70 protein-coding genes and 1 pseudogene (1 of these 71 running past the window's edge) are annotated in these 80,937 nt (G+C 34.5%); 32 read left to right on the top strand and 39 right to left on the bottom strand.

Annotated elements, in window-relative coordinates; genetic code table 11:
* A pseudogene (locus AVL50_RS03280) lies at window positions 1-239 on the bottom strand (helix-turn-helix domain-containing protein); the annotation flags it as partial.
* A 112-nt stretch (window positions 240-351) separates the two neighbouring features.
* Window positions 352-786 carry a hypothetical protein gene (locus AVL50_RS03275; RefSeq protein ID WP_157491122.1) on the bottom strand — a complete coding sequence of 145 codons (435 nt, stop codon included), beginning with the start codon at window positions 784-786 and terminating at the stop codon, window positions 352-354.
* A gap of 448 nt (window positions 787-1,234) precedes the next feature.
* On the opposite strand from AVL50_RS03275, the gene AVL50_RS03270 reads away from it, so the two are divergent.
* From AVL50_RS03270 to AVL50_RS03245, 6 genes are all read left to right on the top strand, one after another.
* Window positions 1,235-1,588 (top strand): hypothetical protein, encoded by a 354-nt coding sequence (locus AVL50_RS03270; protein WP_062615041.1) that lies wholly within the window; start codon window positions 1,235-1,237, stop codon window positions 1,586-1,588.
* Between the two features lie 97 nt (window positions 1,589-1,685).
* Window positions 1,686-2,165 (top strand): GNAT family N-acetyltransferase, encoded by a 480-nt coding sequence (locus AVL50_RS03265; protein WP_062615040.1) that lies wholly within the window; start codon window positions 1,686-1,688, stop codon window positions 2,163-2,165.
* Window positions 2,165-3,118 (top strand): YheT family hydrolase, encoded by a 954-nt coding sequence (locus AVL50_RS03260; protein WP_063850525.1) that lies wholly within the window; start codon window positions 2,165-2,167, stop codon window positions 3,116-3,118. Before AVL50_RS03265 ends, AVL50_RS03260 begins: the two co-directional genes overlap by 1 nt.
* 174 nt (window positions 3,119-3,292) lie before the next feature.
* Window positions 3,293-3,517: a hypothetical protein gene (locus AVL50_RS03255; protein ID WP_062615038.1), complete on the top strand. Its 225-nt coding sequence runs from the start codon at window positions 3,293-3,295 to the stop codon at window positions 3,515-3,517.
* A 247-nt stretch (window positions 3,518-3,764) separates the two neighbouring features.
* Window positions 3,765-5,633, top strand: a complete 1,869-nt coding sequence (locus AVL50_RS03250) for a glycoside hydrolase family 13 protein (protein ID WP_253764250.1) — start codon at window positions 3,765-3,767, stop codon at window positions 5,631-5,633.
* 251 nt (window positions 5,634-5,884) lie between these two features.
* Window positions 5,885-6,280, top strand: coding sequence for a hypothetical protein (locus AVL50_RS03245; RefSeq protein WP_062615036.1), 396 nt, complete (start codon window positions 5,885-5,887; stop codon window positions 6,278-6,280).
* A 2-nt stretch (window positions 6,281-6,282) separates the two neighbouring features.
* Here the strand turns inward: AVL50_RS03245 and AVL50_RS03240 are convergent, their stop codons facing one another.
* The 4 genes from AVL50_RS03240 to AVL50_RS03225 form a co-directional block, all read right to left on the bottom strand.
* Entirely contained in the window at window positions 6,283-7,086 is an 804-nt protein-coding gene (locus tag AVL50_RS03240; protein WP_062615035.1) for an inositol monophosphatase family protein, read from the bottom strand.
* Between the two features lie 398 nt (window positions 7,087-7,484).
* Window positions 7,485-8,642 carry a leucine-rich repeat domain-containing protein gene (locus tag AVL50_RS03235; protein WP_062615034.1) on the bottom strand — a complete coding sequence of 386 codons (1,158 nt, stop codon included), beginning with the start codon at window positions 8,640-8,642 and terminating at the stop codon, window positions 7,485-7,487.
* A 52-nt stretch (window positions 8,643-8,694) separates the two neighbouring features.
* Entirely contained in the window at window positions 8,695-12,783 is a 4,089-nt protein-coding gene (locus AVL50_RS03230; RefSeq protein ID WP_062615033.1) for a hypothetical protein, read from the bottom strand.
* A 289-nt stretch (window positions 12,784-13,072) separates the two neighbouring features.
* On the bottom strand, window positions 13,073-13,699 hold the full coding sequence (locus AVL50_RS03225; protein WP_062615032.1) for a hypothetical protein: 627 nt from the start codon (window positions 13,697-13,699) through the stop codon (window positions 13,073-13,075).
* Window positions 13,700-13,927: 228 nt separating this feature from the next.
* Here AVL50_RS03225 and AVL50_RS03220 point away from each other — a divergent pair, with 228 nt between their 5' ends.
* Window positions 13,928-14,767, top strand: a complete 840-nt coding sequence (locus tag AVL50_RS03220; RefSeq protein WP_063850519.1) for an endonuclease/exonuclease/phosphatase family protein — start codon at window positions 13,928-13,930, stop codon at window positions 14,765-14,767.
* 10 nt (window positions 14,768-14,777) lie between these two features.
* On the top strand, window positions 14,778-16,811 hold the full coding sequence (locus AVL50_RS03215) for a glycoside hydrolase family 97 protein (protein WP_062615030.1): 2,034 nt from the start codon (window positions 14,778-14,780) through the stop codon (window positions 16,809-16,811).
* A 162-nt stretch (window positions 16,812-16,973) separates the two neighbouring features.
* Here AVL50_RS03215 and AVL50_RS03210 read toward each other — a convergent pair whose 3' ends face one another.
* The 5 genes from AVL50_RS03210 to AVL50_RS03190 all read right to left on the bottom strand — a co-directional run bounded on the left by AVL50_RS03210 (window position 16,974) and on the right by AVL50_RS03190 (window position 20,290).
* A complete protein-coding gene (locus AVL50_RS03210) occupies window positions 16,974-17,177 on the bottom strand; it encodes a hypothetical protein (RefSeq protein WP_157491121.1) in 204 nt (67 codons plus the stop codon).
* Between the two features lie 411 nt (window positions 17,178-17,588).
* Window positions 17,589-17,969, bottom strand: coding sequence for a DUF1987 domain-containing protein (locus AVL50_RS03205; protein ID WP_062615028.1), 381 nt, complete (start codon window positions 17,967-17,969; stop codon window positions 17,589-17,591).
* A gap of 66 nt (window positions 17,970-18,035) precedes the next feature.
* Window positions 18,036-18,695, bottom strand: a complete 660-nt coding sequence (locus tag AVL50_RS03200; RefSeq protein ID WP_062615027.1) for a potassium channel family protein — start codon at window positions 18,693-18,695, stop codon at window positions 18,036-18,038.
* On the bottom strand, window positions 18,682-19,272 hold the full coding sequence (locus AVL50_RS03195) for an ACP phosphodiesterase (protein WP_063850518.1): 591 nt from the start codon (window positions 19,270-19,272) through the stop codon (window positions 18,682-18,684). Before AVL50_RS03195 ends, AVL50_RS03200 begins: the two co-directional genes overlap by 14 nt.
* Window positions 19,273-19,282: 10 nt before the next feature.
* Window positions 19,283-20,290, bottom strand: a complete 1,008-nt coding sequence (locus AVL50_RS03190; RefSeq protein ID WP_062615025.1) for a YafY family protein — start codon at window positions 20,288-20,290, stop codon at window positions 19,283-19,285.
* 211 nt (window positions 20,291-20,501) lie between these two features.
* On the opposite strand from AVL50_RS03190, the gene AVL50_RS03185 reads away from it, so the two are divergent.
* Complete coding sequence (locus AVL50_RS03185) at window positions 20,502-21,533, top strand: radical SAM/SPASM domain-containing protein (protein WP_157491120.1); 1,032 nt, start codon at window positions 20,502-20,504, stop codon at window positions 21,531-21,533.
* Window positions 21,534-21,572: 39 nt separating this feature from the next.
* A complete protein-coding gene (locus AVL50_RS03180; RefSeq protein WP_157491119.1) occupies window positions 21,573-22,337 on the top strand; it encodes a hypothetical protein in 765 nt (254 codons plus the stop codon).
* A gap of 69 nt (window positions 22,338-22,406) precedes the next feature.
* Here the strand turns inward: AVL50_RS03180 and AVL50_RS03175 are convergent, their stop codons facing one another.
* From AVL50_RS03175 to AVL50_RS03165, 3 genes are all read right to left on the bottom strand, one after another.
* Window positions 22,407-23,402: a 3-oxoacyl-ACP synthase III family protein gene (locus AVL50_RS03175; RefSeq protein ID WP_062615023.1), complete on the bottom strand. Its 996-nt coding sequence runs from the start codon at window positions 23,400-23,402 to the stop codon at window positions 22,407-22,409.
* A 91-nt stretch (window positions 23,403-23,493) separates the two neighbouring features.
* Entirely contained in the window at window positions 23,494-24,309 is an 816-nt protein-coding gene (gene pyrF / locus AVL50_RS03170; protein WP_062615022.1) for an orotidine-5'-phosphate decarboxylase, read from the bottom strand.
* A gap of 151 nt (window positions 24,310-24,460) precedes the next feature.
* Window positions 24,461-26,020 carry a YdiU family protein gene (locus AVL50_RS03165; RefSeq protein ID WP_062615056.1) on the bottom strand — a complete coding sequence of 520 codons (1,560 nt, stop codon included), beginning with the start codon at window positions 26,018-26,020 and terminating at the stop codon, window positions 24,461-24,463.
* Window positions 26,021-26,354: 334 nt separating this feature from the next.
* Here AVL50_RS03165 and AVL50_RS03160 point away from each other — a divergent pair, with 334 nt between their 5' ends.
* The 8 genes from AVL50_RS03160 (at window position 26,355) to AVL50_RS03125 (ending at window position 35,548) form a co-directional block, all read left to right on the top strand.
* The gene (locus AVL50_RS03160) at window positions 26,355-29,045 is read left to right on the top strand and encodes a trehalase family glycosidase (RefSeq protein WP_062615021.1); all 2,691 of its coding nucleotides are present in this window, start codon (window positions 26,355-26,357) and stop codon (window positions 29,043-29,045) included.
* Between the two features lie 206 nt (window positions 29,046-29,251).
* Window positions 29,252-30,745 (top strand): NAD(P)/FAD-dependent oxidoreductase, encoded by a 1,494-nt coding sequence (locus AVL50_RS03155; protein WP_062615020.1) that lies wholly within the window; start codon window positions 29,252-29,254, stop codon window positions 30,743-30,745.
* 147 nt (window positions 30,746-30,892) lie between these two features.
* Window positions 30,893-31,729, top strand: a complete 837-nt coding sequence (locus AVL50_RS03150; protein WP_062615019.1) for a phytoene/squalene synthase family protein — start codon at window positions 30,893-30,895, stop codon at window positions 31,727-31,729.
* A 3-nt stretch (window positions 31,730-31,732) separates the two neighbouring features.
* Complete coding sequence (gene idi / locus AVL50_RS03145; protein ID WP_062615018.1) at window positions 31,733-32,269, top strand: isopentenyl-diphosphate Delta-isomerase; 537 nt, start codon at window positions 31,733-31,735, stop codon at window positions 32,267-32,269.
* 10 nt (window positions 32,270-32,279) lie between these two features.
* The gene (locus AVL50_RS03140; protein WP_062615017.1) at window positions 32,280-33,734 is read left to right on the top strand and encodes an NAD(P)/FAD-dependent oxidoreductase; all 1,455 of its coding nucleotides are present in this window, start codon (window positions 32,280-32,282) and stop codon (window positions 33,732-33,734) included.
* A complete protein-coding gene (locus AVL50_RS03135) occupies window positions 33,731-34,396 on the top strand; it encodes a carotenoid biosynthesis protein (RefSeq protein ID WP_062615016.1) in 666 nt (221 codons plus the stop codon). The genes AVL50_RS03140 and AVL50_RS03135 overlap by 4 nt, the downstream gene beginning before the upstream one ends.
* Before the next feature lie 2 nt (window positions 34,397-34,398).
* Entirely contained in the window at window positions 34,399-34,881 is a 483-nt protein-coding gene (locus AVL50_RS03130) for a sterol desaturase family protein (protein WP_062615015.1), read from the top strand.
* Window positions 34,865-35,548, top strand: a complete 684-nt coding sequence (locus AVL50_RS03125) for a lycopene cyclase domain-containing protein (RefSeq protein ID WP_063850517.1) — start codon at window positions 34,865-34,867, stop codon at window positions 35,546-35,548. Before AVL50_RS03130 ends, AVL50_RS03125 begins: the two co-directional genes overlap by 17 nt.
* A gap of 68 nt (window positions 35,549-35,616) precedes the next feature.
* On the opposite strand, the gene AVL50_RS03120 is transcribed toward AVL50_RS03125, so the two are convergent.
* Both AVL50_RS03120 and AVL50_RS03115 read right to left on the bottom strand, forming a co-directional pair.
* Window positions 35,617-36,924 (bottom strand): TRAP transporter large permease subunit, encoded by a 1,308-nt coding sequence (locus tag AVL50_RS03120; RefSeq protein WP_062615013.1) that lies wholly within the window; start codon window positions 36,922-36,924, stop codon window positions 35,617-35,619.
* 4 nt (window positions 36,925-36,928) lie between these two features.
* A complete protein-coding gene (locus AVL50_RS03115; RefSeq protein ID WP_062615012.1) occupies window positions 36,929-37,429 on the bottom strand; it encodes a TRAP transporter small permease subunit in 501 nt (166 codons plus the stop codon).
* Between the two features lie 247 nt (window positions 37,430-37,676).
* Here AVL50_RS03115 and AVL50_RS03110 point away from each other — a divergent pair, with 247 nt between their 5' ends.
* The 3 genes from AVL50_RS03110 to AVL50_RS03100 all read left to right on the top strand — a co-directional run bounded on the left by AVL50_RS03110 (window position 37,677) and on the right by AVL50_RS03100 (window position 42,372).
* Window positions 37,677-38,405 (top strand): isoprenyl transferase, encoded by a 729-nt coding sequence (locus AVL50_RS03110; RefSeq protein ID WP_062615011.1) that lies wholly within the window; start codon window positions 37,677-37,679, stop codon window positions 38,403-38,405.
* A 38-nt stretch (window positions 38,406-38,443) separates the two neighbouring features.
* Window positions 38,444-40,981, top strand: a complete 2,538-nt coding sequence (gene bamA / locus AVL50_RS03105) for an outer membrane protein assembly factor BamA (RefSeq protein ID WP_082795633.1) — start codon at window positions 38,444-38,446, stop codon at window positions 40,979-40,981.
* A gap of 248 nt (window positions 40,982-41,229) precedes the next feature.
* The gene (locus tag AVL50_RS03100; RefSeq protein ID WP_062615010.1) at window positions 41,230-42,372 is read left to right on the top strand and encodes an acyl-CoA dehydrogenase; all 1,143 of its coding nucleotides are present in this window, start codon (window positions 41,230-41,232) and stop codon (window positions 42,370-42,372) included.
* 62 nt (window positions 42,373-42,434) lie between these two features.
* On the opposite strand, the gene AVL50_RS03095 is transcribed toward AVL50_RS03100, so the two are convergent.
* Window positions 42,435-44,255 (bottom strand): glycosyltransferase, encoded by a 1,821-nt coding sequence (locus tag AVL50_RS03095; RefSeq protein WP_062615009.1) that lies wholly within the window; start codon window positions 44,253-44,255, stop codon window positions 42,435-42,437.
* 241 nt (window positions 44,256-44,496) lie between these two features.
* On the opposite strand from AVL50_RS03095, the gene AVL50_RS03090 reads away from it, so the two are divergent.
* The 4 genes from AVL50_RS03090 (at window position 44,497) to AVL50_RS03075 (ending at window position 47,830) form a co-directional block, all read left to right on the top strand.
* Window positions 44,497-44,889, top strand: coding sequence for a CesT family type III secretion system chaperone (locus tag AVL50_RS03090; RefSeq protein ID WP_062615008.1), 393 nt, complete (start codon window positions 44,497-44,499; stop codon window positions 44,887-44,889).
* Window positions 44,890-44,899: 10 nt separating this feature from the next.
* Window positions 44,900-45,706, top strand: a complete 807-nt coding sequence (locus tag AVL50_RS03085; protein WP_062615007.1) for a PspA/IM30 family protein — start codon at window positions 44,900-44,902, stop codon at window positions 45,704-45,706.
* Between the two features lie 299 nt (window positions 45,707-46,005).
* Window positions 46,006-46,710, top strand: coding sequence for an SPOR domain-containing protein (locus AVL50_RS03080; RefSeq protein ID WP_062615006.1), 705 nt, complete (start codon window positions 46,006-46,008; stop codon window positions 46,708-46,710).
* A gap of 193 nt (window positions 46,711-46,903) precedes the next feature.
* Entirely contained in the window at window positions 46,904-47,830 is a 927-nt protein-coding gene (locus AVL50_RS03075; RefSeq protein WP_062615005.1) for a hypothetical protein, read from the top strand.
* Window positions 47,831-47,977: 147 nt separating this feature from the next.
* Here AVL50_RS03075 and AVL50_RS03070 read toward each other — a convergent pair whose 3' ends face one another.
* A complete protein-coding gene (locus AVL50_RS03070) occupies window positions 47,978-48,916 on the bottom strand; it encodes a DMT family transporter (protein WP_062615004.1) in 939 nt (312 codons plus the stop codon).
* Window positions 48,917-49,159: 243 nt separating this feature from the next.
* Window positions 49,160-49,798: a DUF1684 domain-containing protein gene (locus tag AVL50_RS03065; RefSeq protein WP_062615003.1), complete on the bottom strand. Its 639-nt coding sequence runs from the start codon at window positions 49,796-49,798 to the stop codon at window positions 49,160-49,162.
* A gap of 141 nt (window positions 49,799-49,939) precedes the next feature.
* Between AVL50_RS03065 and AVL50_RS03060 the strand changes: the two genes are divergently transcribed.
* Window positions 49,940-50,308 carry an HIRAN domain-containing protein gene (locus tag AVL50_RS03060; protein WP_062615002.1) on the top strand — a complete coding sequence of 123 codons (369 nt, stop codon included), beginning with the start codon at window positions 49,940-49,942 and terminating at the stop codon, window positions 50,306-50,308.
* A 25-nt stretch (window positions 50,309-50,333) separates the two neighbouring features.
* Here the strand turns inward: AVL50_RS03060 and AVL50_RS03055 are convergent, their stop codons facing one another.
* Window positions 50,334-52,808, bottom strand: a complete 2,475-nt coding sequence (locus AVL50_RS03055; protein ID WP_062615001.1) for a type ISP restriction/modification enzyme — start codon at window positions 52,806-52,808, stop codon at window positions 50,334-50,336.
* Between the two features lie 300 nt (window positions 52,809-53,108).
* On the opposite strand from AVL50_RS03055, the gene polA reads away from it, so the two are divergent.
* Both polA and AVL50_RS03045 read left to right on the top strand, forming a co-directional pair.
* Complete coding sequence (gene polA, locus AVL50_RS03050) at window positions 53,109-55,916, top strand: DNA polymerase I (protein ID WP_062615000.1); 2,808 nt, start codon at window positions 53,109-53,111, stop codon at window positions 55,914-55,916.
* Between the two features lie 4 nt (window positions 55,917-55,920).
* Window positions 55,921-56,799: a geranylgeranylglycerol-phosphate geranylgeranyltransferase gene (locus tag AVL50_RS03045; protein WP_062614999.1), complete on the top strand. Its 879-nt coding sequence runs from the start codon at window positions 55,921-55,923 to the stop codon at window positions 56,797-56,799.
* Between the two features lie 160 nt (window positions 56,800-56,959).
* On the opposite strand, the gene AVL50_RS03040 is transcribed toward AVL50_RS03045, so the two are convergent.
* The 6 genes from AVL50_RS03040 to AVL50_RS03015 all read right to left on the bottom strand — a co-directional run bounded on the left by AVL50_RS03040 (window position 56,960) and on the right by AVL50_RS03015 (window position 65,977).
* Window positions 56,960-57,763 carry a DUF1338 domain-containing protein gene (locus AVL50_RS03040; protein ID WP_062614998.1) on the bottom strand — a complete coding sequence of 268 codons (804 nt, stop codon included), beginning with the start codon at window positions 57,761-57,763 and terminating at the stop codon, window positions 56,960-56,962.
* A 235-nt stretch (window positions 57,764-57,998) separates the two neighbouring features.
* A complete protein-coding gene (locus AVL50_RS03035) occupies window positions 57,999-58,898 on the bottom strand; it encodes a hypothetical protein (protein WP_062614997.1) in 900 nt (299 codons plus the stop codon).
* 85 nt (window positions 58,899-58,983) lie between these two features.
* Window positions 58,984-62,142 carry an Ig-like domain-containing protein gene (locus tag AVL50_RS03030; RefSeq protein WP_082795632.1) on the bottom strand — a complete coding sequence of 1,053 codons (3,159 nt, stop codon included), beginning with the start codon at window positions 62,140-62,142 and terminating at the stop codon, window positions 58,984-58,986.
* A gap of 520 nt (window positions 62,143-62,662) precedes the next feature.
* Window positions 62,663-64,075, bottom strand: a complete 1,413-nt coding sequence (locus AVL50_RS03025) for a hypothetical protein (RefSeq protein WP_062614995.1) — start codon at window positions 64,073-64,075, stop codon at window positions 62,663-62,665.
* Window positions 64,076-64,186: 111 nt separating this feature from the next.
* The gene (rbfA, locus tag AVL50_RS03020) at window positions 64,187-64,579 is read right to left on the bottom strand and encodes a 30S ribosome-binding factor RbfA (RefSeq protein ID WP_062614994.1); all 393 of its coding nucleotides are present in this window, start codon (window positions 64,577-64,579) and stop codon (window positions 64,187-64,189) included.
* A 126-nt stretch (window positions 64,580-64,705) separates the two neighbouring features.
* Window positions 64,706-65,977, bottom strand: a complete 1,272-nt coding sequence (locus tag AVL50_RS03015; protein WP_062614993.1) for a DUF3137 domain-containing protein — start codon at window positions 65,975-65,977, stop codon at window positions 64,706-64,708.
* Window positions 65,978-66,174: 197 nt separating this feature from the next.
* Between AVL50_RS03015 and AVL50_RS03010 the strand changes: the two genes are divergently transcribed.
* From AVL50_RS03010 to AVL50_RS03000, 3 genes are all read left to right on the top strand, one after another.
* Complete coding sequence (locus AVL50_RS03010; protein WP_062614992.1) at window positions 66,175-67,182, top strand: glycosyltransferase family 9 protein; 1,008 nt, start codon at window positions 66,175-66,177, stop codon at window positions 67,180-67,182.
* A gap of 36 nt (window positions 67,183-67,218) precedes the next feature.
* Window positions 67,219-68,301 (top strand): aminotransferase class V-fold PLP-dependent enzyme, encoded by a 1,083-nt coding sequence (locus AVL50_RS03005; protein WP_062614991.1) that lies wholly within the window; start codon window positions 67,219-67,221, stop codon window positions 68,299-68,301.
* An 81-nt stretch (window positions 68,302-68,382) separates the two neighbouring features.
* On the top strand, window positions 68,383-68,910 hold the full coding sequence (locus tag AVL50_RS03000) for a hypothetical protein (protein WP_062614990.1): 528 nt from the start codon (window positions 68,383-68,385) through the stop codon (window positions 68,908-68,910).
* 5 nt (window positions 68,911-68,915) lie between these two features.
* Here AVL50_RS03000 and AVL50_RS02995 read toward each other — a convergent pair whose 3' ends face one another.
* Complete coding sequence (locus AVL50_RS02995; RefSeq protein WP_062614989.1) at window positions 68,916-69,332, bottom strand: response regulator; 417 nt, start codon at window positions 69,330-69,332, stop codon at window positions 68,916-68,918.
* Window positions 69,313-70,611 carry an ATP-binding protein gene (locus AVL50_RS02990; protein WP_062614988.1) on the bottom strand — a complete coding sequence of 433 codons (1,299 nt, stop codon included), beginning with the start codon at window positions 70,609-70,611 and terminating at the stop codon, window positions 69,313-69,315. Before AVL50_RS02990 ends, AVL50_RS02995 begins: the two co-directional genes overlap by 20 nt.
* Window positions 70,612-70,634: 23 nt before the next feature.
* Between AVL50_RS02990 and AVL50_RS02985 the strand changes: the two genes are divergently transcribed.
* A complete protein-coding gene (locus tag AVL50_RS02985; RefSeq protein ID WP_062614987.1) occupies window positions 70,635-71,168 on the top strand; it encodes a response regulator in 534 nt (177 codons plus the stop codon).
* Here AVL50_RS02985 and bla read toward each other — a convergent pair.
* The 11 genes from bla to AVL50_RS02930 form a co-directional block, all read right to left on the bottom strand.
* Window positions 71,161-71,901: a subclass B1 metallo-beta-lactamase gene (gene bla, locus AVL50_RS02980; RefSeq protein WP_062614986.1), complete on the bottom strand. Its 741-nt coding sequence runs from the start codon at window positions 71,899-71,901 to the stop codon at window positions 71,161-71,163. The genes AVL50_RS02985 and bla overlap by 8 nt on opposite strands.
* Before the next feature lie 85 nt (window positions 71,902-71,986).
* Window positions 71,987-72,352 carry a hypothetical protein gene (locus AVL50_RS02975; protein ID WP_062614985.1) on the bottom strand — a complete coding sequence of 122 codons (366 nt, stop codon included), beginning with the start codon at window positions 72,350-72,352 and terminating at the stop codon, window positions 71,987-71,989.
* 170 nt (window positions 72,353-72,522) lie between these two features.
* Window positions 72,523-72,942 (bottom strand): response regulator, encoded by a 420-nt coding sequence (locus AVL50_RS02970; protein ID WP_082795631.1) that lies wholly within the window; start codon window positions 72,940-72,942, stop codon window positions 72,523-72,525.
* Complete coding sequence (locus AVL50_RS02965; RefSeq protein WP_062614983.1) at window positions 72,923-73,279, bottom strand: hypothetical protein; 357 nt, start codon at window positions 73,277-73,279, stop codon at window positions 72,923-72,925. Before AVL50_RS02965 ends, AVL50_RS02970 begins: the two co-directional genes overlap by 20 nt.
* A gap of 418 nt (window positions 73,280-73,697) precedes the next feature.
* Complete coding sequence (locus AVL50_RS02960) at window positions 73,698-74,951, bottom strand: nucleoside permease (RefSeq protein ID WP_062614982.1); 1,254 nt, start codon at window positions 74,949-74,951, stop codon at window positions 73,698-73,700.
* Between the two features lie 222 nt (window positions 74,952-75,173).
* Window positions 75,174-75,578: a response regulator gene (locus tag AVL50_RS02955; RefSeq protein WP_062614981.1), complete on the bottom strand. Its 405-nt coding sequence runs from the start codon at window positions 75,576-75,578 to the stop codon at window positions 75,174-75,176.
* A complete protein-coding gene (locus AVL50_RS02950) occupies window positions 75,575-76,726 on the bottom strand; it encodes a PAS domain-containing protein (RefSeq protein WP_062614980.1) in 1,152 nt (383 codons plus the stop codon). The genes AVL50_RS02955 and AVL50_RS02950 overlap by 4 nt, the downstream gene beginning before the upstream one ends.
* A 215-nt stretch (window positions 76,727-76,941) precedes the next feature.
* Window positions 76,942-78,246: a PAS domain-containing sensor histidine kinase gene (locus AVL50_RS02945; protein ID WP_062614979.1), complete on the bottom strand. Its 1,305-nt coding sequence runs from the start codon at window positions 78,244-78,246 to the stop codon at window positions 76,942-76,944.
* The gene (locus AVL50_RS02940) at window positions 78,233-79,636 is read right to left on the bottom strand and encodes a sigma-54 dependent transcriptional regulator (protein ID WP_062614978.1); all 1,404 of its coding nucleotides are present in this window, start codon (window positions 79,634-79,636) and stop codon (window positions 78,233-78,235) included. The genes AVL50_RS02945 and AVL50_RS02940 overlap by 14 nt, the downstream gene beginning before the upstream one ends.
* Before the next feature lie 214 nt (window positions 79,637-79,850).
* The gene (locus tag AVL50_RS02935; RefSeq protein ID WP_157491118.1) at window positions 79,851-80,234 is read right to left on the bottom strand and encodes a hypothetical protein; all 384 of its coding nucleotides are present in this window, start codon (window positions 80,232-80,234) and stop codon (window positions 79,851-79,853) included.
* A 150-nt stretch (window positions 80,235-80,384) separates the two neighbouring features.
* Window positions 80,385-80,937, bottom strand: the 3' portion of a protein-coding gene (locus tag AVL50_RS02930; RefSeq protein ID WP_062614976.1) for a transglutaminase domain-containing protein. The gene runs 593 nt beyond the window's last position; only the last 553 of its 1,146 coding nucleotides appear in the window; the start codon falls outside the window, past its right edge; it ends in the stop codon at window positions 80,385-80,387.

Here is an 80,937-nt window from a genome sequence, read left to right as displayed (position 1 = left end):
TCTAACAGTTCTTGTTCAGGTGTTTTCTTCTTCATGGTACTGACTTTATGGTTCCAGTCAAAGTTACCATATTTTTGTAACCAAACCTTTACTGTTCTATCTCCCTGTATTCCATATTTACGTGTAGCTCCTTTTAAACTTAATTGACCACTTTCAACTTCTGAGACAATTTGAAGTTTTAAGGACATTGAATAATCCTTCTGAGTTCTTTTAACATATTGACTTTTATTGTCTTCCATAATAACGATTGTTTTAGTGTATCGTTATTTTAGGACTTTACACTTTACATTTAAATAAAAAAAGCGGTCTTGGATATCATCATCCAAGACCGCTTTTTTATACTCAAAAATTTTATTTAAAAGATTTAACCTGAGTTGTTTGATTATCTACAGGTCTCCATCCAAGAGAAGGGAAATACTTATAAGTATAAATTTTCCATTTTACCTCTTCAGACTTCTTCTTTGTTTTCTGTGCTTGCCAGATAATCATTGCTTTCTGACCATCACTGTAATCCGTATACACACGAACAAAATCCTTTCCTTCAACTAATTTGTCGAAAAGAATATTTTCAGTTTGACGGTCGATCAGCATTTTATGCTTTCCTTCAGTAAACAACTCCAAAGTGGCGTCATCACCAATGCCTCTGGTGAAAGGTGCTGTTTTTAGTTTAGGAGCATTTGAAGCATCATAGTTTTTGTTCCTGTTTTTTTCATCCTCTGCATTGTCTGCAAAAAGCATGTTCGAGAATAATAACAGGGAGGTAAAGAATAGGGTTATAGATTTCATGTAATTAATAAGGTTGGTTTACAACATTAAATACATGATGTATAGAACCTTAGTTGATGTACTTAGTATTTGTTATATAGTGTTTGGTGTTATTTATTAAAATAGATATACATATTTTAATAAATGTTTAATCGAGAACAATGTTATATAGAAGGGCTGTTTTTCCTGAATCAGCTTCTTTTTTAAATATTTTTTTATCTAAATAATAAATTTTTCTAACTATTTGTTAATAAGAGCGTTGTGTATATTGTTTGGTTGAAATTAATAAGCAGAAGTTGTTAAATTAGTACTGTCTTAAAGGAACTATGTTAAGACGAGTGTTACTGCATAAATTTTTTAATATTAATAACTCCTTATTTATCGTTAAATGGAAATTACTACCAAACACACACTATCATTAAGTATAGTTGCTGTACTATTAGTCTTTATCGTGATTTTTGAATCATGTATGTCAACCTCTGTAGAATTACCTTGTCAAAAACGTACTTGGTATTCTGGAGTCATCAAATCATCAAATGAAAAAGATGTAGACATGAAAATGTCTGTAAAGTTTACAGATGAGTATGCATTAGTTGAATTAATGAATGACCAACTTCATGAGGTATACAAATTATTGCCTTCTGAAAAGACGGAGAATGAAATTGTATTTCAAACTGACGAGAGGTTGATGAAAAGGTATCATAATGCTAAACTTGTACTTGCTCAAAAAAGCAATGCTGATCAAATTGAAGTGTCATTTAATGATTTCATTAAAAACTATAGTTATAGCAATCACGCATTGCAGGTGAAAACTAAAGTATAAAGATTTACAGATTTTGAATAAAGGTTAGTATTTATGAAAATGCTAACCTTTTTTTTGTTTATATTCTATGTAAATTTGTTGTCAAAAATAACTTGATATGCAAATAAGGCCCATTACTTCATCTGATAATGATGAAATAGGACAATTAATACAAAGTGTGTTGGAAGAACATGAGGCAAATTTGCCAGGTACAGCTTATTATGATGAACAGCTTTTTAACCTGAGTGAAGTTTATCAATCTGAAAATGCCATTTATTATGTCATTGAGGACCAAAATCAAATTATTGGAGGAGCAGGGATCAACATATTGGAGGGAGCGGAGAGAACAGTTTGTGAACTCCAGAAAATATATTTGAAGAAAGAAGGAAGAGGAAAGGGCTTAGGCAGGAAACTGATTGAAAAATGCTTGACCTTTGCCGAGAATAAAAACTATACTTGTTGTTATTTAGAAACGATGCCTCAACTATCAAAAGGGATTGCACTTTATGAAAAAGTAGGTTTTGAAAGGCTTCATAAACCTTTAGGAGCTACTTCACATCATGGATGTTCAATTTGGATGTTAAAAAAATTATCATAATGCCGATTATTAATTCTCAATTTTCACCAAACTTTTGGTTTAAAAACCCACATTTTAATACCATTTTCTCTAACCGTATTAAAAGACAAAAAACACCAAAATACTTAAGGAAACGTTACCAAACTGTAGACAATGATTTTTTTGATGTAGATACTATTCTGAGTGAATCAGATACTGCTGTCATTATACTTCATGGTCTTGAAGGTTCGTCAAAATCAGGCTATATATTGGAAATAGCGGATTACTTTTCCAAAACATGGGATGTATGGGCTATGAACCATAAAAGTTGCAGTGGAGAACTTAACTTAAGAAAAACGTCTTATCATAGTGGTAGAACTGAAGAATTGGAATTTCTCTTGAATGAAATTCATGATCATTACCGCAAAATTTACCTTATTGGTTTTAGTTTAGGAGGGAATATTACGTTGAAATATTTGGGAGAAAATGCTGAAGATCTTCATCCTAAAATAAAAGCAGCAGTTGCAGTATCTGTTCCCGTCCACCTTAATTCATCAGCAAGAACTTTACAGCAAAAAAAGAATTGGTTTTACCTCAATGATTTCTTGGTTTCTCTAAAAAAGAAAGCAATTGAAAAAATCAGAAGGGAAGATCCTGATTCAGCAAAAATACTGTTGATTGAAAAAGCAACTTCCTTTGTTGAGTTTGATAATTTATATACAGCTCCGGTACACGGTTTCTCAGATGCAGAAGACTATTGGACCAAATGTAGTTCAAAACAGTTCCTTCCAGATATTTCTATTCCAACTTTGATCTTGAATGCTGAAGATGATCCTTTCTTATCCCATGAATGCTATCCCTATGTGGAGGCAATGGGGAACGATCAACTGTATTTGGAGGTGCCAAAATATGGAGGTCATGTTGGTTTCTTAGAATCTTCAGGAAGAGATAGATGGTATTTACGTCGTTTGATGACCTTCTTAAAAAACTACTAGAGAGCAAGATAAAGTTAATTTGATGCATTTATTGTTGTTTTTTGTGATTACTTCGCACAAAAAGTGATAATAACGGTTAGTCATGCATTTTAAAGTTGTACTCCCAAAAAATAACCAATAACTTTGCTGTAATTATTTCTGTCTGTTTACAAATAAACTTTTCACTATATAATTATGCATGGTTACTTATTTACATTGGTAGGAATTATAATGGTTGTTTGTTCTTTTACAATTTATAAAGATGAAGCAACAATTAAATACTCTATGTTAGTGGCTTCTTTCTTTTTATTTATTTTTGGGTCTTTTATCAAATTCAAAACGCTCGTGAAATTGAAGAAAGATATGAATGATAAATTAGAAGCAGCTCAAAAAGAGAGAGAACGAGAATTACAGAATTAATTTCTAGCTCAAAAAGCTACATAATACAAGAGGAGAAAATCTGAAATTTTTATTTTATATAAATACTAATAAATGTATATGAGATGACGTTGTCTTTTAGGGATTATTTAATATTCACAGACGTTATAATAAACATTCCTAAAAGTATATAATGTTCTTTTATATCCATTGAATACGTTGTTTATTGTGTTCTGAATTTACATCGTTCTGAATAAATCCAGAATTATTATAATTTTTAAATATGAAAATGAAATATCTACTAACCCTCTTGATGAGTATCACTATACTCCAGCTTTCTCATGCGAAAGCAAAAGTATCTATAGACCGTGTAGAACCTGCTTTTTGGTGGGTTGGAATGGTCAATCCTGAACTGCAAGTGCTTGTGCATGGTGAAAACATCAACGATTTAGATCCTTCAATTGCTTATGAAGGAGTGACTTTGGAACAAGTAATCAAGGTAGAAAACCCTAACTACTTGTTTTTGAATCTAAGACTTAGTGATGCTGTTAAACCGGGTAAGTTTCCAATCCAATTCAAAAGAAAAGGTAAAGTAGTTTTTACTTATGACTATGAATTGAAAGCAAGAGCAAAAAACTCAGCAAACAGAAAAGGTTTTTCCAACAAAGATGTGATGTACCTGATTACTCCAGATCGTTTTGCAAATGCAATTCCTGAAAATGATCATGTAGAAGGAATGTATGAAGATACAGACCGATCTGACAATGGCAAGCGTCATGGTGGTGACTTACAAGGTATCATTGATAACTTAGATTATATCAAAGGTCTTGGTTTTACAGCCATTTGGATTTGTCCTGTTTTAGAAAGTAATCAAGTGGACTACTCTTACCATGGTTATGCAATCACTGACTATTATAAAGTAGACGCTCGCTACGGTTCTAATGAAGACTATGTTAGATTAGTAGAAGAAGCGAAGAAAAGAGGTATTAAAATTATCATGGACCAAGTGGAGAACCACGCAGGTTTAAATCACTGGTGGACAAAAGATCTTCCCACAAAAGATTGGTATCACCATGCTGAAATGGCTGAAAAGCCAATGACAAATCACAATAGAGCTTCTTTAGCAGATCCGTATACTACTGAGTCAGAAAAGAAAGCATTTAGTGATGGATGGTTCGTTGATAGAATGCCAGACTTGAATCAGTCTAATCCACTGATGGCAAAATATTTAATTCAAAACTCAATCTGGTGGGTAGAATTTGCAGGTTTAGGTGGAATTCGTCAAGATACTTTCTCTTATCCTGATGCAGATTTTATGAGTGATTGGTCGAGAAGCATCATGGAAGAGTATCCAAACTTCAATATTGTAGGTGAGGAGTGGACATCAAATCCAGCAATTATTGCAAGATGGCAAGCAGGCCAAGTAAACAGAGATGGTTACCAATGTTTTATGCCGTCAATGATGGATTTCCCGAACCAAGAAGCATTTGTGAAATCATTGAACGTTTCTCCAGAGGAATCATGGCAAGATAGCTTTGGTGCTGCTTTTGAAATGCTGGCAAATGATTTCTTATATGTAGATCCATACAACTTAGTTACTTTTATGGATAACCACGATATGGCTCGTATTTATGATCAAGTGAACCAGAACTATGACTTATATAAAATGGCAATGGTTTACTTATATACGCTGAGAGGTATACCGCAGGTATATTATGGTACTGAGATTACAATGTCTTATCCAGAAAACCCAGGCGATCACGGCGGATTGAGAATTGATATGCCAGGTGGCTGGGAAGGTGACAAGGTTAATGCGTTTACAGGAGCAGGCTTGAATGAGCAGCAAAAAAATGCAATGAACTTGATCAAGACATTAAACCAATACAGAACAAAGACAACTGCATTACAATCAGGTAAGTTGATCCATTACTACCCAAAGAATGAAACATATGTAATGTTCAGATTTGATGATCAAACAAAAGTAATGACAGTGTTCAATAAGAATTCTGATAACATTGAGTTGAAATTAGATCGTTTTGAGGAAACTCTACAAGGGGCTAAATCAGCAACAGACATTCTTACTGGGAAAAAGTATGATTTATCAAGTGGGGTGATCTCATTGGATCCAACTTCTGTATTAATGTTAGAAGTCAAATAATTGAAGTAGTATTTTTGGTTAGTAGCATTCGTTTTTTGAAGGTGAACAAGCTTAAAATAACTTGAATCAAAATATAAATCATTAAAAAAGAGGCACCTTGAAAGGGTGTCTCTTTTGTATTTTGAAAAAAATCATGATATTATTGTCATCTGAAGAGTTTTGATTGTCCTATTCAAGACAATAGTATTATCGTGATGAAGAGTATTTATTTACCGTTTTTTATTGTAACCATCTTTCTGTTTTCTTCATGTATGAGTGACGAAGATAGTGCAGATGAGTTTGTGTTGGATCCAGTGCAGCATGTATTCCATGATGCCATTGAAGTAGAAGTTGAGGACTCTCTAACTCAGTTAGCTATTGATGTGAAAATAGTAGGCTGGCAAAAAAGTGAAAGAGGCTTCTACAGTCTTCATTATAAATTTTCTAAAAGAGAAAAAAGTACTAATATTATAAATAGTGAAAGCATTCCTTATAATCAAATTCAAATCAGAGATGATGTTCTGACAGAAAATCTTTTCTTTGATGAATTGGATTCTCTGACAGAATATTGTTTGGAATTGCAATCAAGTTATAGAGATGAAGTAACAAGAACAGATACTTATTTCTTTAGTACGAAAGGGGATACAACCACAAATGAAATGGAATAGCATCAGCTATTCCATTTTTTGTATATAATTTCTTGCATTTCTTTATGAATACTTGGCGGTGCCGCAATAATTTCACGCTCCTCAATGTAAGTTGGATTGTTGGAAAAAGTAGAAACTACTCCACCTGCTTCTTTCACAATTATAGCCCCAGCGGCAACATCCCAAGCATTAAGGTTATATTCAAAGAACCCTTCCAAACGGCCACAAGCTACGTAAGCTAAATCTACAGCTGCAGATCCTAGCCTTCTTACGCCGTGACATCCTTCCATCATTCCCATTAAAATATTCATATACTGAGGCATTTTCTCAAAATCATAATAAGGGAAGCCTGTAGCAATTAATCCACTTTTAAGTTCAGTTTGTCTAGAAACATGAATAGGTGCTCCATTTAAAAAGGCTCCGCCGTCTTTCCAAGCATAAAAACACTCATCAAGATTTACTTCTCTTACAACTCCAAGACAATAATCGGTTTCACTGATCAAGCCAATACTAATAGAGAAAATAGGAATACCATGAATAAAGTTCGTGGTGCCATCCAGCGGATCAATAATCCATTTCAAGCCGTTGTTGGAGCTCTTGTTAGTACCTTCTTCGCCTATGAAACCGGCTTCAGGCATTATTGCTTCAAGACCTTCCACAATTTTTTTTTCTGCGGTTTTATCCACGTAAGAAACAAGGTCATTCAAACCTTTGTATTCAATCTTGCTGTCATCGAAATTTTGTCTCTCAGAAGCAATGAAATGACCCACTTCCTCTGTCAGTTTGATCACTTTATGGCATATGTCTTTATAATTGTATTGGCTCATAATGTTTATCTAAAAAGTAAGAAATAGAACAATTATACTTATCAATTTTATATAAGTTCTTTGTGAGATGAGAACATCTATCTCTTTAAAAAGTTTATCTTAATAAGTTGTTTATCTTTATTATGGATGATAACAACAATATTAATCAAAATTATTTTTTTGAGCCTATAGAAGAGACATTATTTCTCGGCGGAATGAAGGTTTGATAGAGTGTGATTTCAGCTTTTTGACTTTTTTACCACTCAAAATACCATTTGTTTCTTCTTATTCTGGACAGTAAAATTGGAATTGATTAGTTTCTCTGATTTGAATCTTAATCGTTTCTCAGCTTTCACATTTGTAAATATTTTGTTTGTTACTAAAAGTAAATCATTTTGAATGACATTTTAATGAAGACTCTAATTCAATAGATCTACCTCCGCCATATCAAAAACAGGATTGCCAAATAATTTTATGCTTTTAAGGTTAGGGCAACTTTTTAATGCAGGAGGTATAACTTTAATCTTATTATGTTCTAAGTTCAAACTTGATAAAGTTTTAAGCCTTCCGATACCATCTGGTATTTTTTGAATATTACCATTTGCAAGGTTACAAAGCTCAAGATTGTACATATTTCCAATACCCGTAATATCAGAAATTTGATGTCCTGTCACCCACAAAGTATTGGCTTCACTGAAGAAAATACCACTTGGCATACTTTTCCACTTTGTATTTTCAGCTCTAATTGTTCCGACTTGTAATCCCTTAGGTACACTTCTGAGTTGATGGCACCCTGATAAATCTAGCACACCAATACTGACATTTTCAATGCCTCTGGGTAAGGCAGTAAGTCGCTCACAACCATCAAGCATCAATCCCCAAAACTTTTTCACATTTCCAATTGAGTTAGGAAGCTTGACTAAGTTTTTACAATCTCTAAGGTCTAAGTCTTCAAGGTTTTTTAGATTGCCAAAGTTTTCCGGTAAGTATTTCGCTTTGCTGTTATATAGCTTTAGCCATTCCATACTTTCAATGGTGTCAATATATTTGAAACTATTTAATTCAGCAGTGAGCCAGTTGAGTTTTTTAAACGTACCAATATCTGAAGGTAATTCATCTAAAGGGTTGAGATACAAAGCCTCTAATGTGTTCTTCCATTTATATAAAATTGGAGGGAAACCCTCAATTTTAGAGTCTTTGATAATTATGCCTACCATAGGAATTTCCGAATAGGATTCAGGAATCTTAGAAATATTAGTACTCGAAATATTTAAATCAGTTAAAGTTTTAATTTCACTAAGAAACTCTGGTAATTCTTCAATTGGATTATCGCTTAATGAAATTTCTTTCAAGCTATTAAATTGGGTAACAAATTCTGGAATTTCTTTAATATTACAACCTAGCAACCAAATTCTTTCTAGCTTAGTGAAAGCTTTTAATTCTTCAGGAAATTCACTTAGATCTTTCGAATCCTCAATTCTTATTTTAATAACATATTCTTTATTTTCATCAAGAGTATAACCAAAGTCCTCAAAATTTTTATCCTTAAGAGCTTGAATAGCTTGTTTTTCGTCCATCGTATTATAATTTTTACAGCTATACAATAGCGTAAGTAGAAGCATTAATAAACTAATAAATTTGTTTTCCATATATTATATTTTCTAGTAATAAAGGATACAGTATTTCATTTTCAAACTCTACTGAGAAGTCCTGCTCTTCCTCATTATCATTTTTTAAAATTTTCTTCATTAAGTTTGAAGCTTTAATATCTCCAACTTTCAATCCATTATGATCTGCTTTGTTTCCTCTATTTGTCATTCTGCTTCTGTTTTTTTCTTTAATATATCGAACAATATCCTTTATATCTCCTAGATAATAATAAGCCTGTTCGCTTGTTAACTCCTTTAGCTTACACCTACTCCATGAAGCATCTTTCGGGTCATCAATAGTTTTTACATAATCGTAAACACTTGTTTTTACATCTAATGCAAAACTTGTAGCAAGTGACTTTATTTCTTTGGGGCTACCAGACATTCCCCTAGTTTTCTTAAATTTTTCCCATTGTCCATGACCGATACCTTCTCCTAATAATTTTTCTTTCAATTTCACAAATTCAGGATCTGTAGAATTGAAGCTTTTAAAAAGTTGACTAGTTGTAAGAATAGGAGGTTGATGCTTTAAGGCTGGAAGTTCATCAAACAGTTGTTGAGCGATATTATTTAAGAACACTTTTTGTTGCTCACTAAATGAACTAATAGAGAAAACAGAATTAGTACCATTTTGATTAGAAAGGTCATTTCTAAATGATGCCATAATTTTGCTATACTGATTTCTTTGACGGAGTAAGTATCCTTTATGTAAACCATCTAATGGTGGAAGTTGAAGGGGTTTTTGGTTTTCATGATAGCTGTTTTCAAGATCTTTAACATAGTCTTCTAGAAGATATATAGAGTCTTCTTTCAAAAAGAAAAATAAGCTGTAAGGTCCTTGATCTTTTACAGTTGTAACCGCTTGATCTATGAATATTTTTAACTGATCTTTCTCTTCATCATTCAACCTGTTGATGGCTTCTCTATGAATACCATTGTATACGGTTGATACGTAGCTAATCGTATTGTCGCCTAAGGACTCATAGATTTGAAATTCCACAGATCCGTTAAATTCGGCTTCTGTAGAAACTATTCCTGTATCAACACCTGCTTTAACTTGAATTTTGCCACCTTCTGTAATTCTAAAATATTGTTTGTGGTACTCGTTATTAATGTCAATAAAGTTCCATTCAAAACGAGTATACTCATCGATTTTACCGGTTAAACTTTTATCAAATTTCTTCTTCAGAGCAGGTTGAGCTTTTAGCTCTTCTTTTAATTTAGTAGCATTACCCTTAATTTTATTGACCATATCTCTTCTTAGAAGATCTCTTTCTTTTTTTAGTTTATTTTGATCTCTGGTCAATTCAATATTTTCTCTTTGAATTCCTCTTCTTTCTGGTCTCATACCTCTCTGATGCATGAGATCGTCAATTTTCCCCTGGTTTTGATGAATTACTTCATCAAATGACGCAATACCTTTATTCAGCTCTCTATTTCTTTTTATACCTTGTGTAATAGGATGATTTTTGAGATCGATAGAGCCTTTAATTCCCTTCCAAATATCTCTTCCAGGAATAGTAATACTTATGTTTAGGTATTTACCAAGATTATCCTTGTTGATGTCAAAATCATATTCAGACATGCTTATACTGAGTTTGGTGCCATCGCCAATTTCTAAATTAGCATAGTTAGTATAGCTATGATCATCTTTAAGCGCTCGTTGATAATAGACGTCATCAGACTTGTTTAAGTCGTCCATATTTTTAATTCCGTCTACTCTCAGACTTTGAGAAGAACTCCATTCTCTTCCCATATTCAATGAAAAAACGGAATCAATTCCTGCTTCAGCTTGAACGTGTGTTGAGGTTCTGACTTTTCTTGTATACCCTTTATTCAATTCTTTCCATACATCGCCGTCATTGTCTAATTCAGACTGCCAGTATCCGTCATCAATGCCATGCTTTACTAATTCATGATGCATACCATTGTCTTTCATAAATAAATAGAGAGATCTTGAGAAGAAAGCTTCAAAGTGTTTGTAAGAGTTATAACTGCCATTTAAAGAATTGAAATGCGTTGGATTCAAACTTCTTTTTCCACCTGCTTCAAGACCAGCATTGGCTACGTTTTTCTTGCCAAAACCAGCACTAAGATTTAAAAAACACTGTGAGTTTACAGTAAAGTTTCTAGCGTCTCCAGATGCCATATTAACACCTCCGCCAAATTTGACACCGATATAGAATAATGCTGATACTTGAGCATTGATATCAAGAGAAATTTCAAACTGAGCTCCAAAAGTCTTGGTGTTGTCGTCAATAGAATTGATTTTCTCTGCCAATTTATCTTTCAATTCAAGGAAGCTAGAACTTCTTATGGGGATTTTCTTATACTGACCTTGATTTTTAACAGCCTTAATTCCTTCTTTGGTAAATCGGTCATAGATATAAAAAGTTTCATTATTTAAAGGTTGAAACCCTTCGGGAAGTTCTAGGAGATCCCCTTCCATTAGCCAGTGAGGATCTGTTCCAATGATGTATCTTCCTTGTTCGTCAAAACCGTCCCACCAGTTTGTGTCACTAAGTTCTTCTTTGCTTATTCTGAATCTTGTTTCTATGCCTGAAAAATTATCATTTTGTTTTACGATATAACCGTAAGCACCAGTGTCATTGTAGCGGATAAGTACCCCTTCTGAAAAAGGAGTGCTCATTTTTGCATAATCTGGATGTTCATCATTTCGTTCAAGCATTTCCTCCATATTATAATAAACATCTTCAACATAAGAAGTATCTACCCAGTTGATGAGGTTTGATTTAGGTAACAGGTAAGAGAGTTCTTCATGAATGCCTATTTCCATGAGGATTTCATGTAGAGCTTTACCACCTAAAGCTTCTGTCATATTGAGTTGTTCGACAGACTTGGCGTTGAGTTGGAGTTTTTCTAATTCTTTCTGAATTCCAGATTGAATGTTTTTTCTTAATCGTCTGTTAATTTGCCTGTTTCTGTTGTTTACTCTAGTATTATATTGAGTAATATTTTTTTTCTCATTGAAATATCTTGTATGATATTTCATAATATTGGTGCCGATTGTTTCATAAGGTAGGTCCAACGCTGTATCTCTCGTATTAGGAATATATTGTAAACATATCTTCCTGTGTTCAGGCATTGCCTCAATTAAAAAAGACCTTAAATCTTTTTCACCTGGATAAAGTGCTGTGAAAGTTTCTTCTAGTTTTCTGATAGAAGGGGGGTGATTATGGATTTTAACTAATTCATCAAATATGACATCATCGTCAGGACCAATAAAAAAGTGATATAGATCTGTATATGCCGCTTTTGTTAAATCTCTTTGATCTTTCAGGGTTTGCACAAACCTGTCTATTGGTCCTTTCCTGAAATCAAAATAGTTGAATGCTGATTTTAGAAGTGTTTTGAAATACCCATATTCTGGATTAACTTCTTGGTAAAAAGCTTTTGCTATGTTTTCATAGTCGATGTTCTTTGGCTTCTGTGCTTGAAAATAGACATAATTTTGATTGAATTGAGCTTCATATTTCTGAGACAATCCATAATACTGAAGAAGCTCACTGAGTTGGATGCCATCTTCTCTATCATGAATAGGATAATGACCATTATGTCCTTGAATTTTTGATAAAGGAGTTTTTTGACTTAAGCTAGAAAATGATTCACTACTTTTTGTCTCCTCATCAATTTTTTGATTATCCTCTTCAGAAAAGAGTGCTCTGAGAGTAGGAGATGTTACTTTTGAACTTTCATTCTGAATATATTTTACACCGCTGAAATTTATTTTCAGTTTTTGCTGTAAAATCTCAATGATACTGTTAGGCAGTTTTAGTTCATGTTCAATAAATGAATCTCTCCAATCAAAAATGATGTGACAGGGCCTTTCAATTGAATTATTTTCAAAATAACCTTTGCTTAGAGCAATATAAATTGTTGTATCTGCCTTATCATTATTCTGTACTGTTTTACTTCTTATATAAACCTTAACAGGTTCTGGATTTTTTGGATCGATGGTTGGAGTTGGAATATCCCAAAATTTAGCCATTTGAAAAAAGCTACTTTGAGTCTTATCCTCATTTTTTTCTCTTTCTTGATAATCGAACATGAGTAATTAGTTTATTTAATCAGTTAGTTTCGCATGTTCAAATTAGCAAAGAATCTCATCGATTGCAAATAAGTTTAATCTGTGTTACGGTCAATAATAATTATAATTTTTACAAATAATCAAAAACATGTTTTCTATCGTCAATTTGAACTGTTTGATTACTTTCAGCAGTACCTTCTAAACTATTATAATTGCTTTTCCTTTAATACTCATTTTTCTTCTTCTTTTTGTTGGACAATGATTGGAATTATTTGATATAAAGTGCCCTGCATTGAAGTTATTCTAATGGTTAGCTCAGTAAAGCAATTTCATTTTTGATATTCTTTTGAGCTTGATCTTCATATTTTTTTTGAAAGGTTGATGTTAAAAATAGATCCCCATTCAAGAAATGATTAAGTACTTTTTTTCTTCCTTTATTATAAATGAAATCAGGATAAATGGAATACTCAGCCCGAACACCTTCCATATATTCTTGATAGGTGCTCCATTCTTTTCCTAGTATTGCCATATCAATATCTATGAGATAGTTTGAATCCATAGAAGAGGTCGCTTCATGACTTTTGGTCGAAATAATATGTCTTTCACACTCCTTTATAATGATTTTATCAATCCCTAATTCTGCTAATCTTTTTACTGCTAGTTCTGCACTTTTCAATTCATTATTGTTTTTTAGAGGATTATAAATGATATCATGATAATAGATAGCCAAAACTACTGCTTCTTTATTTTCTATGTCATTTTCTACTTCCTTTAATTCTATCATCATGTTTTCAATATGCTTTAAGTTATGATATTTCCTTTTTGGAGAGGAATACGCTTTTTCAATTTCCAGCCAATTCTTCTCTATTAAATTGATATCTTCAGTAAAGGTTGAGAGTAGAGTGATGTACTTTTCTTTTATACTATTTTGATGCATTTTTCTTTTTTTATAATACGTCCAATAACAAAGCAAAATCAAGATGACTGCCTGAGATAAAATATCCTTTTACCTTATTTCAGGAGCTTTAAAGCTATGCCGATAATCAGCACAACGAATATCATCTTCCTGACTGATAAAATAGCTTAATTTTGTTATCAATACTAAATAAATCACTGTATTACGCTTTTTCTATACAAAATTGAAGAAAACTTCAGATTAGCAGAAATGAAAAAAATATTATTCTTATCACTCTTTCAGATGTGTTTTGTAATTGGGCTTTATGCTCAAAATAAAACGATAAATGTCATGAGTTTCAATATTAGAATGAATACTCCAAATGACGGTGAAAACGCATGGCCAAACCGAAAGCAATGGGTAGGTGATGTTATAAAATTTAATAGTGTAGATATTCTTGGATGCCAAGAGGTATTAGTTGATCAGTTGCATGATTTAGAAAAAGAATTGCCTCATATGTCTTACGTTGGAGTAGGCAGAGATGATGGAAAAGAAGGAGGGGAATTTTCTCCAATTTTTTACAATACAAAAGAATTTAAATTAATTGATTCTGGAACTTTCTGGCTTTCAAAAAACCCCGAAGAACCGAGTAAGGGATGGGATGCAGCACTACCAAGAATTTGTACTTGGATAAAAGTAAAGCACAAGCATTCCAAAAGAACAATGATAGTGATGAACACCCACTATGATCACATGGGTGATGAAGCTAGAATTGAATCGTCGAAACTAATTGCCAAAAAAGCACAAGAGTTTTCCAATAATGGCAAAATATCAGTAGTCTTGATGGGAGATTTAAACAGTTCTCCTAACTCTACTGCTGTTATGGAACTTCAAAATGTTTTCCAAGATACTAAAACGTTAAGTCTTACAAACCCTTTAGGTCCTGCAGGAACTTTTCAAGCCTTTGATTACAATGCAGAATTAAAAGAACAAATAGACTTTATTATGACTTATGGTTACTTTAAAGTCTTAAGATATGCTCATATTGCGGAAGCAAGAGATAAAAAATTCCCTTCAGACCATTTACCAGTTTTTGTAGAAATCCAATAATTATCAATCAATGAATAAGTTAAAAATATTGCTTTATATCTTCTTCGTAAGTTTGTTTATGAGTTCTTGTACTCCAACTTACCTTACCTCCACTTCTCCTGATGAAACTTTAATTCTAGAATTCGATTTAGATGATGAAGGCAAACCATGGTATCAGGTGACATGGAATGGAACACCAATTGTTAGAAAGTCTTATTTAGGTTTTGATCTTAAAGATCAGGCTCCTTTAAAAGGAAACTTTAAAGTTGTAGGAGAATTGAGAAATACTTTAAATCAAACTTGGACACAGCCTTGGGGTGAGAATAAGAAAGTATTAGATCATCATAATGAACTGACCGTATTTTTGGAAGAAAAAGATGGGGCGAAAAGAAAGATGAACATTATCTTCAGAATGTTTAATGATGGTGTTGGATTTAGATATGAAATTCCTGAACAACCTAATTTAAAAGATTTTGTGATCATGGAGGAGAACACTGAATTTGTTCTTAATGATAACCATGATGCTTGGTGGATTTGGGCAGACTACAATACTTATGAAAAGCTTTATAACCAAACGAATGTAGATTCTGCCACTTGGGTAGCAACTCCTGTTACTTTCAAAACAAAAGATAACTTTTATATCTCTCTGCATGAAGCCGCATTGACAGATTATGCAGGAATGACATTGAAGTTAGATGATGATAAGAAATATACTTATAATGCTTCTTTAGTGCCTTGGGCAAATGGCGATAAAGTAAGAGCTACAGCTCCAATGAAAACACCTTGGAGAACAATTCAAGTTGGACACAAAGCACCTGATTTGGTCAATTCAAATCTTATCATCAATCTTAATGAACCATCAAAAATTGAAGATCCTTCATGGATTCAGCCTATGCAATATTTAGGTATTTGGTGGGAATTCCATATTGGTACAAAAGAATGGAAAGAAGGACCTCGTCAAGGAGCAACAACTGAATCAGCGAAAAAATACATCGACTTTGCTTCTGAAAATAATATCGGAGGGGTTGTAGTAGAAGGCTGGAACTCAGGATGGGACAAATGGGGTGAAAAAGATGCTTTTGACCACATTACTCCAGCAAAAGGCTATGATTTAGAAGAAGTGGCAGGTTATGCTAAAGATAAAGGGGTTTACTTGATCATGCATAATGAGACAGGTGGTGATATCCCTGCTTATGAAAAATACATGGACCAAGCTTTTAAACTATATGAGGAGTTAGGAATCCACGCTTTGAAAACAGGTTATGCTGGAGGAATTTATCCAAGAGGAGAACATCATCATGGTCAGTTTATGGTTAATCATTATAGAAAAGTGGTTGAAATGGCCGCAAAACATAAAATCATGCTGGATGCTCACGAACCTATCAAACCTACCGGTATTCGTAGAACTTGGCCTAATATGATGACAAGAGAAGGCGTAAGAGGTATGGAATGGAACGGTTGGAGTGATGGCAACCCTCCAAATCACACCGTAATAATTCCTTTTACAAGAATGTTAGGCGGGCCAGTAGATTACACACCTGGTATTTTTGATGTACAATATGAAAATAACCCTGATCGTGTAGCATGGAATACAACAGCGGAGATCATGAACGAGGCCAGAGTGCACACAACATTGGTGAAACAGTTGGCATTATCTATCATTCTTTATAGTCCATTGCAAATGGCAGCAGATTTAGTAGAAAATTATGAAAAGGATATGAAAGCATTCAAGTTTTTATCATCTTCTACTGCTGACTGGGATGAAAGTAAGATGCTTGCAGGCGAGATTGGTGAATTTGCAATTACGGCAAGAAGAGCGGGTAAAGAATGGTTCTTAGGTGCGGCAACAGACGCAACAGGAAGAGCTGTTAGTGTAAACCTTGACTTCTTGGAGCCCAATAAGCTTTACAAAGCAATTATCTATGCAGATGCTCCTGGTACAACACATTTAAATGATCCCAAGAAATATGTGGTTTCTGAAAAGAATGTAACATCCACAGAGGCCATGCTTATTCAAATGAATGCTGGCGGTGGTGCAGCTATCCATTTTAAAATATTGGATTAGTAGAAATCATTAAATGAATCTTAAATGGTTGGGTCTTTGAATAGGAGAGAAGGCTCAACCATTTTTTGTGTAATAGTGATGCCATTTTTATTAATAGCAATAGCACAAAAAAAGGGTTGCTACTTTCAGAAGTAACAACCCTTTTTTGCGAGACAAAAATTATTAGTCTTCCTGAGATAATAAATTTAAGTCCAAATTTCTTTCTTTAATTTGCTGGAAAACTTCTTTGTTTTCTTCTGCAGTAATGAATTTGTCACTCGTAACGTCATATACGTAAAAATCAATAGCGCCAAGAGTAACTACAATAAGAGCGATAGAAGCGTAGCCTTTTAAAGGAGAAAAGTACTGTAAAAATGCTTTATACAATTTAAATAAAATAGCAATATTCGAAATCACTAAGTAAATTAACAAGATAGTATTAAATAAAAAAACCATAATATATTTAGTGTAATAACGTAAGTTGTGTCATATTAACTTTCATTTAAGACTTCTTACGCAAGCTTAAAAATTATGTTATTATGTCGTTGAATTTTCTTGTAAGAAATACCATTTATACCATAGAAAATATTGTTCCAAATTATCAATACAATCCATAATCTTCTGTATTAAATACAATTATACTAAATAAACGTAAGGTTTAATAGGATTATTATATAAAAAAAGATCTTTCTTTTAAGAAAGATCTTACGTAAGCTTTTTCTTATTAAATGTTTATAAGTGTGTTTGAAAGAAACTTAAAACATTTAATAATGATAGGTTTTGGTATTAACTTATTGATTAATAAGCAATAAGGTTGATGTTTTTCCACCCAGAGTCACTAATAAAGTCCTCTCCAGTTTCCAACATATCCTCATCGTCTTTTTTATAGTACCAATTCACTACCGCGTCACCTTTTCCTTTTTCTTGATATTCTTGAAGCATTTCAATGATCTTGAAAAAGCTTTTCGACGATGCTGTATTGAAGTAAGTCATCTTATAATTTAAAGTGACGTTAAGACCACTTGTTTCCAAATACTTTGATACCCAAACAAATAAAGGTTCAAAAAACTCAGCAGTATACTCGTGATATGATTGGCCTGAGATTTCAAGTAGACCTTTAGTAGGATCGAAGTTTACCTCCGGGACAAATTCCTTCTTTTTTATAAATAATTTTTCCACGCGCTGTTTAGTTATTTTTTAACAATATATACTTTTATAACCGGTTTACATAAAAAACTGACTTTTTTATTTTTGATGTTCCTGTTGGTATTTACCTACTAGCAAAGCCATCAAAATAGCCATATAAAACTGTCCTACCATTGCAAAAATGACTGTGAAGGCTTTAGTTTCATCAGTGGTAGGAGATATATCTCCGTAGCCAACAGTTGTTAATGTAACAAAACTAAAATAAATTATATCAGAAATATCCACAATTCTATTAAAAGCGGTTCCATTATATAATAAATCACATATTTTAAATAAGATAAATGCAATTACTCCTATTTGAATATATCCTGCTATTGCTCCCAAAATTGTATTAACATCTACTTTTTTTGAATGCCATACTTCCTGTAATAAGACAAACAAAAACATTGTGAAATAGACAAGCATTGCACTCCAAGTCACAAAGTCAATGTTATCAATATGCAAGCTCAAGGAGGCACTTTTGCTAAGGCTGACAAAGACAAAAAAGACAACTGTGACTCTCCTATACAATTTTCGTTCCCTAGTGAAGTTAATAATAGCAATCATGAGAACAATCAATGTAATATCTGATATTTCATCAGAATAAATAAAAGCTTGGAATATTATTGGAGCCCAGAGCACTGAGACCAATGATATTAATAAGATGACGTATTTCTTATCGTAGAGTATATCCTTAAGTTTTTGGCTAATCAAAGGCATTTTGTCTGAATTCTACTACTTTTTGTTCTAATTGAGGAAAAAAGGCTTTGTGGCAATCTAAGAAAAAATCGTAATCATTCTGAAGCCATTCTACAGATTTTGAGATAGGAGCAAGATTTTTAATCCTTCTTTCCATTCCAAAAAAAACTTTCTCCAACCCATCAAAATGCTGGTAGGCGTTGAGCCAGTCGTACATCTTTAGATATGGATACATGTTTAAAGCTTTCTCAGGAACCCAGTTTTCTTTCCATAACTCATGCTGATAAAAGGTATCGGCAAAGTCACGTAAGCTTTGCTGATGACGGTTGTTCCAGTTTTTAGCTAAAAAATGATCATGGTATATATCTGTCACCACCATCGAAAATCTACCGGCATGAGGCTTCAATTTATTGGACATTTCTTTAGTAATTGGATGCTGATCTGTGAAGTCATCAATAAATCGGTGCAGTTTTATTCCTTGCTGGATCTTTGCAGGATAGGAGGAAAGATTCTTTCCTTTTGCAAAATCTCCAATAAAGTTGCCAAACATCTCTTCCGAGTCTGTATATGATAGATATAGGTGTGCGAGATAATTCAAATTCTATTCTTTAATACCTTTGAGCTAATTTTTTTATTTCGTTGGCGATTCCTTTTCTTAAAGCAAATGGAGAAAGTACTTCTACCTGATTGCCCCAGCTTAAGATCATAGATCGTAACTCCATGTTGTCTACCAAACGTAGTTTTATTTCTAAACCGTTGTGATTTTCAGCAATAATTTCCTGCGTCTCATGTATAGGCGTATTTTTTATAAAGTTGGCAGCAAACTCACCGTTGAAGAGTAATCGAATTTCCTGCGGATTGCCTTTTAAGGTTACACCCAAACAGTTTTCAAAATAAACATCTCTGTTGAAATCTACTTGATGAGGTTCGAAAAATATCAATTGAGACTGTAATTCTATGCCTTGAACTCTGTCAATAGCCAATGTTCTTATACCTTGTCTATTTTCTGCATAACCAGTGATATACCACAACCCTTTAAATTCCTTGAGCAGGTATGGGTGAAAAGTGTAATTGTCTTCGTACAACGCTCCAAATTTTTTGTAGGCAACGTTGATAACTTTATGATCTTTGGTAGCCGAAATCAATTCAGAAAAAATAGAAGTGCCTTTTGTATATAAAGACTTTTCAATTTGAATATAGTTTTCAAACTGTTCCTTTTTCTCGTTCTTGAACTTTTTTGTGATTTCTAAACCATCTAACACTTTATCCACAGCCGTTGAGAAACTGCCTAGTACAGGAAGATCTTTGAATTCCTCAAGGAAAGTTTCTACAAAATTTAATGCCTCCAAGTGTTCTCCTGTTAAACTTACTCCAAGCAGTTTGTAAGAAGAATCTGTATAGTAATAGCCTCCTTCTTTTTTATTATAGGCCAAAGGGGCATCAAACTCATACCTGAGAGCCTGAATATCTTTTTCAATAGTGGATGGAGAGTTGACTCCAAATTCCTCACTGCACTTATCCAGTAACCTTTGCTTGGAAGGAAAAGGATATTGTTTACTGCGGATGAGTTTATCTATTAGAAGGTATCTTAAAAAAGAAAGCTTACTACTTTTCATTGGTTAAATTTGTTCTAAAAACAAGAATGCTAAGTAACCGAACTAAAATGACTTAATCTATTTATTGTAGTTATTTTACGGTTACTAAATAAAAAATAATTTTTTTTTATCGTTTAAACAAGCATTTTTGAGTAATTAAAAATGGTATATGTTTGGTATTTTGGCCAACATATTTTCAATATAGAAAACTAATTTGACATACAAAGTTAGAATGTTTAATCAAAAGATTGTTGAGACTAAGGTATTAATCCGAAAAATTTCTATTCGAAAATTATGGAATGCTTTTTTGGTGTTGATCACTTTTTATTTATCGAAGTGGTTGAAAAGACCAATTCATCTTGGCAAACCAATAAGTCTTTCAATTGAACCGACAACTTCTTGTAATTTAAGATGCCCTGAGTGTCCCAGTGGATTGAGATCTTTTACAAGGCCTACGGGCATGCTATCTGTCAGTATGTTCAAACAGTTGATTGATGAATTAAAAGATACCTTGATTTATCTGACTTTTTATTTCCAAGGGGAACCATTTCTGCACCCAAAGTTCCTTCAGATGGTCAAATTGGCACATCAAGCTGGTATTTATACTTCAACCTCCACCAATGCTCATTACTTTTCAGATCAAGTGGCCAAGGAAACGGTTGAATCGGGTTTGGATCAATTGATTGTTTCTTTAGATGGCATCACACAGGAGGTGTATGAACAATATAGAATTGGAGGTAACCTCAATAAGGTGCTGGAAGGAACAAATAAAGTAATTGAATGGAAAAAGAAGTTAAATAGTGCAACTCCAAGAATCGTGTTTCAATTTCTTGTTGTGAAACCCAATGAGCATCAAATTGAAGAAGCTGAACAGTTAGCCAATAGTATGGGAGTGGATAAAATCGTTTTCAAAACAGCTCAGATTTATGATTATGAAAATGGTTCTCCGTTGATTCCCAGCATCAAAAAATACTCAAGATATAAAGAGAATTCAGATGGCACTTTTTCTTTTAAAGGAAGTTTGGAGAGAAGTTGTTGGAGAATGTGGCATTCGGCAGTGTTGACTTGGGACGGAAAAGTGGCTCCTTGTTGTTTTGATAAAGATGCAGAACATGTATTAGGGTCTTTAAAAAATGATTATATTAGATTTTTGGATATTTGGAATGCTCCTTCATATACTAATTTTAGAAAGCAGTTATTGGAAGGGAGGGAGAATATAGATATTTGTAAAAATTGTACTGAAGGGATCAAAATTTTTGAATGATCTCATCAGCCGCCGATAATTTTAGGGTTAAGCTAAAAAATGAACATAGAGATGAATGATCCTACAATAGAAAGAGCCTTGTGGTTGGTAGTGATAGCATTATTAGTAATTTTAATAATAATATTAGAGCTGGTGCGAAGAAAACAATACAAAGTCAGCAAGCGTTCGTATTATGCTCAAAAAGAAAAAATTGCTTATCTGGAAGAAAAATTAAAAGAACAGGAAGCACAGAAGATTAACCCTCCTAAGGTTAACAAACCGAAAGTCAATGAAGTGCAGGAGGAAGTTTCAGCCTTCCAATCTTCCCGTTTACAGGCAATGTCAAGTAATAAAATGCTGGAAGTGGAGGAGAATGACGACTTGGAAGATTTGACTATTGCTTCTACACACAACATTGGAAAGAAAAAAGAAATGCATCCCAAGGAGTTGTTGGAAGACACTATTGAGAGCGTAAAGCATTCTTTGCCTGATAATGTAAGCATTGTGACACAAATCGGAGGTGCGCCAAAGGTAACAGTTAACCAAAATCTGTTTACAAAATCTTTGGGTGCGTTAATTCGTTGCTCTGCCAAAACTATTAAAGGAAATGGAAAAGTGACACTTTCATTGTATGCATCAATGGGAGAAGCTCAAATTAGCATTTCTGACAATGGACAAGGTTGGGGGTATAAAGGGCAGAATCCTGATGAATTGAAAGCATTAGAGATGGCTCAGAAGATTTTGGAATCTCAAGACGCCACTTTCGAAATGAATACTCAAGAAGATAAAGGAACAGAGATGGTCATTACAATCAGTAATAAATAATCATCACAATACAATCAAAAAAGGCAACATCCTGTAGGTGTTGCCTTTTTTGTGTTTATTATTTTTTCATTACCATTTAATAATGGCAGATGCCCAAGTGAAACCTGAACCAAAAGCGGCAAGACAAATTAAATCACCTTTCTTGATTCTACCTTGTTTGAATGCAGTTGTTAAACTGATTGGAATAGAAGCGGCAGTAGTGTTGCCGTACTTTTGGATGGTGTTGATCACTTTCTCATCAGGCAATCCCATTTTTGCCTGTACAAAGTTGGAGATTCTTAAGTTGGCCTGATGAGGCACAAGCAAGTCAATATCTGAAGGTTTTAAGTTATTGGCGGCTAAAGCTTCAGCAATCACTTCTTGGAAACGAACTACAGCATTTTTAAATACCAATTGACCGTCCATATAAGGGAATGCAGAACCACCTGGCTTCCAATAATCAGGATTGTTTCTTTCAGGCTTTGTGAAACCTGGATCAATTACAGCTAGCTTTTCAGCAAACTCACCTTCAGAGTGCATATGAGTAGACAAAATACCGCAATCTTCATCTGTCGCAGAAAGAATTGTAGCACCAGCGCCATCACCAAATAATACAGTTACAGCACGACCTTCATCACTAAAATCTAATCCACGTGAATGAATTTCAGATCCTACAACAAGCACATTTTTATACATGCCTGATTTGATGTATTGATCAGCAATAGAAATTCCATATACAAAACCAGAACATTGTTGACGGATATCTAAGGCAGGGACAGTTCTGAACCCCAACTCTCTTTGTAATAAAACACCAGAACCTGGGAAGATATAATCAGCACTCAACGTACAATAAATGATCATATCAATGTCTTTCGGTTCCATTTCGGCCATTGCCAAAGCTTCTTTCGTTGCTTCTGCCGCTAAATGATAGTTGGTTTGATCAGGAGCGGCATATCTACGTTCCTCAATACCTGATCGTTCACGAATCCACTCGTCTGAAGTTGTAATCTTTTGTGCTAGGTCGTCGTTGGTTACCACTTGTTCAGGAACATAAAATCCTAAACCTGCAATTTTTGCATTACTCATACTATTGTTGCTTATATGTTGTTATATAGAATAGCTGAACCTTCACCCAACATCACACCTAGTCAGGGGAAGACTCAACTATAGTTTATGCTTATAAATATTGGTCCAATAACTGAGACATTTCATCTCTCAGTTTTTTCGCTTCTTGTCTTGCCACATCCGCAAAATCTTCTCCATTTGAAGCGTAAATAATTCCTCTAGAAGAGTTGACTAACAGACCGCATTCTTTGGTCATTCCATATTTTGCTACACCTTGTAAGTCGCCTCCTTGAGCACCAACTCCAGGTACTAAAAGGAAGTTGTCTGGAGCTACTTTTCTGACATCAAGCAAACTTTCAGCTCTTGTGGCACCCACCACAAACATCAATTGTTCACTTGAAGCCCACTCTCTGTTCTTTAGAATGACATCTTGGAATAAATAATTTCCAGTTTCTTGATTGACAATTCTTTGAAAATCAAGTCCGCCTTTGTTAGAAGTGTGTGCCAAAACAATTACCCATTTTCCATTCATTAAAAACGGCGTGACAGAGTCTTCACCCATATATGGAGCGACTGTGATAGAATCGAAAGACATGTTTTCAAAAAACGCTTTCGCATACATATTTGAAGTGTTGCCAATATCTCCTCTTTTTGCATCTGCAATAGAGAAATGAGATTTAGGCATATATTCTAATGTCTTTTGGAGGGATTCCCAACCTTTTGGCCCTAAAGATTCGTAGAAGGCAATGTTGGGTTTGTATGACACACAGTAATCAGCTGTAGCATCAATAATTTGTTTGTTAAAAGCAAAAATAGGATCCTCTTCTTTCTGTAGATGAGCTGGAATTTTATTAGGATCAGTATCTAATCCTACACATAAAAAACTTTCTTTTTTCTTGATCTCATCAAAAAGTTCTTGCTTTGTCATGACGCTATATATGGTTACTAGAATAAGAAGCAAAAAGGCTTCTTCATTATAAAATAGACCTATCTGAGTATCAAAAACGCACTCAAATTATGCAAAGTTATAAATTACAATGAAAAAGCCCCTTTTATTCTAGTTAAAATTTTCTTGCAAATTAGGAGCTGCAAGAAAGCATAGAACAGCCCACTTTGTGTCTAGCCCAGTCTGGCCTTTTGGCAAACCACTTCTGACTATCAGGTTGTTCATCATAAGGTCGTTTCAATAATTGGAAGAACTCATCGATCAATTCATAATTTCCCTTGTCAGCTTCATCAATGGCCAATTGAGCCATGTAGTTTCTAAGCACGTATTTAGGGTTAACTTGATCCATTTTTTCTTTTCTTTCCTGATCTGAATCTATTTCGATAGCAAGTCTTTCAAAATATTTCTCAAACCAAGTGCTCCATTGTCTTTTGATTTCATCATTTAAGTCATCCCAAGTATAAAAAGCGTCTTTTACAACAGAAAGAGGATCTTGACTTTTATCTTTCTTCAAATTTGATAGTAAACGAAAGAATATTGTCATGTCCGTTTCAGTTTTATGTAATGCTTTTTCAAGCTCTTGGATGAAGATGCTTTCGTCTTCAAATTCTTTAGAAAGACCAAGTTTTTCCAGCATCATTTTATTATACCTCTGAATGTAATTGTCCTTGTAATCTTCTAAAGCATCTTGCAAACCTTCAGCTTCACCGATCAATGGGTAAATTGCATTGGCCAATTTAAATAAATTCCATCCTACAATTTCACCTTGTGTACCATAGCGATACCTTTTAAATTGTGAATCTGTAGTGTTGGGAGTCCAACCAAAATCATAACCTTCCAGCCAGCCATATGGACCGTAATCGATGGTTAATCCTAAGATGGACATATTATCAGTGTTCATCACACCATGAACAAAACCAACTCTCTGCCAAGCCAATACCATTTCCATACTTCTTTCAGCTACCTCTTTGAAGAAAGCTAAATAGGTTTCTTTGGAAGGAGTGCCAAGGTGAGGATAGAATTCTTTAATCACATAATCTGCCAGATTTTTTAAAGTGTCATGATCTTGATTAGCGGCCAAGATTTCAAAGTTGCCAAACCTTACAAAAGATTCAGCTACTCTGCATACAACAGCTCCTTTTTCATATGCAGAATTTCCATTGTACATGACGTCTCTCAATACTTCATCACCAGACAAACCTAAACTTAAAGCTCTGGTAGTGGGAATGCCTAAATGATACATAGCTTCACTGCAGAGGTATTCTCTAATAGAGGATCTCAGTACAGCCAATCCATCTGCAGATCTTGAATAGGGAGTTTCTCCAGCTCCTTTCAATTGAACGGCCCATAACTTTTCATTATGTTCTACTTCAAAAAGATTGATCGCCCTTCCGTCTCCTAATTGTCCTGCCCACTGACCAAATTGATGGCCTCCGTAGCACATGGCAAAGGGAGTACTGTTGGGATAAGTGCTGTTGCCTGTAAATAAATCTCTGAATTCATCAGATTGACTTTCTTCTTTCGAAATGCCAAGTGATTGAAGCATTTCATCCGATGTATGTATAATGAAAGGTTGAGCTGTTTTCTTAGGGGTAACATAAGAAAAACAAGCATTAATAACCTGTCTTCTATAATTTTCTTTTTCCGGATCAGCCGGTAGTTGAGTGAAAGTGTTTTTTAAGTTGAGATGCATGTCTATTCGTGATTTTAATTCAAAGTTAATCATTGGACTTCACAACTCTTCAAAATGTTTTGAAAAAGGAAAGATAGAATTATTGCATTAACAAGAAGGTTTATTGAAATACGAATATACCTCTGTGGCGTATTAGGATACTTTTGATAAGAAATGTAAAAGAATTGATGTTGTAACCGATTGCAATAAAAATCATATTGTATGTATGAACATTCTGTTTGTAAATTGTACGTAGTGACAAAGCTATGTGCCACTTCAATGAGTAGGTTTATTTTGAAAGTACAAACTACTCACCATTAAATAAGAAAACCTTTAATTATCAAGTATATCGAGAATGAAAAAATACATCCATAAGAGTGTTTTATTACTTACTTTCGCATGCGGTTTTGCAGCATGTTCAGAACAGAAAAATGAATTATTATACTCCTCTGACACTTACAAAGTGTACAAAGATCATGTTATCCAAGGAAAATATGAAGCAAAGGTGGTTTCTGATAAAGAAATGACTTCCAATTACAAAAGTCCGATGCAAGATGCGTATAGCAGAGCAGTGGAGTTTAAGTTTAGTATCAATGGTAAAGACGATGAGCTTCCATACGGTATTAACCATAGAGTGGTGATCAAACCCGAAAATGGAGCATTTACTACTGAAACCATCAAATTTGGAGAGCCTTGGGCAATGGATGAAAAGGTGGACCCGATGGATTGGCTGGAAAAAAATACAAAGGTAACTTTCAAATTGGATATGTCACCTGTATTGAATGCTTTCAAGGAAAAAGGCTATTATGAAGACCTGCATGGAGATAAAATCTATAAAGATGATTTCAAAGGGGTATTTATTGCTGGAGGAAGTGCTCCACTTAGATGGGATTTTGAAAATCTAAGTGAAAGAGAGCAACTACAAGACATCAACGGAGATGGTATTTATGAAGCTACTTTTGTGATGAATGCTCCAGATCCTGAAAAGCAAACTTCACCAGTATGGAAATCTTCAAAAAATATATCTAAATACCCTACGTTCACTTCAGATATTCCATTGATCAATGCTCTGTATAATTTAGCATTAAATGAATTAGTGGCGGATTCTGAAGCTGATGGTACTTTTAGAACAGGTAAAGAATGGGGCGGTGTCTGGACAAGAGATATCAGTTATTCTATTGTATTGAGCTTGTCAATTCTTGATCCTGATAGAGCGATTACTTCATTAAGAAAGAAAGTGAAGAGAAACCGTGTGATTCAAGACACAGGTTCTGGTGGAGCTTGGCCAGTTTCTTCTGATAGAATGACTTGGGCTTTGGCAGCTTGGAATGTCTATACTGTAACAGGTGATAAAGCATGGTTGAAAGAGGCGTATAAAGTGATTTCAAATTCAATTGAAGATGATATATTGGTCGTTTATGATGAGGAGACAGGTTTGATGAGAGGTGAATCATCCTTCTTGGACTGGAGAAAGCAAACGTATCCAAGATGGATGGATAATAACGATATTTACAGATCATTGAATTTGGGGACAAATGTAGTACATTTTGAGGCTATGAATATTGCTTCAAGAATGGCTAGTGTTTTAGGGAAAAGTAAAGACGCGGAACGTTATTCTACTTTAGCCATTGATTTGAAAAAGGCCATTAACAAACACTTATGGATGGAGAAGGAAGGCTATTATGCACAGTATATGTATGGTAGAAATGAAATGATTTTAGCACCTAAATATGAAGCATTGGGTGAAGCTTTAGCTATCATTTTTGATGTGAGTGATGCTGAAAGAAGTAAAGAAATTGTGGCAAAATCACCAATCGTTCCTTATGGAGCGGCGTGTGTTTACCCTCAAATTCCAGGTATTCCTCCTTATCATAATAATGGTATTTGGCCATTTGTACAGGCTTACTGGAATATCGCGACAGCAAAAGCAGCCAACGGTACAGCACTAGAGCAAGGTTTGGCTTCTATTTACAGACCAGCGGCACTTTTCTTGACCAACAAAGAAAACTTTGTGGCAGAAGATGGTGATTACATGGGAACAGAAGTGAACTCTGATGAAATGTTATGGAGTTTGTCTGGAAATATGGCAATGATTTATAAAGTGTTCTTCGGAATTAATGTAGATCAGAATGGGGTTCTAACATTCAATCCTGTTGTACCAAAAGTATATGGAGGCAAGAAGCAACTAAATAATGTAAAGTTATGGAATGATAACCTTTCAATAGCTTTAGTGGGTTATGGTAATCAAATCAAGAGTTTCAAAGTAGATGGAAAAGAAGTGGCTTCAAAATCACTTGCTTTAGTAGACGGAGGTTCTCATAAAATTGAAATTCTATTGGCAGACAATGATATTACAGAAGGTACATCAAGTAATAAAGTGCCGAATAGGTTCCATCTAAAAACACCTCAAGCCGATTTAAAAGGAGAAACTTTGACTTGGAAAGCAATTGAAGGAGCTGTAAAGTATGAAGTTGTAGTGAACGGAAAAGTGGTTGCTTCTCCAACTTCAACAGAATACAAATTATCACCCTTAAAAAATAGACTAGAAGAATACGCAGTTAGAGCTGTAGATAAATATGGTTATTTATCCTACATTTCGGAGCCTGTTTTAAACAATAACTATCAGTCGAAAAATATTGCTAAAGTTGCTAAAGTAGATCGAAAAGTAACGATCAAAGGAGCTCCAAGCAATGTTGTTGAAGTATCGAAGACTAAAAACAAGAAAGTAAACTTTGAACTCAATGTAAAAGAAGCCGGTGACTATGTGGTTTGGTTCTCATATGCAAATGGTAGTGGTCCATGGAATACAGATAATAAATGTGCAATCCGTGCATTGGTGGTCAATGGGGATGAAGCAGAGACTATTGTAATGGCACAAAGAGGAACAGATGAGTGGTCAAGCATCGGGAATTCCAATAGAATGAAGGTGAACCTGAATGCAGGTAAGAACAAACTTCAAATTCTCTTCAAAGACCATAATGAAAATATGAATGTTGATGTTAATACTGCATTAATTGAAAATATATATTACGGTAAGACAAAATAAAGTTTTCGTACGTGTTAAGAAAAGGTTCCAAATAAAGTGTTTGGAACCTTTTTTTGTTTAACGAAGACGGTATTTGTAATATATTATTTATAATTAGTTGAAATATAGGCTGAATGCTCATTTTTTTTGGATTACTTAAACAATTCCCGATCGTTTTTGTTTATATTCTTGTCTTAAATAGTTAAACAAAATACTTCAACTAAAATATGGCATCAATAGGTATAATAGGTTCAGGTTTTTCAGGTTTGTCAGCGGCAATTACTCTCGCTGATCAAGGGCATGAAGTGCATGTCTATGAAAAGAACGAACAGATTGGTGGTAGAGCTAGAACTAAGACGATTAATGACTTCACTTTTGATCTAGGACCATCATGGTATTGGATGCCTGATGTGTTCGAAAACTTTTTTGGGAAGTTTGGAAAAAAAGTGTCTGACTACTACGAATTAGAAAGATTAGATCCCTCATATAGAATTTATTGGTCAAGTACTGACTACACAGATATTCCTGCTGATGTAAATAAGCTTGGAGATCTGTTTGAAGAGTGGGAAACAGGTGCAAAGCAAAAACTTATGCAGTTTATGCATGAGGCTGAAATCAAATATCAGATTGGTATGAATGATTTCGTTCACCGCCCGTCTTACTCTATCATGGAATTTGCAGAGTGGCAGGTGATCAAAAATATTCCTAGACTTCATTTAATTTCTGATTTTGCGAGTTACATCAGAAAATACTTCAAGAATGAGAAAATTCTCAAAATTTTGGAATTCCCTGTTTTGTTCTTGGGTGATGTAGCCAAAAGAACACCAGCATTGTACAGTTTGATGAATTATGCGGATCTTAAACTAGGAACATGGTATCCTAAAGGAGGGTTGGGTATGGTCATTAAAGGATTTGAAAGTTTAGCCATTGAAAAGGGGGTGACATTTCATACTGCCACTCCAATTGATAAAGTAAATTGTGAAGGAAGAACTGTTATTTCAATGGAAAGTAATGGAAAAAACCTACAGCACGATGAATGGGTAGGAACTTGTGATTACAATTTCTTTGAGCAGAAGCTATTACCAAAACAGTATAGAAACTATACAAAGGAATATTGGGACAACCGAAAAATGGCACCTTCATGTCTGCTGTATTACATAGGATTGGATACAAAGTTTGACAATATTCATCATCATAATCTGTATTTTGATACGCCTTTTGAGCCACATGCAGAAGAAATTTATGATCATCCAGCTTGGCCTAAAAAACCTTTATTCTACATGTGTGCCCCTTCAGTAAGTGATAACACAATTTCACCTGAAGGAACAGAAAATTTAATGCTTCTTATTCCTGTAGCACCAGGTTTAGAAGACACTGAAGAAATTAAAGAGCACTACTTCAATGTGATTTGCGATCGATTAAAATCCTCAACAGGAATTGACATCCGTGAACACTTGATTGTGAAGGAAACATTTGCTCACAATGATTTTGTTGAAGCTTATAATGCCTTTAAAGGGAATGCTTATGGCCTTTCTAACGTTCTTAAACAAACGGCCTTTTTAAAACCATCAATCCGTTTTAAAAAACTGGACAATATTTTAATGGCAGGGCAGTTGACTGTTCCGGGCCCTGGTGTACCGCCTTCAATCATTTCAGGAGAATTAGTAGCTCGTGAAATACTAAAGAAAAAAGGATTGAAAGCACCAGAAAAAGTAGTTTAATGTATTCACTGATTTCCTTTACTTCTGCAAACTCATTTACACAGGTAAAAGAACATTTATATTTTTAATCTCATCTCCCAGTATTCATAATAACTTATTGATACACACTGAACAAAAATTACACTATAACTTGAAACACTTAATGTAATGAAAAAGATTTATGATGACCTTTCTTATAACTTATCGAAATCTCTAACGTTAAAGTATACTACGTCTTTTGCAATTGGAATTCGATTCTTGGCACCTTCACTTCGTCCTGCGATTTATGCAATTTATGGATTTGTGAGAGTGGCAGACGAAATTGTAGATTCCTTTCATGGATATGATAAGGAGCAATTGCTTGACGATTTTGAAAGAGATTGTTATAAAGCCATCGATGATAAAATTAGTATCAACCCTATATTGCATTGCTTTCAGGAAGTAGTGAATGAGTATGGTATTGAAAGAGAGTTGATTTCTTTATTTATCAGAAGTATGCGTATGGACCTGGATAAAACGGAATATTCTGAAGAGGAATATAAAAACTATATTCTAGGTTCTGCAGAAGTAGTGGGCTTAATGTGTTTGAGGGTTTTCTTAGAAGGTGATGAAGTAGAGTATAGAAGATTGGAGCCACTGGCCATGTCTTTAGGTTCTGCATTCCAGAAAATCAACTTCTTAAGAGACTTAAAAGCAGATGTACGTGATTTAGGTAGAGTTTATTTCCCTAACATTGATATATCGGTATTCAATGATGAGGTGAAAAAAGAAATTGAAGCTGACATTCAGAAAGACTTTGATCAAGGGTTTGAAGGAATAAAGCAATTGCCTAAAAAAGCAAGATTTGGAGTTTATTTAGCTTATATCTATTACACTAGGTTATTCAGCAAAGTGAAAAATGCTCCAGCAGAAACAATATTAAAAGAAAGGTTGAGAATTCCAGATCCAAAAAAATACATGATCCTTTGTCAATCTTATATTCGTCATCAGGTAAATATACTGTAAGCTATGGAGAGAAATGATGTAATACTAGTTGATAAAAATGATCAACAGGTTGGGGTAATGGAGAAGCTTCAGGCCCATGTAGAAGGAAAATTGCACAGAGCCTTTTCTGTCTTCATCTTTAATAATGAAGGTAAGCTTTTACTGCAGCAACGTGCATTGACAAAATATCACTCAGGTGGCCTATGGACCAACACTTGTTGTAGTCACCCCAAACCAGGAGAAGAGGTACATGATGGTGCAAATCGTCGCTTGGTGGAAGAAATGGGCTTTAGTACTGAAATAGAATGGGTAGATCATGTATTGTATAAAGCTGCTTTCGGAAATGGACTGATTGAGCATGAATACGATCATGTATTTGTAGGTTATTATGATGGTATCATTAAACCAAACCCAGAGGAAGTGGAAAGCATTAAGTGGATTGATATTGCTGATCTGGAAGCGTGGATGAAGAAAAAGCCTTCTGATTTTACCGCTTGGTTTGGTTTGTGTTTAGAAAAAGTAAAGTATTTTTTAGACGTAAAGAAACAAGCAATTGCATAACTAAAACTGAATGAAACAAGCTGTAATTATAGGAGGGGGAATAGCAGGTATTGCCTCCTCATTAAGACTTAATAAACTAGGCTATAATGTAACCCTTTTAGAAGCCTCTGATACACTGGGAGGAAAATTAAGGCAATTTGAAGCAGAAGGTTTTCGATTTGATCAAGGACCTTCACTTTTTACATTGCCTCATTTAGTAGAAGAACTTTTTTTATTGTATGGAAAAAAAGTCAAAGATTATTTTCAATATGAAGAATCAGAAATAGCCACTCAGTATTTTTTTTCAGATAAATCTATTTTTACAGCATATTCAGACCCTGAAAAATTTTCAAGTGAAGTATTAAAGAAATGGGATGTTGATGTCACTGATGTGCTTCATAATATCATTGATGACTACAACAAAACTTCACCAATATTTATAGAAAACAGTCTTACAAAAATATCTGATCTTCTGACTAAAGAGGTGTGGGTTGCTTTGCCAGTTTTGACTAGGATTGGTGTTTTTGAATCACTGCATCAATTCAATAAAAAACATTTCAAACATCCGCAATTGGTACAGTTGTTTGATCGATATGCAACGTATAACGGCTCAAATCCCTATCAAACTCCCTCAATAATGAGAGTTATCAGTGCACTTGAACATCAGGATGGTGTTTTTTTTCCTAAAAGGGGAATGCGCTCAATTGTTACTTCATTAGTGAAATTGGCAGAGGAGGAAGGAGTGAATTTTCTGAAAAATAGAAAGGTGGAAAGTATCAGTATCAGCAATAATAAGAGCATAAGAAGTGTCAAAACCAAAGATGAAATTTTTGAAGCTGACTTGGTAGTTTCTAATGTTGATGTCAACTTTTTTATTCCTAATATTCTTGATAAGAAAATAAGAGTACCAAAAGAAAAAGAGCTGTCATCATCAGCCATGGTTTTCTATTGGGGAGTGAACCACTCTTTCGATCAGCTTCATTTGCATAATATTTTCTTCTCTGAAGATTACCAAAAAGAATTTAAAGAGATTTTTGAGGAGTTTAAAATACCATCAGATCCAACAATTTATGTGCATATCAGTAGTAAAATCAATATCAATGATGCACCCGAAGGAAGTGAGAACTGGTTTGTAATGATCAACGTTCCTCCAAAACCAGAATTATTTACCAATGAAGTAATTCGGGGAATAGAGAAGAAAGTGATGTCAATTTTATCAAAACAATTGGATACAAACCTTGAGGAGTTGATTTCTTATTCTTCTTATTGGTCTCCAAAATTGATAGAGCAAGATACGCAAAGTTGGAAAGGTGCCCTTTATGGACTCAACAGTAATAAGCTGAATAGTGCCTTTTATCGCCAAAGAAATAAATCAAAAGATATTGATAATTTGTATTTTGTAGGAGGAAGTGTTCATCCAGGTGGAGGTATTCCATTATGCTTGAACAGTGCAAAAATAGTAGAAGAACTAATCACAAACCAATGAAATCAACCTTATTTATATCGACTGCAAAATCCTTCTCAACGGAAAAATGGGTGAAAATATTCTTATTCATTTTTTATGCTGTAGGTTGTGTAGCGGCCTTTTTTCCGCTCAATCAACTCATTCTTCCTTTTACACCTTTTTTACTTTTTACCACATTTCTTGTCTTACTTTACTTTGAAGATCAAAAGACCACAAAGTTAAAGATATGGTATGCTTTTGTATTTGTGGGAAGTTTCTTAGTAGAATGGGTTGGAGTACATAAAGGTTTTTTATTTGGTGAATATGTCTATTTGGAGAATTTAGGTTTTAAATTAGACGGAGTTCCATTATTAATTGCTATTAATTGGTTGATTTTAGCAGTGGCAGGTGTTACATTTAGCAAGAAAATAAAACTCAATATCTATTTTAAGTCAATCATTGCCGCAGCGCTTGTAGTATTGCTTGATGTTTTGATTGAGAGAGTTTGTGAACCTTTAGGTTTTTGGAAGTGGAGTGGAGGAATGCCCCCGTTGAAAAACTATATCAGCTGGTGGTTTTTTATGTCGTTGTTTATTTTTTTACGATTGAAATTTTTAAGGTCTAATAATTCAATTTCAGTCTATATTTATATCTTATTTTTCACTTATTTTATATTCCAAAACTTAGCGCTTATCCAACTTTAATTATGATTTTGAATATTCTAATAGTACTAGTGACGTTCTTATTTATGGAATTCACAGCATGGGCAGCACATAAATATGTGATGCACGGTTTTTTATGGAGTTTGCACCAGGATCATCATGAACCTCACAAGTCATTCTTTGAGAAAAACGATTTATTTTTCTTGATTTTTGCCATACCGTCTTGGTTGGGCATTATGTTGGGTATGATGTATAATCATTATGTGTTTGTATGGATAGGAGCAGGAATCGCTTTGTATGGTCTGTGTTATTTTCTAACACATGATGTATTAATTCATAGAAGATTTAAATGGTTTGACAATACAAACAATAGGTATTTCAGAGCGATTAGAAAAGCACATAAAGTTCATCATAAAAAATTGACAAAAGAAGACGGTGAATGTTTTGGTATGTTGATCGTTCCTCTTAAATTTTGGAAAGAAGCAAAAAGTATTAAACAAAAAAAGAAGAATGCCAGCACTGTCTGATATCTATTTGATCATAAATATTTTGGCCCTCATGGGGCCTTTACTATTAAGCTTTGACAAAAAAGTAGCTTTTTATAAGAGTTGGATAAGATTTGTTCCCGCGTTTTTTACAATGGGAGCTGTGTACCTTCCATGGGATATCATTTTCACTTATATGATGTATTGGGGTTTTAATCCTGATTATTTAGTAGGGCTCACCATTTTTTATCTTCCAATTGAGGAATGGATGTTTTTCTTTATTATCCCTTACTGCTTTTTGTTCATTTATGAATGCGTTATTGCTTATTTCCCGAGTACGTTGAAGAAAACATACCTTCCAGCCTACTTTTTTATTGGAGTAGCCATTTCACAAGCTTATTATGGAGGAATTTATTCTACTACTAATTTTTATGTCGTTTGTATAGCATTGGTAGTAGTGTATAAATTTCTTAATCAAGCTTTCTGGTGGTCTTATTTGATCACGTTATTTCCATTTCTGATTTTTAATGGAATCCTAACAGGATCATTTACGCCTGATCCAATTGTTTGGTACAACAGTGAGGTATTTTCCAATGTCAGAATCTTTACCATTCCAGCTGAAGATTTTGTTTATCTTTTAGGAATGATGTTGCTCTGTTTTAGAGGTTGGAATATGCGATTGTATCCTTCAGATTATGAAAAAGAATAAATAGAGAGGTAGTTTTTAGTGTATGAAAGACTAGAAACTATCTCTTTTCTTTTGTTACAATATTATTTCTATTCCATAATGGCAGGTAGGAATGTGACAAGTTTCGGAAAGCTTATTATTAAAACAATCAATAATAGTTGGATACATATATAAGGAATGATGCCTTTGTAAATTTGACTAGTTTTAATGCTTTTAGGAGCAACACCTTTGAGATAGAATAATGAAAAACCGAAAGGTGGAGTTAAAAATGAGGTTTGAAGATTAAGAGAAACCAAAATGGCTACCCAAAGTAAATCAAGCCCATATAAAGCAAAAATTGGAGTCACTACAGGCATGAAAATGAAAATGATTTCGATGAAATCAATAAAGAAGCCTGCAAGGAAAATTCCAAACAATACTAAGGCCAAAAACATATAGGGAGAAAGGTCTGAACTTTGAATAAATTCGACCAAAATTTCATCACCTCCTAATCCTCTAAAAACCAATCCAAAAGCAGTAGCACCTACAAGAATCATAAATACCATGCTGGTCAGAGATCCACTTTCAAGAGCTGATTCTTTGACTGCTGTCCAAGTTAATTTTTTCTCTAAAGCTGTCAATAGAGTAGCTGCTAAAGCTCCAACTCCAGCCGCTTCAGTAGGAGAAGCAATTCCCATAAATATGGAGCCAAGAACAGCAATGATCAGAACAAAAGGTAAAACAAACGTTTTCAATAAAGAAGTAAAGCTTAACGATTGCTTAAATTCATCGATCTCCTTTTTGGATATGGCAGGAACTTTTTCAGGGTTTAAACTTGCATAGATATAAACATATATAATATAGAAAGTCACTAGAAGCATTCCTGGGATAACAGCTGCAACAAATAAATCTCCGATGGAAATATTCATGACACTTCCCATTAAAATAAGTACAATACTTGGAGGGATAATTTGTCCTAATGTTCCACTTGCTGCTATAATACCTGTTGAATATTCGGCTGAATAACCTCTTTTAAGCATACTTGGTAAACTCATCAATCCCATTGTCACTACTGTAGCTCCAACAATACCAGTAGAAGCCGCTAACATTGCTCCAACAATTGCCACCGAAATTGCTAATCCCCCTTTAACTTTTCCAAGTAAAATAGCCATGGTATTCAAGAGCCGGCTCGCAATACCTGATTTTTCGAGCATCACACCCATATAAACAAAAAGAGGAACAGAAATGAGTATTTGGTTACTCATAGTACCGAAGATGCGCAGTGGAAGTAAATAAAATAAATCGACTCCAAAAGTAAAGTAGCCAAAAATCAAAGAAACTCCTGCTAAAGTAAATGCAACAGGATAGCCAAGTAGTAATGCCCCAAAAAGGCAAATGAATAATAGTGCGAGAAGCATGTTGTTATTGTATAGTTTTTAAAGAATACAGTCCCTCAATTGTATTGCCAATGCCTTGAAGTAATAATAAAATCATACTAATTGGAATAGTAGCTTTGATAATAAAACGATAGGGTAGACCGCTTGGATCAGTGGAGTGCTCCATTATTTTATAAGAGTTGATAATGTAAGGGAGACTTGCATCAATGATCAGCAGACAAAATGGAGTTAGGAAAAAGAAAAAACCAAACGTATTGATGTAGACCTTTGAGCGTGGAGAGAGTTTTGAATAGAAAGCGTCCACTCTCACATGTTTGTCCTGACGTAAAGTATTTCCTGCATTCAATAGAAAAATACAGGCAAACAAGTGCCACTCCATTTCTGCGATCGAGGCAGAGGTCACATTAAAAAAGTAACGCATTAAAACATCGAAACAAACGATGATAATGAGAAGTAGAGAGAAATAAGAGACAAAATTTCCTATTTTTTTATTAACTAAGTTTAATTTGCTAGAAAATCTATTCATAGAGCATTTGTTGTGTTAAAAAATAGTATCTCATTGATACTGTGTACACAGCGTAAAATAGTTTATCGTATGTAGAATGTTAACTTGTGTAAAAATACATTATTCTTATAAATATGTACTATTAGTTTTCATTTCAAAACTGTTTTTTGTTGTTATCTGCTCTATTTATCTTTAATTTCGCCCTTCAGCAAAGTAATATTATTAAATTGGATTACTGAGCTAAGTTTTGTTTTAGACAATTTTTAGAATGGATTACACGTTAGATAAGGCGAATGTACCTAATCACATTGCTATTATTATGGATGGTAATGGACGTTGGGCTAAAGGGAAAGGTGCAAAGCGAATCTTTGGACACAACAATGCTATTAAAGCAGTACGTGAAGCAACAGAGGGATGTGCTGAATTGGGAGTAGATTATTTAACTCTATATGCTTTTTCTACTGAAAATTGGAATAGGCCAAAAGCCGAAGTTTTAGGACTGATGAAATTGTTGGTTTCAACGATCCGCTCTGAAACAAAAACATTGATGAAGAACAATGTTCGCTTGAAAGCAATTGGTGATTTAGAACAATTGCCAAGAGATTGTCAGAAAGAATTAGATGAGTCAATACAACTAACCAAAGAGAATACGGGTCTAACATTAGTGTTGGCACTTAGCTATAGTGGTAGATGGGATTTGATTCAAGCTACGGAGAAGATGTGTCAAGCATTTAAGTTGGGAGAAATTGATGCTGTAAATGAAGATACCATCAAGAATTATTTGTCTACAGCTGATATGCCTGATCCAGAACTTCTCATTCGTACTAGTGGCGAACATAGAGTGAGTAACTTCCTATTATGGGAAATTGCTTATACTGAATTATTTTTTACTAATGTACTTTGGCCTGACTTTAGGAAGAATAACCTCCACGAAGCAATTTTTTCTTACCAAGGACGTGAAAGACGTTATGGTAAAACAAGTGAACAACTTTCATAAAGATCAAGGACAATATTAAAAGAGATCAAGCAAAACGCATGATATCAACTAAAAAAGCAGTGTATACACTGTTAACGTTCATCTCAATTTGGACATTCGCAATAACTACAACTTATGCTCAGTTTGGTACAAACTATGGTTCACAGAGTGGTAAGTACAAGGTAGACTATGGTACCCCTGTAGAATATACAATTGCAGGTATTGACGTTGTTGGTGCAGATTTTAATGATAAAAATGCATTAATCAATATCGCTGGATTTAAGGTAGGGGAGAAAATTAAAATCCCTGGTGATGCTATCAGTAAAGCCGTGAAGAAGCTTTGGAGATTAGGTATTGTTGGTGATGTTCAAATTAACGTTACGGAGATTCAAGGAAATGATGTTTACCTTCAAATAGCCTTGAAAGAAAGACCTAAGTTATCAAAGTTCTATTTTGAAGGGGTCAAAAAAGGACAAGCTAAAACACTTACTGACAAAGTACAGTTAGTGAGAGGCCGTATTGTAACGGAATCGATGATCCGTAATACTCAAAACCTGATTAAAGAGCATTATGCTGAAAAAGGTTTTAAAAATACGGAAGTGAAGATTGTCCGTGAGAAAGATCCTGTTTTAGCCAATTCTGTGATTCTTAGAATTGATGTTAACAAAAACAGCAAGGTGAAAATCGAAGAGCTGAAGTTGGCGGGCGTTGAAGAGTTAACAGAGAAGAAAGTGAAGCGAAAGCTGAAGAAAACGAAAGAAAAACGTTTTGGTAGAATCTTTACTCCTTCAAAGTTTATTGCAGAAGAATATAAGAATGATAAAAAATCATTGATCGAATACTATAATGAGGAAGGTTTCCGTGATGCTGAAATCGTTAGAGATTCTGTTTATGATGTCACTGATAAATTGGTGAATGTTGAAATTGATATGTATGAAGGTAAACGTTACTATTACAGAAGTATCAATTGGACAGGTAACTATAAGTATACAGATGAGCAACTTGGTAGAGTATTAGGTATTTCTCCAGGTGATGTTTATAACACTACAGAATTGAATAAGCGTTTGTCATTCAACCCTAATGGAGCAGATATTTCAGCTCTATATATGGATGATGGTTATTTATTCTTCAATGTTACTCCAGTAGAAGTATTGGTTGTAGGTGACTCTGTAGATATTGAAATGAGAGTTTTTGAAGGTGAACAAGCTTATATTTCTAAGATTATTGTAAACGGTAACACTAAAACTTCAGATCACGTAGTTTATCGTGAAATCAGAACCTTGCCAGGTCAGAAGTTTAGCCGTGCAGACTTGATCAGAACGCAACGTGAACTTTCAACTTTAGGATATTTTGATCCAGAAACGATTGATATTCAACCAAAGCCAAATATGTCAAATGGTACAGTGGATATTCAATATGGATTAACTGAAAAAGCCAATGACCAGATTGAACTTTCAGGTGGTTGGGGTGGTTTCTACGGTTTTGTTGGTACTGTGGGCCTAGTTTTCAACAACTTCTCACTTAGAAACGTAGGAGATTTTTCTAAATGGAGACCTTTACCATCAGGTGACGGACAAAGATTACAATTGAGAGTACAAGCTTCTGGTATTCAGTATCAGACTTACTCAGTTTCATTTACTGAACCTTGGCTAGGTGGTAGAAAGCCAAACTCATTGACAGTAAGTTATAACTATTCGAATCAAAACTCTTATAGTGGTAACACAAAAATTGGTAGTTTAGGTATTAATGCAGCAACAGTAGCCCTAGGTCGTCGTTTAAAATGGCCTGATGACTGGTTTACAATGTCCAATTCATTATCATTTATGGTGTATGACTTGAACAACTGGTTTGCTACAGGTTTTGGTGATTATAACAATGGTAAGTCATATAACTTTACATTTAATACTACCATTTCACGAAATAGTATTGACCAGCCTACCTATCCGCGTAGAGGATCACAGGTTTCATTGAGTATCAGTTTAACTCCTCCTTATTCATTATTCCAGGATAAAGATTTCTCTTCTTCTGAAATCAGTGATGAAGATAGATATAGATGGGTGGAATACAATAAGTGGATGTTTGATAATGCATGGTACCAAGCAATCATTGGTGACCTAGTATTAGCAACTAGAGCTCACATGGGTTTCTTGAATGCATATAATGAAGATAAAGGATTAGGTCCATTTGAACGTTTCATTATGGGTGGTGATGGTTTAACTCAACAATTTGCCTTACTTGGTACGGAGACAATTGGTTTAAGAGGTTATCAAAACAACTCCATTGTTCCTTATGAGACAAATGGTTTAGGTGGTGTTGTTTATAATAAATTCGTAATGGAATTAAGATACCCAGTTTCATTGAATCCATCAGCAACAATTTATGTTCTCGGATTTATGGAAGGCGGTAATAACTGGGCTTCATTTGATGAGTTCAACCCATTTGATTTATATAAATCAGCAGGTTTCGGTGCTCGTATCTTCATGCCAGCATTTGGTATGTTAGGTATTGACTGGGCTTATGGTTTCGATGCACCTCCAGGTCAGAGAGATATCAGTGGTAGCCAATTCCACTTTACAATTGGTCAACAGCTTAGATAATAAGATATTAATTATAATAGATGAAAGCCTCTCGGATACGGGAGGCTTTTTTTGTACATTTTAATGATAATGCATTGGATTAAAATGTTGTCATAATTGTACAATTCTAATGTGATGCTACCTATTCTCGTTGTTTTTTAATATTGAAACGTTTATTCCACACTTAAAAGCTTTTTCTTTAGACGAAGCTTTGTATATTTGAGCAAACATTCACAATAAACACAACCTAAATTTACCAATTTACACACATGAATTTTAAACTAACAGAAGAGCAGCAAGCGGTTAAAGACGCTGCTCGTGATTTCGCTCAGGCTGAATTGTTGGAAGGAGTAATTGAAAGGGATACTGAGCAAAGGTTCCCAGCACAACAGGTTCGTCAAATGGGAGAATTGGGTTTTATGTCCATGATGGTAGACCCAAAATACGGTGGAGGCGGAATGGATACAATCTCTTATGTATTGGCAATGGAAGAAATCTCGAAAATTGATGCATCAGCCTCAGTTTCCATGTCTGTCAATAACTCATTGGTATGTTGGGGCTTGGAAAAGTTTGGTTCAGAAGAACAAAAACAGAAATATTTGCCAAGACTTTGTTCAGGAGAAGCTATAGGAGCGTTTTGTTTATCTGAGCCAGAAGCTGGAAGTGACGCTACTTCTCAGGTAACCGAAGCTATTGATCAAGGGGATCATTATCTATTGAATGGTACTAAGAACTGGATTACTAATGGTAATTCTGCTTCAATATACTTGGTGATAGCACAAACAGACCGTGAGAAAGGACACAGAGGAATCAATTGCCTTATTGTAGAGAAGGGTATGGATGGTTTTGTAGTTGGCAAAAAAGAAGATAAATTAGGTATCAGAGGTTCAGATACTCACATGCTAAGTTTCACTGATGTGAAAGTTCCTAAAGAAAATAGAATAGGCGAAGATGGCTTTGGTTTTAAATTCGCGATGGGAACACTTAATGGAGGTAGAATCGGTATTGCAGCTCAAGCGTTAGGCATTGCAGCAGGAGCATATGAGTTAGCATTGAAATATTCAAAGGAGAGAAAAACGTTTGGGAAGCCAATTAGCGAACATCAGGCAATCGCGTTTAAGTTGGCTGATATGGCAACCAAAATTGAAGCAGCAAGGCACTTAGTTTACAAAGCAGCTTGGTTAAAAGATCAAGGAGAAGATTACAGTGAAGCTTCAGCGATGGCAAAATTATATGCCTCAGAAGTAGCAATGGATGTAACTGTAGAAGCTGTTCAAATACATGGGGGATATGGATATGTGAAAGAATATCATGTAGAGCGATTAATGCGTGATGCCAAGATTACACAAATCTATGAAGGAACATCTGAAATTCAGAAAATTGTAATTTCAAGAAGCATTTTAAAAGACTAATAAAAAAAGAAAGCCGGTCAGTTACGCTGACCGGCTTATATATTTAAAAAGCATTATAAAAACTAACGCTCAAGTGTAATCTGATATGCTTTAATATAATAATCGTATAAAGCATCCCAGTCAAAGTGAATTGAACTTTGCTCAACAGCACTTCTCTGAGAAATTCTATCTCTCCTTTCGGTTGTCACAAAATCATACATGAAATTGGCTAACTCTTCAGCAGAATGGGAATAATCACTATGCTTTCTGTGGATCACTTCAATGCCATCTACTCTCGTTCTCTTCAAATCGTTAATCACAAAGTCACCAAATCCGGCTAAATCTGAAGTTACAGCAGGAATACCTCTTGCTACACATTCCATTGGTGTATACCCCCAAGGCTCATAATAAGAAGGGAAAACACCTAAATGGCACCCTCTTACGAAGTCATCATAGTCAATACCAAAAAGAGGGTTCATTGAAGATACAAAATCAGGGTGGTAAACGAGTTTTACTCTATCACCTTCAAAGTTCAATAAACCAGAAGAGCGTGCAAAGTTCAAAATGTCATCTTTGCTGTCGTCTTGTAGGTTATGCGTAGTAATGAAAGGTAAACGGTCTGTTTTCCATGACTGAACTGTTCTTCTTAATTGAAGTCTTAAACTTTCAGGAATAAGGTCTTCAATAGAAGGAGTAGAGTACGTATCACCTTTAGAAGCCATATAGAATAATCTTTCACCTACAGAGCGTTCCATAGCGTCACAAATTTTTCTAATTTCTCCTAATACCGCTCTTGATTCTAATTCAATAGGGTTGATGGAGTTGTATTCTTTCTTTGTGATGAAGAAAGTAACGACTGTTTTATTGATATTATTGACGCGGAGTTTATGATTTAAACGAGCTAATGCTTCTAATGTTAAATCAAAACCTTTGTTCTTAAATTCGTATCTGCCAGAAGTAAAGAAGTATAAAGTATTGTCAAGATCGAAAGAGTAAGATTGGAAAAAATGTCCCATTACAAACTCATGAATCTTTTCTTTATAAATCTGATGTAAATTTTGAGATTCGTGTAAAGCTTCAAAGCGGTTGATGTTGATACCATTTGGTACAATTGCATCAATGTCTCTGCCTAACAGGTATTTACACTCAACGGCGGTTAGTCTACTTACAGTACTGAACGTGTGAGCACCGTGTGCAGCAGCTCTTTCAATAGCTACTTGAGGGAGAATATTGAAATGTGTTGCTTCTTTTTCCCATTCATATACACCCTTTTCTAAGTTATCATAGAAGCTAGGGTCATTCATTGCTAGATATCTACCTAATAACGTTGCATGGGTTGTAAATACACATTTGATATCTAAATTTCTTCTTCTGATTTCAGGAATTGGGATACCTGCCATCCACTCGTGCATATGAGCGATGACTTTTTGTTGATGTTGGTTTTGCTCGTGTAGTTCCTGGAAGAAGTCAGTGATTTGGCTTGCCAGCATAATCGTTTGATCAAAAAGATCGTTGCCATCAAAAGAAGGAATATTGTGACTTTCCCAATTTGATTTTTTTATGTCTGTAAGTTTCCAAGCTTCCATGTGAGGATTGAAAAGAACGACTCTTGGGCGACCTGAAACTAACCATCTTCCATAATTTACTTCATATCCACGGGCTCTCAATGAACGTACGGTTCTAGAAACTAAGTCATTTCCTTCATCTGAGATTGGTTCAAAAATCGCGGATACATTGCTGTTTACATAAGGACCGATCAAACAATAGTTATCATCTCCAAAAGAAGAGAGAACGTTTAATATTTTTGACTTGATTACTGTATAGATCCCGCCTACTTGGTTACACACTTCCCAAGCTCCTTCAATTAAAAGGGGGGAGTCTTTAAGATGATTATTTTTTGGCATATAGAATTTGGTAGTTTATTTTATCATTGAAATTTGCTTCAACCGATTGCACCAAATATACTATTCCTTTTTCTAAAAATTTTTCATTGCTGATAAAAAATATCCAAAAAAATATTTTTTTATTGATAACGTGCTTTTTATATCGATTTTTTATTAAATATTAATTATTTCTACTCTTTTTAGTATCTAAATTCTAGTTATATTCGTATTATCAGTTATTAATAAATTAAATTACAATACAATGAGTTACTTTGAAAAAGTAAAGGGCTATTTGCTAAACCTCGGATACGACATAAAAAGTGAAGACCTAGAGGAGGAACTTTTTATTGTTTCTGACGAAGAAGAGGGGCTGATTAATGTTATTGTGGACTGTGAGGACCCAATCCTAATTGTAGAAATGCACATCTTGGATATCAACAACAACGACCCAGAATTCTACAGAACTTTACTTGAAAAAAACCGTACTAGTGTACATGGAGCATTTGTAATTGATGCTGAAGGTAATAGAGTGTTATTCAGAGATACACTTGAGCTGGAAAACTTGGATGAAAATGAAATTGAAGGAACGCTGAATGCATTCAAATTGATGATCAGTGAGAACTACGATTTATTATTAAATTACGCACAAAACTAAACAAAAAAATATGTCATTCTTTAAGAGAATTTTCGGGTGGATGTCAGCAGAATCTCATGCTGTCATGGATAATTTGGAGGATCCTATCAAAATGACGGATCAGGGTATACGTGAATTGAAAGGTGATTTAGATAAAAGTTTACAAGGTTTAGCTCAGGTAAAAGCAATTTCTATTAGAACTAGAAAAGAGTATGAGCAACATAAACAAGCGGCAGCAGATTGGGAAAGAAAAGCAGTTTTGCTGTTGCAGAAAGCAAACACAGGTCAATTGGACGTTGCTGAAGCAGACCGTCTAGCTACAGAGGCATTGAGTAAAAAAGAACAAGCTGTTGCGGCTGCTCAAACGCACGAGAAAATGGTTGTTCAAAATGAGGCTCAAGTCACTAAAATGGAGCAAAATGTACAACGTTTGAAATCTCAAATTTCACAATGGGAGAATGAAGCGAAGACATTGAAAGCAAGAGCAAAAGTGAGTGAAGCTTCTTCTAAAATCAATAAGCAGCTGGCAAGTATTGATTCTAGCAGCACTGTTGCAATGTTAGAAAGAATGAAGAACAAGGTGGAAGAAACTGAAGCTTTAGCAGAATCATATGGTGATATTGCAGACGCTAATGTTTCTGTTGATGAGGAAATCAATAAAGCAATTGGTCCTGGTAGTGGAACTTCTTCTTTAGCATTAGAACAATTGAAAGAAAAAATGAGACTAGGTGATGGAAGTGCTTCTACTGGTAACACAGCGTCATCAGAAGGTGCATCAGCTCCTCAAGAAGAGTCAGAATTGGATAAATTAAAAAATCAATTGAAGAATAATCAGTAATATTTATTTCTTCATAATTGTAGTACAAATATCCAAGCTCATTTTATAATACATGATTTACTTTAAATAGTTATATTTTGTATTATAAGATGAGTTTTTTTTATGTCTCACTAATTATTTTTTGTACTAAAAATGGAAATTTGAGCATGATTCATTAGTTTTATAATAAGAATTGGAATTGTATCACTACTATTGATTTCGGATTAGTTTTTTGAACTAATTTTCATTGATAATGTAATACAATTTAAAATATAATTTAAAATTACAATTTTATTCTCCTGAAACGATCCTTGGATATAATGAAAAATCAAATCTTACCTATTGCGCTTATTATTTTTTCATTCATGTTAGCGCCGGATTCTTTTGCTCAAAGTAAGAAAAAGTTGAAGCAAATGAATGCTCAGTTAACTACTGAAAATACAGAATTAAGAAAAAGCAAAACAGAACTAGAGAAGAAATCGAATTCATTGCAAGCAATGAACGATCAAATGAAATATGAGGTAGAAGGTTTAAAAGCTGATATTAATTCTCTTCAACAGAAAAATGAAGCATTGCAAAATGAGGTAAATGCATTATCTGAGTCTAATGAGGCGTATGAAGAAAAATTAGAATCATATTCAACTTCTGGGAGTGGCGGAAACGTTGCTACAGCTGGGAACAACATGCCTGCTAATTCTTCACAATGTTCAAGCCGTCAAGGTAAATTACAAAACAACCGTACTTACTTTGTGGACTTAAGTAGCCAAATTATCTCACATGGTTGGGGAGTTCAAGTTTACTCAACTGCTAACCTATGTGATGCACAAGGTTATGCAGAGAAGTTTGAAGCTCACTACAAAATGTGGAAGACTTATGTAAAAGTAACGGAGCAAAATGGTAAGCAAGTGTATAGTGTTGTGTACGGATCATTGAAGTACCAAGATCAAGCAAAAGTTTACTTAGAAAACTTTAAGAAGATTGGAAGAAACCAAGACGAGCAAAATGCTACTTTGGTACAACACTAAGAAAATATTCTCTTATAATATGGAAAAGGAGGCAACTGCCTCCTTTTTTTTGAATCTATTATTTTTAGTACTTCTATTTTTTTATAATTACATATCAGGAGTAGAGACTATTACCAAATTATCTGTAATAATTGATGAATGGAATATTTATTGCATCTAACCCTATTACAAAATTTAAATTTTTAGAGAAGAAGTGAAAAATCCTACTGTTGCCTATACATGGAGAAAAGTGATTCGTTGGTTCTACGTCTACTTTGTAGCCTGTTTTTTAATTGCAGTGGGTAACTTTAGTTCCTTCAGGCAAATTGAAGATCATGATGCTGTACTTGAAAAAGTATTAGACATCCGTCAGAAGTCAATGAGAATGACACTTGCTGCACAGGAGTTCCTTTCTTATGAAGCACACTATGAAGACTTTCATAAATCTAGGGAGGCCACCCCAATCATGAAGGAATACCATAAGATAGATAAAAACTTAGAGCTTTATATTTCTTCAATCCTTACTTCGAATACTTCTTGGAAGGTGGAATATGAATCTGATTTGGATGCATTCTTTAAATTATTAAAGACCCACAGAAAAACATTTTCCAAAATCATTACCCAATTAAAATACAGAGGTTCACAGAACTCAGGTATGATAGGAGACCTTCAGAAGCGAACAAAAGCGTTAGCCGTTGATCCATATGTCAATATCGTATCTTTGGAAAGAATGAAGCTATTAGAGAAAAGCTACCTTCTTTCAGCAGATACTTCAGAATTCTATAAAATCAGAGAGTTGAATCATCAAATGCAAAAGGAAATAAAGAATATTCCTATGGCTGAAAATCATAGGTATACACTTTTGAATAATTTGAAAAGATACAATTCTACGCTTTTGAAGATTGTAAATGTTGACTTGACAATTGGATTTAGAGGAGACAAAGGCTTGACACTTAACCTTCAGAAAAATACAGAAGATATCATTAACTTGTCTCAAAAAATGTATAATGAGGCTAAGAAAGAAAAAGATGATTGGATGTCTTACAGTAGGTGGCTTTCGGTGATATTCGGTACGCTATCAATCAGTGTGCTACTAGTATTAAGCCTAACCTCTCATGAATTGCTGAGTAAAATGAAATAAGATTACTCCGTGTGAATTTGATTGAACCCTTCACAAATTTATTCATGAGCTAACGAAAGAGTTAAGTATTTTTTGAACTCAACACCCAATAAATTTCTCTTGGTATTGAATACTAAAATCAGAAAAGAAATGTGCCTGAAAAGATGACTAAATTTTTTCAGGCGTAATTTTTTGTAACTTAAAAATCCATCGAGCGAGTGGCATAGCCAGGATTGCAAATGCAATAATAAAGGCTCCTCCGTAGAAATATAAATCCATAATTTCACTTTCCCCAAAAAAGAAATAAGCAATTACACCTCCATAAATAGGGGCTAAATTATTGGCTAATGATATACTGAATGGTGTGATTTTCTTCATCACTTTCACAATAGATGAATAAGCGATAATAGAGAAAACGATGGCCAATACAATAATCAATAAGATATCTTCAGGAGTAGGCATTGAAAAAGGGCCTTGCTTAATGAATTTAAGATAATATGGAAGCACTGCGGCAGTTGCTAGAAAAGCCCCAAGCATTTGGTAAAAAGTAATAACTAGATAATGATACTGACGGGATAGTTTTGAAGTGAGGATGGTTACTATAGCAGCGAAAAATGCGGCTAATATAGCTGTAAACATACCTTCACTGTAAGCAAAGCTCGAGCTGAAAATCATATATACTCCAAACAAAGCCGATAATCCCGTCATCATCTCATTGAAAGTAGGTCTCTTCTTAGAGAATATAGGGTATACAAAACTAACCCATACAGGCGTTGTCGCCATACCTACTAAGGTTACTGAGGTATTGGAGGTTTTTGCCGCAATTACAAACAATACCCAATAAATTGATGTGAGCATGCCTGTAAATACGAGCAGAAGCATATGCGACGTTTTTACTTTTATAGGTATTTTCTTTATCATCAGAAAGAAAAATATCATTACAAAAGCAGTCATCGTTCTGAGGAAAACAATTTCAACAGAAGAAAGGGATATGTAGATATTAATAATTGGAATGGTACTAGAACACAATATCCAAAAGTGCAACTCTAAATAAGCACGCTTATTATCAGTAGTTGCGAGTTTATTAATAATTTTATCAAGTGACATTGAGCAATAAAAAAATGAATGATATCAACTTCCAAATTACCATTAATTTTTAACTATCCCTAATAAGCTTCTTGGTAGGCCTCTTAAATATGATGATAATAATATTTTATCACTTATTGATCTATTTATAAGTTCAAAAGTCCTTATCATTAAATCATTTTACCGAGAATTTCCTCCTTTTAAACCTTGTCAATAGTGAGAGCAATAGCTATAGATAATGAAGTTTTCTATTTGGCTTTTCTGTTAGAGGTGGTATTTTTTCTCTCCGGCATTAATTTCTACAGTCATCTGATTTTCTAATGGAGGTAGAGGGCAATCATAACTGTCATTATAAGCACAGTAAGGATTGTAAGCTCTATTAAAGTCTATAACAGTTTGCATAGATCCTTTTTTAAGCCCTCTTAGTTCTATGTAACGACCAGCGCCATAGGTTGTTTTTCCAGAAGTCTGATCACGGAAAAGTACCATTGTTAGACCTTTTGTGAGGGGATTTGGAAAAGCGTTTTGAAGTAAAACTAATTTTTGTTCCTGATTATCGATTTTGAAAGAGGCCCAAGCAACTTTTTTGTAGGTTCTAGGTTCCCCATTTGTAGAGGCAATTTTGATGGATTCAGGTTTTTCTGCCCATTCCAGTTTTGCATTGATGATATATTGCTTGTCAGGCGAATAATAATTCAATGAAGTGAAGCTTTTTAGTTCTTCTTCTTTTAATGGAGAGGTCTTTTCATCCTTAAATTCTTCATTTTTCTCTGCTCTTTCAATATTCATTTTTTCAAGATACTTACCTTGATCCAAATTGGAGTTGGAAGAAAGATAAGTATAAGCAATGACCACAGCTATTAGGGCAAATAAAGCAATTTTTATGATTTGAGACAGTTTCATAATATTTATCTTAAGACTTTTTTATGAATTTAAATATATGATTTTTTTAAGAAAAAATAAAACCTAGTTTAGTTTTATAGGAATATTATTATAAAATATTGTATATTGCTAATAATTACTAAATGTTATAATAATGATTCTATGGTTAAACCTTTTACTCACAGCGAAGAAAAAGATTTACTATCTAATCTAAGTAGAACACTTCTCTTTGAAGGTTTTGTTGCAGGTTTTCAGTACTATTCTGATAAAGATACGGAATGGGGAATTATGCGACAACCTATTAAATTAGTCAGAAATTCTGCCAATGAATACGATGAGTTTGCAACCGCCGTTTTCGCTGGAAACAGAATGATTGGTTATGTTCCAAGAGAAGTGAGTAAATCAATTGCTGAAAAATTGGAAAGCGAAGAAGTAATCGAAGCCGAACTTGTTGAGGTAGATCCTTCTGCACCTGACCAGAAAAAAGTGTTCTTTCGAATTTGGAATTACCACTACGAAGAAACAATTTAGATACTGTTGATATTTTGTACTGCTGTTAATTTCTACGTTTTAATCTAAATTTCGGTCCCGCATTTTCAAATAATTGATCCGGGAGAGTATTTATCACTTTTGTAAAAAACTGTGCTTGAAATTGGATACTTTTTAGCAAATCCAATCTATTGATTACCGCTATTTCAGATCTATAATATTTCTGCAAGTCTTTATTTAGAGGTTTTCTTTCTCTATACTCTTGAAGTATGAGTTGGAAAACCTTTTGTTTATCCCATGTACCCACTTTTTGTTCGTCAGTTAAACCGGCAATTTTTTGAGTAGTATTGATTGCAATGTCGCTTTCCTCACTTTCCTCAGTGATTTCACTAAACGTAAAATGAATATCTTCAATAGCAGTTGTACCTGCTTGGAATATTTCTTTACCCATTTTAGCCCAAGACCAAAAGTCATTTAATAACGGAATTCTAGGCGGTAAGGCTTTGAGTTCTTTTTCAAAATCGTTTTGATAAAGAGGATGGTTCAAGATGGCAAAGCAATAATAGAAAATGTTCTCTTTTGATAAGGCTTTTACTTTCGTATCATTTTCAATCTTGCCTTTTTCCAGTTCGCCGATAGTGCTAATGATTTTTTGAGAAGATTTATTGATTTCCTGCATCATGACTTTTTTCTCAGTAGAACCTCTGAAAAGTTGATACATCTTTTGTGTGAGTTGATGCAGTAGTTTTGTTACATCATCTAGGCTGTTTTCCTTATCTTCTGTGAGAACAGAAAGTTGTTTTGTGAATTTATGGAGTACAGGAAGTCTATTTGTTTGTCGTTCAATCAATTTGATTTCACTTTCTAGAAGTTCCTGAATAGAACCCACAGAATTATTCAATTCTACCTTAGGAAGTCTTGAAACATAATATTGTTTAAAGCGGTCCAGCGCCCAGTCACTAATATTACTATTATAAGAATGATCTTCTTTATAGATATTGAGAGGTAATATTGTAGAATATTGATTTCTGCTATAATAAGTAGAAAGCAATGCTTGATTAGTAGGTGTTACCTCAAGTCCTAGGTCTTTATGCATTGAAAGAGCAAAAGTAGGATTCTCCAATTGAAAACCATGATGCTGTAGTGTATCCCAGTTCTCAACATCCCTTTTAGAGACATAAGCCCATTTTTTTAAAAACGGTTTTATATAAATTCGACTTAACTGAGCGTCAGAAACAACAGTGTCCTCATCTAAATCAAGTGTCTCTTTTTTCTTTTGATTTTTATAATAGAGATTGACTTTTTGAATCAACTGTTTTTTGTTGAAATCAGTATGCCAAGATTTATTTTTAAGGTTTAATGTAGGAAGAGTCTGATTGAAAATACTTTTCTCCTTGTCAGAGATCAAACATAAGAAGTTCTTATATTCATCAGAAGATAATGTGATCCAATCGTCTGAGTCTTCATGCACATGGGCAAAGTCTTCCAAATAACTTGGAGCATAAAAAACACCTTCTTTTTCATCTTCTTTACTGAAAATAAAACAATAAATGACTTGAGAAGAATATTGTTGTGCTTGTATATAAACTCTTTGGCAAATCTTAGCAACTGTTTTTCTCCAATTTTTGTATTCAGGTGCGGCTGCTAAAGAGTGATCCCCTCTAATAACCAAAATACCATTATTGCCCAATCGTTCTTTAGCCCATAAAAACCAATAAGAAACAGGATTTCTATGAGAATCATTTTTGAAAGTCTTTTTTACCTTGTTGACCCAATCTTTATGTGCTGTTCTATTGCCCAAAGACATTTGTTGAATCGTCCCAAAGACAATCTGAACAGGATCTCTATTCAAGTTGATCAGTTTATTGAGATTGCTATCATCTTCAATGAAATCTAAATGCTTTTGTCCTTGAGGTTTTATGTTGACAAAACATAAACTGTTACCAAAAGAACGTGTACTTGCTGGGATTATAATAGCACTCCAATAATAAGCCAGTAAATCATAACAGACTATAGTATTGGATTTTGCTTCAATATCTAAGAATGGAGGCAATGTAAAAGAAGGGTAAAGATACTGAGCATTTGTTCCAGAATTATTCAAATGCTTTTTCATCAGTGACCGGAACATTCCCAAAAAGTAATTGGGCAGAGGTTCTCCTTCTTCTCTTGCCATTAGAGTGGTAAAGAGTGCCTCTTTGTTATCTTGTTCAGCAAATAGATGGTTTATATTTTCTGAGACAGTTTGAAATGTTTTCTGAAACAGTTCTTCGTCAATTGTTTTTGAAACGAGTTCTTCAAAAGCATTATAAATGGAGTCATTTAAGAGGTCATTTAAATGGTCGCTGTCTAATAGAATAGAGATGATATGTTTACTTACAATATGCTCGCTTACAAATCTCAAAAGGTCTTCCACTTCAAAAGTGGGAAAGAAAGACTTCTTAAAGACTTTAATTAATCCAGTGCTATTTTCTTGAATTAATGATTTATAATTACCAGCATATAAAAGTTGCTGTTGTAAGTTCTGTATCGCTTCTCCTACCAAACCTCTTTACTTTTTTAAGTTCAAACTAGAACAGATGAATCAGTACACCAATGGTATTGAAATACCTTTTTTAAAATCAAATAATGGATTTTGATTCATCATCTGCTTCAAATTGTCAATTGAATTGCAAATATTATTGCAAACGTACAACAAGAATATAAATCTTCGAAATCCGATTAGTATATTCGTACAAAAATTAAGATATAACTGCAAAATCACGAATGCTAAGCAAGATCAGAGATTGATTTCGTGATTTTAATATTAGAAACTGAATATAGCGTCTTTTTGACCAACTAAATTATGAAAAAATTATTTCTGCTTGATGGCATGGCCCTAATTTTCCGTGCCCATTTTGCCTTAATACGTAATCCGCGTATCAATTCTAAAGGAGTAAATACGAGTGCTCCAATGGGTTTTGTCAACTCATTATTGGAGATACTTAAGAAGCAGAATCCTACACATATTGGTGTTTCATTTGATTTATCTGGCCCTACTTTTAGACATGAAATGTACAAAGAGTACAAAGCCAATAGACAAGAAACGCCCGAAGATATTTCTATTGCTATTCCAATCGTCAAGAAAATCGTTGATGCGTTTAATATTCCAAGATTAGAAGTGGAAGGTTATGAGGCTGATGATGTGATTGGTACTTTGGCAAAAGAAGCTTCAAAACAAGGCTTTCAGACGTTTATGATGACGCCTGATAAAGATTATGCTCAATTAGTGGATGAGAATACTTTCTTATACCGACCTTCTACGAAGGGTGGAATTGAGATTTTAGGTGAAAAGGAAGTCTTAGAAAAGTTTGACCTGGATAGAATCGACCAAGTAATTGATCTTTTAGGTTTGCAAGGTGATGCTGTTGATAATATTCCAGGTATTCCGGGTGTTGGCCCTAAAACTGCTGTGAAGTTATTGAAACAATACAGTACTGTAGAAGGCATTCTTGAGCATTCTTCGGAGTTAAAAGGGAAACTGAAGGAAAGAGTAGAAGGTAATAAAGAGCAAGCCATTCTTTCTAAAGAATTAGCGACCATTAAAATAGATGTACCGATTGCATTTGAAGAAGATAAACTTTTAGTGCAGGAACCTAATAAAGAGGAAATCATTAAGATTTTCAATGATCTTGAATTTAAGACCTTATTAGGAAGGTTATTCCCTGATGCAAAACCTGCTCCTGCTAAAAAAGTAGTGAAAGCAGGGGAGCAAGCTTCATTGTTCGGTGCTCCAGCTTCATCTTCATCTGCCTCAAAAGTTGAGATGATAGAAGAGGTTGTAGAAGAAGAGGAGTTGAAAGGGCCTGATACCATTGGTTCATTGGACAAGAATTATAGAATGATTGATTCAGAGGAGCGTTATGCTGAATTGATCAATTACCTTTCAAGACAAAAGGAATTTGCCTTTGATACTGAAACATCTTCTTTAGATGCTTTGGAAGCTCAGATTGTAGGAATGTCTTTTTCTGCTCAAAAAGATGAGGCTTACTATGTTCCCGTTCCGTTGGAAAAAGAAGAAGCGGATAAAGTTTTAGCTCACTTTCAGCCATTGTTTGAGAATAAAGAAATCTTGAAAATTGGTCAAAACTTGAAGTATGACCTTCAGGTGATGGATACGGCCGGTGTAAAAGTGCAAGGACCATTCTTTGATACAATGTTGGCCCATTACTTAATAGAGCCAGACAAACGTCATGGTATGGACAGCCTTTCAGAAACATATTTAAATTATGTTCCGGTTTCGATCGAGACTGTATTAGGTAAAAAAGGGAAGAAGCAGAAAAATATGAAAGATTTGCCTGCTTCGGAAATTTATGAATATGCGTGTGAGGATGCTGATGTTACACTTCAGTTGAAAGAGAAATTCTTGCCAATATTGGAAGAAAAAGGCTTGAAAGAGTTATTCGAAAATCTTGAAATGCCATTGTTGGAAACGTTGAAAGATATGGAAAAAGAAGGGGTGAATTTAGATGTACCCTCTTTAGAACACTATTCCATTCAAATTGGTAAAGAAGTTGAGCAGTTAGAAAAAGATATTTATGCCTTGGCAGGTGAAGAGTTTACCATTTCATCTCCTAAACAATTAGGTGTGATTCTTTTTGAAAAAATGAAACTGGTTGATAAACCAAAAAAGACAAAAACGGGTCAATATGCTACAGGGGAAGAAATTCTTCAAGGTTTGAAGCAACATGAAATCGTTGAAAAGATTTTAGATTTCAGACAGTTAGCGAAGTTGAAGAGTACGTATGTAGATGCCCTTCCAAAGTTGATCAAGGCAGATGGAAGAGTACATACTACTTACAATCAGGCGGTGGCAGCAACAGGCCGTTTAAGTTCTACAGATCCTAATTTGCAGAACATTCCGATTAAGACTTCAAGAGGTAGAGAGATCAGAAAGGCTTTTGTAGCGAGAGATGAAAACTACACATTTGTTGCAGCGGATTATTCTCAGGTAGAATTGAGAATTATGGCAGCGTTCAGTAAAGATGAAGAAATGCTCAATGCTTTCAAGGAAGGGAGAGACATTCACACTGCTACAGCTGCTAAAGTCTTTAAAGTAGATGAAAAAGACGTTGAACCGGAAATGAGAAGAAGAGCTAAAACGGCCAACTTCGGTATTATTTATGGTGTTTCAGCATTTGGTCTTTCTCAGCAATTGAATATCGCTAGAAGTGAGGCGAAGGAATTGATTGATAATTATTTTGTAGAGTTTCCTGCCATCAAGAAATACATGGATGATGTGATTGCGAAAGCAAGAGACAACGAATATGTAGAGACGTTGATGGGAAGAAGAAGATACTTAAGAGATATCAATTCACGTAATTTCACGGTGAGAGGAATGGCAGAACGAAATGCCATCAATGCACCAATTCAGGGTACTGCAGCGGATATCATCAAGAAAGCGATGATTGAAATTCAGGAATGGATGAATGGACAAGATTTGAAATCAAAAATGATTCTTCAGGTACATGATGAATTGATTTTTGATGTTCATAATGATGAATTAGAATTAATGACTTCTAAAATAAAGGAAATGATGGAAAATGCATATGACATTGGAGTTCCTTTAGAAGTAGAAGTTGGTAAAGGCATAAATTGGTTAGAAGCCCATTAATACAATGAGTAAACCACAAACAGAACAAACTTTTTTTATCAACTTTAAAGACTTTTTGAGTCTCATAAGAGCGAATAACCTTCTCATCATATTGTTTACACAATGGATGGGAAGGATTTTCTTGGTAGGGCCAAGTGCCGACTGGAAATATCTTCTGCAAGATGTTTCATTTTGGTTATTGACGCTTTCCACATTACTGATTGCTGCCTCGGGCTACATCATCAATGATTATTATGATATAAAAATTGATGCTGTCAATCGTCCAAACAAGCAGGTTATTGGGAAAGTAATGAAAAGAAGAGTAGCCATACTCACCCATACCGTGTTTAATTTTACGGGTATTTTTATAGGATTTTATTTGTCAAAAGAAGTAGGGATTGTATGCTTTATTGCTTCCTTCTGGCTTTGGCTTTATTCCAATGAATTGAAAAGAAGAGCTTTTATTGGTAATGTGAGTGTGGCGGCAATAACAGCTTTATCCATCTTTTTGATCAATATTTATTTTGCTGAGCACAATAGAGCAGTCTATGAATTTGGTATTTTTTCATTCTTTGTTTCTCTGATTCGTGAAATTATCAAGGATCTAGAGGATAAAGAAGGTGATATGAAGTTTGGATGTAAAACGTTACCTATCATTTGGGGTGATCAAAAGACAAAGAAGCTGATTTACTTGCTATTCGCTTTATTTATTGGAATTTCGTTTGTGATCGTCTATGAGATGGAAGAGCCATACATCCAATATTATTTTTGTATACTATCTCTTCCTGCATTTACGATGATGTATAAGCTGGTGAAAGCTGTATCAAGTAAAGATTATGGCAATATCAGTTCTTTTATAAAATACTATATGGTAGCAGGAATATTAGGTATGTTTTTTATCTAAAATTATCCTTAAGGCTGTATAAAAAAAGAAACCCCACAATATGTAGGGTTTCTTTAATTCTCTAAGTTCTAGATAATCCTGAATTGGTTAGAAAAAGGTGTTCGATAATCAAATGTTCTATAACGTATAACTTTAGAAATGTTCATGTCTGTATAAATCGTTATTTCGAAAGTGCAGTGTCTGTACTTTCAAATATTTTATCTGCAGAAGAAGCGATGAAGCCTTCGAAAAGTTCTCCAGTATTGCCTTCGTATCTTTTAGCAAATTCATAATAGCAAGAAGGAACTTCATATTCACCTTCTTGGAAATGTACTTTTACTTTGTCAGCAAGGATACTTGATTGCTCTAAAAGCTGTTCCTTGCTTCCTTTGATTTCACCGCCAGAAGTATTCATCTTAAATCCATTATCTTTCAAGAATTGATTAACATCTTCAAGTGTATCAAAATTATTCAATTTGTTGCAGTGGATTGTGAAGTGATTGGCTCTGAAACCAAATACATACATCCAACCAGCGTATTCAGATTCTTCTACTAATCTCTCATAGATTTTGTAAGAAGGTTTTTCCCAAAGACAACCACTTAGAAGTAATTCCTCAATATCCATATGTTCAATTCCTGAAGTTGCGATAATTGAATCTGCAACATCCTGAACAAACTCACTACAAAGTTCTAAACGTAATTCAGAAATGAAGATTTTTGGAGCGTCCTTGTCTGAACGGTGTTGGAAGTGTGCTGCTTTTAATTTTTTTGCCTCAAAAACATATTCACCCTTTTTTTCATATCCCATACGAATAAAAGGTTCTGATAGGCGGTCAACATTCACTAAAGGATTGTTGAATGTACGAATAGCAATATGATCGTTTTCGATTTTTTCGCCTTTGTCCTCAAAAATGGACTGGATCTTAGCTGCGGAAGGAGTAATTTCCACGTACTGATCCCAAAGCTTCTCAAGGATATTTTTCATGTGTTTAAATTGGTTGTGTTTGGTTTATTTATATAAATGTAAAAAATACGTTTATTGGTAGTGCAAATATACAAATCATATTTATCAGGCAAAGAAAAAAATGAAATATTTTATTTCAGATTAAAATTTTGAGTATATAATTCTGGTTTCTGAAGGGTAAAATGTGTAGAAAAGAGCTAAAAAACTACCTGTATGAGTTTTTAAAAACATACAGGTAGTATAGAAAAACGTGATATTAGTGAGCTACTTCAACACCGCCTTTTAATTTTGGGAGAGAAAGTTTTAATGACTTACTTTCCTTTGAATCATTCACTTGAAGGAAAATAACTAGGGGTAGTAGGGCATGTGGTGCTCTTAAAATTACAGCTGGTAGCCATTGTAAAAGTGTATTGCCAAGAAAGTCCAAATGGAAATGTCCTGTTAGTCTAGCTACAGATGTTAGAGTTCCCCAAACGATCATATAGGCTAACATTGGCTTTTGGATTTTTGGAAGAAATATTCCGGCAGCAACAATAAAATCAATAACTCCTGCTGCAAAAAGTAGATCTTTAGAGGTGTTTTCGGAAACGCCTAATGTTGCAATGGTCATATCAATGAACTTTCCGGGTACAGGATAAAAGCCAACTGCGTAGAGCCCGTGACAAATAAATGTCAAAGCAATAACACATTTTGCAAAGAATACCGGAAACTCTTTTTCTTTATTAGAAATCACATACCAAAGAAAAACAGGAGCTGTGAACTGCGCTGAATATTCCAGCAATTGTCCAATTTGCATGAACTTTTCTTTTGAATATAAAAAAGCCAGAAAGAGAAGGCCTATTGCACCGACAACTTGAAGTTTTAAGCCAACGCTTTTGAAAAAACCACCTTTATGAAGTAGTAAGATAGAGAAAGCAGCCAATAGATAAAGTATTCCAAAAGCAGTCACACTAGTATTGATCCATTGGTCAGCAATAGGACTTGTAACGTAATCAAACCAATCAATACCCAATATATTTTCCACAGGGCCTTTCAATAATTGTTCGTCCCAAAGCAATGTTCTAAAAGGAGCATCCCAAACTAAGTGCTGTATTGCTCTTCCAAGGAAAACACAAAAAGCACTTATAGCGATATAAATATTTATTTTCGATTTCATATGTCTATTTTAAAACAATGACCATCTCCGAGAAAAGCATTTGAAATGATTCCCTCAGAGATGGAGAATTACATTATGGTGATTTCTATTTTATCAACTTGATCGTTTTAGAAATTCCTGCCCCGATGATTTGAGCAGTGTAAGTACCTGCTTTCAAACCCTCTGTTACCACTTTGACCTTATTGTGACCCACTGTAATTGTTGCCCCATGATTTTTGACAAGTTTGCCTGAAGCATCAAAGAATGAGATTTGAACCTGACCTGGAATTATGGCTTCAAACTCTAAGTTTAAGACATGGCTCATTGGGTTTGGATAAGCTATGAACTCCTTCGCTTCTTCAAATTCTACAAATTTTCTAGCATTTGAACCTGGAGCACTTTCATAGGTAACCACAAGTAGTGGCGCTGCACTCGATGAACCATCATATGATTCTGCTACTCTTCTGCCGTATCCTTCAATAATGAATGCCATTGGATTACCTGCTGTCCAAGCTGAACGGTTAACGACTTCTTGTACCAACGATTTTAGATCAGGAGTTCTCTGTGCTGAACCAGAACTACCTACTGTTGACCAAGTTGATGGGTTCCAATTGACATAAGCAGATGTTTTTGGTCTGTATGAAATATCATAACTAGAAGAAGAAAAATAATCTGCATTACTTTGGTCTTGAGCATAAATGCTAAGTGTACCAGAGTTATTGATATTCTCATCGACTGTGAATTGAATATAAGCACCCGTGATATTTGCTCCATTTGGGATATTAAGTGATTGGAAACGGATGCCTACTTTTTGATAACCAGCAGAATTATGAGAATCATAAACTAATTCCAAATCTGAACTGTTGAGGTACATTGTACCGTTTTCAGCTTCTTCTGCATCATCATAACTAGAAATTACTCGTTTTGAAATAGTAACTTCTACAGGGTCTGTATCATTATCAATAGTTCTGAAGTTGGCTGTGATTGATTTGTCAGCATTCATTGTCACCGTAACAGGGTTTTGACTTCCTGATAAACTTCCTGACCATCCAATAAATTCATAACCGTTATTTGGAGTAGCAGATAAAGTCACATTTGTTCCATCTTCAAAACTGTTTTGATTAGGTGATTTTGAAACAATGCCATTGGATGCACTTATGGAAAGCGTATGGAAGTCTGGAGGAGTAGTTGTATTGCCATAAGTGTAGCTTACTGTTAAAAGCGCTGCACTAGAACTTGAACCTTCATAAGCTTCTGCAGTTCTTTCTCCAGTACCATTAATAATAAAAGTCATGTTGTTACCACTTGACCATCCAGAACGGTCCACGACTTCTTGTATTAATGTTTTTAAATTTGGAGTACGTTGAGAAGTACTTGACTGACCAACAGAAGACCAGCTTGAAGGAGACCAATTGACAGATGCTGATGTTTTTGATCTGCCAGAAACATTGTAGCTTGAAGTACTAAATGCTGAAGAATTACTAACATCTTCTGCTCTTATTGTTAGTGTTCCAGAAGACCCGCCCGTTTCATCTGTAGTGAATTGAATGTAGGCCGTGTTAATCGTAGCACCTTGTGGAATAGCTAAATCTTGGAAACGTAAACCGACAGTCTGATTACTTCCGTCGTATACAAGTTCAATATCTGAACTGTTAGTATACATAGTTCCTCCACTGCTTTCTTCAACGTCATCATCTCCTGAACTGATACGGACGTTGATTGTATTTTGAACTACGCCAACATTAAATGTTCTCGTTTCAGAAGTTTTAGAATTACCCTCGTTGTCCTCTGCAATAGCAGTAAATGTATAATTTCCATCTGAAGGAATAGCGTAATTTACTTGGTAAGGAGTAGTGTAATCTTGTCCTACATAATTTCCATTGATATAAAATCGAACGCTAGAAATGCTACCATCACTGTCACTTGCTGAAGCACTAAGTGTAATAGTTTGTGGAGAAGTGTAGTATTGTTGATCAGCAGGTGAAATCAAACCAATATCAGGAAGGCCCGCATTAGCATTTCGGATAGTGACCACTGAGCCATTTGATGGAGACCAGATATCAAGGTTAGATGGTGCTGTAAAAATATTATTATCACTTACAGTGCCAACGTAATAAGCGTTGTCTACTCTGACGGTTCTCACTTCAATTTTTGATTTTTCAATGAATATCCATTTGACTTGATTGAACATACCACTGTTTCTTGTCCATGCTTTGTTATCGTTGTTAGAACGTAAAGGAGCACCCCAACATCCTTCACCAGTATATACTGTACCATTTACATCATCTCTAACGAAACCTTCATCGCTTCCACTGCTTGTAGATGGTCTAACGGGCCATGTTGTTTTTACAGTGTGAGCATCACATTCCACTACAAGCTTTACATTGTTCTGATAAAATAAATTGGCCCAGCTACTGTATTGTGTGTTTCCTTCAGACTTACTGCTTACATGCGGGCGCATTGGTTTGTGGTACTGAGCAGATTTCCAAGTGACATTGGAATTTCTAGCCAGGTCATTAGCAAGCCACGATGTCTGATTACCGCTGATTGACATTTCAGTATTAAGCGTGTAGGCTCTGAAAAGATCTGTACCGAAAGTGATGGCATAATAAACATCACTTGATGGAGTATCAAATAAGGTGTAAACCATGCTGTTAGAACTTTCGTGGTTACCACGAGCGGCGATGATTGGAATCATTCGTCCATCACTGCCAATGGTCAGTTGCCAGTCATCAAACCAGTCTTGCCATTCTGATTCTGTTCCCGAAGATGTCATATCACCTCCAAATAATACCGCATGAGGGCGAAGTCTTGCCACAATCCTATTGGCATTTTGACGAGGTGTACGGTTGTTTCTAGAATCACCTCCTGCCACGAAAGAAAGCTTCTCGGAAGAAGAGGAAGGTGCAGTTTTAAACCAGTAACGCTTACTTGTACCTTGACTATCTCTAATTACAAAGTAGTACGCTGTGTTAGGTTTTAGTCCTGTGAGACGAGCAAATTGGTTGTTCATTCCTTTGTAATACACGGATCTGTCCACTGTTTTGCTGTTTGAATAGTAGCTGTAGTTGGTGCCGTAATCTGTTGTGCCATAGTAAACAACTGGGTTACTGCCTGAAACTTGGTTCCATCCAATTGTGATTGTTGTAGCTGGATTGTCTCTTAGTGTAAGACGGTATTTTTCGGTGTTGGCATAAGAAGCCAAAGAAATCCCGAACAGTATTGATGTAGCAATACAGGTTGAGCGTAATAGAAAATTTCTCATTGTTGTGTTTGAAATATATAGTTTTATTAGGTTTCCATTATCTACCTCTCCCTCACAGGTATGATGATAAAAAAATTTCGCTGGAATTATTTAATTGGTTTTTTAAAATTATTTAGATCGTAATGTGAAAAGAGAGTTCTTATTTAGAAACTGTGCGCAAAGTAATATATAATTCGTTAAATCAATAAAAATAAATCATTAATGAATGAGAAATTTATATATGAATATTAAATAGAAAGAGTGACTTTCTTCTTTCAAATGAGAAATAATTGAGGAAATTAGCATTACAGAATAGAATACTGTTATGATAAAATGAATAGAATTTGAAAGAAAATAATCCTCAATTTGAGCTAACGAAAATTAGTTCTTTCAATAAAGAAGCTTTTATCAAGAAGAGTGTGAAAATAGAAGAGTATTTTACTCTTTATGAAGATGTTATGATAGTTTGAATTCCTGCTGTTTATTACTTCAATATGAAGTAAAAGGTTGATTGTCTTTTACTTTGATAAATAAAATGTGACTATTTTATTTTTGAGAATATAATTAAACCGTTTTCTAGTTCTACTTTTTCATATTGCTTTTGAATGATTGTAATATAGTCCAGTAGCTTTTGTCCATCACCATTAAGATCTACAATCACATCAGGCATATCTTTTTCAAAAGCATTATAGATTTGACGGATTTCATCATAGTTGTCAATCTTCTTAAAGAACTGACGGCTTACGTTATAATTAAGGTAAGGTGTAGCGAGGTTGTGGGTTTGGTAGTATTTATAATCCATTCCGAAAACCAGCATTTTATCTCCATATTCGTTTAGATTTGGCACATCAATAGCCCAAGCATTTGTATAAGGAGATTCTATTTTTTTTGGCAAAATGTCAAATGCTGTACCCATCATTAATGCAATAAAAAGAAGACTGTAGGTCCACAAGGTAATTTCAGCCATTAGACGTTTTCTAATAATCAACAATTGATGAGCACTGAAAAAGCTCAATGCAGGAACGTAAAGAATCAATTGGTAGGATATGGTAAAGGAAGAGAACACAATACTTAATGTGGCAGTAATTACCCAAATCAGCATTACTTGTTGTATGTTTTGCTGAGAATTGATGAAAGCATTATAACTGAATGTTTTGAACATCCCCATCAGCAAAATAAAAGCAGGAATCACAGAAAGCATCAGCATTTGTTCCCATGTTAATTGGAAATCATGTTGAAGATCTGGTATAGCAAGCATACACAAATTGACAAACTCTTCTAATCCATCAATATAATAGAGGTAAACCAAGTAGCTTCCCCAAACGATGGTAAAACCAACAAAGGCTAGAAAAAGTCGATTAAAAGAAGAGACTCTGAATGTGGCCAATGCAAAAATACCCATCAGAAGGAAAGAGAAAGAAGGCATATAAGCCAATGATGCTAAGCCAAAAAAGATACCTGTATTTAAGATACTTTGTTCAACATCAGTTCTTTCCATTCTTAATAAATTCCTCAAACCAAACAACAGGAATGTAAGAGAAATGAGGGTGGGGGAAAGCGTCATGAAATCATAACTGATATTGGAGAAAAGAAGATACATCAACCCAGGAACAAATGTTTTTTGTTTATAGGCCTCACTTCTATTCATCATCAGGTTGAATAAATAGGATTGAACTAATGTGAGAAAAGCGGCAAAGCCAAAATAAACGACTTGGGAAGTGCCAAATATTGAGGCAATCATCCAATACACACCAGCTGAAAGTGGTGCAATATTATCCCAAATGTCCACATACATACTATTACCTTCGGCTAATTTATCGCCCAAAGTAAACCAATGAATTTCATCAGAAAGCAATGGAATATCACCAATCCAGATTGGAAGGCGAATGATGACCAAAAGGAATAAAAGAATGATTAAACGTAGGGGATCGTTGATCTTAAAAAATGCCAGCATGTTCTGCTAAGTATATCCTATAAATTCAAAAAAAAGTAGGTGTTGCTATTGTGATTACAACACAAAGAGCATGTCTGAACAATGAAGTTGCTCAAACATGCTCTTCAAAAATTAACGTGTGTAGATATCGTCATCATCGTCATCTTCCTTCTTTTCAGGGATGTCGATGTTTTCAAATAACTTGTCAATTTTCTCTGCTTCCTCTGCAGTATTGTCATGATAGAAGCGTAATTCAGGAATTACTCTTGCTTGATGACGGATACGTTGCGCCAAGAGGTTACGAATAGATTTATTTTGTTCTTCAATCTCCTCAATTTTACCTTCAGGATCTTTTGTTAACAAAAAGCTTAAATATACTTTCGCCAAACCTAAGTCAGGAGAAATTTCAACATGCGTTACAGAGATAAAAGCACCTCCGAACATAGAAACTGAGTTCTGTTGGAAAATTTCACCTAGATCTTTCTGGATTAAACGAGAAAATTTATGTTGTCTTTTACTGTCCATTTTCCTTGTGATCTAATTTATTTTAGAAGCCTCATTTTCTAGTGAAAATAGGGTGAGAGACTTTTTATACTTTCGTATCTTGCAAATTTCGGAAAAAAATAAGAGATGCCATACTTAAAATGAGGTTTAGTCATCTTCCTCTTCATAATAATTATCATTTTCAAAGTCGTTCAAATTGAATTGAGGGGTTTCGCCGTCTTCATCAGCTCCAAAAAGCTGTTGTTGAGAAGCAGCATAGGAGTCGCCGTCAAATTCGTCCTCCTCTTCAAAATCTGAGTCTTCTCCAAATTGCTCATCTTCTTCCAAGTGTGATTCATTGTCATGAACAAAAGCTTCTTCTTGCACTGGAGCATTCTCATACACATGATCATCTTCCGTAGAATCACCGAAGTTGTTATTGATCTGTGTTGGTGGTGCCTCTTCTGGAACAGGGTCATTCAGAGTGTGTGCTACTGTTAGGATCATTTCCATATCACGGTATAATTCCTTCAGGATGAATGAGCGTTTTAGAGAGTGCGTGGTGTCGACTTTAAAGAGTTCTTTGCGGACATCAAGAAAAACATAAAGCTTGCCTCCTTTCATTACACAATTTACTCTGGCATTGAAGTGTTTTCTGATTTTATAAAGTCTTTTGATAAAATCATCTTTCAGAGATTTCTCTGCATCAGCTCTGTTGGTTGCATACACTTTGAAGTACTTTCTGAATTCTGGATCTTTAATTGGCACATAAGTACCGTAGCGGTCATCTTTTTCTTCAATCAAACGCCCTACATGTCCCCAGTTTTTTTGAATGTGATCTTCAAAGATATAGATCTCAGTAGATGGCGGATCATCCAAATCCACAATCATGAAGAAGCCATGGAATTCTTTTTTATATTTTTCTTTCTGTTGTTTTTTCTTATTGAGATACCAATTGGATTTTGGGGGCTGAAGGTGGCTGACCATAACTTCTGACATTTGGAGTGAGGTTCCTTCAATAGAACCCTCGATTAAGTCATCGCCAGTGTAATCGTCAGGAATAGTGGGATTTACACCACTTTCTATCCATTGTTTCAGTGGAATGTAATCTTGTGGAGAGTACCTTAAACTATTGTCCATAAACCGGATCATTTCTCTAACTACCAACTCTTTGTATTCCTCTTCTATGGTGTCGTCTTGAAAATTATTATTGAAATAATTCATAGACGTAAGTGGAGCGAAAATACACATAAAGTAAACGCCGTATTCATTGATTTGATCCAAGTACAGCAACATCAAAGAAAATGAAATCATCAACATTGTTAAGCCACCAAACTGAAGACGCTTGTTGTGCATATAAAAGCGTTTGTCTTCAATCTGATCTAACTGACCTGCAATGTTTTCTTTGAAATGATTTTTAAATTCTTCGAATGACTTCATGAATGGGTACTTACTTTTTACCTAAATCCAATATGAAGATAGGGAGTAAAAAAGGATTAAAAAAGAAGTTTTCAATCTCGCTTTATTAATCTATTCTTTTTGAGACTAATAATTGAAGAACCAAAGGATAACTATAAATTTTGTAGATATAGACTTCAATTATTGCAATATTCATTATGAAATGAGATTTTTACGGCATGAAAAAATTCTTAGTGATCCAGACGGCATTTATCGGAGATGTCATTATGGCTACAGCTGTTGTGGAGAAGTTAATTAAGTTTTACCCAGATGCGACAATTGATTTTGTGGTAAGAAATGGAAATGAGGGATTATTGAGAAACAATCCTCATATCAACGAAGTTATAATTTGGAATAAAAAAGTAGATAAAAATAAAAACCTCTTGAAGGTTTCTGCAGAAATAAGACGTCGTAAATATGATCGAGTAATCAATTTGCAACGCTTTTTTTCTACAGGATTAATGACCTTTTTATCATCTGCAAAATCTACTGCAGGTTTTGATAAGAATCCATTGAGTGCATTTTTCTCCATCAAAAAAACACATGAAGTGGGATTGGGAAGAGAAAAAGAGCATCATGAAGTGAGCCGTTATCTTTCTTTGGTAGAAGATATAACGGACGCGGAATTTGTGGGACCAAAACTATACCCTAGAGAAATTGACTATGAGAAAGCAAAATTCGACGGGAAATACGTTACTATGGGACCAAGTTCTGTGTGGTACACCAAACAACACCATAAAGACAAGTGGGTGGAGTTTATCAATAAAGTACCTGAAGATACTGCCGTGATATTGATTGGAGGTCCTGGTGACCGAGATCTGTGTGATGAGATTGTGGAAAAAGTAGATCGAGAAAATATGTGGAATTGGGCGGGGAAACTTTCGTTTTTACAGTCTGCCGCATTGATGAAAGGAGCTGTAATGAATTATGTCAACGATTCTGCTCCTCAACACATGGCTTCTTCAATGAATGCTCCTGTTACAGCAATTTTCTGCTCTACAATTCCTGAGTTTGGGTTCGGACCGCTTTCGACTAATTCAAGAATTGTTGAAGTCAAAGAAGATTTAAGTTGTAGACCTTGTGGCATTCACGGGCATAAAAAATGTCCAAAGGGGCACTTTAAGTGTTCTATGGATATAGATACAAATGAATTACTCATTTCCGATTGGAAAATAAAAGAGGCATAAGTACTCAGTACTTAAACCCTAACTAAACAGACTAATATGAAAAAGTTTCATCTAACAGCAGGACCAAGTGAGCTGTATTTTACTGTAGAACAGCATATTCAACAAGCCTTAAAGGAAAATGTTGCTGTCATCTCCCACCGTAGCGGTGCCTTCCAAGAGATCTTTTCTTTTACAGTAAAGCAGGTGAAAGAAATGTTGGGCGTACCAGAAGATTACCATGTAGTTTTCACAGGTTCGGCAACAGAAGTATGGGAAAGACTAGCGCAGGACTGCATTGCTCAAAAAAGTGCTCATTTTGTAAATGGCTCCTTTTCTGAACGTTTTCACGCTTTTGCGGAAGCTTGGGGACATCAAACTCAAAAAATTGAAAAACCTTTAGGTGAAGGTTTTTCTGAGGAAGATTTTAAAATTGACGTTGATGTAGATCTGATCTCTATTACTCAAAATGAGACAAGTACAGGTGTTCAATTTCCTGTAGAAGATATTTATAAAATCAGAGAAGAAAATCCTGAGGCTTTGATTACGGTGGACGCCGTTTCTTCTATTCCATATTTAGAGATCGATTTCACTAAAATCGATAGTTTATATTTCTCTGTGCAGAAAGGAATGGGTTGCCCTGCAGGTTTAGGTGTTTGGATCTTCAATGAGAAATGTGTTGACAGAGCAAAAACACTAAAAGCAGAAGGCAGACTGATGGGTGGTTACCATGATATGTTTACGTTGTTGAAAAATGCATCAAAAAACATGACGCCAGCTACACCAAATGCTATTGCTATTTATACTTTAGGTAAAGTTTGTGAAGATATGATCCGCAGAGAAATGAAAATTATCAGAAGCGAATCAGATTATAAATCTTCATTACTTTATGCCGCAGTAGGTGCACATAAGGATTTAGACTATGCCGTAAAAGAAGAAAGAGTTCGTTCTAAAACGGTAATTGTCATAGAAGTGAAAGAAGGCCGTGATGCCAAAGACTTAATGGCTTACCTTTCAGTGCAAGGCTTGGAAGTCAGTACTGGATATGGTCCTAAAAAAGCGACTCAAGTACGTATTGCCAACTTCCCAACTATTTCTAAAGAGGTTTACTTTAGATTGGTTGATTTGATAGAAGCTTGGTAATCTTTCAATAATCATATGTCAATCCCCAATTGGTACTTTCAATCAATTGGGGATTCTTATTTTTAGTTTATGAATTCCACAATGACAATACAATGGGGGACTAAAAATATCATTTCAAATGGTATTTACCTGGTTTTATCTCTCCTGTTTACAATTACCCTAGGACACTTATTCAGCAATGCAGAAGGTTTGAATACCAATGTCAAATTTTCTTACAGTTTGCTGACCATTCTTGGTGGTTTTGCTTCTTTTGCATCGCTTTGGAACCTTTTAAAAGCCAAAAAAGGAAGTTCTGATATCATAATAGACCGTGAAAAAGTTCTAATAAAGAACAGAAGTCTAGGTTATAAGGAAGATGTTGAATTTGAGATAACTTCATTGAAGTCCTTGACTCTAGCCAAAACTGGAGCCTCTTTTGGAGATAAATTAATGGACCCGCTTTTAAGTATGTTAACAGGAAAGGAGTATGCCTACCATTTATGTGTAACCTTAAAAAATAAAGAAGGAATCATAAAGTTATTTCCTCAAGCTAGTTTGTCAGTGGAGGAATTGAAAGCTATTGCGGATCAAATGCAACAAAAAATACAAGAAGCGAAAATTAATTCTTAACTATTCTATACATATTGAGGAAAGTTCTCTTCGATGATTTCCATGAGTTTTTCTTTTGTCAGAGGCTTGTGCGTAAAATCGTCTACAATATTGAACCTTTTTGCTCTGTCTCTTTCTGATGGATCTTTTGAAGTTGTAATCATACAGATGATTTCACCAGCTTTCATTTCCTTGTCCAGCTTTTCATACTCATCTAAAAACTCCCATCCAGACATATTAGGCATATTGATATCCAACAGCACAATATTGGGCTTTGGATAACAACCTTCTATTTTTTGGGATAAATATTCCAATGCTTCCTGTGCTCCAAACGCAGTAATTATATTATTGGTCACTTCTGCTTTGTTGATAATTCTTTTCATAATGAATACATCTGCTTCAGAATCATCAATAATCAATATTTTATCTAGCTTTTTCTTCATTTGTTAAGTTCTTGTTTATACTGAAATAGAAACGGCTTCCCATTCCTTTTTCTGATTCAACCCATATTTTTCCTTGGTGTAATTCTATAATCTTTTTACAAAATGCCAGGCCTATTCCTTGACCTTTGTATAATTTGTCAGAGTGTAGCTTATTGAACATCTGAAATATTTCATGGTGCTTTTTATGGTCAATTCCTATTCCATTGTCAGCAATGCAAAATATCCATGAATTGGCGTCATAGTGGTCTGTAATCCATAATTCAGGTGGTTTAGTATTGTCTTGAAATTTGATTCCATTAGAAATTAAGTTTTGAAAGACCTGTTTGAGTTCTGATTTCAAACCAAAAATCTGAGGCATTACAGTACAATTAATGATGACTTTCTTATTCTGAATCAAATTATGAAGGTCTAATTGCACTTCATCAAGCACTTTATTAATGTCAGTGACCTCAAATTGTTTACCCTTTCCTAAACGCGTATACTCCAACAAATTATCAATCATGTCTTGCATTCTTTTCAAGGCATCATGAATAAAATGGAAGTATTCCTTAGCGTTTTCATTAGAATCATCATGATATTCTTCTTTGATGATTTCTACAAAGTTATCCACCGTACGTAAAGGTTCGTGCAAATCATGAGAGGCAATGGAAGCAAATTGTTCTAATTCTATATTTTTTTCTTCAAGCTGTTGTGTTTTTAGACTTAGGTGATTGGAATAATAATCGGTTTCTCTCTCGAAAAAGAAATAAAGAGCGTAAATCAGTAAGAATATTAAACAATCAATAAGTAGAAAAGTATCATCATTTACATCAATAGATATAAAAGGTCTATTTTTAATAAAGTAAAAATAGAGTAGAATATAAAAAACTAACATTAAACTAGAAAGAAGATACTTCCATTTTTTCAATTCTTTGCCAAATAATATAAGAGGATACCCCGTTAAAGCAAATAAAAAGTATTGAATATGCAGTTTTGGTCCAAAATACAGCGTTAGTAATATTACATCAAAAGCCGCTGCAAGTACAAATACAACTCTTGATAAAGTCGTTTTTTGATAAAAGTTTAAAATTGGGGGAACAAAGGTGGAAACAACAGTAATTCCAATTATAAATCCAATTAAATCAGACCATTGAGTGAAAAAGAAAATCAAGAGAAACAAAATTGAGGTCAAAATCCCCATTAATGACATGGAGTTGGCAAACCGAATTCTTCTACTTCTTTCTAAACTGGTTTTGGGATGTATTCCTAATTCAATAAATTTAATAAGATATTTTTTCATCGTAAATTTGTAAAAAAGTAAGCATGAAAGAGCGAAGACTAAAAATATTACTCATTGAAAATAACCCTGCTGATATTCGGTTGATTTCTTACCATATCAATAAAGCATCTTCAAAAGCTGTGATCAGGGTGACGGATGATTTTGATGCCACTAAAGAGTTAATCAATGATTTTAACCCGAATATAATACTTTGTGATTATCATTTAAATGGGTTCACGGGATTAGACGTTTTAGAGCACTTGAGGAATACAAATAGTTTTATCAGGTTGATTTTTGTGACTGGTCAAATCAATGATGAGGAGTTGGCGGCACAGACTATTCTAGCCGGTGCCTCAGGGTATATTCTTAAGAAAAATATGTCAAGTTTATTCGAAAAATTACAGCCTTACTTCAATGAAGTCTTCAAAAGAATGGATTTAGAAGAAACGGAGGATGTTGAGTTGAAGTCTCAACTTGATGATGTAATGACAAAACTTGGACAACTGGCTCATAAGAGTAAACTCTATCAGGATGAAGTTTTAAAAAAAGCAGGTCTCAACAGAGACCAACTTACTTAAACATCTTCACCGTATTTTTTAATAAAGTAATATCTCCTACACCTCCATGTCCTGGAACTACAACTTCCACTTCAGGAAAATCCAGCATCGTTTTCATCACAGAGTTAGACCATTCAGTTGTATCAGCATCTTCTAGATTTCCTTTTCCCCATCCTTTGGCTTTGATCAAACAGCCACCAAACAGTACTTTATCGCCAGGAATATACGCAACGATATTGTCGTGCGTATGCCCCGCACCTTCATACTTTAGGAGAATTGGATGATCATCCACATGAAGCGTTAACGTATCTGTAAATGTATTTTGAGGAACAGCTTGATTGTTTTCAGCGGCTAACTGTGCTGTTAGTTGAGCACTGAAGGAAGGAATGTTTTGGGAATGATAATACTTCAGCCCTGCAAGACAGTCGATATGAAAATGAGTTGGTACTACGCCTTTTACTTTTACATCTTGTTTGTTAAGCCAATCGAGTAGTTCAATGGCACTTTCTTCTGTAGTGGGGGAGTCAATGATTATAGCTTCACCATCGTCTAACACCACAACGCCGTTACAGGGTACTCTTCCAAAACTTTGTGTTTCTAAAAATGAAGTGTGTAATAATACATGTTCCGTAAGTGGTCTTATGACTAGGGTTTTTGAAACATAAGCTTCCGGCTCTTCATCTTGTTCTTTTTCTTGTGAACAGGATACAAATAAGAGAGGTAATAACAAGGTTAAAAAGTAAAAAGATCTCATCGAATAATGATTTTAAAAAATTAGAAAACTCAGAAGTTTGTACCTCTGAGTTGACAATAAATTTCAGCATTATTCCGATCTATTCCTAGCTTTTAGATAAAATGAATTCTTTTACTTTTGGATGAAAACTTAAAGCAAATGAATATCCGGCAACGATAAAACCAATCATTGCTTTGGCTGGAATAGAGACAATGAAGTCAAAGACTATAATGGCCCTGTATAATTGTAGCTTTCCGTTTAAAGCTGTTGCAATCAACCCTATCAGATTTACCACATAGATAAATGCAGTGTATAAAATATACTGAGGATTGGCATTCGGTATTTCTAATTTTCCAGTGCTGATAGCAAAGTAAAGTCCAAATGCTATAAATACTTTCAATAAGAAAGAAACCATAATGATACGAAGAGCAACAGGCTTTTTAAGATCTGATTTTAATGTAATAGTTTCCATAGTAGAGACTTATTTTTTAGTAATTGATATGATACAAAGATCATGGTTACTACCTGGAAACTATTGGAGAAAAAGTCCAAAAACTTGAAAAATAAGGTCACGTAATGTAGACTAAAATGACACTATTTTGTGGAGGTCTTTTAATGCTGATTTTAGTAAAGTAAAAGTGCTTAAGAAGCATTTTGGTTGGTGTACTCTTTGTTGCAATTGTCAAAGATCTGGAAAATTTTTTGCGTTTTATCCTTGTTCAGAGGTTTAGAAATATAAGCTTTTACAGATTCATAGGATTTAGATCGAATTCGATCTTGTGCCAAGTCAGAGTTGCTTAAAACAATGATATTATAAGTGTCACTGAGGCCTACAATATCTATTTCATCCAGAATATCCCATCCGCTTACAAGAGGCATATTGATATCTAGTAAAATGTTGTTACACTCACGGTTTTTTCTTAGAAAATGCAGGAAGTTAGCACTCTTGTTGAACTCTTGAATACTCACATCTTCTTTACATCTTTGAAGATAAATTTTAGAGATTTGATTGGCAATAGCATCATCATCTACCAGGATAATTTCATAGTTGTGGGTCATCATAAATAGCAATTTGAATTCTATTGTTAATAAAAGAGATTCCTATTTTGGAGGAATATACGTTGTTATTGGGTGCAAGAATTTTACAATCAATTATAGCCTTGGTTTTCCTCTCGAAGATAGCTGATTCTAATGCACCATTGATTTCAACAGGGAAAAGATCAAAAAGATGTAAATAGCTCTCACTGTGTGTTGTATATTTTGAAGAAAACATTTCAGAACAACTGAATAATACGAGGTCATCATTGAATGAAGCGTATACTAATTGTTTATTAAGAAGTGCCTTATTAATACTAGAGAGGCGTTGTTCAAGATTATCTACCTTGGATTGGATTACCATTTTTAATAATTGATTAAATACTGTTTTAATTTTTTACGATTAATTGAAGATTATTATTTAATGGTCTAATTATTTAAGGGTACTCATTGGTTAAAGGGTTATATTGTAAATCTGGGTATTTTTTATTTTGATACTTATTCAAGATAAGTATGAAATCTATTAATTAATACAAAGAATAAAAATATTTATTCAGATTGTTATGAGAGTGCAATTTTATGAGTTGACAGTTTAATATGTTGATTTATTGAGTTTTAGGGAGAGGTTGGGGTTATATGGGTTCTCTGTTTCGATAAACAAAATAAAATTGTATTAATCTAATATTTTTATATAAATAAAAACAGCTACTGTATCATACACTGATACAATAGCTGTTGTATATTATTACCCCATCAATTTATGAATGGGATGGTAAATCTTTCTAATGGCTGAAGCTCTCTACGTCTTTAGGATCATGTTTGTGCTTGAAAGAGACAGCAAACAGTAATGCTACAACTAAAGAATAGGCGGCAAATGCGAACCAGATATTTGGCCAGTCACGTACTCCATCAGCACTGGTAAAGAATTGATCAATCATTACACCCGATACCGAAGAACCTAGTACAGCACCAAAACCGTTGGTCATCATCATAAATAAACCTTGACCAGAAGCTCTGATACTTTGATCTGTTTGCGACTCTACATACAGTGAACCTGAAATGTTGAAAAAGTCAAACGCCATACCGTATACGATACACGAAATGATAATCCATACTAAACCAGAACCTGGATCACCAATACCGAATAATCCGAAACGCAATACCCAGGCAAACATACTCATCAGCATTACATTTTTAATACCGAAACGTTTTAAGAAGAATGGGATGGCTAGGATAAATAAAGTTTCAGAAACTTGTGAGATTGACATGATGATAGCAGGATATTTCACAGCTATACTGTCTGCAAAAAGAGGGTTGCTGTCAAATTCATGTAAGAAAATATCTCCATATGCATTGGTAAGTTGTAATGCAGCGCCTAAAAGCATTGAGAAGATAAAAAACAATGCCATTTTTCTTTGCTTGAATAACTTGAAGGCGTCTAAACCAAGTGCTTCAATCCAAGTTTTGTTGTTTTCACCTTTGTTGGTGTCACATTTAGGCAACGTCAATGCGTATAAACCTAAACTGATTGAAGCAATAGCGGCAACATAAAATTGAGCGGGAGAAGTTTCTATTTTAAGTAAACTTACCACCCACATGGCTACAATGAATCCAATTGTACCCCAAACTCTTATTGGAGGGTAGACTTTTACAATGTCTAAGTTTGCTTTTTGAAGTGCCGAGTAGGCTACTGTAATTGACAGTGAAATGGTAGGCATGTAGAAGATCATATTGATCAGCATGACTACAAAGAAAGTAGAAGGATCGTTGACCTGCGGGAGGTAACATAAAATTCCAGCTCCAATGATATGGAAAATACCTAATAGTTTTTCTGCATTAATATATCTGTCAGCGATGATGCCAGAAAGGGCGGGCATAAATATGGACGCAATGCCCATGGTAGAGAAGATAGCCCCAAATTCTGTTCCGGACCACTGCTTAGTTTTAAACCAGTAGCCTCCAATAGTAATCAACCATGCTCCCCAAATAAAGAACTGTAAGAAGTTCATTATGGTTAGACGTAGTTTTAAACTCATATCTATATTTGATATAATGAATTAAATAATTGTATTGGATACAAATATAGACTTTCTGATGAATTTATTAAGTTGTTTTTTGACAGTAAAACTTAATGAATTTTATCAACTTTAAAAATTGATGATAACAAAGCAATGAAGGCCTGTTACTTAGGTCAATTTTGAGTTTTTCCTATTGAAATACAAACTTTATGATTTGCAGAGAGATAATTGTAATTCAGCTTAAGATCTTACCACATTGAGTAGTGAATTGACTTTTTCTTTGCTCAAAGGTTTGTTGACAAAAAAGTCAACTACAGTAAGGTTTTCTGCTTTCTGTTTGTCTTTGGGGTTCAATGAGGTTGTTAAAATTGCCAATTGAGGTTGCTTGAATTTAAATTGAATCGCCTCGTAAATCTCTGTAAATTCCCAACCGTTCATATCTGGCATATTAATGTCGAGTAAAATTAAATCGGGAATATTTTCTTCATTGTCTATATTCATCAAATAGAAGAGGGCACTTTTGGCTTCATTAAAAACAATAATGTCTTTATTGATGTCTTCCATTTTATTTAATATCAATTTATTGATGAAAATAGACATTTCTTCGTCATCAATAAGCATTACTTTTTTTAGATCTTTCATCATTTGGGTAGTTTTAAGTAAAAAGTTGTTCCTTCTCCTTGAGTGGAGTCCAGCCATATTTTGCCTTGATGCAAATCCATTATTTTTTTGCAATGTGCTAGACCAATTCCGGTTCCTTCGTATTTACTGTAAATGTTGAGTTTTGTGAAAATGTCAAATATTTTTTCGTAGTTCTTCTTTTCAATACCAATTCCGTTATCTGTTATTTCAAAGAGGTAGTGCTGTGGTTGTAGATTACAAGTGATGGTGATACGAGGCGGATGTCCTTTAACGTGAAATTTGACACCATTGCTGATAATGTTCTGAAACAAAATTCTCAACTCTGTTTCATTCCCCTTAAGGTGTTTGGGCAAAGTGTCAATTTTGAAAGTCGCACCCGTATCGTGAATTATTTTATCAAGATCCTGTAGTACATCTTGAATAAGATGGTTGCAATCCACAGTTTCTATTTTTCTGTCCAGCCCAATGTTAGAATGTTCTAGGAGCCCTAAAATCAGTTTTCCCATTCGGTCAGCCGATTCGGAAATAAAACCTAACATTTGCTTGGAGGTTTCAGAAAGTTGATTTGCTCGATCATCACTCAATAAATCCGCGAAACTCTTAATGCTGTTAATGGGTTCTTGGAGGTCATGAGAGGCCACATAGGCAAATTTCTCCAGCTCTTGATTTTTCTTTTCCAGCTGTGCCGTATACTTTCTCTCTTTTTCTATTTTTTTTCTTTTGGTAATGTCAATATGATAACCCACCATCCGGATTGGATTCCAGTCTTCATCCCATTCAATCACTTTTCCCTCACATTGCACCCATATAATTGAACCGTTTTTATGAAAAAAGCGTACTTCAGTGATGTAGGGTTCCTGTCCTCTGCCTTTGATATAATGATCAAAATTTTCCTTTACCATATTCAGGTCGTCTGGATGCATGATTTTCATCCAAGACTCGGGAGAATTCTCCATTTCATGGTCCTCATACCCAAACATTTTTTTGAAGGTGGGGCTCAGGTACTCATAATTATCCTGAATGTACCAATCCCAAAATCCAGCCATTGTACCTTCAAGAATACTATCAATGATTATTTCTTTTTGTTTTAGCTGATTTTGAACGTGGGTAAGTTCTGATTTTAAATTCGTTATCTGATCAATATCGTGCATATAGTTTTTCGGGTTATAGATGTGAATTGGAGTGTTTCGAGCATGTAATGTATCAAAAAGCTAATCAAAAATAACCTTATATCAAATCTACAATCTTGTATAATGCACTATTATGTTGGTAAAGTGATACTTACGTAGGTTTAGAGAGTTTTATTAAAAAAATGAATAAATGATATTAGAATATTCCTAAGCGTATGTTTTTAGACGTTTTGAGACTATTTTAATTGTTTTATTACAAAAGTAGCACCACCTCTTTCATCACTGAATAGTCCAAAATCCCATTGGTGTTTTACCAAAATGTCTCTGCAAAGCATTAACCCAATACCTTGACCGGTAGGCTTACTGCTATAAAATGGAGTAAATAGTTTTTCTTCAACTTCTTTTGGTATAGAAGGACCGGAGTTCCATATTTCCAGTTCTTTATCTTTTACGTTGAAGTCGATCTTTATCTTTCTTTGGTCTTCCGTTTCCAATAGTGCTTCTTTGGCGTTTTTGATGATATTGATAAAAAGCTGTTCCAGTAAACTCTTGTCTGCAGAGACGAAAGTATTGGTTGGAATATTTAATTCAAATTCAATTTGATGCTTCTTAAAATCTGCTTTATAAATATCTGTGAGGTAGGTCATAAGTTTACCTAGATCAATCGATTCAAAATCCGGTTCCGGCACTTTTACAACTGAAGCAAAATTTTTCATAAATAATGCCATAGCCTCATTTCTATCTTTGATAATGCTTAAAGCATCCATATAGTCTTCCTTGATTTCTTCATCAGTTGGGGCGAACATTTTCAAAGTATCTACAAAAGAATTGATAGCACCTACTGAATTATTGACTTCATGACTCATCATACGGATTACTTTACTGTAGGCTTGCTTTTCCTTTTTTATATCTTCTAGATAAAGATCTTGAATAATGATAAACTGCTGTTGGAAGCCTTGGAAGATAAATGATGATTTATGGCACCTGAATTTTCTTCCACCTGAAAATTGAATGTCCTCTGCTACTTCAAGTGGTAATTTATGAATGACATTTAAAAGAGGAGAGTCCAATTCATCTAATCCTTTAAGTAGAAGAGTATCAAAATCCATTTCCAGCATATTGATAGCAGTAGGGTTAGACTTAATGATTTTTTGATCGTAGTCTAAAATTATAATGCCATGTGGAGTAGCTTTAATTAAATGCTCCAAGAAATAACTTTGCTCTCTTTGTTCTACTCTCTCTTGATGTATTCTATCAATCATCTTGTTAAACACTGTCACTAATTTATTGACAATGGGGTGAGGAGTAGGGAGTAACCTTGATTGAAAATCGTTGTTGGTCAGTAACCTTAAGGCATTATTTAGCTCTTTGAGGGGTTTGCTCACAAATAAATAGAGTCTGATCAGCCATAATACCACAATGACTGATACCACTTCAGCAGTCAAAAAAAGTAAAGGACTCTCTAGTCTGTTTGTATAAGTAACGCCTAAAAGTGTTCCAACGATAAGTAACGATAGTAAGCTATATTCAATCTTGAGCATCCGTAATTTCGTATTTTTCTATTTTTCTATAAAGTGCATTTCTTGAGATTCCCAATTGCTTGGCGGAAGGAGCAATTTTATAACGGTTATCTTCCAAAGCATTTTTGATCATCAAAATTTCCATTTCCTCAAGTGTCATTCCATTAGGTACGATCTCTTCTTTGATTTCGTCATTTTGAAATGCATGAATATTAGTGGGGTTGTTTTCAAAATCACTGATTTGGAGTACATCACTTGTACTCATCAAAACAGAACTTTCCACCCAGTTTTTCAATTCTCTGATATTTCCTTTCAGCGGTTGTTTCTGTAACCATTTCAAAGTGTCAGGAGCAAATGCTTTTCCTGTGATACCATAAGAAGTTTCCAATTGAACCAAGAAATGTTCAGCCAATAAAGGAATATCTCCCTTACGTTCTCTCAAAGGAGGAAGTACAACTGTAATCAAATTAATTCTAAAGAAAAGATCTTCTCTGAATTTTCCTTCTTTTACTAATTCTGGTAAAGTCTTATTGGTTGCCGATATTACTCTGAAATCTGCTGTTTGTGTTTTAGAAGACCCTAAAGGTTCAAACTTTCTCTCCTGCAAAACTCTCAATAGTTTCACCTGAGAAGAAAGATCCAATTCACCCATTTCATCCAGAAAAATACTCCCTTGATCAGCAACAGCAAAACGTCCTTCACGATCTGTATAAGCTCCAGTAAAGGACCCTTTTTTATGACCAAACATTTCAGATTCAAACAGAGACTGAGAAATACCACCAAGATTGACCTTCACAAATTCATTTTCGTTCCTAGGACTATTATTATGTACCGCTTCCGCAATCAGTTCCTTACCTGTACCGCTTTCTCCCATAATCAAAATAGGAGCATTGGTTTTGGCTACCCTGCCAACTGTCTCCAGTACTTGCAGTAACTTAGGATCTTGCCCAATAATATTAGAAATATTGTATTGACTTTCGATTTTCTTCCTACTAGAAGTTTTCTCTGTAGGTTGAGCTTTTGCTTTATTTTTTTCTACCGCAATGGCATCCTTGATGCACTTTAATAAGTTGTCATTATCCCACGGTTTATTTATAAAGTCAGATGCCCCCAATTTCATTCCTTCGATAGCCAATTGCATACTTCCCCATCCTGTAAATAAGATAACGGGAAGGCTCGGGTTGGTCTTCTTTATCTTTTTTAAAGCAGTAAGGCCTTCATCACCTGTGGTCTCCACTTTGAAGTTCATATCCAATAGAACACATGAAAATTTGAACTCAGAAAGCAGAGGATAAGCTTCTTTGGGATGGGGTGCAAGAATAGGTTTGAATCCATTCATTTTAAGGAACAAACCGATGGATTTACGAACAGCTTCGTCGTCGTCAATAATTAGTATATAGGAATTGGTCATCTTGAAAATTTGTTAATCTTTAAAGATAAAGTAGATCTTTGTTTTATACTATATTAAGAATGTGATTTATCGTTTTTTAATTTTATTATCAATTTGCTCATCATTGTACTAATGAAGCATAAGAAAATAATGGTAGGTTAATAAAATTAGATTATCATGAAATTCTTGTTTTAAAAGGAAGTGCTTTTCCCTCACCAACACTAATTTTGCTGAATTAAATACAAGAACAGTTGAGGTCACCACTGCTTTCCTTGCCTTGGATTTCTATTGCTACTCTTTTTGTTCCATCCAGATTAATTTTTTGTTCAACAAATTCGGAATTATCGGTTTGTCCGATCACCTGACCCTTTTCATTTTTGATGACAATATTAAATTCTCCTTTTGAATGGGAAGACTTTAGCATTAATGCTGTTGAACTCTCACTGCAGTTGATTTTGAAATTGTCTTTCCCTGAAAAGGATTTAAATTTCATATCGATGTTCTCATCAGTTTGATTTAATTTGACGTTTCTATAATTCGCTCCTGATATAAGAGAAGCTGTGGTAGCACATGAAGTAAGTGCTGTAAATGCGATGATTAAAATTAATTTAGTTCTCATAAGTTTTAACATTTAAGGTATAGGAGATACTACTCCCAATATATTTGACACTGGAATTATTGATTGAAATATAAAAGGATTAAGTGCTATGTAATTTATCTTGAGGTGATTGGAGAGTTTCAGTAAATTCAAAAACTGATACTTTGTAAACTATAAGTCCTTATTCTGAAAGTTTGGCTTTGCGTAAAAATCTTCCAGAGAATTTGTATATAAACAGTAATCGATATTTGAATTATAAAACGGAACTCGTTTTAATTCTTCAGCACCTAAAGGAAGCAACATCAAGCTCCTCATCCCATTAATTTTATAGGTTTGACTTTTATTATAGCACTGATCTAGACTGATATCTAAATGATACAGATAATTATAGATGAAATCATTATAAATATTCTTATATCTAGATTCAGGGTGAAGTGTTTTTAATTCTACTTCATCGTAATGATGTGTTAGTGCATTTTGAAATTCAACAGAATTTAATGGAATACCGTTTAGCATAGGCATAGTATTCATTTGTCCATCGAGGAAAACCCATTTTTGTAAATCATTAAGATAAACTTCAGTGATTACATGTCCACAAGCATTCTTACTTGTAGCAGCATCGTTCGTTTTTAAATAAACTGTTCTAGCTGTATATCCTAAAGTTTGTAATTGATCTTTGAGTACAATGGCATAAGCAAAACATGGAAATTGTTTCCCTTCATTA

It is taken from the genome of Flammeovirga sp. SJP92 (assembly GCF_001583495.1).
GTDB lineage: Bacteria > Bacteroidota > Bacteroidia > Cytophagales > Flammeovirgaceae > Flammeovirga.
The sequence above is the reverse complement of the archived record's forward strand: the minus strand, read 5'-3'. Positions and strand labels throughout refer to the sequence as shown.

Bases quoted from the DNA above. Each gene is read 5' to 3' on its own strand.
- AVL50_RS03275 (WP_157491122.1), bottom strand. From the start codon at position 786: ATGAAATCTATAACCCTATTCTTTACCTCCCTGTTATTATTCTCGAAC.
- AVL50_RS03270 (WP_062615041.1), top strand. From the start codon at position 1,235: ATGTCAACCTCTGTAGAATTACCTTGTCAAAAACGTACTTGGTATTCT.
- AVL50_RS03265 (WP_062615040.1), top strand. From the start codon at position 1,686: ATGCAAATAAGGCCCATTACTTCATCTGATAATGATGAAATAGGACAA.
- AVL50_RS03260 (WP_063850525.1), top strand. From the start codon at position 2,165: ATGCCGATTATTAATTCTCAATTTTCACCAAACTTTTGGTTTAAAAAC.
- AVL50_RS03255 (WP_062615038.1), top strand. From the start codon at position 3,293: ATGCATGGTTACTTATTTACATTGGTAGGAATTATAATGGTTGTTTGT.
- AVL50_RS03250 (WP_253764250.1), top strand. From the start codon at position 3,765: ATGAAATATCTACTAACCCTCTTGATGAGTATCACTATACTCCAGCTT.
- AVL50_RS03245 (WP_062615036.1), top strand. From the start codon at position 5,885: ATGAGTGACGAAGATAGTGCAGATGAGTTTGTGTTGGATCCAGTGCAG.
- AVL50_RS03240 (WP_062615035.1), bottom strand. From the start codon at position 7,086: ATGAGCCAATACAATTATAAAGACATATGCCATAAAGTGATCAAACTG.
- AVL50_RS03235 (WP_062615034.1), bottom strand. From the start codon at position 8,642: ATGGACGAAAAACAAGCTATTCAAGCTCTTAAGGATAAAAATTTTGAG.
- AVL50_RS03230 (WP_062615033.1), bottom strand. From the start codon at position 12,783: ATGTTCGATTATCAAGAAAGAGAAAAAAATGAGGATAAGACTCAAAGT.
- AVL50_RS03225 (WP_062615032.1), bottom strand. From the start codon at position 13,699: ATGCATCAAAATAGTATAAAAGAAAAGTACATCACTCTACTCTCAACC.
- AVL50_RS03220 (WP_063850519.1), top strand. From the start codon at position 13,928: ATGAAAAAAATATTATTCTTATCACTCTTTCAGATGTGTTTTGTAATT.
- AVL50_RS03215 (WP_062615030.1), top strand. From the start codon at position 14,778: ATGAATAAGTTAAAAATATTGCTTTATATCTTCTTCGTAAGTTTGTTT.
- AVL50_RS03200 (WP_062615027.1), bottom strand. From the start codon at position 18,695: ATGCCTTTGATTAGCCAAAAACTTAAGGATATACTCTACGATAAGAAA.
- AVL50_RS03190 (WP_062615025.1), bottom strand. From the start codon at position 20,290: ATGAAAAGTAGTAAGCTTTCTTTTTTAAGATACCTTCTAATAGATAAA.
- AVL50_RS03185 (WP_157491120.1), top strand. From the start codon at position 20,502: ATGTTTAATCAAAAGATTGTTGAGACTAAGGTATTAATCCGAAAAATT.
- AVL50_RS03180 (WP_157491119.1), top strand. From the start codon at position 21,573: ATGAACATAGAGATGAATGATCCTACAATAGAAAGAGCCTTGTGGTTG.
- AVL50_RS03175 (WP_062615023.1), bottom strand. From the start codon at position 23,402: ATGAGTAATGCAAAAATTGCAGGTTTAGGATTTTATGTTCCTGAACAA.
- pyrF (WP_062615022.1), bottom strand. From the start codon at position 24,309: ATGACAAAGCAAGAACTTTTTGATGAGATCAAGAAAAAAGAAAGTTTT.
- AVL50_RS03165 (WP_062615056.1), bottom strand. From the start codon at position 26,020: ATGCATCTCAACTTAAAAAACACTTTCACTCAACTACCGGCTGATCCG.
- AVL50_RS03160 (WP_062615021.1), top strand. From the start codon at position 26,355: ATGAAAAAATACATCCATAAGAGTGTTTTATTACTTACTTTCGCATGC.
- AVL50_RS03155 (WP_062615020.1), top strand. From the start codon at position 29,252: ATGGCATCAATAGGTATAATAGGTTCAGGTTTTTCAGGTTTGTCAGCG.
- AVL50_RS03150 (WP_062615019.1), top strand. From the start codon at position 30,893: ATGAAAAAGATTTATGATGACCTTTCTTATAACTTATCGAAATCTCTA.
- idi (WP_062615018.1), top strand. From the start codon at position 31,733: ATGGAGAGAAATGATGTAATACTAGTTGATAAAAATGATCAACAGGTT.
- AVL50_RS03140 (WP_062615017.1), top strand. From the start codon at position 32,280: ATGAAACAAGCTGTAATTATAGGAGGGGGAATAGCAGGTATTGCCTCC.
- AVL50_RS03135 (WP_062615016.1), top strand. From the start codon at position 33,731: ATGAAATCAACCTTATTTATATCGACTGCAAAATCCTTCTCAACGGAA.
- AVL50_RS03130 (WP_062615015.1), top strand. From the start codon at position 34,399: ATGATTTTGAATATTCTAATAGTACTAGTGACGTTCTTATTTATGGAA.
- AVL50_RS03125 (WP_063850517.1), top strand. From the start codon at position 34,865: ATGCCAGCACTGTCTGATATCTATTTGATCATAAATATTTTGGCCCTC.
- AVL50_RS03120 (WP_062615013.1), bottom strand. From the start codon at position 36,924: ATGCTTCTCGCACTATTATTCATTTGCCTTTTTGGGGCATTACTACTT.
- AVL50_RS03115 (WP_062615012.1), bottom strand. From the start codon at position 37,429: ATGAATAGATTTTCTAGCAAATTAAACTTAGTTAATAAAAAAATAGGA.
- AVL50_RS03110 (WP_062615011.1), top strand. From the start codon at position 37,677: ATGGATTACACGTTAGATAAGGCGAATGTACCTAATCACATTGCTATT.
- bamA (WP_082795633.1), top strand. From the start codon at position 38,444: ATGATATCAACTAAAAAAGCAGTGTATACACTGTTAACGTTCATCTCA.
- AVL50_RS03100 (WP_062615010.1), top strand. From the start codon at position 41,230: ATGAATTTTAAACTAACAGAAGAGCAGCAAGCGGTTAAAGACGCTGCT.
- AVL50_RS03095 (WP_062615009.1), bottom strand. From the start codon at position 44,255: ATGCCAAAAAATAATCATCTTAAAGACTCCCCCCTTTTAATTGAAGGA.
- AVL50_RS03090 (WP_062615008.1), top strand. From the start codon at position 44,497: ATGAGTTACTTTGAAAAAGTAAAGGGCTATTTGCTAAACCTCGGATAC.
- AVL50_RS03085 (WP_062615007.1), top strand. From the start codon at position 44,900: ATGTCATTCTTTAAGAGAATTTTCGGGTGGATGTCAGCAGAATCTCAT.
- AVL50_RS03080 (WP_062615006.1), top strand. From the start codon at position 46,006: ATGAAAAATCAAATCTTACCTATTGCGCTTATTATTTTTTCATTCATG.
- AVL50_RS03070 (WP_062615004.1), bottom strand. From the start codon at position 48,916: ATGTCACTTGATAAAATTATTAATAAACTCGCAACTACTGATAATAAG.
- AVL50_RS03065 (WP_062615003.1), bottom strand. From the start codon at position 49,798: ATGAAACTGTCTCAAATCATAAAAATTGCTTTATTTGCCCTAATAGCT.
- AVL50_RS03060 (WP_062615002.1), top strand. From the start codon at position 49,940: ATGGTTAAACCTTTTACTCACAGCGAAGAAAAAGATTTACTATCTAAT.
- polA (WP_062615000.1), top strand. From the start codon at position 53,109: ATGAAAAAATTATTTCTGCTTGATGGCATGGCCCTAATTTTCCGTGCC.
- AVL50_RS03045 (WP_062614999.1), top strand. From the start codon at position 55,921: ATGAGTAAACCACAAACAGAACAAACTTTTTTTATCAACTTTAAAGAC.
- AVL50_RS03040 (WP_062614998.1), bottom strand. From the start codon at position 57,763: ATGAAAAATATCCTTGAGAAGCTTTGGGATCAGTACGTGGAAATTACT.
- AVL50_RS03035 (WP_062614997.1), bottom strand. From the start codon at position 58,898: ATGAAATCGAAAATAAATATTTATATCGCTATAAGTGCTTTTTGTGTT.
- AVL50_RS03030 (WP_082795632.1), bottom strand. From the start codon at position 62,142: ATGAGAAATTTTCTATTACGCTCAACCTGTATTGCTACATCAATACTG.
- AVL50_RS03025 (WP_062614995.1), bottom strand. From the start codon at position 64,075: ATGCTGGCATTTTTTAAGATCAACGATCCCCTACGTTTAATCATTCTT.
- rbfA (WP_062614994.1), bottom strand. From the start codon at position 64,579: ATGGACAGTAAAAGACAACATAAATTTTCTCGTTTAATCCAGAAAGAT.
- AVL50_RS03015 (WP_062614993.1), bottom strand. From the start codon at position 65,977: ATGAAGTCATTCGAAGAATTTAAAAATCATTTCAAAGAAAACATTGCA.
- AVL50_RS03010 (WP_062614992.1), top strand. From the start codon at position 66,175: ATGAAAAAATTCTTAGTGATCCAGACGGCATTTATCGGAGATGTCATT.
- AVL50_RS03005 (WP_062614991.1), top strand. From the start codon at position 67,219: ATGAAAAAGTTTCATCTAACAGCAGGACCAAGTGAGCTGTATTTTACT.
- AVL50_RS03000 (WP_062614990.1), top strand. From the start codon at position 68,383: ATGACAATACAATGGGGGACTAAAAATATCATTTCAAATGGTATTTAC.
- AVL50_RS02995 (WP_062614989.1), bottom strand. From the start codon at position 69,332: ATGAAGAAAAAGCTAGATAAAATATTGATTATTGATGATTCTGAAGCA.
- AVL50_RS02990 (WP_062614988.1), bottom strand. From the start codon at position 70,611: ATGAAAAAATATCTTATTAAATTTATTGAATTAGGAATACATCCCAAA.
- AVL50_RS02985 (WP_062614987.1), top strand. From the start codon at position 70,635: ATGAAAGAGCGAAGACTAAAAATATTACTCATTGAAAATAACCCTGCT.
- bla (WP_062614986.1), bottom strand. From the start codon at position 71,901: ATGAGATCTTTTTACTTTTTAACCTTGTTATTACCTCTCTTATTTGTA.
- AVL50_RS02975 (WP_062614985.1), bottom strand. From the start codon at position 72,352: ATGGAAACTATTACATTAAAATCAGATCTTAAAAAGCCTGTTGCTCTT.
- AVL50_RS02970 (WP_082795631.1), bottom strand. From the start codon at position 72,942: ATGATGACCCACAACTATGAAATTATCCTGGTAGATGATGATGCTATT.
- AVL50_RS02965 (WP_062614983.1), bottom strand. From the start codon at position 73,279: ATGGTAATCCAATCCAAGGTAGATAATCTTGAACAACGCCTCTCTAGT.
- AVL50_RS02960 (WP_062614982.1), bottom strand. From the start codon at position 74,951: ATGAGTTTAAAACTACGTCTAACCATAATGAACTTCTTACAGTTCTTT.
- AVL50_RS02955 (WP_062614981.1), bottom strand. From the start codon at position 75,578: ATGATGAAAGATCTAAAAAAAGTAATGCTTATTGATGACGAAGAAATG.
- AVL50_RS02950 (WP_062614980.1), bottom strand. From the start codon at position 76,726: ATGCACGATATTGATCAGATAACGAATTTAAAATCAGAACTTACCCAC.
- AVL50_RS02945 (WP_062614979.1), bottom strand. From the start codon at position 78,246: ATGCTCAAGATTGAATATAGCTTACTATCGTTACTTATCGTTGGAACA.
- AVL50_RS02940 (WP_062614978.1), bottom strand. From the start codon at position 79,636: ATGACCAATTCCTATATACTAATTATTGACGACGACGAAGCTGTTCGT.
- AVL50_RS02935 (WP_157491118.1), bottom strand. From the start codon at position 80,234: ATGAGAACTAAATTAATTTTAATCATCGCATTTACAGCACTTACTTCA.